Source organism: Arthrobacter sp. Cza30, from assembly GCF_059090765.1.
Genome location: NZ_JBNHGA010000012.1, coordinates 1 through 110161, shown reverse-complemented (window position 1 = coordinate 110161; position 110161 = coordinate 1). Strand labels below are relative to the sequence as shown.

The following is a 110161-nucleotide window of genomic DNA, read 5'->3' as shown; positions in this document are numbered from 1 at the left end:
GGGCGAGAAGAGCTTGTCGCTGGTCCAACCATTGAGGTCGTACTGGTCCATGCACTTTTCCACGAGCGACCGCGCATGATCGAGCGTGCCGTCTTGCTGTGCCGACTCGTTGAGCGTCAGGTGGCAGAGCTCGGGCTGGCCCCAATAGTTGTGCTCATACAGTTCGTGCCGGGCGCCAAACTCCGAGCCGATCGAGTCCCACAGCAGCTTCATGGTCTTGGAACGATCCAAGGCGGTCTTCCCGTTGGAGCCGCGCAGGTAGCGGTCCAAATACGGGCGCATCTCGGGGGTCTGGAAGTCCACGGCGTTTGAGTTCAGGTAAATCAGCCCGGAGGCAACCACCGTCTCGATGATTTCGCGGATGCGCCGGTTCATGGAGGACGCCATGGAGGCGTAGGCCCACCCGTACGCCCGGTTGGGAACCAGGTCATCGCCCCAGCCTTGGGTGGCGTTCTCGATCATGCCATCGCGCAGCGCGTTGACGGCGTGGCGGTAGCCGATCACTTCGCCCAGGGCAGCCTGCACGCCCCGGAACTGTCCGGCACCGGTGATTTCCAGCGCCTTGCTCAGCGCGCCCACGAAGAAGTCGAGTTTGACGCCGAAGCGGGTGGAGGCCTGAAGGACGGCGCGGCCTTCCCAGCCGGAGACGGTGTCGAACTCGGCCATCCGCTGCGTGTCGTAGATTAACACGTTCTCCCAAGGGATCAGCGCCTGGTCAAAAATGAGTACGGCGTCGTTCTCATCCAGCCGGGAGGACAGCGGGTAGTCGAAGGGGCTCGCGGCGCGGGCCGCCGTTGATTCGTAGGAGGCGCGGGAGAACATCTTGATCCCCTTGCCGTTTGTCGGTGCCAGGAAGGTGATGGCGAGGGATTTGTCCTTCAGCGGGGCCCCGGCGTGGGAGACGTAGACATACTGCGTGGTCGGGGATCCGGTAGCCACGACCTTGGCCCCGCTGACAATGATGCCTTGGTCGGTTTCCCGTTCCACGTGGACGTAAACGTCCTTGACTTCTTCGGCGGGGCGGGAGCGGTCTACCGGCGGATTCACAATGGCGTGGCCGATGTGCAGCACGCGTTCCTGAGTTTCCTTGTACCAGTAGCGGGCGTTGTCGGCGAACTCGCCGAAGTACTCAGGGTTGGCGCCCAGCCCGGTGATCAGCGAGGCCTTGTAGTCCGGGGTGCGGCCCATCCAGCCAAACACCAGTTCCTGCCAGGTCCGGATGGCCTCGCGGCTGGCGCGCAGGTCATCCTTGGTGCGGGCGTACTTAAAGAAGGGGTGCGTTAGTCCCCCGCTTCCGGTGTCTGTCGGCGCGGTGGTGCGGTCGCGGGTCTCGGGGTCATGCAGCGCATCGAACAGTGAAGCCAGCGACCGTGCCGAGTTCCGAAAGGCCGGATGGGTGGTGACGTCGTCGACACGCTCGCCATAGATCCAGACCTCGCGTCCGTCGCGGAGGCTTTCGAGGAACTCGTCGCCCGTCTGCATCCGTCCTGTCGAGGCCGCAGCGACGGCGGCGGTTTCGGTGGATTCGTTGACGATGGTCATGAAGTGGGTCCTTTCGCGAGGGCGCCGAACTGGCCGGCATGGAAGGTGAGGGGGGCGCCGCCGGTGTGGCTGTGTTGATGGACGTGCCCGATGAACAGGGTGTGGTCGCCGGCTCGGTGGCGGTCCACGATGCTGCAGGACAAGTAGCCAACGGCTCCGTCGACCAGGGCCATACCGTCTTCCCATGTGAACTGCGGCAGCGTCTTCCCGGGTTTGCCCGCGAAGTGGGAGGCAATATCCAGCTGGTCTTCCGCCAGCACGCTGATGCCGTAGCGCGGGCGGTGGTTAAGGTGTCCATGCATCTTGGCTTTTTCTCCCACGGACACCAGCACCAGCGGTGGGTCGAGTGAAACTGACACGAAGCCATTGGCGGTCATTCCGTGGACTTCACCGTCCTCAGTGACCGTGGTGACGACGACAACACCACTGGCGAAGCTCCCCAGCGTGCGGCGGAATTCCATCGGGTCCAAGGCTTTTTCCCTGATCAGTGTTTGCGTACCTTTGTACATACTTAAGGATGTTAGGCACCTCACAGAGTTAATACAAGAGGTTTGAGATTTATTTTAAAAAACGCTTAGGGTGCCCACTGCCGGGCTGGATGGAGGGAAGAGCCCTAGGCGCTGACACGCCTTCCTGCACACCAGTTGCGTGTACACAATCTTCCGAACATGGTGGACTCCATCGGGCAGCTGCCGCAGGTATGTACAGTTACCATGTGACCGTTTCTTCGACCACCGGCCGACGCCGGCCCAATGACCCCGCGCGGCGACAGCGCATTATTGAGGCAGCAGCCCGCGTTGTAGCTGAGCATGGTGTGGACTCGTTGACGTTCCGTGCTGTGGCCGATGCCGCCAAAGTACCGCTGGGGTCGACCACGTATTACTTCACCGACAAGGACGACCTGCTGGTCTCGACCATCCGGGTGATCCGCGAGCGCAATCAGCGATCGTTCCACGAACTCCTCAAGCCCTTGGTCGAGGCGCAGGGCCTTGCTGGCGGGCTGGCCAGCCTCATTGAAGAAGTCACCGTCCGCCAGCATCAGCAGTTGGTGCTGGAGTACGGGCTGTATCTGAGCACGCTGCACCGTACGGCATTGCGATCCGAGATTCGGGAGTGGCGGATGGACCAAGTGGTTGCACCCTATTGCGACCAGCAGACGGCGGCCCTCCTGGGTTACACGCTGGAAGGCATCCTGCTGCGGTCGGTCATGGAGGACGCGATGTTCTTTGCCTCTGACGTGGAGCCACTTCTGCGCCGGATCATCGCCCCGGCTTAGGCGGCAAGACGCCCCGGAAGCCGCATGGACGCGCTCCGGCAGTGCCTGCCGCCCAACTTCGGGCAGGCCGCTCTACTAACCGGCCGCCGCTTGGAAGGCCAGCGGGGCCCGAAACCTCAGGTTCGGCAACTTCTCCGCGCGCAGATATCCAGCCGGAGCGGAAATGACGTCGGGGACCCTGCTTAGCGCAATGCCTGCAGTACATGCCACTCCGGGCAGCGGGCTGATTCGGAGCGCGATGGGCTCGGGCAGCAAGGGAGCGTGTACGGTGGCCAGCGCATACTCCTCGTCTCCCGCTTCGAAAACCTTCCCGATTAAGCGGACTTCGATGTCAACACCGGCAACAGTGGCAACGACTGTCTTTTCCAGTGATCCACTGACCACCCCGGCCAGGAAGTCGCCCCCCAGCGCCGCTACTCTCATCGGCGAAGCCGCAACTGTCGGTTCCACGGAGATACTTTCGGTAACCACCTCCGTACCGATGACGCCGGCAATCATGTGGGCACACTGTCGGGAAATGACGTCCTGGCCACCACCGGTCCCCGGCTTGAAATCAGCCGGGTCGACTCCGATTTGCAAGAAGGACAGCAGTTCAGCTCCGAAAGCTCCAAAGTCGCCTACGCACTCGACTTCTATCCGGTTTACGCCCGGCACGATGCCCGCCAACATCGCCGGTATCTGAGCCATCGCGACTTCATTGACACCAGTGCCGACCAAGGTGGCGTTCCCAGCGATGGCTGCGGCGTCGAGCTCGGCGGCCGTGGCTGCGTCAAAGTCCCACGGGTACATTGCATCTTCAGCAATGGTCAGCACATTGATGCCGCTGGCTAAGCACTCTTTCGCCAAGCCGAGCAGGTCGGTGAGCGCCGTCGTCGTAAAGAACAATGCGATGTCAGCCATGCCGGGCACTGCCCGGAAGTCCCCCGCCGCTTGCACCCGCACGCCGCAGGGCGGCATTCCAAGGACTTCGGCCACGTCCTCCCCCACATGGCTGGCGCGCGTGAAGGCACCAACGATTTCGGCCCCATCCCGAAGAAGTGAGCTCACTGCTTCTGTGCCGACGGCTCCGAGGCCGAAAACGAGATAGCGAGGATTGTGCACTGCGTCCATCCAATCAGTCGATGTTCAGTCGGTCATGCTCAGCGCCGGGACAAGGACGTCTCACATCTCATTAGCTCCGGAGCACAACCGTGCTGAGGGTTGCAAGCACTTTAGGCAATCGGTGCGGCACGCCATATGTCCATCGGAGCCAGAGATCGCTGATTTTTCTGTGCTCGGTGCACTAGTACTTCAGGCCCCGGCGAGGAGCAGACTAAAGCGTGCGGCTTACCCCTATGCACTTTACGAGCACCTGTGTCATATTAAAACGAAGGACGATGCCCGGTCATTGGATTGGGTTGATCGAAAGCAGTCGCAGCAACCTTCTGAAAAGGAACGTAAGCCATGATGACCGACAACCTCCGCCGCACGGCATTCAGCCGGCTGTACGAAGAGGACGTGACCGAGTGGGAAGAGGTCATGGGCTACAGGATGCCAACGGCGGTCGCAGGCCTGGACACCGAGTACCGTGCGCTCCGGAACACCGTCGTCGCGCAGGACTACTCCATGCTTTACAAGTGGTTCGTCGAGGGTCCCGAGGCGCGTACTGTGGTCGACTCGCTCTTTTCCCGCGATGCTCACGCCATCGGCGTGGGCCGGATTGCCTACGGCGTCATCGTGGCGGATGACGGCGGCATGGTGGATGACGTCACTGTGAGCGTGCTTGACGCTGACATAGTCGTGGTCATGGGCGGCAACCCGGACGTCACCGACGCACTCCGGGCTGCGGCACCGGCGGGGACCACGGTGCGGGAACGCAGGGAGGACTTCGCCGTCCTCTCGATCCAGGGGCCCAACAGTCGTGCGCTGCTCCAGCGGCTTACCGACTCTGTCCTGAGCAACGAGGCGCTCCCTTACTACTCCCTGTTGTCGGACGCCAAGGTGGCAGGCGTCTCGGTCGACATCTTCCGCTTAGGTTTCACCGCCGAACTCGGCTATGAAGTGATGGTCTCCGCCGACGACGCGGAAACGCTGTATGAGGCTGTGTTTGCCCAGACAGACTTGGGGGTTGTGCCTTTTGCCGGCGGGACGCTCATGGTGGCCCGAATCGAGGCCGGCCTGATGCTGGCCGGCGTCGACTACAACCCGGACATCACGCCGTTCGAGTGCCGCTTGGGATGGACTATTGACCTCGATAAGTCGCCTTTCCGCGGCCAGGAAGCATTGCGGGAGCGGAAGAAGACTGCACCCCTGCGCGTGGTTAGCGTGGTGTCCGATGCCGCGCCGGAAGAATTGGACGGCGCAGCCCTGTACACCGAGGAACAACCCATCGGCCGCGTCAACATGGCGGTCTCTTCTCCTGCATTGGGCGGAACCACGCTCGGCCTCGCCCGACTGCCAAAGGACTTCGCCAAGGTCGGCACCCGCCTCACCATCCGTGTCGGTGAGCGCAAGGTTGCCGTGGAAGTCCGCCCCACCCCCGTGCACGACCCGGAACGTGTGCGAGTCAGAAGCTAAGTGGAGGTAAAGGCCTTCGCTCTGGATAAATTGCGCTCCCGCTAAGTCACATCCTTAATCCGTTTACAACCCGTTCAAAGGAGGACAACGATGTCCATTCCCACTCACCCGGGCGAAGTGCCGCAGACAACGCACTCCGCAAAGCGGACGTTAACGTCCACGAAGATCATCGTCCTCATCGTCGCAGCGCTCACACCGTTGTCCGTCGTCGTCGGAACGCTCCCGCTGGGTTTGGCCTTCGGAGGGCCCTCAACGGCGCTTTTGTACGTTGTCGCCGGACTGATCATCGGACTGTTCTGTGTGGGCTACGTCCAAATGGTCCGCAGGATCACGCGTCCCGGGGCGTTCTACAACTACATCGCCCGGGGGCTCGGCCGGCCTACAGGCGTGGGATCCGCGATGATTGCCGTAGTCACGTATTCGACCCTGCTCATCGGCATCTACGCGGTGACCTCCGTTGTGAACCAGGAGATCCTGGCTGGCTTTGGCATCAATGCCCCGTGGCAGGTTTGGTTCGTTGCCCAACTTTTGATTGTCACCGTGTTGGCATACCGGAAGATCGACTTGAGCGCACGGGTTACTTTTGTGATTGTCGGCCTCGAACTGCTGATTCTGGCCGCCCTGGTGATTGCCATCGTCGCCAAGGAGGGCTTGCCCGGGGCGTTTCCGGCGGAAGCATTCTCCCCGAATATCCTGAGCGTTGGGCAGTGGACGATTGCTTTCGTGTTCGCCATGCTCTGCTTCCAGGCCTTCGAAGCCGGGGCCCTGTATGCCCCCGAAGCGAAGAATCCGGAACGCACCGTTCCCCGCGCTCTCTACGGGGCGTTGATCATCCTGGTCGCCTCATTCGCTCTCGTAGCCTGGGCACTGACCGGTGTGACCGGAGTCGACGGCTTGCAAGAGGCGGTGGGGGCTGACCTGGCCGGCTTCGTTTTCGCCACGACGGCTGCGTACTTGGGCGAGGCGGGCGTGTGGGCGCTGAGCCTGCTGGCCCTGCTGGCACAACTGGCCTGCGCCCTGGCGACCACGAACTTTGTGGCGCGCTATCTCAACAGCCTGGCCCGCGAGGAACTGCTGCCGGCTATTCTTGGCCGAAAGAACCGCCACAACTCGCCCGGTTCGGCCATCCTCATCCTCGCAGCCCTTGCCGTTGTGATCATCCTTGGCTTCTCCGTCGTGGGAATCGACCCATACACGGAGATTGCCCCCATTGGGTTTGGGTTGGGAGCGGTCGGAGCAACTACCTTGCAAGCCCTGGCGTCCGGTTCGGCCGTAGGTTTCTTCCTCCGGCAGCCGGCCTCCGAGCGCCATTGGTGGAAAACGACCGTCGCGCCGATCCTCGCCACTGTCTTGCTGGTGGCCGCCCTGATCATCGAGCTGAGCGCATTCAGCTACATCACCGGTAAGGACTCACCGGAGATGCTCGCCGTGCCTTGGATCATCCCCGTGGCGGGAGCGGCGGGATTGGCCTTCGGCTTCTGGCTTCGCAAGAACCGGCCGCTCCACTACCGCAGCCTCGCCGCCGGGGACACTGCGGAAGAAGCAGAAGAACTGCAGGAACTGCGTGACCACGAGCAGTCCCTGAGCGCGAGATCCGCATCGATGGAGATTGCCGGGGAGAAGTAGCACCGGAATTTTCCTGCTGGTACGGAGGAGCGGCCGATCGTCGAGTTCAGCGCGACAATCGGCCGCTCCTCCTGTTAAGACTTGAGTCTCGCGGAACCGTCGGGCGTGCGGTCCTTCGTACCTGCTGCGACAAACTCGCACTCCACCGATATCATCGTCGTATGACGATGCAACGGGAACGGGCCGCGGGCCGCACAGGCGACCTGGCGCCGGCGGCCGCTTTGTTCCACAGTCTTTCGGACCCCACCCGGCTGACCATCCTGCAGCACCTGACCACGGGCGAGCACAAGGTCCGGGAGCTGACGGAGCACCTCGGCCTTGCCCAGTCCACGGTCAGCGCCCACCTGTTGTGCCTGAGCGACTGCGGCCTGGTCACCTCACGCCCGGTGGGGCGGGCGTCGATGTACTCGCTGACCACCGAGCCCGAACTGCTCGCCGCCCTGGCATCAGCCGAGCAACTCTTGAAGGCCACCGGCTACGCCGTCGAGCTGTGTCCGACGGTCGCCGGCGGCCGGGCTGCCGCGGAGGCGCTGCCCGCGAAGCCAATGACAGGGGCGGCGCCCTCAGCCGAGGTGTCGGCGTGAGCGGACACCACCACCACGCCGGGCCGACGCACCGCGGTCGGCTGGCCATAGCCTTCGCCATCACCGCCTCCATCCTGGTCGCCATGGTGGTCGGCGCCTTCGTGACCGGGAGCCTTGCACTGCTGGTGGACGCCGGGCACATGCTCACCGATGCCGGCGGGCTGCTGATCGCCCTGATCGCCGCTTCGCTCATGGCCCGGCCCCACACCCCGCGCCGAACCTGGGGATACCTCCGGATGGAAGTCCTGGCCGCGGGAGCCCAGGCAGCGGTCCTGCTCGCGGTCGGAATCTACGCGCTGGTGGAAGGTGTCCAGCGGCTGTTCCAGCCGCCCGAAGTCAGTTCGAGTGGCCTGCTGGTCTTCGGCATCATCGGCCTGCTCGGGAACATCGCCGCCATGCTGGTGCTCAGTGCCGGCCGGAACGCGAACCTCAACTTGCGGGCCGCTTTCCTCGAGGTGGTCAATGACGCCCTCGGCTCCGTCGCCGTCATCGCCAGCGCCGTCGTCATCGCCACCACCGGCTGGACCCAGGCTGACGCACTCGCCGCGATGCTGATCGCCATCCTGATCGTCCCGCGCACCATCAAGATCCTCCGCGAGGCGGGCAGCATTTTGCTGGAAACCGTGCCGAAGGGCCTGGATCTCGAGGACGTCCGCCAACACATCCTGGAAGTGCCGCACGTGCTGTCGGTCCACGACCTGCACGCCTCGCGGATCTCCTCCAACATCCCGGTACTCAGCGCGCACGTGGTGATCGAGGATTCCTGCTTTGTGGACGGTCACGCCCCGCAGGTCCTGGACCAACTCCAGCAGTGCGTGGCCGAACACTTCGAGCTGAGCGTGGAGCACTCCACGTTTCAGCTAGAGCCCGCGGGCCACATGGAGCACGAGCACCCGGGCCATGACTGAGTGCATGGATCCCCGCCCTCCTACCCGCGCGGCCGAACGTCGCGGGAAACGTGACGGATCTCTCCGCTTTTGACTTGCCACACCCGACCTGATGCTATTGAGGAAGGCCAACCGGTGTTATTGGATCTTCGGTTAGCCGCTCCGAATCGCTCGCGCAGGCATCCTCGCCTGCCCGCGGACACGGTGCCCGTCTCCCCCTCGGGATTGGTTATTCAGGGCCCGGCGCCTTCCTGCGCCGCCAGTGTCATACCGCTGCGCACCTAGCGCCTTTGTTCACCGCCACCGGTGCGCCGATACGGCCGTTCCGTGGATTTGGAGTGTCGAGCCTGACGGAGAGATCCAATGAATGAGGAGATGCATTTAATATGCGAGTCGGAATCATTGGTGCAGGACCCAGCGGCATGGCCCAACTGCGCGCGTTCGAATCAGCCCGTCAACTCGGAGCGAACATCCCGGACATTGTGTGCTTCGAAAAGCAGTCTGATTGGGGCGGACAGTGGAACAGCAGCTGGCGCACCGGCCTGGATGCCGCCGGCGAGCCCGTGCACAGCAGCATGTACCGGCACCTGTGGTCGAACGGGCCCAAGGAAGTCCTCGAGTTTTCCGACTACACCTTTGATGAGCACTTCGGCCGACCCATTTCCTCTTTCCCGCCGCGGGAAGTCTTGTTCGACTACATCGCCGGACGCGTGCAGAAATCCGACGTCCGCAAGTACGTCCGGTTCAACACCGTGGCCCGCTGGGTCTCCTACGACGAGGAGTCTCAGGAATTCACCGTCACGGTCGAGGACCTCGCGGCACACCGCACCGAAACGCACGTTTTCGACAAGCTCGTAGTCTCCACCGGCCACTTCTCCTACCCGAATGTGCCGGCGTTCGAGGGCATCAACAGCTTCCCGGGCGAAGTGCTCCACGCCCACGATTTCCGCGGAGCCGAGCGGTTCGCCGGCAAGAACCTGCTCATGATCGGCAGCAGCTACTCCGCCGAGGACATCGGCATGCAGGCCCACAAGATGGGCGCCAAGTCCGTCACCTTCAGCTACCGCAGCGGCCCGATGGGCTTCGACTGGCCCGAGTCGGCCGTCGAGCGCCCGCTGGTGGAACGCTTCGAGGGCAGCACCGCGCACTTCAGCGACGGCACTACCGGCGAGTTCGACGCCGTGATCCTGTGCACCGGCTACCTGCACAAGTACCCGTTCCTCCCCACCGAACTGTCGCTGCAGTCGCCGAACCTGCTCTACCCCGGCAACCTCTACAAGGGCGTGGTCTGGCAGCAGAACACCAACCTGTTCTATCTGGGCGCGCAGGACCAGTACTACACCTTCAACATGTTCGACGCGCAGGCATGGTTCGCCCGCGACGTGATGCTGGGCCGGATCGAGCTGCCGTCGCTGCAGGACCGCCAGGCGGATATCCAGGCCTGGCTGGACCGCCAGGACGCACTCCCCGACCACGACGCCGAGGCCGATTTCCAGACCGACTACCTGCGCGACCTGATCGCCCTGACGGACTACCCGGAGTTCGACCTGGACGCCGTCGCGGTGCTGCTCAAGCAGTGGATGAAGGACAAGGAAGAGAACATCCTCGGCTACCGGGACATGATCCACCGTTCCGTCATGACCGGCACCATGGCCGCCCGGCACCACACCCGCTGGATCAACGCCATGGACGACAGCATGGCGCGCTACCTCGGCGGCCCCTCCGAGGACATGGACACCGGGGCGCTGGCAGCCCTGACCGGGGACACCAGGCAAGCCGCCGGCAGGTAAGACCCGCCAAGAACCACGGACGACGGCGGGTGGCCGGGAGCGTTGCCTCCCCGCCACCCGCCGTCGTCACCTTCAGTGCGCCCGCTAAACCCGGGGCGCAGGTGATCTCCTCGGTAACCCAGCGGCTAGGGTCCATTCCCGCCTGTTCCGTAGATGAACTCCTCGGCGTGGGCCACGGCCTTTTTGAACGAGTCGTTGCGCAGAGCGGCCTGTTCCGGGCCGCCGTTGGTGCTTTCCGTGTAGTTCGTGTAGCCGGGTCGCAGGGCCCAGATGCCGCCGGCAGGCGGCAGGTAGAACACGGCGAAGGAGCGGTGTTCGCCGTCGTCGTCCTCCCACACCGGCACGACGGCGACCGCGGCGCCGGTGTCCACGTTGATCCACTGCGCGCGCGGGCGCGGCTGGCCTTCCTCGAAGACGCTCGGGTCTAAAAACGGCGCTGTCCCCGGCCCCCATCGCTCCTCAAACCGTTCGTGGAAAACGGGAAACAGGTGATGGTCGTACCGACGCCAACTGGAAACAGGCATTGATCCTCGCTTCATCGAAAGGGGAATAGCAGCCACTCAGGCCACACGGTATCCTCGGGCTCCCGTCGTGGGAAGCCGAGGTAGACCGTATCCGCCACCTGCATGGCCGGGCGCACTTCGGACGCGGGGCGCGGACGAGTCCTGGGCGTGGCGGACCGCCCCGGCGAAGCCGCCTGCCCGCCGCCGGGCGAGGCCGCCGTTTGGTTGCGTCCGCCGCCCCAGCGGCGTCCGCGGTCGTAATCTGCGCGGCGCCCCACGTCGCCCAGCACCGAGTAGGCCTGCAGGATGGCACCCATCGCCAGCCCGTCGGCGCGCGACCGCGGCGCACCGCCGTCGTGGTTCAGATCCGGGTGATGCATGCGCAGCAAGGCACGGTAGGCGCGCCTGATGTCCGCCTCGCTGGCATCGGGCGCCACGCCGAGGATGGCGTAGAAGTCGGCGTCGCCCATCTGGCCTCCCTCCTGCTGTCGGAAGCGTGCGCCGCTCATGGCCAGCCGGTGGTTCCGCCCGCGCCCGGGCGTCACCACCGGCTGCGATCCCACAGGTCAGGCGTCGATCATCTGCTTGGTGTCTCCGCTGTTGATCTCGATCTTGCGCGGCTTGGCCTGCTCGCGGATGGGGATCCGCAGGGCCAGCACGCCGGCCTCGTAGTTCGCCGTGACCTTGTCCGTATCCAGCGTGTCGCCCAGGATCAGCTGGCGGCTAAAGGTACCGCTGGGCCGTTCGGCGGCAACAACTTCCTTGCCGTCCTCGATCCTGGACTTGCGCTCCGCAGCAACCGTGAGGACATTGCGTTCCACGTCCAGGTCGATGGTGGACGGATCGACGCCGGGCAGGTCGAGTTCGACGACGAACTCCTCGCCCTCGCGCCACGCATCCATCGGCATCGCCACCGGGCGTGTCTGGTTTCCGAAGACCTGCTGGGTCAGGCGGTCCAGCTCACGGAAGGGATCAGTTCGCATCAACATGGCAGCCTCCTTCAGTTCTTCTCGTTGGCGCTCACTAAATCTATGTTTGAGCGCATAGATATTATGACTCTGCGCTACTATGTTTGCAAGTAGTTTTTGGGAGGGATGTTGGCAAGCGAGAAGAAGCAGCCGCGAACGGACAAGGGCGTCTACGGCATCTCCGTGGTCTCCGACATCGTGGGCGTGGGCGAGCAGACCCTGCGCTTGTACGAACGGCGCGGCCTGCTGGAACCGGAGCGCACGGCGGGCGGCACGCGGCGGTACAGCCAGGACGACGTTGACCGCCTCCGCCGGATTGGCGAGCTGGTCGACGACGGCGTGAACCTGGCCGGCGTCGGCAAGGTTTTGGAGCTGGAAGACGACAACGCTTCGCTGCACAGGCAGCTCAAAGCGGCCAAGGAACGTGCGGCCGGACGGGAGCAGCGCGAAGAACCGGAGGAAACCACGCGGCCGGCCTGAACGCCCTCCCTTCCGCCTGGCACGCGGAGTAGGGTCGACACCGGGGCTTACATCGGAGCTAAACAGAGGACCACGCTCATGGGACTGCGAAGCGCGCTGTTCGCCGCGCAATATGATGCCGCCATTCGCCGCGAACCGGCGGAGCTCGCGTCGCACCGCACCGCCTTGCTGTCCGGGTTGAGCGGGATTGTGTACGACGTCGGTGCGGGCACCGGCGCGAATCTGCCCTACTTCCCGCCGGGCTGCTCCGTGACGGCGGTGGAGCCGGACCCGAACATGCGCAGGCGACTGGAGTCCAGGGTCGGGTCCCACTCCGCAACGGTGCGCGTCGTGGATGCGTTGGCCGAGGACTTGCCGGCCGAGGACGCCAGTGTGGACGCCGTGGTGTTCACCCTGGTGCTGTGCAGCGTCCCCGACCAGGCGGCCGCGCTGGCCGAAACCAAGCGCGTGCTCAAGCCGGACGGCAAGCTCCTCTTCCTGGAGCACGTCCGCGGCCCGGGCGCGCACGGCAAGGTGCAGGACTTCTTGCGGCCCGTCTGGTCCTTCGCTGCACAGGGCTGCGAGCCCAACCGGAACACCGCTGCGGCGATCGCCGCCGCCGGCTTCGACGTCTCAGTGCAGGACGAGTTCGCCGTCGGACCGGCATGGCTGCCGATAAATCCCATGGTGGCGGGCACGGCAACGCCCGGAGCCAACCGCTAGGCTGTCTCCGGGCGCTGCGCGGCGCGGCCGCTTAGGCGGCAGCGTTTGTTACCCGAAGCCGCCGAGCTTGTCCTTCATACCGCCCAGCTTCTCGCCCAACCCTCCGGGGAGCTTGCCGAGCAGCGCGTCAACGTCAATGCCCAGCCTGGACAACAGCCCCGAGTCGCGCTCGGTGTCCACTTTTTCCGGCAGTTCTGCATCGGCCGCAACTGCCTGGTCCTCTTTTCCCTGCTGCTTGAGGAAATCGATAATCTGCTGCTTGTCGATCTGCATGGGTTTTGCCCTTCGCTAGCGTGTCAGCGTACTGTCCACTCTCCTCGCGGCGGGCAGGTGTGGCAAGGGCTCGAGACGGCAGCAAACGCCGGATGGCATACTGTTTGGACTCCACAGCGCCGTGGAAACCTCGTGGACAGGAACGCTAGACATGGCAGGGCATTTCGAAGTGATCAAGTCACCCGACGGCGACTACCGGGTCAGGATGCTGGACGGCAAGGGAAATCTCATGGCCGAATCGGTGACGTATCCGTCCCTTCAGGAGGCCAAGGACGGCATCGAGCTCGCCCGGGAAATTGCCGGCACCGGCCGGGTGATCGACCGGACGGACACTGCTAACCCGGAGCCCGACGCGTAGCGTCAGAGCCTGTCCGTAGTGGTGCCGATGGTTGACTGTCCGGACGAAGTTAGGGTCGACCGCGTCGTCTGCGCAACCAAGGCGGTATGGAGCAACTCGAACGCGTCGCGCCACTTCGCGCACCGGCCGAGTTCCTCACTGTCGAAGGCTGTGTAGGTTAGGTGCACATCCGGGAGCCACAGCCCCTTTTCCGCCGATCAGGGGCCGACTCTTTGTGGTCCCACATCAGCGGGAAAGACCGCGGAATCCTGCGGCTTGGGCGCCATCCCTTTCCACGAAGTCCCGCAGTTCCGCTTCGACCAGTGAGCTGAACCTTCCCCAACTGCCATTGTTTGACGACTGCGGGGCAGATATCCATGTGGTGACGGTCATGTCGGCCTCTTCCCGGTGAGTTGGGGGACGCGTTGCTGCTCCCCCTCCAGCTCCGCAATGCGTTGCTCCATAGCCTGCACTACGCCGGTCAGATACGGTCACCACCGCTTCCTGCTGCGCAGGTTCCATGTCCCGAACGAGCTGATCAGTCTGCCGGATCATCGGCGTCAGCTGGGACATCAACTGCCCGGCCGCATGGGGCTTCGGCTCAATCAGCATCTCCGCCGGTCTAACGGATGCGGACTCGCGTGGCATGGTCAGCCCGCACCAAGCGGTCCACCACCGTGGTTACCGCGGCTGTGGCCACGTGCAGGGCGTCCGCCAACTGCGACGGCGTCATCGGCCCCTTGGGCATCAAGTGCTGCATGGCCCGGAAGTCCGTCTCATTCGTCCCCATGGCACCGCACATCTGGTACTCCAACACGTCGTTGAGCACCGATACCTTCCGCACCAACGCTGACGACGCGTCATGCATCTCCGGCCGTCTCGGTTCTCCACCCTCTCGCAGCCCTACTAATCTTAGAAATTATAGTTACATAATCGACATATTAAGTGGGTCGGGCCAGTGGACGCCGTCTCTCAGGCCCCAACTTCACCTGGCTTGGACGAGATCCTTAATGTCGCAGAATTGAAGATGCTCGCTCGCCCGTCTGCCACGCCTAATGTCGACGACGCCGCTCGGGCAGTCGAAAGGCAGGCGTAAGCCCAGTCGAAATAGTCGAATCCTTGAACGCACATCGGGACCAGCAGGTCGGCACAACGGTGGTCACGCCGGGTATGTCTTGCGACAAATTGTCGGTACTGTGGCCCAGAATGGATGACTATGAGGAACGAACCATCTGCCACAACCACCCATAGACTGACGACGCTGGCTAAGCTGCATGGCACTCGCGAGGTCGCTAAGGTACTCGGGTACTCCACTCGGACAGTGGAACGGTGGATGACAGACACAACCGCCGTTCCCCCGATACTCTCTCTCGCATTGGACCGATACTATGGGTCTTGGCCCACCGACGTACCAAACTCCCACGGGCGCTACAAGTTCGTAGATCTATTCGCCGGCATTGGAGGCATCCGACTCGGCCTCGAACGCGCTGGTGCCGAGTGTGTCTTCACTAGTGAATGGGACAAGTTTGCCGTCAAGACCTACATGGCAAACCATGAATCACGGCACCAGGTACTCGGTGACATCAACGCAGTGGATGCCTCCGATGTTCCGGATCATGACATCCTCGCAGCAGGCTTTCCCTGCCAGCCTTTTTCTCTGGCCGGTGTCTCCAAGAAGAATTCCCTCGGCCTCGATCATGGATTTTTGGATAAGACACAGGGAACGCTTTTCTTCAATGTCGCAGAACTTATCCAAAAGAAACGCCCGAAAGCATTTCTGCTCGAAAACGTTAAGAATCTTATCAGCCACGATGGTGGTCGGACTTTTGCAGTGATCAAGGAGGTACTCGAAAAGGAGCTGGGATATTCTATTCAGTATAAAGTTGTTGACGCCAAGGGCTTTGTGCCGCAGCATCGGGAGCGAATTTATATTATAGGCTTCGAATCCCCAGTCGAATGGGACTGGAACTCGATACAGCCCCAGCGTCGAATCGCTGACGTTGGTGAGATTCTTCATTCTGGAAACAACCCAGCCGACGCCGACCTGCCCTACCTCGATGCCGACAGTAAAGAAGTCGTCGATAGATACGTACTCAGCGACAAACTCTGGTCCTACCTCCAGGGTTATGCGGAGAAGCATCGTTTGGCTGGCAACGGATTCGGTTATGGTCTTGTTGAACCCGGAAAGACAACCAGGACCTTGTCGGCTCGCTACCATAAAGATGGATCCGAAATCCTAATTGCGCGCGGTCCCCGACAGAATCCAAGGCGCCTCACACCGCGAGAATGCGCTCGACTGATGGGGTTCCCGGACACTTTCCAAATTCCGGTTAGTGACACGCAAGCCTATCGCCAGTTCGGAAACTCGGTTGTCGTTCCGGTCATTGAGTCTTTGGCAGCACAAATGACCATCCATCTAGATAAGATGGCGGCCAAGAACCGACTTGCAGAGGCATCGTAAGGCATGGCCACTGGGGGGACGTGGGAGTGCACAGCGGGAATCGTGCTGAGGACGGAATCTGCGGCATTAGAAGTAGAGGCTATCGATGTCTGGTCAGCCGAGTACGAAGGCCTTCGTGAGATCGGCGGAGTCGACTGCAATAGACCGTCCCACGACCTGCCTCATCTGGATATCTCAGCCGATCTGCTCCAGCTTGAGCCTGTTCTAATAGCCTCGCAGGCCGGGCGGACCTGCTTAGCTCTGCGTGCAGTCAACGCCAAAAACCAGCCCATAGTAGATTCCTGGCCGGAAACAGACCAAATGATAATCGGGAACCAGTGGTTTGCTATCGACCCGGCTGCAATAAATACCATGACTAGAATCCTGGATTCTCATGGAATTAGGCTTCTACAAGAACTCAGCGAAGCCCAGCAGCTGTGGTTACTGTGGCATAGCGGGTTGGAAATCGGATATTTCGAGGGTGACCACCATGGAGCGCTGACCTCTTCGCTGGCTACTGATATAGCCAAGGCACCGAATGACCTTGTAGACGCGGTCTTATACCCTTACCAAGCCGTCGGGATATCAAAATTGGTCTCCATGGCTGACCAAGGTTTAGGATGCCTGCTCGCCGATGAGATGGGTTTGGGCAAAACCATACAAGCCATAGGCTTGATATCGTGGGTAACCCAAAATGGCGGCTCACCTTCTTTAGTCGTCGCCCCTTCATCAACCACAGCTAATTGGTGCCGTGAGTTGAACCGTTTTGCACCAAACTTGCGTGTTCATGAGCATGCGGGCTCTCAGAGAAGCGGAGATCCCTCGTTCTTGAACAGCTTCGATGTTGTGGTGACTTCTTTTGACCTGCTTATCCGCGATGAGTTCATGCTGCGATCCCTTTCGTGGGGTTCCATCGCTGTCGATGAAGCTCAGTATGTTAAGAATCCTCAAGCACAGAGATCGCAAGTTTTACAACGATTGAACTCAAAGCTGCTTATCGCCATAACCGGCACTCCGATTGAGAACTCACTTACAGATTTATGGTCGATCATGTCTGTAGTGGCCCCGGATTATTTGTCGTCGCTTGATGACTTCAAAATACGGTATCCGGACGAGGACCACGCCGCACTTGAGTTGGGGCGCAGAGTGGCCCCTCTGATTATTCGACGGAGGGTCACAGACGTTGCTGGTGACCTACCTGCTCGCACCGATGCCCTGGTGCCGGTTCATGCAAGCGAGCTGATGGCTTCGGAGTACGAAAGGCTCCGACTTGACGAGTCGATTTCCCCGCTTGCCAAGATCGGATATCTTAGACAAGCTTGTTCGACGCTTCGCTGTTTAGACGACGAGAATCCTCCGATCACGACAGCAAATCCAAAGTACGAACAGGCCCTGCAAATTATTACCGAGGCCTTTAGTCGGAATTGTAAAGTTCTGATCTTCGCCTCGTTCACTTCGACTGTCGACGAGATTCAGAGTGATTTGTTGAAACGATTCCCGTCAGCGTTTATATCTCATTTAGATGGTCGAGTCCCGATCCATGAACGCCAGTTGAGAGTTGACGATTTTACAAGCTTTGCAGGTCCAGCTGTCCTAGTACTAAACCCAAAAGCTGCTGGTGTCGGCATAAACATCCAGGCTGCCAACTACGTCATCCATTTTACTCCTGAGTGGAACCCGGCAACCATTGATCAGGCTTCAGCGAGGGCTCACAGGCGAGGCCAGAATAAGCCAGTGTTCATCTATTCCCTGTACTACAAAGACACAGTCGAAGAGTTGATGCTGGAACGTGTTCAAGCGAAACGGCACTTGTCCACGCATGGACTGCGTGGGGCAGAGGAACTTCCAAGCAACCGAGAACTTGACGAAATGCTCGCAATGAGCCCAAAGGTGGCTTCCTTATCATGACAACAATAATTGCATCAGTGACAAAGGTTCTTACCTCGAACGACGTCGGATCTACAGGCTCACACCAAGCGGGGGTTGTTGTGCCGAGGCAAGATGAAATGCTGGCCTTCTTCCCATCCCTTGATATCAGTCAATTCAATCCTAGGCAGCAGATGCTGTTCCGCGAAGTAGATGGCATAGACGAGTGGAAACTGAACTTCATCTATTACAACGGAAAACTTCATGGACGTTCCACTCGGAACGAGTATAGGTTGACAGGCTTAACGCCTTTTTTTAAGAAACACCAAGCCCGCGTCGGGGACACTCTGCATCTAGCCCGGAGTCTGACTGGGCGGTGGACGATAGGACTAAACCGCAGCGGTCCGTCAATCGAAGACGACTTGGTTACGCGTGCCCCATCGCTCACTTCGGCGCCTGAATCGTTCGATATTTATGAAACAATCAAGCTTTCCGGCACATGGAGTGCTATCTCAAGGAGGAAGAACTAGTGTCAGCTGAGCTGTTCGAAGTCACGCCCGATCCGGAGCGCATCACGGAGTCGTTGCGAGACACCGGTTATATATTGAACACGGCCGTCGCTGACATCGTCGATAACTCGATCGCGGCCGGTGCAGACTTCGTTTCTGTTGAACTCAAGCTTGATCCCAGAGGGAATGTTCGTTTCAGTGTGACTGACAATGGCACGGGCATGGATCGAAATGGCTTGGTCAATGCCCTTAAGTACGGCTCCGCCCGGCGCCCCGATCCCTCCAGCCTTGGCAAATTTGGCTTGGGGCTTAAGACCGCCTCCACATCATTTGCACGCCGACTTAAATTGACTTCAAAGCCAGGCGACCAAGATTCGGCAGCAACTGCCATTTGGGATTTAGACCTGGTTCCGAGTCAAGGTTGGCAAGTGTCTGTCGATTCCAACGCGGATCCAATCGATGCTGGCTTGCTGGAAAAACATGCCAAGGGAACGGGAACGGTCGTACGCTGGGAGAAAGTGGATCGCCTGATCCGTGACTATAAGGACCCCGCTGGAGACCGGGCACAAGGTGCGATCAAGCGACATGTCAGTTCTTTGCGCGACCACCTAGCCATGGTATTTCAGCGGTTCCTCGATCACACAGATAGCCGTGCTAGCAACGTTCGCATCTCTTTAAACGATGCCCCTATCGATGCATGGGACCCATTTGGCTTTGGCTCTGACAAGCTCCTGGATGTATCGATTCCTGTGGATCTTGGGGACAAGAAAACTGCCATGCATCTCAAAGCGTTCGTGATGCCCCGTAAAACTGAACTCCAAGCTGACTTTGGAGAGGGCGCGCCGGCCTTGGCCCGCTTGGGCAACAAGACGCAGGGAATCTACGTTTACCGAGAGAATCGTTTGATTCATGGGCCCGACTGGCTCAACATGTGGGCGCAAGAACCTCACTTCACATTATGCCGCGCGGAGCTTTCTTTCGACCACGAGCTAGATTTGGCGTTCCAAGTCGACATTAAGAAGTCGACTATCATACTGGACACTGCGCTTGCCGATGTCGTCTATAGGGCTCTGACGCCTCCCAGGCGAGAAGCCGAAGCTCGCTATCGCGACGGTCAACGCTCCCGGGCGAAGGACATGACAGACCCTCAGCTTCATGCTCCGTCGAATGCCGCAATCAAAGACAAGTCGAAATCCATTCCCAACGCGACGCTGCAATCCACGGATGAAAGTACGGGTACGGCCAAGATCCGTAATGAGCATGGCGTAGTCAACGTGGATTATGTGCAATCTAGTACAGGCGTGTTTGTTGAAGCTGTTGATGAACTCCGGGATGGTATTCTCTACCAACCGGCCTATATTGGTGATAATCCTGGCGTAAGAATCAGTAAATCGCACCCCTACTATGAAAAGGTTTACCTGCCCAATCAGTCTTCGGGAAACACGATCCAAGCACTTGATTCTCTCTTGTGGGCACTGGCTTCGGCCGAATTCCGGTCGGCACAGGACTCCACAAAGGAAATATTCGAAGATATTCGCTATGACGTTTCTAGGGCGCTTAAAAAGCTTGTTGAAGATCTTCCCTCACCGGATTCCGAGTAGGGTTACGATTCCATGGATTCAGAAGAGCTAGCAGGTGCGCTTAGCCGCGCACTCAGTCTGCCAATAACTGCCAAATCGAGTCCGCAGACAGCGGCCATTGAGTTTCGGCTACTTGGAATGTCACGCCCCCATGGCTTTAGCGTCGAGGTGACCCGTCTCCTGAGCCGGGTTAAAGCGGAACTTAGGCTCGACCGGCTGGCAGCTGATCTCCTTCGAGTAATAAGTGAAGCCGATTCCGAAAGATGGCTGCAAGTTACTCAAATCGTGCGAGCATACGAATCTCTTGGTGCCAACTTCCAGATTGTCGTCAACGGCATCAAGGTCGAAGAACTGAATGTTGATGAGCTGGGCGGGACAGTCCATACGTTCGTCTGCACAGGAAGCTTGATGAGGACGTCGGTAGAAGACGCAAGTATGGATGTCTTGAAGGTGACCGAAGCGCTCTTCAGCTTCTTAGTCTGTCTCCTGCCTCTGGACTTTGAGGATCCTGTTGAAATGCGCGAGGTCGATTTTGCTTTCGCGTATGAGGGGCATAAGTACTCTGTGCTATCGCACAGGTATGAACGAAGCAGAGCAAACCGAGCTGCAGCGATAGCTGTTCATGGCCGATCCTGCACGGTATGTGGATTCAACTTCGATGAGATCTATGGAGGGACAGCCAATGGATATATTGAGGTCCATCATTTAGTCCCCGTGAGCTCCATGGGCGAATCGCGTCCTGTGGATCCCATCACGGAGCTCGTTCCTCTGTGCGCGAACTGCCACCGCATGGCGCACAGACGATGGCCTCCCTACAGTCCAGAAGAGTTGACCGTCGCCCGTAATTACACCGCTTCTCCGAAGAAGGCGTTGAAGTAAGTGAGCCCGATTTTGTCAGGGCCAGCCTCTAGGATTTCTAGCACGGAGATTTATGGAGGGCGACATTGGATTGGCGGCATGAACCATCAAAATTAGACGTTGCCGTACCACCACAACCACCTCAAGAACCTAGCAGTGGAACAGGGTGGCTCGATGGCGTAGTTGTGACGCTCAGCGGAACCTTAGATGGCGGACGCAGTGCTGCCAGACGATATGGCAAGAACAGGGCTACTTCGTCTGTTTCTACTGGATTTGTTTACTCCGACGCCGATGACAAGGATGGGCCGGCTCAGCAAATTTTCTCTGCCGGTGCCACCGCTGACCCCGTCGCTGACTACCTGAAGCAGATCGGCAAGGTCGCCCTGCTGAATGCCGAGCAGGAGGTCGACCTCGCACTGCGGATCGAGGCCGGTCTCTTCGCGGAAGAAAGGCTGGCCAAGGACGACGGCACCATGGAGACTCGCCTGCAGCGCGACCTGGAGCAAATTGCCCACGACGGCAAACGCGCCAAGAACCGCTTGCTCGAAGCGAACCTCCGCTTGGTCGTCTCGGTGGCGAGACTCTATACCGGTCGCGGCATGCTGTTCTTGGATTTGATCCAAGAAGGCAACTTGGGTCTCATCCGCGCCGTCGAGAAGTTCGACTACACCAAGGGCTTCAAGTTCTCCACGTACGCAACCTGGTGGATTCGGCAGGCCATCACCCGCGCCATGGCAGATCAAGCCCGTACCATCCGTATTCCCGTGCATATGGTGGAAGTCATTAACAAGCTCGCCCGTGTAAAGCGCCAGATGCTGGAAGATCTAGGCCGCGAACCCACAATCGAAGAGGTGGCAGAGAAATTCGACTTCACGCCCGATCAGGTGCGTGAGTACGAAGGGTACGCGAATGAACCGAGTTCTCTAGACGTAGATGCATTCGATGAAAGCGGTGACCAGGTACGTCTCTCTTCGCTAATAGAAGACGTCGAGTCTTTTGATTCGCATGCAATCACCGTATACAAACTGCTGCAGGAACAGCTTCACTCGGTTCTGGACACGCTATCCGAGCGAGAAGCCGGCGTAGTGGCCATGCGCTTCGGGCTTACCGACGGCCAGCCGAAGACTTTAGACGAAATCGGCAAGGTCTACGGCGTTACGCGGGAACGCATCCGCCAAATTGAAGCTAAAACAATGTCTAAGCTCCGCCATCCCACAAGGTCACAAGTCTTGCGAGATTACCTTGACTAGTCGCGAAACCCCACGTCGAGCAATGGCATTCGTGATTGTGGCTGGCAGTGCAAATAATTCGTAGCATCGCACCCTGGCCTTTCTCTAACTATCGGGCGCGCAGACCCGACAGTCTTGGGTGAAGCAAAGCGACACGGAAGCATCCATCTCACAGAGTCGGGCGGTTTTCACGGGATCGCAGACCAATGTTCGACCGGCGGTGACGAAAAAGATCGTAAGTTGCGGGTGCAAACCGCAGCTTACTCGACTGAGGACTAGAACCAGGGGACGGAAAAATAGTGCGGTGCATTCCGGAGGAACCAGAGTTCGGCCCTGAGTTTTCGGCCGAGCATGCCGTCTGGACCAAGCTGAGGGACAACTTGCCAAACGAGGTGGTGCTGGCACACTCGGTGCAAGTGCGGCACGGCCGTGCAGAGCATGAGATCGATCTATTGGTGATGTGGCCGGGCGTAGGTCTTGCCGCCATCGAGGTCAAGGGCGGGCTGGTCGGCGTTGACGAGGGGCAATGGTGGCAGTCGGACAGGAGCGGTCGGCACAAGATTCTGAGCCCCGTCGCGCAGTCCCAGTCCTCGATGCACGCTTTCCGGACTTGGATCGGGGAACAGCTCGGGACGCCGCTCTCGAACCGCTTCGCTTATATGGTCTGCTTGCCGTACACCAACGTCCCCCAAGACTGGTCGATGGCCGGATGCCCGCGTTCGTTAGTGCTGGACGCAGAGGATCTCGCCAACCTCCCGGAGAAGATCCGGCGGGCCATCGAAACCGAAGGCAGCGGCGCAAGTCCCCTTGCGCCGTCGTACATGGAACGGATCATCGGCCGGCTAACCGGAACGCTGCCCTTGAGCGACTGGGAATCGGCGGAGGCTCAGGAACTGGAAGACCGTCAGGACCAGCTCACGGAACGTCAGTCCGTCCTGCTAGCCGCAACCCGGGACCTAACGAGGGTCCGATTCGCCGGCGGGGCAGGGAGCGGCAAGACGTGGTTGGCGGTGGAGAAAGCCAAAAGATTGTGCCGGGAACGCAAGAGCGTAGGCCTGTTCTGCTACAACAAGGGGCTCGGGCAGTACTTGCAGGAGCGGACGTCAGGCTGGCGCCACGCACAGCCGGCTTTCACTGGCGAGTTCCATGAGTACGTGCGCGCTCTCGGCGTTCCTGACGGGTCCGGCCAAGAGTATTTTGATCAAGAGATGCCGCGCCTGCTCAAGGAACTGGCGGCGGACTTGCCGCACGAGCAGAAGCTGGACGCCGTCGTCGTCGATGAAGCACAGGACTTCGCCCCGCTGTGGTGGGAGGCGCTGCTCGCTTGCCTCAAGGACCCCGCAGCTGGCGAGGCCTACGCGTTCATGGACGACCGCCAGGATGTCTACCGGCGTTGGACCGGCGTGGGGGTGGACGGAGTGGCGGGCCCGATCGGCAGCTTTGTCCCGATCCACATTGACGAGAACCTGCGCAATACGCGGCGGATTGCCGACACGTTCAAGGACTTTGCCGGTGAGTACTTCAAGCCGCGCGGTGGTACGGGGCTTCCGGTCCGGTTCGTCCAGTGCAGCACCGATGATGCCTTGGATGTGGCCGGCGATTGCGTGGACGCTCTGATAGAGGAAGGGTGGGCCAACAACCAAATCGCGCTACTTACGACCCGGCATCGTCATCCGGTGCACCAGGGCTATTTTGACAGTGGAGAGATTGCCGAGTATTGGCGGGACTTTCACGCCAATAAAGAAGAGTTCTACGGGCATGTGCTCGGCTTCAAGGGACTTGAACGGTCCGTGGTGATCCTTTGTGCCAACGGCTTCAAGGATCTGGACCGCGCGCCGGAGCAACTTTACGTCGGGCTGTCACGGGCCAGGAGCCTGCTGGTGGTGGTCGGTGACATGGACTCACTAGCTCAAGCCGGCGGATTGAAGCTGGGGGCAGCGCTGAAACGAGCCGAGCCTTGGTTCCCAGCGCTACCCGACGCTGAAGATACGTCGGTGAATGTAGGACCGTGAACTGCGTGGTCCCCGGAAGCTAAACTGTCGGTCCCGGACGCTAGGTTTACCGTACGAGGAGCAATCAGGCGCCGGAAGTGGCTGGCGACGGTACGACCACGTGCCCGCGCTGCAGCCACGAAGCCTGGCCCGTGGTCTACGGCATTTGGGTACCATCTCTCGATGGTCCGGAGTCCAAGGTGATTCGTGCAGGGTGTGTCTTCGAACCGGACAGCCCTCATTGGCAGTGTCTGAATGATGACTGCGGCTACTCTTGGCGTGTCTGGTAACCCTGATCCGGCCGGATCGCATTCTGTTGGGGACCCGTAATTTGGAGGACGACATTGCCGGATTGGCGCCCGGTTGGTCATCGCGCAGCCTCTGTCGGGACTGCCGTGGCCCTGCCGGATATGCGCCTCGAGTACCCGGACCTTCGGGCGCGGCGGCGGATGAAGTACTCGGCGACCGCAAGGTTGAGCAGCCAGGCCGACCCCATGAGCACCGCACGGCTTAGTTCGTGGGTCGGGCCGACCAGGAGAATCCACGGGATGGTCACCAGGGCCTGGGTTCCGGCGGCGATCCCGATGGCGTAACCGCGGGCCATCCAGGCACCGTGTGCGGCGAAGTTGCGCCGCCGGATCCCGAGGATGCCCAAGATGATGCTCACCGTCATGGCCGTGCCGAACACCAGCCGGAGGACGAGCAGTATGACGCCGTCGTCGGGCGGGAGGTCGTAGAAGACGGACATCCAGAGGCCGGAGAGGGCAGCGAGCAGGCCGGCCGGGATGAGGATAACCCCGGCCATGCGGTGCCAGCTGCGCCGGCCTCGCTTGCCGCGACGGAGGGCGGGCACGAACTGGAAGGCACCGACCAGGCTGTAGACGATGGCCGCGGGGATGTGGATCAGCACAGGAAGGGGCGAGTCGAAGAACCGCTCGTTGGCCGGCGTGACCGCCGCTCCCCCGGTCAGCTCAGCCACGCGGATCGATCCAAAGATGACCGGGATGAGGCTGACGAAGATCAAGCCGGCGGGTATGAGCCAGCGTCCGCGGGGCCGGCGCCCGGAGGCTTGGGTAACGGCGATGGTTTCTGCAGCCATGGTTAGATCCCCAAATCCGTGAGTGTACGGCGTACACCTAGTGATCTAAAGGTAGGTGTACGTTGTACACTTGTCAAGAGATATCTGCCGTCAGAAAGGGTGGTCCTGATGGCTCAGCAGGTGGAGTCGGTACGCCGCGCCCCGCTGAACAGGGAGCGGGTGTTGAGCGCCGCCGTCGTTCTTGCCGATGAAGCCGGCGTGGACGCACTCAGCATGCGCAAGCTGGCCCAGGAACTGGGCGTGGTGCCGATGGCCCTCTACAAGCACGTCGCCAACAAGGAAGAACTTCTGGACGGCATGGTCGACGTCATCGTCGGCGAGATCGAGACGCAGCCCGGCGGGACTGACTGGCGGAACGCTGTCCGTCAGCGCGTGTTGTCGGCCCGGGAGGTCCTGCTGCGCCACCCGTGGGCGCGCCAGGTGCTCGAGTCACGCACCAACAAGACGCCGGTTGTCCTGGAGTACATGGACTCGGTGATCGGCATGTTCCGCGCGGGCGGATTTTCGGTCGACCTCACCCACCACGTGATGCACGCCCTGGGCAGCCGGATGTGGGGTTTCACCCAGGAGCTGTTCGACGACTCGCAAAGCGCGCCCGCGGACGTTCCGCCGGAGATGCTGCGCGCGATGGCCGAGCGGTATCCGCATATCGCCGAAATGGCCATCGCCGATTCCCACGACGAGGGGTCCGTGGTCGGCCAGGGCTGCGACGACCAGTTCGAGTTCGAGTTCGCGCTGGACCTCCTCCTCGACGGATTCGAAAGGCTTTACCAACAGGGATGGACGTCGGCCCGGCGGTCCTGAGGCCGGCGGCCTGATCGCATGGCTCCTGCACGCTCCGCCTGGTGCGAGCCGTGGGTTTTGTCTGTCCGTTGTGCTCTGATGCGCCAGCCTCTACGGTGAATGAACCGCAATCCGAACCGCAGGAGCGGGCATGGGCAGAAACCGCGGACGGACGGGGCGGACGCCGTTGCAGTTCCGGACCGCCTTCACCCTCGCCTGTGCGGCTGCTTGCCTCCTCGCCGTCGGCACCTGCCCGGCAGCCTTAGGAAACTGGCCTGCGGCGTCTGCGGCAGGCGGCGCGGCAGCCGCCGCGACGGCGGCAGCGGCGCCCCCGGTCCCGGGCCGCGGCGCGCCCGACCCAGCCTTCGCGGCGGTTGACGCCTACTTGCAAGACCAGATTGATGCCCTCGGGATTCCGGGAGTCTCCCTCGCCGTCGTCCGGGACGGCGGACTGGTGCACCAGGCGGCGTTCGGCAGCGCCGATGACTCGGGGCGCCCCATGACCGCCCAGACGCCGGTTCTTCTGGCCTCGACCAGCAAATCACTGACCGCCATCGCCGTGATGCAGCAGGTGGAGGCCGGCCTGCTGGAGCTGGACGAACCCGTGCGGACCTACCTGCCGTGGTTCAGCATGCGTGACCACCGCGCGGCGGCCATCACGGTCCGCCACCTGCTCCATCAGACCAGCGGGCTGTCCACGGCAGACGGCTCGGCTTACGCAGCATCGGATACCCAGGATCCTGCGGCGCTGGAACAGGGCGTGCGGGATCTGTCCGACGCCAGCCTGGCCAACCCGCCGGGGGCAACGTTCGCCTACTCCGATGCCAACTACAACGTCCTCGGCCTCTTGGTGCAGACCGTTTCCGGCCAACCCTTCGGGGACTACATGCAGGACCAGGTGTTCACGCCGCTCGAGATGGCCAACACCCACTCCACGCGGGCAGCTGCGCGCGCGGATGGCCTGGCGTCGGGCTACTCGCTGTGGTTCGGCACCTGGTGGCGACAGACGGACGTGCCGGCCGCGGTGACAGGGATGCCCTCGACCGTCATGTACTCATCTGCCCAGGATCTCGGCCACGAGTTGATCGCCCTGCTGCACGGCGGCGCCTACCTGGACCGCCGCATCCTCCGGCCGGAAAGCGTTGGGACGCTGCTGACACCCCGGGTCCGCGTAGACGAGTCCAAAAGCTATGCCATGGCATGGTTTGCACGCCCCCTGCTGGAATCCACGCACCCGGACGCCACGCCCGCAGCCGACGGCGACCTGCCGTTGCTGCTGGAGCATCAAGGCGAATGGGGCAACACGCACACCTATCAGGCCATGGTTCCGTCCTCCGGGCTGGGCCTTGCCCTGCTAATCAACGGGAACGACACGTCCGCGCCGTCCCGGCTGCAGGCGCTGGACAGCAACGTCCTGCGGATTCTCCACGGACAACCTCCCGAACCCCTGGCCGCTGACGAGGACTGGCTGCAGCAGTACGGTTGGGCCGTCGCCCTGGCGCTGCTGCTCGCCGAGCTGGCGAGCCTGGCGCTGGCGCTCCACTTCCTGGCGCGGAAACGCATCGGCCCGCGCCGCGGCGGCCGTCACCTCGCGGCCGGAGCCAGCTCCGCCTACGCCGCCGGAAACGATGCGGCCGGCATGGCCCGGTTCCGTCGCGTGATGGTCCTCTGGGCCGTCGGGGCACTGGCCCTCGACGCGTTCCTCGTCTGGTTGGCCTTCGTTTACGCACCCGCCCGGTTCGAGACCTACCTGCCCGTCATCGTCCGCCAGTTTCCCGACGTCGGTGCCGCTCTGGTACCGGCGCTCACGCTGGCCATCGCCTGCTCCCTCCCTCGGACGGCCTGGCTGCTGTCCCGGCTCCGGACGCCCCGGCCTGCCGCTTGACTAAGCCCAGCCCCCCACCGGGCGACACCGGGCTGCGGCCCGGAGCAGTGTTTAGCACGTAGGGTGTGTGGGACGAGCGCCTGACGACGACCCGAGGAGGAAGTATGCGCGCCTACGTGCTCCTCCTGCTGGTGGTCATCTTCTATGCCGGCAATATCCTGACCGGCAAGGCGCTCAGCGACCTGCCGCCTTTGACCATCGCGTTCTTCCGGGTCTTCATTGCCTTCCTGGTGCTGCTCCCGCTGGGATACCGCAGCGCCTGGCAGTCCCGCCGCCTGTTCCTGCAGCACCGCAAACCGCTGCTGCTGCTGACCCTCACGGGAGTCGCCCTCTTTAATACGCTGATCTACAGCGCCCTCCAATTCACCTCGGCCACCAACGTTTCCGTGCTGGAGGCATCGGTTCCGGCGGTGACGGTGGCCCTGAGCTTCTGGCTGCTGCGCGAACGCCTGCGGTCGATCCAGTGGTTCGGCGTCGTGCTCTCCCTGTGCGGGGCGCTGTGGGTGGTGACCAACGGGCAGCTGATGCGCCTCGCGGACCTGACCTGGAACATCGGCGACGCCATCATGGCAGCGGCCGCGGTGTCCTGGGCGGTGTATTCGATCGCGGTGAAGAAGTATCTGCACCTGTTCCCGTCCTACGGGGCGGTCCTGGTCATGACCGGGCTGTCGGTCATGATCCTGCTGCCCGTCATGGTCGTGGAGTGGCTGGTGGTGGGAGTGCCGCAGATCGGCGGGGGCCACTGGTCCGGGCTGGTGTACCTTGGCGTCTTTCCGTCGGTGATTGCCCTGATGCTGTACAACCGGGCCGTTGCCGTCCTCGGGGCGTCCCAGACGTCCGTGTTCCTGAACTTCGTGCCGGTCTTCACCATGCTCGGGGCGTATCTGCTGCTGGACGAGAGCATCAGCGGCATGCAGTTGCTCGGCGCAGCCCTGGTGATGTGCGGCGTGTTTTTCACCACCCGGGACACGAGGACCGCCCGAGGCAAGGGTGCCCGGGCCGCCCGCGAACCCCGCAAGGATGCGGCGCCGGAGGAGATCCCGTAAGCCCGCCTCCCGGCCGGAACGCTCGACGCCGGTCGGCGTAGGGTGGCCTTGAGGCGGCCCGATGCGCCGCGCCGAGAGTGTGCCCGGTCAGTAGCGCATGGGCCGTGAAGGCAACCCGAGGGAAGGATGGATATGGAACCCGAGGATTTCGACCTGCTGGTAATCGGCGGCGGGAAGGCCGGCAAGTCGCTGGCGATGGATCTGGCCAAGTCCGGCCAGAAGGTGGCGATGGTGGAGCGGGCGATGGTCGGCGGCACCTGCATCAACGTGGCATGCATCCCCACCAAGACGCTCATCCAGTCCGGCCGGGTGTTGGACACCGTGCGTCGGGCGGCCGAGTTCGGCGTGGCAGGCGCGGAGCAGCCACGGATGGACCTCGAGCTGCTGCGCCACCGCAAGGAGGACGTGGTGGACACCATGGTCGCCGGGCAGCACAAGCTGTTCACGGGATCGGGCATGGACTTTATCCTGGGCGAGGCCAAGTTCGTCGCCGAGAAAACCGTGGAAGTCGCGCTGAACGACGGCGGCACCCGCCTCCTGCGCGGCACCGACGTCGTGCTCAATCTGGGCACCGAGCCGGCCCTGCCCCCTATCGACGGCCTGGCCGAATCCGGGGTGCAGACCAGCAACACCCTGCTGCACCTGGAGCAGCTGCCGGCGAGCATGGTGATCCTGGGCGGCGGCTACATCGGCTGCGAGTTCGCCGACCTGCTGAACACCATCGGCGTGCAGGTCACGGTGATCCAGCGCGCTGGGCAGCTGCTGCCGCGGGAGGACGCCGACGTGGCCGAACTGGTGGCCCGGAAATTCACTGACGCCGGGATCACGCTGAAGCTCGAGGCGTCCGCGGAGAAGATCGAGCGCGCCGCCGACGGGAGCGTGACCGTTACGCTGTCCACCGGGGAGACCGTCACAGCGGACGACGTGCTGGTGGCGCTGGGGCGCCGGCCGATGACGGACGGGATCGGGCTGGAGAAGGCCGGGGTGGAGCTCACGGACAAGGGCTTCGTCCAAGTGGACGAGCAGCTGCGCAGCACGGCCGACGGCGTCTGGGCCGCCGGCGACGCGGCCGGCTCGCCGCAGTTCACCCACGCCTCCTACGACGACTACCGGATCCTGAAAACCAACCTGGCTGCCGCCCGGGGCGAGGGCGAGCCCCGGTCCACCCAGGGACGGCTGATCCCCTACACCGTCTTTACGACGCCGGAGCTCGCCAGGGTGGGGATGACGGAGGCACAGGCCCGGGAGGCCGGCCACGAGGTGCGGATCGCCAGGATGCCCGTGAGCGCGATTCCGCGGGCCCGGACCCTCGGTCAGCTGGACGGCGAATGGAAGGCCGTGCTGGACCGAGAGACCGGCAAGATCCTGGGTGCCGCGCTGCTGGGAACAGGGGCCAGCGAGGCGATCGCGGTGCTGCAGATGGCGATGATCGGCGGGATGGACTTCACCGCGGTGCGCGATGCCGTCATCACGCACCCCACCGTCTCCGAGGGGTTGAACCTGCTGTTCACACCCGCGTGGCTGGAGGACTAGGCGCCTAGGCGGCTTCTGTTGTCACCGTCCTCCAGGTCTTCGTCCCGCATTTCGAGCTCCGCGGTGAGGGCGTAGTACTGGACGAACGCGTCCCGGACCGGGTGCTCGCAGTCCAGCTGTTCGAAGCACTGGTTGCTGAGCGTCAGGAGCTGGTCCCTGGAAAGGACCGACAGATCGCGGGGAAACGCCGGGGACCCGGGCGGTGGCGTCATGCTGTTCACGCCGCCCCCTGGAACCGGGCCCGGCCCGTGGTCGCGTCCGGGCACTCCGGGAGATCCGTGGGTGCGTTGATCGCCAGCCTGCCGGTGAAGGAAGCGGCCTGCGACGCATCAACTGCTTCTCCGGCACTGAACAGCTCGAGCATCTGCAGGCCACGGCGTTCAATGTGCTGCGCATCGGAAAGATCGATTGTGACCACCATTCCGTGGGCCAGGCGATCCATGCGTTGGACAAGAGGTAAGAGGGCCGTGCAACTGTCGGCCGTCAGGCATCCGCCCACTTCGATGACCGCCGAGGCGCGGTCGATATCCAGCCGGACGAGTACTCGCAGTTTGTGCTCCATGATCGACGCTCCAATGAGTGGATCGATGGCCAACTGCTTAACCGGGATCCACCGTACAAGAACTTCACCCCGTTGCTCAAGGGTTTGAGGCGATGCGGTGCCGGCTATTTGTCGAAGTGGGTTTCGGCGGAGGGGGTTCCGGTGGAGGCGACGATGTCGGAGGCCAGGTCGCGGAGTTTGATGTTGCGCGTATTGGAGGCGGATTTGAGCATCGCGATCGCTTCGTCCTGGCTGCAGCGGCTTTGGCCCATGATGATCCCGACGGCCACGGCAATGGTCGTTCGGGATTCCAGCGCCGCCTTCAGGTCAGCCTCGGTCTCGCGGTGGCGGGCCAGCCGGACCGCAAGGGACAGTGCCTGGGAGGCCTGATGGGCATATTGCTCGGCCGCGTGAAGGGCGTCCGCGTCGAACCTCCGTGGCCGGTCGGAGTAGAGGTTCAGCCCGGCGCTGTCGCCGGTTTCGAGCGGGATCGGCACGGCCAGGATGGACCGGATGCCCTCGGCCATGACGTCCTTGGTGTAGGCGGGCCAGCTCGTCTCCACCTGCAGGTCGGCGATGTGCACCACCGTCTGCTCGCGGGCCGCGCGCAGGCAGGGGCCGTCGGAATATGCGTACTGTATCTCGTCCATCTTCTGCGCCCGATCGCTGCTGCTGGCGACCGTGCCGGCCTTTTTATGGCGCAGCAGCGTGATGCCGCTCAGGAGTTCCTCGCCGGGCTGGGACAGGTTGTGCACGGCCAGCCGGGCCACCGCGTTGAGGAACGCCTCGATGTCCGCGCTGTCTGCCGCCAGGCCGTGAAGGAAATCCCTGACTGTCGTCTCGGAATCATCAAAAATCTCGCCTGTCATCATGCCCTCCAGTGGTGCTCCGGCGTAGGCTCCACGCTACACCTTGTGAGGCAGGTCACAGCCAGGGCAAGTGGAGCGAAGTCTGGGTCGACGGCCTCCCCCCGCCGCTCGCTGATAACGATTCGGACTACCGATCGCTTCAGGCAACTACTTGGCACTCGACCCCGTACGATGCTAAGTGTGCTGTCAAAAGGCCAGCCGGAAAGCAGGAGACGTTGACCAGTACGCGTCATTCAGATCGGGCCGGCACCCTCCTGGGCGGGCGGTACCGGCTCAAGGAACTTGTCGGGACCGGAGCGAGCGCGCGGGTGTATCGGGCGGAGGATGCCGTCTTGGGGCGCGAGGTGGCCGTCAAGGTCATCCAGCGGCCCTCGATGAACGAGGCAGAGTTCCACCGCGATGACGCGGAAATCAAGCTCCTGGCTCGGCTGAACCACCCCAACCTGGTGATCCTGCTGGACGCGGGCATCGACCGGATGGAGGCGGGACACCCGCAGATCTACCTGGTCATGGAACTGATCGAAGGTGCGGACCTGCGCACGCGCCTCACGGAGGGCCCGTTGCCGCCGCGCCACGTGGCCCAGGTCGGCCGCGAGTTGGCCGAGGGAATCTCCTACATCCACAACAATTCGGTGGTCCACCGGGACATCAAGCCCGGCAACATCATGCTGTTTAACTACGACGACGACGCCTCCCGGCTCCGGGCCAAGCTCACCGACTTCGGCATCGCCGTCGTGATCTCCGAAGATGCCCGCGAGGACGGCATCTACGGGACCGCCGCCTACCTGAGCCCGGAGCAGGCCAAGGGCGAGCCGTCCGGCCCGGCCAGCGACATCTACTCGCTGGGCCTGGTGCTGCTGGAGTGCTTGACCGGCAAGCCCGCCTATCCCGGCCCGCCGCTGGAGGCAGCGGTTGCCCGGCTGCTGCGCGATCCGGAGATCCCGGCCAGCCTCGGGCCTGACTGGGTGCTGCTGCTGGGCGCCATGACGGCTGCCGACCCGGCGGACCGCCCCACCGCACGGGAGGTGGCGCTGGCGCTGGAGGAGATGGAGCTTTCGCTCCGGGGCAGGCGCCGGCTGTGGGGCAGGCGCAGGCTGGACGCCCCCGTCGTCCCGAACCACGGGCCCCAGCGCCTGAAAGCGGCCGCGCGCTAAGGCTTTCGAGGCTGCTCTGCCGGGTCCGAAGCCCGACGCCGGAAGCCCGGCCAACCGTTCGATCACGCGAAGTCCCGCAGGGGTACCCGGCCAGTGCCGGCGCAGCGCCTCCGGGCCGGCGGTCCGGATCAGCAGCCGCAGGCCCCAGGCCACGACCAGGACGTCGTCGGCGTAACCAATGACGGGAAGGAAATCCGGCACCAGGTCGAGGGGGCTGGCCAGGTAGGCCAGCAGCAGCACGAGCAGAATTCGGACCCGGGCAGGTACCGCGCGGTCCCCCGCCAGCCGGCGCAGCAGCCGCAGCAGATCCGGCAGCAGGCGCAGGGAGTCCCGCATTCCCACGGTCTCCGGGTGCCGGCGGGCGTACCACCACAGGCCGGCCAGCAGCACCGCGTAGACCAGGATGAGGCCACCCGCAACACCAACCAGCAGGTCAACCCAGTCCACGTTCTGTTCCCTTCCCAACGCGGCTGCGACGTCGTCCTTTTCTTGGCCGCGCTACGGCAACTGTAGGGCAGACAGGGACGTCCATGTGCGGTAGCGTCCAACCATCACGGCGGCCCGGCGATTGCCGGGGCGGTTCGGCAATCCTTCGAAGGGAGACCCATGCTGCGCGGAATGAGTACGGTCAGTTACTACACCCCGGACCTGCCGGCGGCGGTCGAGTGGTACTCCGACCTGCTGGGGAAGAAGCCCTACTTTGAGCAGCCGGGCTATGCGGAGTTCCGGGTCGGCGACTACGAACATGAGCTGGGGCTGATCGACACCATGCACGCTCCGCCCGGACACGCTATCGACCCCGGCGGCGCGATCCTCTACTGGCATGTGGACGATGTGCGGGCCGTGCGGCAGCGCCTGCTGGACAAGGGTGCGAAGGAGTTGGAGCCCGTCACGGAACGCGGCCACGGATTCGTCACGGCCTCGGTCGTGGATCCGTTCGGCAACGTGCTCGGCATCATGCAGAACCCGCACTACCTGGAGATGCTGGGCTCCTCCGCTCCGGCGTCCTGAGGTTGAGGCGCCCCAGCCAGCGCTGCCCGGGTGGCTGGACCGCCCAGTTCAGCGTCACCGTGCTGAAGGCCCACCGGAAGCGCTGGGCAAACGCGGCCCGGCCGGCGAAGATCCGGCCGGCCGCGCCGACGCGCAGCCGCCGGTCGAACCTGATCCGCGCCCACGGAGCCAGCTGGAAGCTCAGGTCCAGGTCATCATGAATGTCCTGCCGGTCGCGGTGGACGCCTGCCTTGGCCCGCTCCCAGGCAGTCCGGCGCATGGCGAAGTTCGATCCCCACACCGGGGTGACCGCCATCGCGAGGCCGGCGCCGAGCCGATAGCCGGAGCCATAGGCGTTGCTGGCCAGCCAGGCCACCGGACGCGGCAGGTCGTAAAACCGGCCCGGACCGGTCAGCGCGTCGAGGCCGGGATCGGCGTCGAAGGCGGCACCGATTCGTGCCAGCCAGTCGGCGGGAGGACGGGTGTCGGCGTCGCAGCGGACGATCACCGCGGCGGCGGCAGCGAGCGCCGGGACGGCGGCGAAACCGGCAGCGGGGGTGTCGAAGCGGGCGGCAGTGTCGAAGCCGGCGACGGCGGCGTCGTAGCCGGCTGCCGAGGCGGCCGGGATGCCGGGGCGTGGTTCGACGACGACGCGCGCCCCGGCGGCCCGTGCCACGTGGGCCGAGGAATCGGTGCAATTGTTGTCCACGACGATGACCTCGGAGGGCGGACGGGTTTGCCGCCCCAGCAGCGCGAGGCACTCGGCGAGCGCCGCGGCGTCGTCAAGCACCGGGATCACCACGGTCATGATGGTTTGAGGCCGGTCCCCGGAACGGGCCGCGGCGGCCCCGTTACAGCCCCGCGGTTTCACCGGACTCCCGCGTACCAGATCAGCAGCATGGTGACCAGGAAACCGACCACATAGTTCAGCCACAGGAACCGTTTCCACCCCGCGTTCGCGGCCGCCGAGCCGGCGTCGTCGATCCCGGCGAAGCGCAGCACGTTGGCCAGGTACGGCAGGGCCAGGAGCCCGGCCAGCGGGCCCGGCCAATCGGTGGCCAGCATCAGCAGTCCGGCCGCGGCGTAGGCGGCGGCGGAGACCAGCACGGTACGGCGGGCGCCCAGCACCGTGCCGATCGATCCGAGCCCGGCTTCGCGGTCCGGGACCATATCCTGCACCGCGCCGAAGGCATGGCTGGCCACGCCCCACAGGAAGTACGCGGCCAGCAGCGCCCACAGCCCCGGGGTGAAGCCGGTGCCGGCCAGGACCAGCCCATAGACCGCGGGCGAGACGAAGTGCGTGCTGGAGGTCAGCGAATCCAGGAACGGCCGTTCCTTGAACCGCAGCCCCGGCGCGCTGTAGGCGTAGACCGCGGCCAGGGAGATAAGCAGCACCAGGTTGGACGCCACGCTGCCGGCTACCGCCAGGACGGCGATGAACGGCACCGTGGTCACGGCGCTGGCTTGCAGGATCGAGCGGTGTCGTGCCCTATCCACCACCGCCCCCTCGGCCCCGCCCTTGCGCGGGTTGAGCAGGTCCGATTCGTAGTCGAAGACGTCGTTGATGCCGTACATCGCCAGGTTGTACGGGACCAGGAAGAAGATCGTGCCCACCACCAGCAGCCAGTCGACGCCGCCGGAGGCCAGCAGGTATCCGGCGGCGAAGGGGTAGGCGGTGTTGACCCAGGACACCGGCCGGGAGGTGATGACCAGTTCACGGATCACGACGGTTCCTCTCCCCCGTCGGCTCTGCCGGTTGCTCGGCCGGGACCCTGTGGGGTTTGGAGGCCGGTTGATCGGCGGGGCCGACCGCCTGCCCTGTCACCGGCGGGGCGGCGGCGCGGCTCCGTGAGCATCAGCCACACCGCGGGCAGCAGCAGCGCCGCACCCAACGGATAGGCAAAGTCCTCGACCGGCGCCAGGCCGATCCGGAGCCCGGCCAGGGCGTGTCCGCCGTAGTCGAACAGCCCGGAGGCGATCATGACGTTGTCGAACACGGCGGTGAGCACCCACAGCGCCGCGACGGACAGGCCGGCCGCCGCGGCTGCCCCGCGGGGCACCCGCCGGGCCAGGACCGCGCCCACTGCCGCGGCCATCGCGACGCCGAGGAAGACCGCATTCAGCACCAGGAAACTCACGCCGCACCACCCCCGGCCGACGCGCCGTCGTCGTTGCTGACCAGTTGCGGTCCGGCCGCGCGGGCAGCCCACCGGTGCCGGCCCCATGCCAGCAGCCCGGTGAACAGGATCATGGTCTGGTAGCAGAGGAAGGCCAGGAAGAACGCCTCCTCGAGCGGCAACTGGGGCCCCAGCATCAGGCCGGTCATCAGCGGCGAGTCGCGGTGCACAAAGATTCCCAGCGCGATCGCCCACACGTCCCAGGCCAGGAAGTACGCCAGTCCGGCGGCCAAGGTGACGGCGGCCGCGACCGGCCGGGCGAAGAAGAACAGCTTGTAGCGCGCGTCCAGCAGGGCCATGCAGCCCAGCAGCGCCACCAGCACGGCCAGGTAGATCATCTGCTCCTCCCCGCACTGTCCGACGACGGCGCGGGGCCGGGCGCCGCCGGGTCCGGCTCCGGCAGCGCCCCGGGCGCGGCCGGGTCCGGTTCCGGCAGGGCCCCGCGCGCGGCCGGGTCCGGTTCCGGCAGGGCCCCGGGCGTCCCGATCCCCTGCACGGCCTTGAGTACCAGTTCGGCACTGATCAGGCACATGGGCACGCCGATGCCCGGCCGGACCGAACTGCCGGCGTAGTGCAGCCCGTCCACCCGGCGGCTCCGGTTGCCCGGGCGCAGGAAGGCGCTCTGCCGCAGGGTGTGCGCCGGCCCCAGCGCGCTGCCGCGCCACGCGTTGAAGCCGTCCGCGAAGTCCGCCGGACCGTAGGTGCGCCGGACGGCGATCCGGCCGCGGAGGTTCGCCACTCCCGCCCAGGCGGCCAGCTGGTCGATGGCCGCGTCCGCGACCGCTTCCACGGCGGCCGCCCCGGACCCGTCGTCGCCGCCCGCGCCCCAGGCCGGCGCCGCAGGGGCGGGAACCAGGATGAACACGTTTTCGTCCCCGGCCGGCGCCGCCCCGGCGTCGGTGGCGCTGGGCTTGCACACGTAGATGGAGGTCTCCCGGGCCAACGCCCGCCCGGAGCGGATGCGGCCGAAGTTCTCCTTCCAGTCCCGCGTGAAGAGCAGGTTGTGGTGGGCCAGCTGCGGCAGCGGCCCGCGCACGCCCAAGCAGACCAACACGGCGCTGGGACCGGGGTCGCGGCGGCGCCACACCCGTTCCGGGTGGCTGCGCAGGTGCGCCGGCAGCAGCGCGGTCTCCACGTGGTGCAGATCGGCCGCGGCGACGACGATGCCCGCCGCCGTCCGGTGCTCGGCGCCGGCGGCATCGGACCAGAGCACTGCCTCGCAGCGGGCCTTCGCGCCGGACTGCCCGGTGACGATGTGCCGCGCGGTGGCGCGGGTTTCGATCCGCACGCCGGTCTCCCTCGCCAGCCGCTCCATCGCATCGACCAGGGCCGCGAATCCGCCCATCGGGTAGTACACGCCGTCGTCGAGGTCCAGGTGGCTCATCAGGTGGTACATCGCCGGCGCCCGGTACGGGCTGGTACCCAGGAACACCGCCGGGTACCCCAACACCTGGTGCAGCCGCGGGTCCGTGAACCGTTCCCGGACGTAACGGTCCAGGCTCCAGCCCAGCAGCTTGGCCAGCCGGGGTGCCCGGCGCAGCACCTGCGGGTGGGCCAGGCCGCGCAGGCTGGCGAAGTCGTCGTACAGGAAGTGCTCCTTGGCCAGCCGGTACGTTTCCGCCGCCTCGTCCAGGAAGCGGTGCAGCGCCGGCCCGGACCCCGGCTGCAGGCCTTCGAACAGTCCCGCCACGTTCTTGCGGCCCGAGCGGACCTCCGTGGCCGCCGGATGCCCCTCGAACCAGATCCGGTAGCCGGGGTTCAGCCTCACCAGCTCCAGGGCCTCCGCGGCGCTGGAGCCCATCAGCTTGAACCAGTGGTCAATGACCTCCGGCATCAGGTACCAGGACGGGCCGGTGTCGAAGCGGAAGCCGTCGCGCTCGTGCCGTCCCGCCCGGCCGCCGAGGCCGGATCGCTGCTCCAGCAGGGTGACGCGGTGCCCGGCCCGGGCCAGCAGCCCGGCCGCGGCCAGTCCGGAGATTCCGCCTCCGATGACCACCACCGGTTGCCCTGTGGCCCCGCCGGCCGGCGGCGCCGCTCCCGCTGCCTGTCGGCGAGCGGTCAGCCTGGACTTGAACGAGGCGGTGCCCATCAGGCGGCGCTCCTTCCGCGCAGCCGCTGGCGGGCGAGGATCCGCAGGGCGATCGCGGCCTTGTGCGGCGTGCCCACGCGCACCCGGCGGGAGAGCAGCTCGTCCGCCGGTATCCGTTCCAGCCGGTCCACCAGCGCGCTGAACAAAGCATGGGCCAGTTCGACGGCGGTGCAGGCGCCGGGCGGGAGCAGCGCAATGCCCCGCCGGGCGGCAGCGAGGTCGGCACGGATGTCGGCCACCAGCGCGAGCTTCCGTTCCTCGTCCCACGCCTCGGCGCCCGTCTGAGGGAAGTAGCTGCGGCCCAGCTGTTCCCGGTCGGCGGCGAGGTCGCGCAGGAAGTTGACCTTTTGGAAGGCGGAGCCCAGCCGGCGGGCGGCGGCGGCGAGCTCGTCGTCGCGGCCGGGCATCGCGCCGGGCATGGTTTGGAACACCCGCAGGCACATCAGCCCCACCACCTCGGCGGAGCCGTAGATGTAGTCCGCCAACGAATCTGCAGTGTGTTCGGCCACCGTGGTGTCCGCGCGCATGGAGCCGAAAAACGGCCGGGTCAGGTCGACGTCGATGCCGCACGCGCGGGCGGTTCCGGCGAACGCATGCACCACCATGTTGGTGCTGTAACCGGTCAGCAGCGCGGTTTCGGTCTCGTGTTCCAGCCGGTTCAGCTGGTCGCGCACGGCCACGGCGTCGAGCCCCGCCGCGGCAGCCGCACCGTCCACCGCCTCGTCGGCCACCCGGACCAACGCATAGATGTTGGCGATGTGCCGGCGTTCCTCCGGCCCGAGCAGCCGGCACGCCAAGCCGAAGGAGGTGGAATAGCGGGCAATCACGACGCCGGCGCTGCGGCCGGCGGCGTCAGTGTACCGGAGCAGTGGGTTCGCTTCCATGGCCGCTAGTTCCCCCTCGTCAGCACGTGGTTGCAGACCCGTGCCAGTTCGCTCCACGCACCGGAGTCCAGGGGCAGGAGGCGGGACTCCTCGAGCGCTTCGTCCACCAGGATGCGGGCGAGCCGCATTGCCCGCGCGTCCGCCCCGCAGTCCCTGAGCGCCGTCCGGACCTCGCCGACCCCCGTCTCGCCGCGGCGAAACGCAGCCAGCAGGTCGTCAAACCCTTCCGTCTCCGCCGCATACGCGGTCAGCACGGTGCGCTTGCCTTCGCGCAGGTCGGATTCGGCTGACTTGCCGGTGGTACCGGGCTCCCCGAAAGTCCCGAGAACGTCGTCCACGATCTGGTAGGCCAGCCCGATGCGGCGACCCACCGCGGCGAGCGCCTCGGCCGGGTGTTGGCCGGCGCCGGCCAACAGCGCCCCGGCTTTCAGCGGCGCCTCGAAGGAGTAGGCCGCCGTCTTCAACCGTTCCATGCCGAGGACGTCGCCCAGGCCGGGGCTTTCCGGCGCCGCCGACAGCAGGACATCGTCCAGTTCGCCCGCGGCCGAGGCGAAGACGGCGTCGTGGACCGTTTCCATCAGAACGTCGGCGCTCGGCAGCCCGGCGCCGGAGCTGCCGGCCATCCGCAGGGCACCGGTCAGCAGGAGGTCGCCGGCAATGATCGACGCTGCGTGGCCCAGGTGCTCGGCCTCGGGCCCGGGCAGCCCCCGGCCCATGGCGTCGTCCCGGTACCGGGCCCCGATGGTCGGCAGGCCGCGGCGGACGAAGTCCCTGTCGATGACGTCGTCGTGCACCACCAGCGCGGTGTGCAGCAGCTCGAACGCCGCGCCCAGCCGGGCGCATCGGCCTGGATCCTCGCCGCCGAAAGACCGGTAAGCGAGCTGCACCATCCTGGGCCGCATCCTCTTGCCGCCGCCCAACGCGGCCTCAATGCGGTCCCACAGCACGGGGAAAGCACGCGAGAGCGTGCCGGCCCGGCTGCGGTTCTCTGCTGTGAAACGCTGAAGCTCCGCTTCGACGAGGGGGCCTACGCGTCGCCAGCCACAGGGGTCCGGCACTGCCTCGGCGGCCGCGCGGCTTTCGGCGTTCAAAGTCATGACTGACCTTCTCCCCAAGGTTGGGACGCGGTGGCTGCCCCCGCCAGTTGTGCAATTCGTTGTTCCATAGTGTGCGTCACCGGGCCCCGCTGCGCGACCATTCCCGCCAATTGACGTGGTCCGTATCCCCAAGTACCCGGCCGGTTTGGCGAGCCCGGGGCCAATGTCCGGCAAAGGCTTGCCAGCGGCTGTCCCATCATGGAAAGTGGTAAGCACACTTAGCATCGTCGGGGTAGATCGTCCGGACCCTGACGCCAGGTGAGGCCGGTTAAGGCTTCCTCGCGAAAAGGAAAAAACCATGACACCGACACCGCAACAACCCGTCACCGACGACAGCATCAAGGTCCGCCAGCTCAGCCACTACCAGTTCACCTGGGTGGCTGGCGAGCCAGGCGCCCCGGGCACCTGGACCCTGCAACTGGTCCTCGACCAGGGCGCATGGGAAGAGGTGCTGACGCTGGATGCCGACGACGCCGACAATCTCCAGGACCTCCTTTCCACCGCGGAGACCGTGTACTACGACATCAAACGCCGCACGCTGATGTTCGGCACCACCAAGGCCGGCCACCACTAGTCAGCGCCGGAGTGGAACCAACCGGGCGCTAAGCCGTCAACGGTTTCCGCGCGGGCGGCTGTGCTGCCATGCTGGTTGCGTGACAACAATCTCGACCGAACCACCCCGGACCGCGCTGAGCTGGAAACTGGTGCCGGCGGTGTTCCTCTCGGCGTCCGGCGTGCTGCTTTTTGCCGTCGAGAATGGCCCCCTTGGCTATAGCCTGCTCGCGCTGAGCGTGGCCACGGCGGCGCTGGTCGACCTGGAGTTTGTGCGGCACCTCGGGCTGATCGCGGCGGGAATGCTGATCATCAGCCTGGTACCGCTGAACGCCGACCTGAGCATCGGGCACATGGCCCTGATGGGTGGCGCCCTCGCGCTGGCCGTCCTGGTGCCGTGGCTGGTGTCGAGGTTTGTCTACCGCGAGAAAATCATCAGATTCCCGATCAACACCGGCCGTAAATGGCCGTTGTCTGCCAAGCTGTACCTCATCGGCGTGGTGGCTCTCGGCTATTTCATCCTGCCGGTGTACCTGGTCAGCACGGGCGTCTACCAAAACTGGCCGGACGCCTCCGACCCCACGATCTTCTGGCGGCTCTTTCTCGGCGTGAACGCCGTTGGCATCTGGGACGAACTGTTCTTCATTTGCACCACCTTCACGCTGCTGCGCCGGCACTTTCCCGACTGGCTCGCGAACATCCTGCAAGCCGTCGTGTTCTCGTCCTTCCTATGGGAAATCGGCTACCAGGCGTGGGGGCCGCTGCTGACCTTCCCGTTCGCGCTGCTGCAGGGCTATACCTTCAAACTGACGAAGTCGTTCACCTACGTGGTATCCGTGCACCTGATCTTCGACTTCGTGCTGTTCCTGGCGCTGGTCCACGCGCACAACCGCGACTGGCTGCCGATCTTCTTGTACTGACCCCGCTGACCCTGACGGCAAATCCATGGCCGCGCTGTCAGTTTGCGCCCCGGTCGGGCTGTACCGGGCCGTCCGTCTGCTGCAGGCGGGCCAGATAGCCGGCGAAACCGGACGGCGTCCGGCCGCGCAGCCTGCCGGAGGTCACCACCTGCAGCTGGTCCGAGGGCAGCACGGATCCGCCGGCGGAGCGAATCGCTTCTACCAGCCGGACGTCCTCGTGCTCGGCGACGGCCGCGAACCCGCCGGCGGCCAGGTAGCTGGAAGCCCGGACGCCCAGATTGGCGCCGTGCACCCGGGTGTGCGCTGCCTGCCCGGAGTACTGTGTCCGCCACGCACGCAGCAGCGCAGGCGCGATGCTGGCCGGTTCGGGTTCCACCGTTCCGGTGACCGCGTCGGCGCCGGTCTCGGCCAGGGCGGCGAAGGCGGTCAGCCAATGGGCCGGCACCACGGTGTCCGCATCGGTGCAGGCGACCCAGATGTCCTCCCCCGCCGGGGCGTCCTGCCGGCCTGCCCGGTGCAGCGCGGCGTCGACGCCTGCCGACCGGGCGGCGCCAACCGAGCCGAACTCCCCTGACACCGCTGCGACCCGCGGGTCCAGCTCGGAAAAGCTTCGGACAATCTGCGCCGACGCGTCGGTGCAGCGGTCCAGCACCACGGTCAGTGCTGCGCCGCACCGGGGCCGCTCCGCCTGAAGCACGTCCATGGCGCGCCGAACCCGCTGCAGGCACCTGCCCAGCAGCTGTGCCTCGTCGTGTACGGGAATGACGACGGCGATGTGCCGCACCGGGAGCACCGCCGCTGCTCCGCGGGTTGCCGCGGCGACGGTCGGGGTGCTCATGCCCGGACTCCGGGCGCCTGCGGGACCACCGCCGCGACGGCCGGGACGCTCATGGGCAGTCTCCGGGCGCTTGCAGGACCTCCAGCAGGAAATCGCGTTCCCGGTGCACTACCACGGCCTCCCAGCCCGTGGCTTCACGCGCGATGCCGTGGACTGACTCGGCGTCCAGCTCCCAGCCCTCGATGGCGTGCAGCCAGTGGCAGAGCAGCAGATGGCCGCCGGGGCGCAGCGCCCTGCGGATCCGCTGCAGCAGGTCCAGGAGTTCCGCGCGGGTCATGAAGTAGCCGACCTCGGATACCACCACCAGGTCCAGGCCTTCAGCTGTTTGCTCCGGCCAATCCTGCGGCAGGGCGGCGCGGACCAGCTCCACATGATCAGCTGCTGCCAGCCGGGCACGGGCCTTGGCCAGGGCCACCTCGCTGGCGTCCACCGCGACCAGGTGGTCGCAGCGGCCGGCCAGCTCGGCCGTCAGCACTCCGATGGAGCAGCCGGCCTCCAGTGCGCGGGCGTAGCGCTGACGCGGAAGCGCGGCCAGCGTCACGGCCCGCTTGCGCCGTTCGTACCAGCTGGTTTCGTAGTCCCACGGGTCGGATTTGCTGCGGTAGAGCCGGTCGAAGATCCCGGCTGCGTCGCTGGCGCCGGCGGGTTGTGCCGCTGCCGTGGGTGGGGCGGTGCGCGCGGGTTCCGGCGCCTGAGCCGGCGTCCAGGCGAAAACTTCGGCTTCGCGGGCGAAGTGCTGCTGGAAGGCAGCGCTGAGCAGCGCCTCGTCGCCGGGCGCGTCGGACAACGGCCGGATTTGCGACTCATGCAGGGCCAACGCCTGCCTCTTGGCCGCGAGTCCTTCGCTTGCCAGTGCCAGCGTCCGCCAGCTCCGCCACCGGGCGTCCGCTTCCGGCACAGCCCAGTGCCAGTACCAAATGGGGAACTCCAACAGGGCGGCGCCGTGCGAGGCGGCGGCAGCGGCGGCTGCGTCTCCGGCGGCCGCATGGTCGGGGTGTCCGTCCTCGCGGTACGGCGCGGCCACCAGTGTCCGGCGTTCCCCGGTCAACGCCTCCGCCAACCCCTCGGTTAGCCCCTTCCGGTTTTCGCCGAGCCGGCCGTCCGGCAAGGCCAGATACGTCCACGCCAGCATTCCCGCCTCCCCGGCCCCCGCCGAAGCGGCTGCCGCCGCCTCCAACGACGCCATGGCTGCCCGGAACTCCTCGAGCCGGGTGCGGGCCAAGACTGAGGGGGTAACGGTGGCCGAGTCGGGATGGGACGCTTCGCCCGCGGTACAGAGCAGCACGGTGACCTCCGCGCCGCGGGCCAGCGAGGCATGGATCAGCCCGGCGGCTCCCAGGGACTCGTCGTCGGGATGCGCGGCAACCACCACCAGCCGTTCGCCCCGCCCGGGCAGCACGTTTGGGGTCAAGGACGGCAGCCGTTCGATCCCCGCGGCCAGCCACCTGCGTTCGGCGGTGCCGTCCTCGGTGTGGGAGAAGGTCACCATGCGAACTCCGGCTGTTCCAGGAGCATGCCCCCGAGTGCTGCGTCGTCGCGGGCGGCATGGTGTTGGCGCAGGTAAACGGTCAGGTCCGCCACGCGGCGGGCATGGTCCTCGTCCCGGGCCAGCGGCGCCGGACCCATCGCCTGGCCGCAGATCTCCAGCATCCGCGTGCACAGCCCTGCGACCTGCCCGCGCACGCGGTGTGCCAGCACCGCCCCGGCCAATCCGTCATCCACGTCACGGGCCGCGGCGGCCAGCACATCGGCGCCGCCCGCCAGCAGCCGGTCCGCCTCTCCCAGCCACGCCAACGCCAGCTGGTCGGGGGTCCGGGCGGACGCTGCCGCCACGAGCGTGCGGAACAGTCCCACCGCGCCGCCAAACCAGCAGGCGGCCACGCCGATGCCGCCCCAGGCAAAGCCCGGCCGGTCCAGGTACCAGTCGGTTCCGCCCACCGGGACGGCCGGTGTCTGGTCAAAGGTCACCGGGCCGCTCGGCACGTCGCGCAGGCCGCGGCTGGCCCAGCCTGCCGGCTCCACGGTCACGGTGTCGTGGCGCAGGTCCACCGCAAAAGCACGCCGTCCACCCGGCACGTGTGCCGTGACAATGGCGGAATCCAATTCTGCCGCCAGGGAGCACCACGGCTTGGTCCCCGACAGGAGCCAGGCCCCGCCGTCGTTCTGTGGTGAAGCATCCACGCGGGCGCCAGCCGATTCCGCCGCAAAGACACCCCACGCCGTCCCGGCGGGCGGCTCCAGGCCTGCCTGACTGAGGATCGCAGCTGCGTCCAGATGGGGCTCCACAGCGCGCACGGCGGTCAGATCCTCGGCCGCGAGGGCGGCCAGGAACTCCCACAGGGCCGGGGTACTGCCGGTCCCGGGCAACGGCGCCGGGCCGTCGGTCCCGCGCAACGTGTCCAGCAGTGGCTGCGGGTTGCCGCCGCAGCTTCGGGCGGCGGCCAACAAGGGCCCGGCGGCGCCCCAGTCGAGCTGGAGCTGCCGCCGGACCCTGAAGGCGCCGTTTAGTTGTTCCACAGCGTGGTGCTACCGGGCTACTTCGTCTTCTTGGCCGCGCCCTTTTCGGTCTTGGCGCCTTCGGTCGCCAGTTCACCGGCACTGTTTTCCAGGTGTGCGCGCATGAACCACTGGAAAAGCTCCAGCTCGGCGGTCTGGCCGATCATCATGTCCTCCGTGACCGGATCGATCTCGCCGACGGTTTCGATGGCCTCGCGGTGGTCGGAAATCACGCCGTTGTACACCACGTCCAGGGCGGCCAGGTGCTCGGCGGTCCCGGCACGGTGGATGTCGTAGTCGTCCCAGCTGCGTTCCTTGACCAACGCGCCCGGCAGACCGTTCGGCGAGACGCCCAGGGTGGCGATGCGCTCGGCGGTCTCGTCGATCATGGCGCGGACCTTTTCGATCTGCGGGTCCAGCATTTCGTGGACGCCGATGAAGTCGCGGCCCACCACGTTCCAATGTGCGTGCTTGAGTGTCAGCTGCAGGTCGTTGAGGGCGTGAAGCCGCATCTGCAAGAGGTCGGCGACCTTGACACCCTCTTCAAGTTCGAGCCCCGGTACGGTGTAGCTTGCCTTCGATCGGTTCGTTTCCGCCATGAGAAACCTCCTTGTGTAGGTGCTGCCGCTTGTCGGCGTGCTGCTATTTCCAACCTAGCCATGGCCGGCGGTTTCGTCCCGTCGGCGGCGCGTCCGTCAGCCAAGGGCGAAATTCAGCACCCTTACTAACCTCCCGGGGCTCCCCTGGCGAAGAACCGGATGACGACGGCGGAGAGCAGCACCACCGCCGCGCAGATGCCGGCCGCAATCGCGGTGCCTTCGTCCACCAGCCCGCCGTCCAGTCGTCCGACGGCGATCCACGCCAGGCCCCAAGTGGTGGCCAGTGCCGGCGCCAGCCGGCCGCGGCTGTACAGGGCGGTTCCGACGCCGACCACCGCCGCGACGGCGAGCACGATGGAAGACAGCAAGGTCACCGGCAGCCCGATGCCGTCCAGCCCGGACGCGGCGAGGACGGCCGAGGTGTTGGCGACCGTGGCCACCGTGACCCAGCCCAGGTACAGCCCGAAGGTGCCGTCGGTGATCAGGGTTTCCTGCCACGCGCCCGAAGTCGACCGGACCAGCAGCACGAGGATGCGCGCCAGCACCGCCAGCAGGACAACGATCACCATCAGGCTGAACACCAGCAGGCCGGCCTGCACCACCCAGATCCAGGCAGCGTTCAGGAGCATGGCCGCCACGGCCCATGGACGCAGGGCCGCATGCCGTTCCGACTGCCGTTTCGCCGGCAGCAGTTGCCACACCGCGTAGGCCAGCAGGCCCAGGTAAATGAGCGACCAGATGCGGAAGGCCGCCGAGGCCGGGGCCAGCGGCGTCGAGTCCTCGTTTAGCCACCCCCCTGCCGCCTCCTGGATCGGCGTTCCCATGAGCGCCCCGCTGCCCCAAAAGGCGGCAACGATGGCCGCCAGGGAACTGACCAACACCAGGATCGGCACGGCCGGCCCTGTCCTCGTCTCCGTTTGCTGCTGCATGGTTCCTCCGGCCGTGGACGGATGTTCGGGTGCGCTGCGGGACCTTCCTGTCGTTACCGGAGGGACGGCTAGGTGTCGAGGGTGCCGCGGACGATGCTGACGCTGGAGTGCTCGGGGTTTCCGTCCAGCGGTTCGTCCGAGACGTCGACAATGGGGAATTGCGACAGGTCCAGTCCGTCCGGGATGGCGAACCTGCCGGTGTCCGAGTCCATCACACCGAGGCTGACCAGGGCGGACAGATCCGGCGCTATCAGCCACACCTCCTGATACCCCTGTGCCTCGTTCTCGCTCAGCCGGATCTCAAGTTCCCTGGTGCCGTTGGCTTCCACTACCCGTGCCGTCCCGGTGGCCGCGTATTGCTCCAGCGGTTCCAACTGCGCCTGCGCCAACGTGGCAGCGTTGCGGGTGACGCCCCAGGAGACGCCGATGGCGGCGACAATCACCACCGCGGCCGCCGCGGCCAGCCAGGCGGGCAGGTGCCGGGAGGGCAGGCGCCGGGAGGACGGAGGCCCGGCGGGGAGGCGTCGTGAAGCACTGGGCTTGGCAGTCACCCTCCGGGCTGAGGCGGTCCGGGATGGCCGGCGCCCCGCCGGGACGGTTTCCGTGCGGCCCTGCAATGGGTCCGCGGCCAGTTCGGGGGAAAGGGCCAGTTCCCGGTGAATGGTTTCCCACACCGCCGGGCCGGGCGGCTCGAGGGTTGGTTCGGGGTTGGCCCTGACCGCCTCCACCGCCCGGCGCAGCGCTTGGTACTCCTGGCCGCACTGGCTGCAGCGGCGTAGATGGTCCCTGTCGGATGGGTTGCCGAGGGCGTCGTCCAGCGCCAGCAAGCTGATCAGTTCCGGTTCAAGATGCTGCATGGTCGACCTCCAATCGGCTCCTCAGGTGGTGCAAACTGCGATGAATATGGCTTTTGACGGTACCAACGGGTAGGTCCAGGCGGTGGGAGATCTGCTCGTGGGTCAGATCCTCGTAGAACGCCAGCCGCATGATGGAGCCCTTGGGTTCGCCCAGCCGCTCCAGCTCATCGTCCAGCAGCAGGCGGTCTGCGAGGACTTCCGGCGACTGGGAGTCCCGGGCGAATTCGGGGTCGGGCATGACGGCCGAAGCGGCCCGCAGTTTGTGCTGCTCGCGGGCGGCGGAGGAATACGCATCGGCGATGGCACGGCGGGTGATTCCCACGATCCATGCCGGCAACCGGCCGAGCGCGGGGTCGAATCCCTCCCGCGACCGCCACGCCCGGATGAATACTTCCTGGGTGATATCGTCAGCCGCGGATTTGTCTTGCAGGGCCCTGGAGGCCAGCGTGTGGACGAGCGGGGCCAGGTGCCGGTAGGCATCGGCGATGGCAGCCTCCTCACCCGCCGCGAAGGCTGCGTCGATGTCCGTATCCCACGCGTCGAAAGGATGAGGTACCAAGCCTGCGTCCTTCCGGTTGGTCGGAGGAAACGCCACGCGAACAGTTGTTGCGGGACCGGAAAAGTCAGTCGGGAACTGCCGTGACAACCACATTGTGGCTGTAATCCTCTCGCGCGTCCAGCCATTGGCCACCGCAGGTGACCAGCTTGAGCAGCGGTTGTCCATCGCGGCGAAAGATGCCGTTACCGTCGAAGTCGTCCTTGTCCATCAGCGCCACCTCGGTGACACGGTAGGTCACGGGATCGCCTGCCGTCCGTTGCACCGTGATGCGGGTGCCCTGCTCGAGCTGCCTCAGTTCGGAGAAGGGAGCCAGGCCCGCCAGGGTGTCGACGTGGGCCGCTATCACGGCGGTCCCCGTAGGGTCGCCCGGCGCGGCACCGTAGCGGTACCAACCCGCCTGCTCCACCGATTCGGGGATCTCCATGGCGTTATCCGTATTGACGCCGACGTCGACGACGCGCACATCGATTGACGTGCCCGCCACGAGCAGCCGGGTGGGCGGGGCCTCCTCGCCGCCGGCGGTCAGCGGCGCGGCCAGCCGCACCGGAATGTCCGCAGGGTCCGGGATCTTGTCGGCCGCCGGGACCACGGTTTCGCGGGCCGGGGCGGGGGTTTCGACTGCTGCCGGGGAGGCGACCGGAACCAGTTGCCGGCCCGCGGCTGGCTGCATCGGTGCGGCACAGCCGGTGGCGGCGATCAAGACACCGCAGCACAGTAGCCCTGCGCGGGTGCCCATTGTCGTCGTCGGTACGGTTGCCATGATTCTTTCCTCGCGGAGCGGTGCCGGTGTCGGAGCGATGGTTGCCGGCGGCAAAATGGAAGCCGCCGGAGGGATGGAAGCCGGCGGCGCCCCGGGCTGGCGCCGCCGGCTTCTTTTAAGACCCGTCGCAGTTAGTCGGTGGTGCGAACCGCTTGCCTGCGACGGGCGACTACGCCGGTGCCGAGGAGCAGCAGCACTGCCCCGCCGGCAACCGCGGCGATGGTGTAGTCCGGGCCGGCCTCAGCAGCCGCGCCCGACATGCCGCCCGGCACTGCGCCCGGCGCGGAATGCAGTCCTTCGATGTTCTGCACCGCAAGGGCCAGGTTGCCGTCATCCAGGCTGCCCCAGGCGTAGACGACCGTGTGGGTGCCCTCCGCCACCGGCACGTCGGCCGGCCCGATCACCGGTTCGGTGGTGCCCGCCGCGGCTACCGCCGCGGAGATGGTGCCCGGGTCCAGGGTGAGGGTCTGTTCGTCCGGGTTGGACAGGCCCTGGATCACCGGGGACCCGCCGGCCAGCACGTCGACAGCGGGGGCAGCGGCCGTGTGGCGCACGGTCAGCTTGCCCTTGCCGGCTTCGATGGCCGAGACGTCGTTGGTGAACAGGTTCGCCGTGGGATTGCCCTCGGCGTCCAGGTTGGCCACGGCCGTGTAGTTGCCGCCGCCCTCCAGTTGGACATCCACCGGGCCAATGGCGGGGCTGTCGGCGTTCTCGGCGTCCGAGGCGGTGATGGCCAGCGAGTACGCGCCCGCAGGCAGTGCCAGCGGTCCGGCCAGGTCGCCGGGAGCGAAATCATCCAGCGTCCGCTCGCCGTTCACCCACACGTCCACCGTCAAATCCGGGACGCCGTGCAGGACCGAGAGTTGGGCTTCCTGTTCGGCCGCCTGGGCGGGACTTGCCACGCCGAGTGCCAGAAGACCCAGGGCTGAAACCGTAACGATGCTCTTACGCATTTTGTTCTCCTTCAACGGCCCGGGTGCTCCGGGCTGATCGGTGCTTACACCCCTACTACTGTCCGGGCAGGGTGTTTGGATGCACTTTCATGGAAATTTTTTTGGCGGCGCCTCTCCCCTCCCCTTGGAGGAACCGCCGTCGTACTTCCCGGTTGAGTGCAGAGCCGCCGGAGACGCTAAGTTTTTCCTATGGCTACGGAAGACCGCGTTAACGAACATTCAAAGGGCCGGACCGAAACCTTCGAGGAGAAGCTGGACCGGAATTGGAACGAGCTGCTGCAGGAGCTGCGGGTGATGCAGACCGGCGCGCAGATCATCACCGCGTTCCTGATGACGCTTCCGTTCCAGAGCCGCTTCAGCGATCTGGCCCCGTACCAGGTGGGTCTGTACATCGCGCTGTTGGTGCTCGCGGCGCTCATGACCGGGGTGATCCTGACGCCGGTGGCGATCCACCGCCAGCTGTTCGGGCTGCACCTCAAGGACGCGACCGTGGCGCACGGGCACCGGATCGTGAGGGTCGCGGTGCTGGGCATCGGGCTGCTGGCCACCGGCTGCGTGGCGTTCATCGTGGACGTGATCGCCGGAGACGTCCCTGCCCTGGCGGTGGGCGGCGGCGTGCTGGTAGCGATGTTCTTCCTGCTGTGGATCCTGCCGTACCTGCTGCAGCGCGGGCTGCGCGGCGCAGAGCCGCGCTCCCGGGACTGACCTGCCGCGGGGCTTTCCCGCTCCTTAACCCCGTGACAGGGCCCGGCGCGGGTGGAAGCATGGCGACATGGCCACTCCACCGGAACCGACGCCGCAGCTGGTCCTGGTCACCGGCGCCACCGGCTACATCGGCGGGCGGCTGGTTCCGCGGCTGCTGGCCCGCGGCTACGCCGTCCGCGTCCTGGTCCGCTCCCCGGGCAAGCTCGCGGCGGTTCCATGGCACGACGACGTGGACATCGTTGCCGGCGACCTCGCCGACGCCGACGACGCGAAGCGGGCCTGCGCCGGCGTGCGGACCGTGTTCTATCTGGTGCACTCCATGGCCTCCGGGACCGACTTCGAGGAGCGCGAACTGGCAATAGCGCGCACGGTCGCGGCCGCCGCCGCCGCGGCCGGGGCGCAGCGGATCGTCTATCTGGGCGGGCTGCATCCGGAGAACGTCGAGCTGTCCCGCCACATGCGCTCGCGGTCCGCCGTGGGCCGGGCGCTGCTGGAAGGCGAGGTGCCGGCGGCGGTCTTCCAGGCCGGCGTCGTGATTGGCTCGGGTTCCGCCTCCTTCGAGATGATCCGGCATCTGGCCGAAAACCTGCCGGTCATGCCGGCGCCCAGCTGGGTGCGGCGCACCGTGGAGCCGATAGCGATCAGCGATGTGCTGCACTACCTGGAACGGGCGCCGGAGCTGCCGGCCGGGTTGAACCGCACCTTCGACATCGGCTCGCGGGAACGGATCACCTACGCGGGGCTGATGTACGGATACGCGCGCGAGGCCGGGCTGGCGCGGCGGCTGATTTATGCCCTGCCGATTCCGGCTCCCGCGCTGGCCGGCTGGTGGGTGGCGCTGACGACTCCGATACCGCACGCCATGGCCGTGCCGTTGGTGGAGTCACTCCAGCACGACGCCGTCTCCGCCGAGCAGGACATCGACCGCTACATCCCGCCGCCCGAGGGCGGGCTGACCGGGTACCGCCGCGCGGTGCAGCTGGCGCTGGGCAAGATGGCCAGCGGCGAGGTGGAAACCAGCTGGACCAACGCCTCCAACAGCCCGCCGTCGGACCCGCTGCCCAGCGACCCGGAGTGGGCGGGCCGCACCGTCTTCGTGGACGCGCGGGAACGCGGCTCCGCCGTCGCTGCCGAGGACGTCTGGCGGGTGATCCAGGGGATCGGCGGGGACAACGGCTGGTACTCGTGGCCCGCGGCCTGGGCCATCCGGGGCGTGCTGGACAAACTGGTGGGCGGCGCCGGGCACAACCGCGGCCGCCGGCATGCCGACCGGCTCAGCGTGGGCGACGCCGTTGACTGGTGGCGGGTGGAGGCCATCGAGGACACGGCCGAGCGCCGGTTGCTGCGGCTGCACGCCGAGATGAAGGTGCCGGGCCAGGCCTGGCTGGAACTGTCGGTGGTCCCGGCGGACGGCGGCAGCGTCTACCGGCAGCGCGCCATCTACTTCCCCACCGGGCTCTCCGGAAAGCTCTACTGGTGGCTGGTGCTCCCGTTCCACGGGCTGATCTTCCCCTCCATGGCCCGCAACATCATCCGCCGGGCCGCCGGGCTCGGGGCTGGCGGGGGTGGGGCTTCCGCGGACGCGGCTGACAAACTCGGGGTTGCCGGGGACGCGACCACCGGCAAGCGCTAGAGTGCCCACCATGACAAAGCGACCGGAGGACGGGCCCGCGGAAAAGTACCGGCGCCCCGAAGGCCTCGACGACGCCACCCTCGAGGCCTTGGGCAAGATGTCCGAGGCGCTGGAAGCGGTGGAACACGCGCGCGGCCTGCTGTACGGCTTTCACCGGCTTACCGGTACGGCCGATCTGGCGCTGGGCGAGGCGGTGGAGCTGCTGCGCAAGGCCGGCCACCATCAACTGGCCGAGCGGATCGATCGGGAGATCGTGGGCCGCAACGTCATCGAGGGGCATTGGACGTTCCAGATCGTCGACGAGTACGACGAGATCTACTACGGCCCCTTCAAGGAGCTGGAGCGGCAGGCACGTGAAACGCTGGCCGGCGGCCGCAAGCACCTGTTCGAAGCTTCCATGAAAGAGGACCGACGCACTCACGGGCTCCGTAACCACGAGGCAAACGCCCCGGGGCAGCGCGACGCCGGCGCCTGATCCCGGCCGGCACGATAGCGGGACGCCGGCGCCTGATCCCGGCCGGCACGATAGCGGGACGCCGGCGCCTGATCCCGGCCGGCATGATCCCGGACCGGACTTTCCGGGACCGCTTTCACGCCAGGACGTGCGCCGTCGGCTGCCCGCTACGCCTGCGGGTACACCACCGCCAGCGGCAGCCGGCCGCAGTCCAGCACCACCAGTTCCACATCGATGTACCGGTCGCCGCGGGGCGGCACCGTCCGCGAGCGGGGCGGACCGGCCGGGCTTCCCGGATCGCCGCCTACCCCTGCCGCCGGACCCGACGCCGGCACGGCACCCGGTGCCAACAGCGTGCCGGCAGCAAGCTGGGCGTCGGCGGAAACCACCACCCGGCCGGCACGATTGACCAGGGCCGCCGCCGGGTGCAGTTTCTTCAGTGCCGGCAGCAGCAGCGGTTCCAGCGATTCCACGAAGACGTCGGCGCCCGCCACGCCCACGCGCCGCTCCCCCACCGCGACCGGGACGGTCATGGTCATGGTGTATTCGTCGGTGCAGAGAAAGTCCACGTAGGGTCCGGTGACATGCGGCAGGCCGGTCTCCATCGGCTTGGTGAACCACTCACGACGCATATAGGCATCGGACGCCGAAGCTAGGGCGGGCAAGACCAGCCGCTCCATGCTCTCGCCCTGCCACCACGCCATGTGCCAGGAAGCGTCGGCCACCGCATGGGCAGCGGCCACAAAGCCGGAACCGACCACGGGCCATCGCCGGCTCCCCACCAGCGCAGCGGCCAGCGGCTGCATGGTCGCGGTGACCTGCTTGCCGCCCGGCGGCCGCGCCGGGTCCTCATACAACCCGGCCAGGGCCGGCACCCAGGCATTCACTTCGGCCAGGATGCCTTCGAAGAATCCGGTGACCTCGGCGAGCGGATCCGCCGCACGTATTGATGCCGGTTCGGTCATGGCGTTCATCCCGTCCTCCTTTGGGCGGTAGCGGGGGTAGGGCCGGCGGGCCGGTCGGTCAGCCGGGCGTGTTCATCGATCAGCGCCGCCAATCCGGTCTGGATCTGCGCGCTCACTGTCTCGCGCGCCGTCGCGGCATCGGCTGCGGCAACCGCATCGGCAATGCGATCGCACATCTGCACCATCGCGGCGTCGAACTCCGCGTCCTCGTGCAGCACCGACAACAACGGACCAAAGTCCTTGTAGAGCCGGACGAATTCACGCGTCAGCCGCGCCGACTGGCTCAATGCTGCCAACTCCAGCAGGAAATCGCCGACGACGGCTCCGCCGGTGCCAGTCGAACGGGACGCATGCAGGATCCGGCGCAGCATTTCGGCGTCGTCGGGGTCCGCAAAATCCGCCGCCAGTTCGGCGGCGGTCGCCGCGATGGCACGGTAATGGATGGCCAGGTCGCGCAGCTCAACCCGGCTCATCCGGCCGAGGCGGTCGCGGACCAGTTCCGCACGCCGTCCGGTGGGGACGGTGACGAAGGTGCCTCCGTCGCGGCCCCGCCGGGTGGCCACCAGCCCGCGGGATCGCAGGCCCACCAAGGCTTCCCGTGCCGTCACGGTCGCCACGCCCATGGAGGAAGCCAGCTCGGCCTCGCTGGGCAGCCGGTCGCCGTCGGCCAGCACACCCGCGGCAATCCCTTCCAGGATCCGGTCCTCCACGCGCTGCGCCTTGCCGCCCTCGCCCAGCGGGGCGAAGACCGCGGCGAGCAAGCGCTGGCGCGGCGGTGAATCTTTAGGCATGCGTCGATCCTTCCAGACGGACCGCCCGCGGGACGGCAGGACGCGGCGGAGGGCCTGCCCCCGGAACGGTCCGTCACAAGAAATCTACACGATGTGACCGGCTTTACATTTAACCTCTGGTTTCATATGTTAACGCAAGACGATGTAGTCCACGCCACATCAGCCCTTCCTGAAAGGACCCAGCCGTGCAAGCCACAGCCACCTCCGCAACCACCGCGCCGGACAGCACGGGGGCCTCCGCCACGCCTGCCATCTCCCTGCAGCAGGTCGCGAAGACCTTCGGCGACTTCACCGCCGTCAAAGGCTTGGACCTGGACATCCGCCAGGGCGAATTCTTCTCCTTGCTGGGCCCCTCCGGCTCCGGGAAGACCACCGTGCTGCGCATGATCGCCGGCTTCGAACTCCCCACCTCCGGCCGCATCGACCTGGCCGGCCGCGACGTCACCCGCAAGGCGCCGTTCGAACGCGACGTCAACACCGTGTTCCAGGACTACGCGCTCTTCCCGCACCTGAGCGTGGCCCAGAACGTGGAGTACGGGCTCAAGCTGCGCAAGACGCCCCGGAGCGAGCGGCGCAGGCTGGTGACCGAGGCTCTGGAGATGATCCGCCTGCCCCGGGTGGCCGACCGGCTGCCCTCGCAACTCTCCGGCGGGCAGCGCCAGCGCGTCGCCCTGGCCCGGGCACTGGTCCTGCGCCCGCAGGTGCTGCTGCTGGACGAACCCCTCGGCGCGCTGGACAAGCAGCTGCGCGAACAGATGCAGGTGGAACTGAAGCAAATCCAGCGCACCGTGGGCATCACGTTCGTCTTCGTGACCCACGACCAGGAAGAAGCGCTCACGCTCTCGGACCGGGTTGCCGTCTTCAACGAAGGCGTGGTGGAGCAGGTGGGCACGCCCGAGGATCTGTACGAACGCCCCGGCAGCCGGTTCGTCGCCTCCTTCCTCGGCAACACCAACCTGGTGGAGGGTGCGCTCGCCCGGCAGCTCACCGGCTCCGACGCCCTGCTGAGCATCCGGCCGGAGCGCATCCACATCCGCCGCCTCGACGAGCCGGCGGAAGCAGCCGGGCTGTCCACCGTGGAAGCGGTGATCGAGGAGGTCATCTACACCGGACCCTCCACCCGCTACGTGGCGCGCACCGCCGTCGGCCAGACGCTGATTGTCCAGGAGCAGAACGATTCCCGTGCCTCCGGCGCCGGGCGTGGCGACCGCGTCCGGCTGCAGTGGTCCTCCCGCTTCAACTACACCGTCTAGACCTGCACCACCAGCACTACGCACCCTGAAGGAAAGGTACTCCATGAAGATCACCAAGGCACTGCCGCTGGCGGCACTCGCCTCGCTCTCGCTGGTCCTGGCCGGCTGCGGCGGCTCCGCTCCCGCCTCCTCCGCCGGCGGCGGCATCCAGGTCCCTGACCTCCCGGCCGCCACCGAGGTGGGCGAGTCCGAGGGCGAAGTCAACATCATTGCCTGGGCCGGTTTCGTCGAGGACGGCTCCACCAACCCCGACGCCGACTGGGTCACCGAGTTCGAAAAAGAGACCCAGTGCAAGGTCAACCGCAAGGTCGGCGCCACCAGCGACGAGATGGTCCAGCTGATGCGCACCGGCGAGTACGACCTGGTCTCGGCCTCCGGCGACGCCTCGCTGCGCCTGATTGCCGGCGGCGACGTGGCCCCGATCAACACCGACCTGATCCCGAACTTCGGCCACATCGTGGACGGCCTGAAGGGCCAGATCTACGACACGCTCAACGGCAAGACCTACGGCGTTCCCATCGGCCGCGGCGCCAACGTCCTGATGTACAACACCGAGGCGGTGCCCGAAGCCCCCGACTCGTGGGAAGCCACCTGGGACCCGAACAGCGAGTACGCCGGCGAGATCATGGCCTACGATTCGCCGATCTTCATCGCCGACGCGGCCCTCTACCTGATGGCCACCCAGCCGGACCTGGGGATCACCAACCCCTACGCGCTGGATAAGGAGCAGCTGGCCGCGGCGGTGGAACTGCTCAAGACCCAGAACGGCGTCGCCGGCGAGTACTGGAACGACGCGCTGAAGGCCGTCTCCTCCATCTCCTCCGGGACCGCGTCCCTGGGCACCGGCTGGCAGGTCATCGTGAACATCGCCCAGGCCGACGGCGGAAAGGTCGAGTCCGTGCTGCCGAAGGAAGGCGCCACCGGCTGGTCCGACACGTGGATGCTCTCCGCGCAGTCCAAGAACCCCAACTGCGCCTACCAGTGGATGGACTGGGCCTCCTCCGCCGAGGTGAACGCCAAGATGGCCCAAAACTTCGGCATGGCCCCGGCCAACGCGCTGGCCTGCGAAGGCTCCAAGGAGAACGAGGAGCACTGCGCCACCTACCACGCCACGGACGAGGAGTACTACAAGCAGGTGTGGATGTGGACCACCCCGGTGGAGCAGTGCATTGACGGCCGCACCGACGCCACGTGCACCAACTACCAGGAGTGGACCAAGGCCTGGACCGAGGTCAAGGGCTAACCCCTCCCTCCAGCACCCCTCCCCATGGCAGGGGCGCGGCGCGCGGTGAGCACCGCCGTCGTGCCCCTGCCTTGGAGGGCACTCCCCAGCACGACGGCGGTGTCCTCGCCGGCCGTGCACACGCATCCTGATCAGCACCGCATCTGAAGGAGGAACGGCGGGCAGGCCCGCCGAAACCACCATGGCAGCACCAACGATCGAACCGGAGGCCGCAGCCGGCAGCGCCTCGGCGCCGGGCAGCGAGCGCAGCGGACTGGGCGACCGGATCTCCCGACTGCTCTACGCCCGGCCCAAACTGCGGCTGACCGCGCTCCTGACCCTGCCGCTGGCCTGGCTGGGCGTGCTGTACATCGGATCGCTGATCCTGTTGTTCATCACCGCTTTCTGGACCACCGACTCCTTCACCTCCAAGGTGATCCCCGCGTTCACCGTGGAGAACTTCGTGGAGATCCTCACCGTGCCGGCCTACCAGTTCACCGCGCTGCGGACCATCGGCATCGCGCTGGCCGTGACCGCCCTGTGCGCCGCGCTGGCGCTGCCGCTGGGGCTGTACATGGCCAAGGTCGCCTCGCCGCGGATGCGCGCGGTCCTGGCCATCGGCATCACGCTGCCACTGTGGGCCGGATACCTGGTGAAGGTGTTCGCCTGGCGCATCACGTTCTCCAGCGGCGGCCCGCTGGACTGGCTGCTGGCCCCGCTGGGCATGACCGGGCCGGGCTACGGCCCCGCGGCGCTGGTGGTCACGCTGGCTTATCTGTGGTTCCCGTACATGGCGGTGCCGGTGTATTCGGCCTTCCGCCAGATCCCGGACAACCTGTTCGACGCTTCCTCCGACCTGGGCGCGAAGGCCTGGTCCACGGTTCGCACCGTGGCCGTCCCGCTGTTGAAGCCGGCGTTCATTGCCGGATCCATCTTCACGTTCTCGCTGAGCCTGGGCGACTACATCGCCGCGCAGTTCGTCGGCGGCAAGACGCAGGTGATCGGCACCGTGATCGCCTCCAACATCAACCTCAATCCGCCGCTTGCCGCCGCGTTCGGCACCGTGCCCATCGTGGTGGTTGTCCTGTACCTCTTCCTGGCCCGCAAATCCGGCGCCCTCGAGCAGCTTTAGGAACAGACCGATGAGACTCTCCTCCTCCGCCAAGGTCACCCTGCGCCTGTTCGCCGGGCTGGTGATGGCCGCCATCTACCTGCCGCTGCTGCTGGTGATCGTCAACTCGTTCAACGCCACCACCTCCGGCGCGTTTCCGATCACCGAATTCACCACCCGCTGGTGGGAAGCCGCCTTCCGCAACGAGGGCGTGCGCGAGGCGCTCTGGACCTCGCTGCGCGTGGCCACGGTAGCCACCGTGATTGCGCTGGTGCTGGGCAGCATGATCGCGTTCGCGCTCTCCCGGTACGACTTCTTCGGGAAGAACACGGTCAACCTGCTGGTGGTGCTGCCCATCGCACTGCCGGGCATTGTCACCGGCGTGGCGCTGAACAACACGTTCAAGACGGTGCTGGAACCGCTGGGCATCGGCCTCGGACTGTTCTCGGTGATCGTGGGCCACGCGACGTTCTGCATCGTGATGGTGTTCAACAACGTGCAGGCCAGGCTCGGTCGGATGAACAAGGGCCTGGAAGAGGCCGCCATGGACATGGGCGCCAACGTGGTCAAGACCTTTTTCCAGGTCACCTTCCCGGGTTTCCGCTCGGCGTTCGTGGCCGGCGGCCTCCTGGCCTTCGCGTTGAGCTTCGACGAGATTGTGGTGACCACCTTCACCGCCCCGCCCGGAACCGAGACCCTGCCCATCTGGATCTTCAACAACATGGCCCGGCCCAACCAGGCGCCGGTGGTGAACGTGATCGCCGCGGTACTGATCATCGTGTCGATGATCCCGGTCTACCTGAGCCAGCGGATGACCGGAGACGACAAGAAGTAGCAACGGCAGGAACGGCGCGGGTTCCCGGTTTCGGGGGCCCGCGCCGTTCGTTTAGCTGCCCGCGGCGGGTTGCGCCGCCACCGATGCGGCCAGGCCCAGTTCGTCCTCGCCCAGGTCCGCGAAGTAGGACTCGACGGCGGCACGGTCCACCTCCGCGAGCGTGGCCGGGTTCCACCGCGGATTGCGGTCCTTGTCGATCACCTGGGCGCGCACGCCCTCGGCGAAGTCCGGGGCAGCGACCAGCCGGATGCCCAGGCGGTAGTCCTGATCCAGCACCTCCTCCAGCGTCTCCATCTTGCCTGCGCGGCGGAGGGCCTCGAGCGTGAGCTTCACGGCCGTGGGCGATTTCAGGGCGATCTCCTCGGCGGCGGCCCGTGCGGCCGGGACCGGCGAATTCCGCAGGGCGGCGAGGATCTGCTCCGCGTCGTCGTACGCGTAGCACTCATCGATCCAGTGGCGTTCCTTGTCCAGGTCCGACGCCGGGACGTCCGTGTGGGAGAAGGCCGCCATCGCTTCAATCGCGGGGGCTTCGGCGAGCGCGGCCGCCAGGGCGGGCAGCTCGGCGCTGTCCACGAAGTAGTCGGCCAGGCCCATCACGATGGCGTCGGCTCCGGTCCCGGTGCCTGCAGTCAGCGCGAGGTGGGTGCCGAGCTCCCCCGGTGCCCTCGAGTACAGGAAGCAGCCCCCGACGTCGGGAATGAACCCGATCCGGGTCTCCGGCATGCCGACCTTGGTCCGCTCCGTCACGACCCGGTAGGACGCGTGTGCCGACACTCCGACGCCGCCGCCGAGCACCACGCCGTCCATGAACGCCACGATCGGCTTCGGGTAACGGGAGATCAGCGAATTCATCCGGTACTCGTCTTCCCAGAAGAGCTGGTCGCCGCCGTCCTTCATGTGCCGGTAGATGGCCACGATGTCGCCGCCGGCGCACAGTCCCCGTTCCCCGGCGCCGGAAATCAGGACGGTCTCGACGGCGTCGTCCTCGGCCCACTCGCGGAGGGCCGCGGTGATCGACGTGATCATCGAGTCGTTGAGGGCGTTGATCGCCTTCGGACGGTTCAGGACGATGTGGCCCAGGCGGCCGGTGCGCTGTAGCAGTATCTCGTTGGTATTCATCGCTGGACAGCCTACCCGGCGGCGGCCGCCGCGTCAGCGGGCGCGGGGCAGCCTCTCGCGGCGGCAACCGGCTGAGGCGGGAACGGTTGAAGGGCGCCCGTGGATGTTCGGCCTCTCGACGCCGGGAGGTGCGCGCCCTATCCTGCACGAATGACCCATCCCGACGCGGAACCGGGCACGCAGCCGCCGCCCAAAGCTCCGGAACCGGGCACGCAGCCGCCATCCGGGCCTCCGGAACCGCCACTGCGCCGGCTGCCGGTGTGGGCTGTTGCGGGCTGCTGCCTGCTGCTGGGGGCCGGCCTGATGGTCCTGGGACTTGCCGCGGGAGGCGCGGTCGCGCCGCCGCTGCCGGGTCTGCCTTCGGCGGGAGCAGCGACCGCTTGGGGCCTTCCGGCGGCAACGCTGCTGGCCACCGTCGGCATGGTCCTGGCCGTCGGCTTCGCCTGCGTGGCGTTGCTTACCCTCCCCGCGGGAAGCCAAGAACTGTCGGCTGCCGGCCGGGGGCTGGCCGTCGCGGCGGCCGCGCTGGGAGCCGCTGCAGTGCCGGCCGTGGTGGTCCGCCTTTGGTTTACCGGGAGCGAACTGCTCGGCGTGCCCGTCACCCAACTGGACCCCGCGGAGCTGATGCGGGTGGTCTTGGAGGTCAGGCCCGGCAGGGTCCTGCTCTTCCAAGCAGCACTGACGGTCGTGGCGGCGGTGACCGCGCGGTTCTCGCGCACGGCGACCGGCGCGGGACTGGCGCTGATCCTGCTGGTGGCGGCCCTCGCCATGCCGCCGCTGGCGGGCCACGCCTCCAGTCACGATGAACACTTCCTGGCGGTTGCCAGCCTGGGCCTTCATGTATCCGCCGCGGGCCTCTGGGCGGGCGGGTTGGCGGGCGTGGCGTACCTGGCGCTGCAGCCACCCGACGACTTCCTGCGGACCGTGCGGCGCTACAGCACGCTGGCGCTGGCCTGCGCCACGGCGGTGGCTGCCAGCGGCCTGGTCAATGCCGTGCTCCAGGTTCAGGCCCCGGCCGCGTTGGTCTCCGGCTACGGGTTCCTGGTGTTGGGCAAGGCGGCGGCGTTCGCGCTGTTGATTGTGTGCGGCTGGCTGCATCGCCGCACGACGCTGCGCGCCTTTGCTGTCCGGGAACGTGCTCCCGCCGGCCTCCCGGCCAGGGCGGATCCCGGGCTGTCGGCCGGACCCACGGCGCTGCGGCCGTTCCTCCGGTTGGCAGCCGCCGAGCTCATGGTGATGGCGGCGGCCTACGGCCTGGCCATAGCGCTTGCGCGGACGCCCCTGCCCTAGCTGCGCCCGCGGCGTGGCCGGCTGGAACGCGGGTGAAGGCTGCCGGGAGCAGTCTCTTGGCTTAGGTCGTCCCGGGCGGGCGGGTCCACGGCTCCGGTCCCCCATTGCCCGCCGGCGGTGTTCCGGGTGTCCCGGGTTCTTGCTGCCGGGCTGTCGGCGCCTGCGGGTTGGCGGGCCCTGGCCCCTGAGGCGCGGTCCCCGGGTAGACGGGCCCTTGCGCTGCGGCCGGTGCGGACGGATCGACGGGCCCCTGCGTTGCGCCCGGGGCGGACGGGTCGACCGGCCCCTGGTCCAGGCGGAAGGGCGGGTACTCGTCGCGCATCAGCAAGACGTAGGCCGCCACCCGGTAGGCCCAGCGGTTGATGCCAATGATCAGGGCGAACAGCTCCTGCCGGTAGCGGCCGCTGAAGAGCAGGATCACCGCGGTGATCAGCACGAGCAAACCCAGCAGTGAGGGGCCCCACGTGGCCGGGGACGCATACGAGTCCTCGCCCCAGCCCCTGCCCCAGCCCCGGTCCCAGGCCGCTCCGGTGCCGCTGGTGAAGATGCCGACAATGAGCAGGTGCGGGATGGCCAGCAGCCACCATTTCACCAGCACGAGCCAGTGCGAGAGTCGCTGCGGGTACGCCACGTCCAGGTTGGCCGGGTAGTCCGCGGCCGCCAGGGTGAACGGCGGATACCGGTCCGTGCCCAGCGCGGAGTACCCGTAGAAACCCACGCGCCAGGACCAGCGCAGCACACCGACGTTGAACCAGAACCAGGACCTTGGATACCGCCCGGTGAACAGGATCACGATCCCGGCCGCGATCGTGGCCACCAGCACGGCGAACCACAGCACGGCCAAGACGATGTAATGCGGAATCGCCAAGAGCCACTTGACGAGCCACAGCCAACGCGAGAGCCGGCCGTCCAGGAAGCCGTTCACCAGCACCGGGTAGATCTGCGTCGACCTTCCCCACCCGGCATTCCCGGCCGGCGCGGCGCCCGGGCCTTGGCCCGGGCGGCGGTACGGATCCATGCCGTCCGGGCGCTGGCCCGGACGGGAACGATCCGGATCGATGTCGCGGCCCAGGCCGGCGGCACCGAGCAACAGGAGGGGAATACCGATGACCAGGCCGATCAGCCCGGCGATCAAGAGGCCGCTCCCGGCCGGTCCCAGCACATCGGATCGTGCCCCTGCCTGCACCTCCACCCACACCGGGCGTGAGGCATCGGCGTTCATCACGACCAGCGACCATTGGCCGGGCTGCAGCTCCCAGGCAATCTGCTGTGGGCCGCTGCCGGAGGTCGATTCCGTCCAGAAGTCCTGCTCGCCGGGCGGGGCCGGCACGCGGTCCCCTTCCGAGGTCACCTCGTCGTCGTCATCGAACCACGACGAGCGCCCCGGCCGGTCCCCGTTGTCGGAGCGGGAGGCGTCACCCAGCGAGGTGTAGGAGACGCCCTCCAGGTAGGCCGCCGCGTCGGAGGCCTCGGCGATGCCCACGAACACCTCTTGGTCCGGGACCACGGGGGTGACGCGCACCTGGAAACTGGCCAGGTCTCCGAGCGCCGGAATATTGGGCATTCCCGCAGCCCCGGCGTCGACGTCCACGGAAGGACCGACCAAGGCATACCCCGTGCTCTGGTACTGTTCCGTCGGCCCGGTCAGGTAGCGGCCGTTGCCCTGCACGGCGCTGGCACCCAGAATGACGGCGGCGCTGATGGTCAAGGCCAGCCCGGCGACGGTCAGCAACACGCCGAGGACCAGCAGCACCCAGTGTCCGGGCTTCATCCGTGCGGCTGGCGGCGCCGGACCGGGCGCGGGAGGCGGGGCAGGTTGGGCGGTCATGACGGTCCTTTCGCAGCGCGTGCCGGAACCGTGCCCGGATTAGGCGCCTACGGCTGGGTTTGCAGGATGCGGGCAGCCAGATCGGCGCCCAACTACCGGGTTCTCTTGCGTCAGCGCGTCAGCAATCCGCCGAGCGATCTCCAACGTCGCACCGTGGGGACTGGCAGAGGCAATCGAAACCCGCATCGTGCCACCTCCCCCTGGGTGCGCTTCCCCGTGACAGTGCATCTCCAGCGCCCGGCTCCCGCTTCATGCAGCAGGAACGGGGCCCGTCTGGACGCCGGCGCACATCAGGCAGCCCAGTCCGTCAAATGCCCGGCCTCGCGCTCGACGCGCGTGGCTGCAGGCACCATGGTACTCAGCCGCTCCAACCGGCGATAGGGTCTACGCTCACCTGCCGGCCAAGGCCCGGCCGACAAGGCTGGGCTCAGGGTTCGTCAGGACCTCGCCGCACAGCAACACCGTGGGAACGGTTTCATTTCCGTGGTTGTGCTGCCGGACGTACGCCGCGCCGTCCCGGTCCTGCCAGATGTTCACCCAGTGGGCGGCCCGGCCGTGGCGGCCCAGGGTTGCCCGGAGCCGCAGGCAGTAGACGCAGCCGGGCCGCCAGAAGATGACCACCCGGCCGGGATCGTCGGTTTGGTCCCGCAGCGTGGTCCAGGGGGCGGCCCGCCGGCTGCCGAAGAAGGGACTGACCGCCCACGCGCCGGCCAGCAGCAGCGTGGCGAAGATGATGCCGGGCAGCCATTCGCCGTCCTGGCCCTTATAGAGCAGGGCAGCCACGCCCAGCCCGGCCAAAGCTGCTGCGGGAAACCATCGCTCGTAGCGTTTCATGGACACAGCGTACGCGCGCCCTACCGCCGGTCCCGACGCCTTCCCTCCGCTTTTGCCTAGGTTTCTCCCAGCTTTCGCCACGGCAACACACATGGTGGGCCAGTAGTGTCGCTGACTTATGCACCGAGATGGGAGAACAGTGTGACTAAGAAGTGGTTAATGAGCCTGGCCGTTGCCGGCTCCATCGCCGTCCTCACCGCTTGCGGGGCGCCGGCTGAGAGCGGTTCGAACCCGGCGGCCTCCGCGGAAGCCGGCGCGGGCGCGGAAGGGCAGGCCCAGCTGCCGGAGCCCGATCTTGAAGGCATTCCGGACGTGGTGGCCGTGGTCAACGGGACGGAGATCCCGAAGGACAAGTTCACCGCCGCGTACGAAGGGCAGTTCCAGCAGATGGCCATGCAGTCCCAGATGACGGGGCAGGAAGTGGACCAGGACGCGCTGAAGAAGCAGACGGCCGAGGCCATGGTCGGCACGCAGCTGCTGATCCAGGAAGCGGACACCCGCGGGATCAAGGCTTCCGACAAGGAGGTGCAGGCCTCACTGGAAGAGATGGCGAAGGCCAACCAGTTCAAGACCGTGGACGAGCTCATGGCCGCCATCAAGGAACAGGGCATGACCGAGGACGAGGTCAATGCCGAGATGGAGACCCAGGTCCGGGTGGACAAGCTGATTGCCGAGGAGGCAGGCGACGCCAAGCCCACCGAGGACGAACTGAAGGCCGCCTACGAGCAGGCTAAAAAGCAGCAGGAGCAGATGGGCGAACAGACCGGCCAGAAGGCCGAGGTCCCCTCGATGAAGGAAATGCGGCCGAACCTGGAACAGCAGATCCAGGCGCAGAAGGAAACCGAAGCCACGCAGGCCATGGTGACGGACCTGCGTGAGAAGGCGGACGTCAAGATCCACCTCTGATTCCTCTCTTGCGAAACTACGACGACGGTGCCCGCCTCAGCGGGCACCGTCGTCGTAGTTGTGGGGCGGCTGACGAAGTTGTCGGGCGGCTGACGGAACCGGGCCCTACCCGCGCCTGACCTGTATTTTCTGCCGGGGCGTTTCCGTCTCCGGCTGCGGAATTGGGGCCTTGATTTCCAGCACCCCGTCCCGGTAGGTGGCGGTAATGTCCTCGTCCTTGACGCCCTGGGGCAGCGGCACGCTGCGGGAGAAGGATCCGTAGCGGAACTCCGAGCGGTAGCTGCCCTTCTCCTTCTGTTCCTTCCGCTCGTGGCGCTCGGCGTGGATATGCAACTGCCCCTCGGAGACCGAAATCTCCGCATCCTTCTCCGGGTCGATACCCGGCAACTCTGCGCGGATGGTCAGGACGTTGTCTTTGATCTCCTCCTCCACCCGGATCATGGATTTTTCGTGTTCACCTTCGAAGAAGCGGCGGAACGGTTCCGCCAGTTCGAAGGGCGAGCGGCGCTCGAACGGCGACCACCTGGACACATCACTCATGGCTCACACTCCTGTGACAGCAACCGGCAGGCTGGCGGCCAAGCGGCGCCGGCCCGTCATACCCTTCAGTTTTCGCAGGTGCAGGTCCTAGCATTAGGCACCCGGTGCGTTCGGCACGGCAACATGGTATAGCTGCCCGGTCTAAACGGGAATGGGTCAGGTCTGCGGGCGGATCGCGGCATAGAGCAGCATGTCGCGGCGCACGCCGCCGATGGTTTGGTAGCTGCGCAGCAGGCCCTCGCGGCCGAAACCCGCCGACTCGGCGGTCCGGATCGAGGCGTTGTTCCAGGGCTCGATGTAAAGCTCCAGCCGGTGCAGTTCCGGAATGGTCCAGGCGAAGGCCGCGAGCGCCGCGAGGGCATCCGCCGCCCGGCCCTGCCCCCGGTGTGCCGGCGCCATCAGGTAACCGGCGGTGGCCCGGCCTTCCGGCAGGTAGGTCAGCCACAGCCCGATCTGGCCGACCGCCCGGTCCGACTCCGAATCCGCCACCGCGAAGGAGTACCCCGCGCCGGAAGTGAACCGGCCGTTCTGGCGCAGGATCCACTCCACCGCAGCATCCTCCCGGCACGGCGAAGGAATGGAACTGATCAGCGGGATGTACGGATCCTGGGCCAGCTCCAACGCCAAGTGGGCGTCCTCGCTGCGGAATTGGCGCAGCACCACGCTGCCCCGCGCCGGCGTGACCTCCGGCCAAGCCAGGGGCAGGCGTGCATCCATCTCTGCGATGGTGCCGGTTCCCCTGCGCGTGGCCGGCACCGGCGGCGCGGAAGGGGGCTGCACCGGCGATACCTCCGGGCTCAAGTGGTTTCGGCCAGGACGTCCATGATGCCGCCCACGAACTGGTCCAGATCGCCCGGGTTGCGGGAGGTGATCAGGGTCCAGCCGTGCTCGCGGTCGATCACCACGGGCTCGTCGTCCCACTGGCCGCCGGAATTCATGATGTCCGCCTTGAGCGAGATGTAGGAGGTGAGGGTCTTGCCGCGGGTGCGCCCGGTTTCCACCAGGAGCCACGGGCCGTGGCAGATGGCGGCGACCGGCCGGCCGGATTCGGAGAAGGACCGCACGATGCCCTGGGCATCCGGGTCCAGCCGCAACTGGTCCGCGTTCAGCGTCCCGCCGGGCAGGACCAGCAGGTCGTAGTCGCCGTCGGAAACATCCGGCAAGGATTTGTCAACCGGGATTTTTTCGCCTCGGTCCCAGTCACCGACCATGGTTTCCACGTCGCCGGCTTCGGGTGCCGCGATCGTCACGTCGACCCCGGCCGCGCGCAGTTTTTCAACCGGGACTTTCAGCTCGTCCTGTTCGACGCCGCGGTTGCTCACCGCTACCAGGACCTTTTTGCCTGCGATTTCGGGCATGGTTTTCCGTCCTTCCAGTCGAGATGTTCGGACATCTTCCACCTTGCCATTGCTGGGAAGCGAAGCCAAGGCGCTGCCGCGCAGGTGCCGCCGCCGGGAGGCGCCCGGCGCTGCGCCAACTCTTGACGTGTCCCGGGGGCCGGGGTCAACTGGAGATCACGAACCGGCGCGACGTGCGCCGATCCAGTAAGGAGACGCCGTGAAGCTCCCACACCCCCGGGGTCTTGTCAGCGAGACGTTGTTGAGCGCCCTGCACAGCAGCCCGATTCCCGACGCGCTCCCGGAGCTGCAGGCCGCGGCCGAGAACACGCTGGCCGTCACCGAGGACGTCCTGTTCGACGAGGACCTGCAGCTGGCACTGTTCTGCTTGTACGAACTTCACTACGGCGGGCTGGACGGCGTGGACGACCGGTGGGAGTGGAACCTGCCCCTCCTGCGGGTCCGCGCCCTGATCGAGCAGCGGATGGAGGCCCGGCTGCGGGAGGCCGTCTCCGTTTCGGCCCCGCAACAGCTTTCGCCACAGGCGGTGGCGGACCGGCTGTTCGAGCTGGCGGCCGACGACGACGGGCCCAGCCTCTCCGCGTTCATGGCCCGCGAGGCCTCGCTGGAACAGGCCAAGGAATTTTTGGTCCTTCGCTCGGTGTACCAGTTGAAGGAAGCGGATCCGCACACCTGGGCCATCCCCCGGCTGGACGGGCGGGCCAAGTCGGCCATGGTGGAGATCCAGGCCGACGAATACGGCGGCGGCAAGCCCGGCCGGATGCACTCTGAACTCTTCGCTCGCACCATGCGCGGCCTGGGGCTGGACCCCTCGTTCGGTGCCTACGTGGACTCCATCCCGGCCATCACGCTGGCGTCGGTCAACAGCATGTCGCTGTTCGGGCTGCAGCGGCGGCTGCGTGGGGCGATCTGCGGCCACCTGGCCATCTACGAGATGACCTCTTCGATTCCCAACGGCAAATATGCCCGCGGTTTCCGTCGGCTGGGTTTCGACGGCGACGTGACGGAATACTTCGAGGAACATGTGGAGGCCGATGCTGTCCACGAACAAATCGCCGGACGGGACCTGGCCGGCGGACTGATCGCCGAGCACCCGGTCCTGGCGGCCGACGTGTTCTTTGGCGCTGGCAGCGCCCTCTACCTGGACGGGCTGGCCGGCGGCTGGCAGCTGGATGCCTGGAGCTCCGGCCGTTCGGCGCTGCGCCAGCCCCTGGCTGCGGGCCAGCAGGCACCGGTCGCCGCCGGCGCCTCGGTGTGAGGATCGAGTACGTCCTGCCGCTGAAGTGGCAGGACGGTGGCGGCGACGCCGAACTGACCCGGTATCTGCTGTCCCTGCCGGAGTGGGTGGACGTGACGGTGGTGGACGGCTCGGCGGAGCCGGTTTTCGCCGAGCATCACCGACTCTGGCGGCGGCGCGTGCAGCACTTCCGCCCGGACGGACCGCCCACGCCCAACGGAAAGGTGCAGGGGGTGCTGACCGGATTGCGGCACGCGCGGCACGACCGGGTCATCATTGCCGACGACGACGTCCGCTACACCCCGGAGAACCTTGCCGCCGTCGCGGAATTACTGGCGCAGGCCGAGCTGGTGCGCCCGCAAAACTACTTTGCCCCGCTGCCGTGGCATGCCCGCTGGGACACCGCGCGGTCCCTCCTGAACCGGGCGGTCGCGTCCGACTACCCCGGCACGCTCGGCGTCCGCCGCTCGCTGCTGCTGAGGACCGGCGGCTACCGCGGCGACGTGTTGTTCGAGAACCTGGAACTGATCCGCACGGTCCGGGCCGCGGGCGGCCGCCAGGTCCGGGCCGACGGCATCTATGTCCGGCGGCTGCCGCCGACCTTCCGGCACTTCGTGGGCCAGCGGGTCCGGCAGGCCTACGATTCACAGACCCAGCCCGCGCGCCTGGCCGTCGAACTGCTGCTGGCCCCGCTCCTGCTGCTGCAGGCCCGCCGGCCGGCGGGCTACGGGGTGTGGGCCGCCGCCGCCGTCGTCCTTGCGGAAGCGGGGCGGCGGCGTGCCGGCGGTGCCCGCGTGTTCGGCGCGCGCGCCGCGCTGTGGGCACCGCTGTGGGTGCTGGAGCGGGCCGGGACCTCATGGCTTGCCGTGGGCTGGCGCTGTGCGGGCGGCGTGCCGTATGCCGGCCGTCGGCTGCGGAGCGCGGCCAGCACCCCGGCCTCACTGCGGCGGCGGTTCAGCCACCTCAACGCCTCGATAGGAGAAAGCAATGATGAGCCAGGAACCGACCGAGATCGTCGTCTGCCCCGACGGGCCGCTGCTGGTGCGCGGTGACTTTGCCCTCGTGGACGGCGACGGCGAGGCGGTGCCCCGGACGCGGGAGACGGTCGCCCTGTGCCGCTGCGGCGCGTCGGGCATCAAACCGTACTGCGACGGAACGCACAAGCTGCTCGCGGCGAGGCGGAAGGCCGCGCAGTAGCGCGGTCGTGCGACGCAGTAGCCCGTTGGAAGTCGGCGCCGTAGCGCGGTTGTGCGGCGTCGTAGCTTGCCCGCGCGACACTGCCGGAGCGCCACGCGACGCCGCTGCTGAGGGTGCGCCGTGCCTGACGAAGTGAACGACGACGCCGGGCCACCGTCCCGACCAGTCGACGGGCTGCGTGAAGAGCGCTTCCTGGGCGGGCGGGACCTGACCAGGTGGGGCACGCCGCCGGGCAGGTTCCTGGCGCGGGGAATGCACCGCCTCAGCAGCATCCTGGGTCCACACGCCGCGTTGATCCTCACGCTGGCCGCCGGAGCGCTGGTCGCCGTGCTGCTCACCGTCGCGTCGGCGGAGATCTACGAGGCGGTGACCGACGAAGACGGCGTTGCCGAATTCGATCAGCCGGTCCTGGACGCGGCACAAAGCGTCCGGTCACCCTGGCTCAATACGGCGGTTACCGCGTTCACGAACATCGGCGGGCCCATCGGGATGCCGATCCTCGCGTTGCTGGTCATGGGTATCCTGACCTTCCGCCGGCGGTCCTGGACACCGGCCATCCTCATCACCACCGCCGCCGCCGGGTCGCTGTTGATGACGGTTGCCGCCAAGCAGTTCATCGGACGCGCCCGCCCGGCACTGCGGGAGGCGGTGCCGCCGTTCGAATATTCGGCGTCCTTTCCCAGCGGGCACTCCCTCAACGCGGTCGTCATCGCCGGCGTGGTGGCCTACCTGCTCATCCTGCGCCAGGCCAGACGGCGGTCGAAGATCCTCACGGTCGGCGCCGCGGCCCTGTTCGCGGCGGCCATGGGATTGAGCAGGGTCTTTTTGGGCCATCACTGGTTCACCGATGTCCTGGTCGCCTGGACCCTCGGCGTTGCGTGGCTGGCGCTGGTCATCACCGCCCACCGCCTGTACCTCACCGTTTGGCACCGCGGGGGCGGGCGGGTTCCCACCGAGGGGAGATCCCCGCCGGCGGCATCCTAGCGCGGCACCTCGGGCAGATGCCCTCAGGCGGGTTTGACCAGGACGCCGGCCAAGGTTGGCGGGCACCCCGTTGCCGACTGGGCGGGGATAGTCTTGAAGTCCCGACGTCCAAGGAGATGCCCATGAGTTCCGTCCTCCCCACCCTGCTCACCAGCACCGGCCTGCTCGGCGGTTTCAAGACCGGCCAGGCGACCAAGAACCGCCCGCTGGCCGGCGCCGTGCTGGCCGCTGCGGGAGCCGGAGCCTTCGCGATGTGGCAGCGCAACGCCGGCACCGGCCGGGCGGCGGCACTGACCGGTGGCTATCTGACGGCCTTCGGCGTGTCCCACCCGCTGGCCAAGAAGATTGGCGCCTGGCCGGCGGTTTATACGGTGACGGCTGCGACAGCACTGGCTTCGCTGGTCTTCGGCCGCAAGCGCTGACCGCCCCCCAGCGCGCGGGCGTCAGGCCGCCGGCAGGTCCCAGTACAACCGGCCGGCATCGGTTCGCGCACCCGCCGACGGCTCGTGCAAGGATTTCTTGCCGCCGGGCAGCAGGTGCACCACCTCAAAGGCGTGCAGCAGTACCAAGACGTCCGAGATGATCCGGCGGTGGCAGCGCCACCACACGCTCTCGCTGCACATGATCGCCACGTGGGCGGCCTCGGCGTCTTTCAGCAGGCGTCCCAGTCCGTTGGCGAATTCCGGGGTGCGCGTGTAGGCGGCATAGGCCCGGAACGCAGCGATTTGCCACCAACTGTCCGGCTCCGGCTCGCCGGCCGGGATCCGCCGTCGTCCGCCCAACTCTTCTTCCCAGCGGTAGCCGAGGCCCGCCGTCGGAAGCCATTCGGCGAGCGCATCGCGGCCCATGTCCGGATGCTTGCGGCTGCCCGGAAAGCGGCGCACGTCGACGACCTTCTGCACGCCGGCACCGTTGAGCAGTTCGGCCAGCTCTTCGGGCGTGCTGGTGCCGTGACCTACCGTGAACAGCCGGCGGTGTACGTCTTGTGGCATCTGCGAACCCGAATTATCGCTGGACCGTACCGTTCTTGCGGCCTACCCGGGTGCGGTAGCGCAGCTGGATGATGCGGGCGGCCCCGGCGGCGGCGACGAAGATTCCCCCGGCGACCGACGCCACGAACAGCGCCAGCCCCAGTGCGACCTGCCCCTCGAAACCGAAATAGCGCAGCAGGACCTGGTCCTGGTTCTGCGCGATGAACACGATCAGGAGCACCAGCAGGAGCAGCGCAACGACCACCGACGTCCAGATCATCCCCAGCCGCGTGCCTTGTTGCCTCGCCTCGCGCCCATCCTTGCCTGTCCCGCCGGTTTTGGGCCCAAGGCCGTCGGGCGTACCCTGCCCGGAGCCACCGGACGGCCCGGCTCCCGATCGGCCGGTGTTGGTGCCCCCGGCCTCGGCTCCGTCCCGTCCCGTGCCCTGCGGATTGGAAGTCATTGCTGTCCTGCCTTTCGCCGCGGCGCCTTTTCCCTCAGCGTAGACGATGCATCAGCGCAGCGACACCGGCGTCAGACCGTGAACACGTCGTGCACCGCGACGTGATGCACTTCGATGTGGCCGCCTGGCAGCTTCCAGTCATGAACGGGACGGCCTGCCGCATGGCCGAGCATTCGAGGTCCGCTGCCGGCCCTTGCTAGTCCGCGAGGTTGCTGCGCAACAGCTTGAAAAAGCGCTTCTGGTAGTCCGGCCATTCGTCGCTCACCAGGACGCGTTCAATCCCCTGCCGGACCCACTCGGCGTCCCAGTAGCCCAGCTTGACCAGTTGGGGCAGCAGAACCGCCAGCTTGCGGTTCTCCCAGGGATTGCCCTCATCGAACTGCATGGCGCTGGCACCCTTGATTCCGGGTACGTAAAACAGTTCCTTGAGCGTCACGTCGATTAATCCCGGCCGCGCCCGCAGGAACTTTAGAAAGTCGATGGCTTTAACCTGCGTCTGGCTCAACAGCAGGAGCATCGCGCCTCGATGCGCCGGAGCGGGCACGAGGCCGTCGCGGACCCAGTCAAACATCGCGTCGATACCGCGGTTGCGGTCCCAGCCTTTGGGATTGCGCAGGTAGCGGGCCGCCCATGCCTCGACGAACAGGTCCAGGTGGCCCGGAAACAACACCGGCGGCACGTCGCGCGCAACTTTGAAATCGGTGTAGGACAGGCCGGCGGACCGTTCCGCACCGATGCAGGCCATGTGGGCGATGTCCGCGGCGGCCCAATGATCGGGCTGCAACGGGCCCCGCCACCACCCGTCCGGCGCGCGCGCGCCGGTCGGCTCTGCCGAGACCACCATCCGGAACCTCCGGACCATCGACTTCTGGCGCCGCTTTTCGCTGTCCGGCATGGCTGCCGCGTAGCCAAGGACCCCGGCGCGATCACCGGCGCCCAGCAAGTCGAACAGCGGATTGTCGGCGGCCGGCACCGGCCCGGGATCGGTCATACCGCCAATCTAACCCGCCGGACGCCGGCAGCTCCGCCGCGGAACTCTTCCGGCACCTCGGCGGCCGCTCGCCGGGCATGGCCGTGGGCGGCCCGTGGGTCCGGCCCGTGGGGTCCGACTCCGTTGGTTGTACGTTCCAGCCACCCCATAGGCTGGCATCATGGACTCCCCTATCCAGAGCTATCTCCGCACCCTGCACGCCGAGCTCGCCGGCCTCAAGGACGGCAAACCGTACGACGGGATTCCCGCGATGGCCGGCGCGGACCCGGACAAGTTCGCCATCTGCCTGGCCACCGTGGACGGCTACGTGTACGAGGTCGGCGATTCGAACGAAGAGTTCACCATCCAGTCCATTTCCAAGCCCTTCACGTACGGGCTCGCGCTCTCCGACCTGGGCCTCGACGCCGTGGACCGGAAGGTGGACGTGGAGCCGTCGGGCAACGCCTTCAACGAGATCTCGCTGGCTCCGGGCACCGGCCGTCCGGCCAACGCGATGATCAATGCCGGAGCACTGACCGCCACCTCGCTGATCAAAGGCAGCGGCGGCAAGACCGGTTTCCGGCGCATCCTCGAGCACTATTCCGCCTTCGCCGGCCGCGACCTGTCGGTCAGCGAACGCACGTTCCAGTCCGAGGCGCGGCACGGCTACCGCAACCGGGCGCTGGCCCACCTGCTGCGTTCCTTCGAGGTCATCGAGCAGGATCCGGACCCGGTGGCCGAAGACTACTTCCGGCAATGCTCGGTGCTCGTCACCTGCCGCGACCTGTCGGTCATGGCGGCCACCCTGGCCAACGGCGGCACCAACCCGCTCACCGGAAAACAGGTGCTGGAGCTGGAGGTGGAGGAACGAGTCCTCTCCGTGATGGCGACCTGCGGCATGTACGACGACGCCGGTGCGTGGCTCTCGGACGTGGGCATGCCGGCAAAGTCCGGAGTCGGCGGCGGCCTGCTCGCGGTGTTGCCGGGCCAGTTGGGCCTGGCCGTTTATTCGCCGCCGCTGGACGACCACGGCAGCAGCGTGCGCGGCGTGGCGGCCAGCCGGAGGATCTCGCACGACATGGGGCTGCACTTCGTCCGGGCCGCGCGCACCGGCCGCAACGCCATCCGCGCCAGCTACGACATCACCGACGCCCCGTCCGGGATCCGTCGCAACGACGAGGCCGCCGAGGTGCTGCGCGCCAACGGGCACCGCGCCCGCGTGATCGAGCTGAACGGGGACCTGCTGTTCGCCGGCACGGAATCCATGGTGCGCGAGGTCAGCGACCTGGACGAGTCGGTGGAACTCGTCATCTTGGACATGCGCCGGGTGGACGAAACCGCCCCGGTCGCCCTGGACATGCTGGAGCAGCTTCGCGCCTCGCTCGCGGAGGCCGGGCGCGAACTGGTGATGATCGACGGCGAGGGCGCCCTGGCGCAGCGGTTCGAGGAATCCGGGCGGCCGGTGCCGTCGTTCGCCACCCGCAGCACCGCCGTCGAATTCGCCGAAAACCGGCTGATCGCCGGCTACGGCGACGAGCTCTGCCGGCCCGCCACCGTGGAGGTGCCCGACTCCCCGGCGCTCAGCCCGCTCGACCCGGAGGACTCCGCGGCGCTCGCGGAGCTGATGGAAGAGCGCGAGTATGACGACGGCGAGCTTATCCGCCGGGTCGGCCAGCGCTTCGCCGGCGTCTATTTCATCCTGTCCGGCCGCGTCACCACCACCTCCGCCGGGCCGGGGAACACCAGGGTCAAGCTCACCACCCTCAGCGCCGGCATGACGTTCGGCGAAATGGCGCTGGGCAGCGCGGACCGGCAGGAAACCACCGTGCGCGCCGACGGTCCGGTCCGGGTCAGGCTCCTCCCGGCCGAAACCATGAGCCGGCTGGAAAGCGAAAATCCGCGCCTCGCCGTCGAACTATGGAAAGCCCTGACCCGCGACGCGTACGCGCACGTGGACCGCTACATGCGCGAAACGGCCGTGCGCATCCGCGACTGACGGCTCAGAACGGGTACTGCGCGTGCCCGTTCTGCTGGATGGTGATCCAGCGCTCCTCGGTGAACGAATTGATGCCGGCCTGCCCGCCGAACTTGCCGTAGCCCGACTGCTGGATGCCGCCGAACGGGGCCATCGGTTCGTCCAGCACCGGCTGGTCGTTGACGTGGCCAATGCCGGTCTTGAGCCGCTGCGCCACCTCGATGCCCGCGGCCAGGTTCTCCGTGATGACACCGGAGGTCAGGCCGTAGTGCGTGTCGTTCGCCAGCTGCACCGCCTGTTCCGGGCCATCCACCTCCATCACCGTGGTCGCCGAACCGAAGATCTCCTCGTCGTAGATCCGCATCTCTTCGGTGATCCCGGAGAGCACCGTCGCGGGCACCACGGCCTGGGTCGCCTTCCCGCCGCCGGCCAACACCGTCGCACCCTTGGACACGGCGTCGTCGATCAGTGCGTACTGCCGGTCCGCCGAGGCCTGGGTGACCTGCGGTCCGATCACCGTGTCCTGCTTCATCGGGTCCCCGGTGGGCAGCGTGGCGACCTTCTCCGCGAACCGGCTCGAGAACTCCTCGGAAATGCTGCGGTCCACGATCACCCGGTCCACGGACATGCAGATCTGCCCGGCGTTCATGAACGAGCCGAAGGTCGCCGCCTGCACGGCGTAGTCGACGTCGGCGTCCTTGAGCACCACCAGGGAGTTCTTGCCGCCGAGCTCAAGCACCGCCGGCTTCAGGTTCTGCGCCGCCAGCGTGCCGACGATGCGCCCCACCTTGGTGGAACCGGTGAAGTTCACGATCCGCACGCGGGGGTCGGAGACCAGGGTGCTCACCACCTCGTTCGCGTCCGCCCGGTCATTCGTGATGACGTTCAGCACTCCCGAGGGCAGGCCCGCATCCAGCAGCGCGTCCGCCAGGAACAGGCCGCAGGAAAGCGGCGCGTCCTCGCTGGGCTTGAGCACCACGGTGTTTCCCACGGCCATCGGGATGGCCATGGCCCGCATGCCCAGGATGAAAGGTGCGTTCCACGGAGACAGCGCCGCCACCACGCCGTAGGGCTGCCGGACGGAGAACGAGAACTTGCCGGGCAGGTCGGTGGCCAGCACGTCGCCGCGCGGCGCGGTGGTGGCGGCGGCGGCCGAGCGCAGGATATTGGCGGCCAGTTGGACGTTAAACCCGGCCCAGACCGCCACACCACCCACCTCGCCGGCCATCAGCTCGATGCCCTGCTGCATCCGTTCCTCGAACAGGTCTGCCGCTTTCAGGAAAATCTTGGCCCGCTGGGTGGGAGGCGTTGCGGCCCAATCGTCGAAGGCCGCCGACGCCGCGTCGACCGCTCGCGTGACATCTTCCGGCCCGGCGGCAGCGACGGTGGCGAAGGGTTCGCCCGAGTAGGGGCTGATGTCTTCGGTGGTCTTGCCGGAGGCTGCCGGGACGTGCTCGCCGTTGATGATCAACTCACGCGTGATGGGCATGGCGCTCATTCCTTTCCGAAGTGGCTGGGCCACGCCGCCGGCCACAGCCGAAGCGCCGGCCGTCCCCGCAGCCCGGATAAGGCGGAGCCTACTCCCGCCGTCGTGCCCGGACAATGGGACGGCTCGCGGATGAGGGCCGCCGGCGGCCGACGGGCTGGCTGGGTCATAAGTGAAACCGTTTAAGTTGGTCGGTTATTACCGTTTTACGAAAGTGTGTGTGAGCCGCATCATGGAATTCAGGTTCCGCCGGCACCACAGGCGGAAAGACTTCCGAGGAGCTCGACCCATGACCCATTCCCTCACGCCGCACGTCGTCACGCTGGGCACGGCGGGCGGTCCCCGCTGGTGGACCGGCGAGAACGCAGGCCGCCGCACCGGCATCGCCACCGCCGTCGTCGTCGGCGATGCCGTCTATCTGGTGGATGCCGGCAACGGCGTCGGACGCCAGCTGATGAAGGCAGGCCTGCAGGTCTCGTCCTTGCGCGGGATTTTCCTGACCCACCTGCATTCCGACCACACGATCGATCTGGCCGGGCTGGCCATCTTCGGACTGTTCACCCTCACGCCGGGCCAGCGGAGCATCCGCATCCTGGGACCGGGCGACCGGGGAGAATTGCCGCCGGCCTCACCCCGCGCCACGGTTCCGCCGTCGCCCGTTTTTCCGCAGTTGCCGACGCCGGGCACCCGGGACATGTTCCACCACCTGATGCAGGCGTACGCCACCGACCTCAACGACCGGGTCATCGACGCACTGCGCCCCTCGCCGCTGGACTATTTCGTGGCCGAAGACATCGTCGTCCCGGACGCCATCGGCTACCACCCGAACCAGAACCCGACGCCGGCCGGCATGGAGCCGTTCGAAATCTACCGCGATGAACTGGTCACCGTGACGGCCACCCTGGTGGAGCATCCGCCCGTGGCCCCCGCCTTCGCCTTCCGGTTCGACACGGCCGAAGGGTCTGTCACGATCTCCGGCGACACCGCCCCCTGCCAGAACCTGGTGCGGCTGGCCCGCGGCACGGACCTGCTCCTGCACGAGGCCATCGACTTCGACTGGGTGCAGCGGGCGTACGGCAGCATCGATTCCGACGAAGCCCGGGCCTCCATCGACCATCACCGCAGGTCCCACACCTCGCCGCAGGACGCCATCGCGATTGCGCGGCAGGCCGGCGCCCGCACCTTGGCGCTGCACCACCTGGTGCCGGGAACCACGCCGGACGCCGTCTGGCAGGCACACGGCAGGGACTTCAACGGCACGTTCCTGGTCCCCGACGATCTGGACGTTATCTCCTTCTCTTCCAGCGACCCGGAATCCACCGGAGTCGCCGATCATGACGAAATGGCGGTTGCACCATGAGCAATGACACGACGACGGCGTCGGCCCCTGCCGCGAACGGCAGGCAGCCCGGGGACCTGAAGGTTCCCAGCCTCAACACCCCGGAAATGCGGCGCATCCTGGCGTCCAGCTTCCTGGGCAGCGCCATCGAATTCTACGATTTCATCCTCTACGCCACCGCGGCGGCGCTGGTTTTCAACACGGTGTTCTTCGTGAACCTGGACCCCGCGGTGGGGATCTTCGCCTCGTTCGCCACACTGGCGGTCGGTTACATCGCCCGGCCGCTCGGCGGGATCATCTTCGGCCACTTCGGTGACCGGCTGGGGCGCAAGGGGGTGCTGATCACCTCCATGGTGCTCATGGGCGTGGCCACCACCCTGATCGGCCTGCTGCCGACCACGGCGCAGATAGGGATGGCGGCTCCGCTGGCGCTGATCGTGCTGCGCATCGTCCAGGGCTTGGCCGTCGGGGGCGAGTGGGGCGGTGCCATGCTGATGGGCCTGGAGCACGCTCCGAAGGAACGCCGCGGGTTCGCGGCCAGTTTCGCCAACATGGGAGGTCCCGCCGGTGCGGTGTTGGCCACCCTGGCGGTTTCGGCCGTGTCCGTGCTGCCGGACGAGCAGTTCCTGACCTGGGGCTGGCGGCTGCCGTTCCTGATCAGCATCGTCCTGGTGGGCATCGGCCTGATCGTCCGCCTCAAGGTCGCCGAGTCCCCGCTGTTCCTGGCACTGGAGGACAAGGCCGAGGAGAAGAAGATCCCGATTCTCGAGGTGCTGACGAAGTACCCGAAGAACGTGATCATGGGCACGCTGGTGGGGATGAGCTCCTACACCGTCCAGGGCCTGATGACCGTCTGGGCCATCTCCTATGTGGTGGACGAGGTCGGCCTGGACCGGACGAGCGTCCTGAACGTCAAAGCGTTGGGCGCGGCGCTGACCGTCGTCGCCATCTGGTTTGCGGCCCGGCACAGCGACAAGCTCGGCCGCCGGCCCGTGATGCTGATCGGCATCGCCGCCGGCGCGGTACTGGCCTTCCCCATCATGTGGATGCTGGAGCTGGGGACGCTGTGGCTGTTCGCGATCGGGCTGTTCCTGGCCAACGGCGTCATCCAGGGCACGATCTTCGGCCCGTTCGGGGCGTTTACCGCAGAGCTGTTCCCGACCCGGATGCGCTACACCGGCGCCTCGCTGGTCTACCAGCTCTCCTCGACGCTGGGCGCAGGTTTCACCCCCATGATCGCCAGCGGCCTGGTGCTGGCGGCCGGCGGCGAGCTGTGGCTGGTGGCGACGGTCTGCGCCGGCGCATTCGTTCTCGCTGGGCTGTGCATCCTGGCGATCAAGGAAGGAAAGGACCAGGACCTTACCGCGGAGAACATGTAGTTCCTCCAGCCATGCGTTAACCGCGACGGCGGCCGTTGTCCGGGGCAGCGGCCGCCGTCGCGGCCCGCCCGTCTGGCCGCGCTGACGGAGCGGGGTCACGCCGTCGTGTGCCCGCCCGGCGCCTTGCTCGCCGAACTGACGGGACGGGATCACGCCGTCGTAGGCTCATCCCATCCGCTCGCCGCCGCGCCGCCGACCTCGGCGCAAAAGTCCAGGAATGTCCGCAGCCTGAGGCTGGGCCGGGTGACGCTGGCGTAGGCCACGCAGACGTCGCTGTGCCCGACCGGTCCGTCGATTTCCACCGTGGCCAGGGGAAGCCCGTCGTAGCTGTAGTTGCCCGGCGGCCGCTGCACCAGCACGGTGTAGCCGAGGCCGCGCGCCACCATGCCCCGCACCGCCTCAAAACTCGACGAACGCCAGGCGATCTTCGGATCCAGCCCGGACAGCCGCAGATTGACCAGCTGGTTGTCGCGCACGGTGGGGATGTCCAGCGAGACGAAGTCCTCTTCGGCCAGCTCGGCAAGCCGGACGCTTTTGCGGGAAGCCAGCGGGTGGTCCGCAGCCAGCAGGACGTAGGGCCGGCCTTCCTTGACGGTGCGGGCCTGCACGCCGGGCAACAGGTGCCGCGTGTGAGTCAGCACCGCATCCAGATAGCCCTCCTGCATCCGGTGCTGCAGCTCGGCGGCCTCGCCTTCCTCCATGGTCACGGTGAGGCGCGGATGCGGCTTGATGAACCGTTCGCTGATCACCGGAACCCAGAAGGCGGACAAGGTGCTGTAACAGCCGATGGCCAGCGGGCCGACCAATCCCTGCTGGCGCTCGATGATGCTGTTCTGCACGTCGTCGGCGTGCCGGACCAGGCTCCTGACGTCGCGCAGGAACTGCTGCCCGACGCCGGTCAGGGCGATTCCGCGGGACCGGTGCCGGACCATCAGCTGCGCGCCGACGATCCGCTCCAGCTCTGTCAGCGCTTGGGACATGGCCGCCTGTGAGATGTGGCTGGCGGCCGCGGCGGCCGAGATTGAGCCATGATCGGCCACTGCCACAAAGTACTGCAGCTGTTTAAGCGTGAAGTCCACCACTCTGCCAGCGTACAAGTTGGCCCGCACCGGAGGCGTAACCAGCCGATTGTTGCGCCCGATGTACCGTGACGGACGCTGTGCAACGGCCGCTGGGGGTCGCTCGCTCCTAACGGGAAGATGGCTTTCAGGTTATGCACAGGTAAATTTCAGGGCTTGGACAGTTACCGAACCGTTATGTAGTGTTTTCATCACGTCGGCGATCATGCGCCGATGTCCTCGGAGGGTATTGCCTAGCTCTGCCAGCCTTTCCGAGTTCGTTCGCTAGACATCTGGCAGAGGCGGGGGACCCACATTCCGGGCCCCTCTTGGGGCTCTTGGGGTTAAGTCGTACGGAGTGCATACCGCACTGCCGCACGGCCGGGTGACTCCCACCCGAACCCGACAGCTTACCTCGCAGGCATTGGGAGAGGTATCTTCTTGCTGCTCAAACACAATCGCGCACGCCACCGTGCCACCCCGGTCCGCAACGCCACCGTGGCCGGTCTGTCCCAGGCTGTCTCGTCCCGCGCCGGAACCGTCGGCCGCGGCGCCGCCGTCGTCACCGCCGCCGGTGGCCTGATGCTGGGTGCCGGCCTGCCGGCCAATGCCGCCGCCGATGTCACGGTCCCGACCTACGGCGCTGCCAACGCGACGGACACCGTTGCCGCTCCGGCCAACGCCGGCTTCGAGGTGGAGCGCGCTTCCGTTACCAGCTCGGCTGCCGGTGCTGCTGCCGGTGCCACCACGCACACCGTGGTCGCGGGTGACACCGTGGGCACGATTGCCGCCCAGTACGGCAAAAATGTGCAGGACGTGCTGGCCATCAACGGCCTGGGCGCGTACTCCATCATTTACCCGGGCGACCAGATCGCGCTGACCGGCTCCGCACAGGGCACCCAGTCCGGCGGCGGACAGGCAGCGCAGGGTGGCGGCGGAGCCGCGACGACCCTGGCTGCGTCGACCGACGCCGCGACTGTCTCGCTGGCCAGCGCCGACATCAAGCCCGCCTCAACCGGCGGCAACCAGAGCATCGTGGACATCGCCATGTCGGCACAGGGAACGCCCTACGTCTGGGGCGGCACCTCCACGGCCGGCTGGGACTGCTCCGGCTTCACCCAGTGGGTCTACGCACAGGCTGGTGTCGACCTGCCCCGCCTCAGCCAGCACCAGGGCGGCGCCCTGACCCCGACCAGCAACCCGCAGCCGGGCGACCTGGTGGTGCAGAACGGCGGCGGCCACGTGGGCATCTACCTGGGCGGCGGCAAAATGATCAGCGCCCTGAACCCGAGCCAGGGCACCTTGGTGCACGACGTGAACGCCATGCCCGTTACCGGTTACTACACGATGTAACCACCCCTAAGACTCCTGGACCGGCTATTCCCCCAACGGCCGGTCCAGGATCACAGGGAAGCCTCGTCGGCCTTGCGCCGGCGGGGCTTCTCCTCTTTTAACGCGTGCGGGACTCTCCCTCCACTTCTACTATGCGACGGGAGTGGTCTTCTTGACGGGGACCGGTGCGGGACATTTGGGCGCACCCCTCCCCCCCCTCCCCCGCAGGTGGCGGTTCCCGCCCGGCGGCGAGCACCGGCGTCGTTGTTTATTCGAGGTTGACGGCTGGGAATAGGAGTCAGCGGGGGCAGGTTAAGCTACTACTCCGCCTGCGCCCGGCGTTCTTAGGCTGTTTCCGGCCGCCCGCAACAGCACGATTTCCACTCGAGGATCTTCCCGTGAATAAAGATATGTCGACGAACAGAGCCTCGGCACGGCCCGGACCCGCCAAGGGCAGCGGGCTGACCGCTGATGAGTCGCGCCGGAACCGCCGCGTGATTGGCATCCTGTTGGTCTCTGCGTTCGTGGTGATCCTGAACGAGACCATCATGTCCGTGGCGCTGACCGAGCTAATGGTCGACCTGGACATCAGCGCCCGCGCGGCGCAGTGGCTGACCACGGCGTTCATGCTGACGATGGCGGTGGTCATCCCGGTGACCGGGTTCCTCCTGCAGCGTTTCACCACGCGCCAGGTTTTCACCGCCTCGATGGCGCTGTTCTCCGCGGGAACGCTGCTGGCCGCGCTGGCTCCGGGGTTCGAGGTGCTGCTGGTGGCCCGCGTGGTTCAGGCGTCGGGCACCGCAATCATGATGCCGCTGCTGATGACCACGCTGATGAACCTGGTGCCGGCCGAGGACCGCGGCAAGACGATGGGCAACGTCTCGATTGTCATATCGGTGGCGCCTGCCATCGGCCCGACCATCTCCGGCATCATCCTCAACACCTTGTCCTGGCGCTGGATGTTCTGGCTGGTGCTGCCGATCGCGCTGGCCATGCTGGTGGTCGGCAACCGGCGGATCCAGAACGTGACCGAGCCCCGGCCGGTGCCGCTGGACCTGCCGTCCGTGGCGCTCTCCGCCATCGGCTTCGGCGGACTGATCTACGGCCTCAGCCAGGTCGGCGCCGGGCACGGAACAACGACGGCGGGGCCGGGCACGGGTGCCGCCATGTGGGTTGCGTTTGGGGCCGGCGGCGTGGGGCTGCTGGCATTCCTGCTGCGCCAGGTTCGGCTGCAGCGCTCGGACAGGGCGTTGCTGGACCTGCGGACGTTCCGCTCCGGCAACTTTTCCGTGTCCGTCGGGCTGATGGCTGTCAGCATGGCCGCACTGTTCGGCACCATCATTCTGCTCCCTATATATATGCAGCAGGTCCTGGGGCTCGAGCCGCTGCAGGTCGGGCTGATGCTGCTGCCGGGCGGGCTGTTGATGGGCCTGCTGGCCCCGGCCGTTGGCCGGCTCTATGACAAGTTCGGCCCGAGGGTGCTGCTGGTGCCGGGGACGACGGTGGTCAGCGCCGTGCTCTGGTTCTTCTCCACGGTCAGCGAGAACACCGCCCCGCTGACGCTGCTGGCGGCGCACATCGTGCTCAGCGTGGGCCTGGCGCTGCTGTTCACGCCGCTGTTCTCCGCTGGTCTCGGCTCGGTGCGGCGGCAGCTGTACTCGCATGGAAGCGCCGTCATCGGCACGGTGCAGCAAGTGGCCGGCGCGGCGGGCACCGCCATGTTCGTCACCGTCATGTCCATGCAGGCGGCCGCTCTTTCCGCCGGAGGTGCGGCAACGACGACGGCGGTGGCAGGCGGTGTGCGGATGGCATTCCTGACCGGCGCCCTCATCTCCATCGTGGCGGTGGCGGCCGCGTTCTTCATCCGGAAACCGGTGGAGGAGCCCGCCGACGAGCCGGCTTCGGTGGAGGGCGCGCCGGTCGCCCGCTGACGACGGGGTTGGGGCGGGATTTGAACGCTTGACTTTCGACGCCCGTGCTTGAGCACCCTTCCACTTCTTCTCCACAGCCAGCCCGTGCGCTTGCTCATCCACATACCGACCCTTGGTTCTCCTACCCTGTTCGAGGGCTTCATAGGCTGTATTTATGGCGATTGAGGTGCTGGATGAGGCTCCGGGAGCAGGGCAGGATGATTCCGTCCTGCTGGCCCGGATCCGCGCCGAGGTCAGCGAACTGAATCATCGCCTCCGGAGCGACGGGCTGACACGCAGTACCAAGTCGGTGGCACAGACGGCGGCACAGGTTGAAGAGCTGGCCAACATTGTTGGTCAAACCCAGCTGATTCTGGCGGGCATCATCAAAGCGCAAAACATCGCCGCCGTTGGAGAAACGGACAAGCCGCATGACCCCGAGGAACCGAAAAATCCTATGCGCGGCGCCTACAAAACGAACGAAGACTATCTGCGGGCGAAGCTGGGCATCCCCCGGCAGGAGGCTGCGCGACGCTTCCAGCTCGCCGAAGCCACCGAAGTCCGCCCGACGCCGCCGGGTAAGCCTGCCGTGCCGCCCAGGCTGCCGGTGCTCGCCCGTGCAATGGACGATGGAATGGTCTCCGGTCAGGCCGCAACTCTGATCCGGAGGGCCGTCGACGGGCTGCGTCGCACCGTCGGCCCAGAGCAGCTCCGCAAGATGGAAGAGGCACTGGTTCAGCATGCCTCGGATTACGACACCGACTCACTAAGGCTGCTGATCCGGCATTGGGAAGGCGGCCTCAACCCAACCGGCGCCGACCTCGGGCCAGCCGAGCTCAAAGCACGCCAGGGCCTGTTCTATCGCGGGCGGCGCAATGGCCTGCACTGCTACGAAATCAACGCCACCGACGAGCAGAACGAGGTTCTTGCAACCGTCTACAACACCGCCACCAACCCTCGCTTGAGGGAAGGAACGGCCACGGCCGGGGCAGTAGGATTTGACGCGGTTGACGCACCAAACATGGCCTCCCGGCTGAACGGCGCTTCCGAGAACGACGACGAGACAGGCGCGGACGCTCAGGACGCCGGAGCGGACGCTTTAGTTGATGCGACGGTAGAGCACGGGCGTACCCGCCAGCAGAAGCAGCTCGACGGACTCATTGGTGCCTGCAAAATCGCTCTCACCACTGATCTTGTGCCAGCCGCTGGCGGACGCCGCCCGCAACTGCTGGTCACCATCGACTACAAGGACTTGGCCTCCGAGGTCGGACGTCCGGGAACCAGCATCTTCTCCGGACCGCTGACCGCCAAGACAATCCGGCGGATCGCTTGCGATGCCGACATCATCCCGGTGATCCTCTCCGGTACGGGTGCGATTCTGGATGTTGGTCAGTCCCAACGGTTGTTTCCGAAATACCTGCGCCTGGCAATCATTGCCAGGGACGGAGGTTGCGCCTTCCCCGGCTGTACTGCGCCCGCTCCCTGGACCGAAGTGCATCACATCCAGTGGTTTGAAAAGGGTGGTCCGACCTCTGTCGATAATGGCGTCTTGGTCTGCGGGCACCACCACCACTTGCTGCATCAGGGCGATTGGCGGGTCGAAGTGAGGCAGGGCGTGGTCTGGTTCTTACCGCCGCTCAGCGTCGACCCGGCTCAAAAGCCGCTCCGCAATCACGTGTGGTTGAAAGACGCGCGGCTGCCCGAGCGCCTGCCGGAGCCGGCCGCCATGGGCTCAGGGCCCGGTCGGCCCGGCGGCCCTTCACCGGGTGGAGGCCCATCAGACTCTGGCGCGGCGGTCCGCAGGATGCCGGTGCGCCACTCCAATACGTCGCAGGTCCCGATGCAGTCGGAACTCGATATCGGGGTGGAGAGTGCCGCGGGAGGCACCGCGCCGCCCGGCAAAAGTTCCAGTCCGTTTGACGGTTGGCCGACCCAGCCTGAAACGCCACCGTTCTGACAGCCGCGTTGCCGCCGGACCCAGCTCCCCCGGTGACCCAAAAGCTCTCCCATTCCGCGAAAGAGCGGTTGGGAGTGGTCAGTTGGTTGCCTAACTACCCAGCACCGTTGTTGTCGCAGGCTTGCTGCATGGAGGCCAGGGCGTCGGCCGGAATCTGGTCGCCGGACTCGGCGATCTGCGACATCGGCCCGGTGATCTCGGCGGGAACGCCGGCTGCGTCGGCGGCAGAAACCAGACCCCCGAGCATCTCCTTTTCCTTTGGACCGATGCTGCCGTCCTGAATCGGGGCACACACCTGCTTGACTGCTTCCCCGACCGCTGCGTTGGCCAAGTTGGACGCGGCCTGACTCACGGCCTCGGAAGCGGAATTAGCGGCCTGGTCGACGGCGTCGGAGGCGGCCTGCTCGACCTGCGCACAGCCGGTGGCAAGCAGAGCGACGAGCGGCAGCATGAGCAAGGCGGAGTATCGGCGATTCACCCTGCAACTTTACTATGCCGCGGTAGCGTTCCCGATAACGCGTCGGCGGCACCGGGGCGTTCCCTAGCGGTCCGCCGTGAACTCGCCGGCCGCGACGGGCCGTCCCTGTGGTTCTTCATGGATTCTTCCGGTGGGTACTGAGTAGGGCCTAGCGCGGATTTCACCGGCAGAAGCCCTACACGATGGGGCAATCCCAGCGCCCGGAAGATGGCCGATCCTGGCCGGCCAGAAATAGACAAGAACGCAGCAGTTCGGTCGATCTATGTCTACGCCTAACGGTCATACAGTAGCCAGGCCCACTCCCGGGCCTTCAGGCCGTCAAAGGTAGTCAGCCGGCGGGGCCGTGGCTACGCTGGCAGAGAGGCACAACCTCACGGAGGAATCCAGATGGGCTTTGACCAGTACCACGAACCCGCCGCAGAGCTCTCCGCCGAGACGCGGACCTTTGCGCGTATGTGCGCAAACCTGACAGAGGAGGCCGAGGCCATCGGCTGGTACGAACAACGGATGTCGCTGGAGAAGGACCCGGAATCGGTCGCCATCATGGAGGATTCCCTGGCGGAGGAGTTCAAACATTTCAGCATGGACCTGGAGTTTCTCCTCCGCAGGAAGCCTAAATGGCGGCAGATCGCCCGGGGCACCCTCTTCCAAGACGGCGACATTGTGGCCAACGGCGGGGCGGCCGAGGCAGCAACGGCTGCCGGCACGGACGAAACTGTAGTCCCCGCGCCCGGGCCGGTCGGCCGGCCTCCGTCGGGTGCGTTAACTCGTACGTACCCTCGCCGGAGGCGAGCCGGTTCTGATTCGTCCCTGGGAATCGGCAGCCTCAAGGAGGACTTCTCATGACCATGGATCACCTGCTGCGCGAGCACGCCCCCATCTCAGACGATGGGTGGGCGCTGTTGGACCGGGAGGCCAAGGAGCGGCTCACCGTTGCGCTCGGGGCCCGCAAAATGGTGGATTTCGCTGGTCCGTTCGGCTGGGAGTACTCGGCGACAAACCTCGGCCGCACCGAAAGCATCACGGGTCCGGCCCTGGCCGACGGCGTGGCGACGCGACGGCGCGGGGTGCTGCCCCTGGTGGAGATGCGCGCACCGTTCAAGGTTTCCCGGCTGGAACTGCTTGACCACGACCGGGGCGCGGCCGATGTGGACCTCACGGACTTGGCCGAGGCGGCGATGCAGATTGCCATTGCGGAGAACGCGGCCGTATTCCATGGCTGGAGACAGGTGGGCATTGAGGGGGTCACGAGCGCCACCCCGCATTCGCCGGTTCCGCGCGTGAATGACTTCAATGACTACCCCAAGCGTATTGCCAAGGCCGTATCAGCGCTGCTCCAGGCCGGCATCGGAGGTCCGTTCGGCCTGGCACTCGGCCCCGGGCACTACACGGCCGTGGTGGAGGCGACCGAGCGCGGCGGCTACCTGCTGTCCGAGCACCTGCGCAAGTTGCTGGGCGGTCCGATTGTCTGGGCGCCGGGAGTCCGCGGGGCGATCGTCATGAGCCTGCGCGGCGGAGATTTCCTGTTCGAATCCGGCCAAGACCTCTCGGTGGGCTATGACCGGCACGACGAAGAGTTCGTGTACCTGTACATCGAGCAGTCCTTCAGTTTCCGGGTGGCCACGCCGGAAGCCGGGATCCATCTCACCGGCAGCGACGGCTAAGACGGCGGAATCTGAGGGCCGGGCTCGCGGCGGGCCTAACCAGCGGACCAGCCCACCGGGCAGGCGTCAACGCGGAGCCAGCGCAGAATGAGCGCGCCTGGCGCCGGTTACGGCCGCGCCGCCGTTAAAGAGCCGACCATTCGCCGCCACCTGACTCCGCGCCTAGATTGGGTTGGACCACACCGAAAGGAACCCCATGTCACGCATTGCCATTTTCGGAGGCCACGGCAAGGTCGCGCTGCACCTGTCCCGCATCCTCACCGCGCAGGGCCACGAAGTCAGCTCCATCATCCGCAATCCGGACCACGTCGCCGATGTCCGGGAAACCGGTGCGGTGCCGGTGATCGCCGACGTCGAGAAGACGACCACCGACGACCTGGCAGACCAGCTGCGCGGCCACGACGCCGTCGTCTGGTCGGCCGGCGCTGGTGGAGGCAATCCAGCCCGGACCTATGCAGTGGACCGGGACGCAGCCATCCGGTCGATGGACGCGGCCGTGGCGGCCGGGGTGCAGCGCTACATCATGGTGTCTTATCTGGGCGCCGGCAAGAACCACGGCGTGCCGGAGGACAACGCGTTCTTCCCCTACGCCGATGCCAAGGCCGCCGCGGACGACTACTTGAAGTCCACATCACTGGACTGGACAATCCTGGGGCCGAGCTCGTTGACGCTGCAGCCCGCGACCGGGAAGATCCAAGCCGGACCGGGTACTCCTGGCGGTGAAGTGAGCCGCGAAGACGTTGCAATGGTGGCGGCCGAAGTGCTGGCCGTTCCTGCCACGGCAGGCAAGGTGATCGAGTTCATCAACGGCGGCACGCCGATCCGCGAGGCCGTCCGAAGCGTGTGATTTAACCACAGAACCCCGCGCTGGTCCCAGCGCGGGGTTCGGAAGATTGGGGATTTAGCCTTCGCAGTCGCGGCAGTACTTCTCGCCGTTCTTTTCGCGGGCTACTTGGCTGCGGTGACGGACGAGGAAGCAGGAGCCACAGGTGAATTCGTCCTCACGGGGAGGAACAACCTGAACCACCAGTTCTTCACCGGAGAGGTCGGCACCGGGCAGATCGATGCCCTCGGCGGTGTCCGAGTCTTCGACGTCGATCAGCGCGGTCTTCGCACCACCGGAGCGCTGAGCCTGAAGGGCTTCGAGCGACTCATTATTGTTGTCGTCGTCCTTGTTGCGCGGTGCGTCGTAATCGGTTGCCATCGGGGTTTAAAACTCCTGAAGTTCTCGTTGTTTTGACCTATCTGCGAGCGCCCATCATAGCTGCTGTTCCACAGATTTCAACATCGGTCAACAACGTCTCACACACGGCGATAATTCCCGTGCACCGGCGCGGTTCCAGCGGGCCCCCAAGGCGAATGACATTGTTGTGAGCAGGGCCACTCCAGAAGACCGAGGGGGCCGGGACTCCGTTACAGAACCGCCAGCGGGACGACAGCGGCCGCGGTCGCCACGGCAGCCGCCCAGCAAAGCAGGATGACCACCGCGAACCCGGCCAGCCAGAGCGCGGCCGGGACACCGGTCCGGCGCGCCATGATGAATGCGTCGGAATTGGCCAGCTGGTGCCGGCGCCGGGTGTGCACGCTCACCAGATTCAGCCAGTCCCGCACGGCCCCCACCAGAAGCCCGACGCCGATGGCGAGCGTCAGGTGCCCGAGCCACTCCACCGGCGCGAACCACACCAGCAGCTGAGCGCTCACCGCCAACCCCACGGCGATGACGACGCCCTCGAGGTTTCGGATGAACAGGAGCGTTGCCAGCAGCAGCAGCGCGCTGACGGACAGGGCGGCACCGGACCAGCCGCCGAAGGCGGCCCACACCAGCGCTGCCCCGACCAGCGCGGGCACCGGGTATCCCCAGAAACCGGTCCAGGCCGCTGCTGCCCGGCCCGCCCCGCGACTGATCATGGCGCCGGATTGGTCGAACCGCAAGTGGATTCCGCGCACCAGCCGCCCCGTGGCCAGCGCCGCGAACGCGTGTCCAAGCTCATGGATCGCTGTGACGAACAACCCGAAATACCGCCAACTTGCTCGGGGCACCGACAACAGCAGCGCCGCGGCCAGGATGGCCGCCAGTTCCGGCACTCCGGCTTGGAGTGGTTCACCGCGCATGAACCCGGCGGCGATCCTGGTCCACCATTCGGCGGCGAATTGCTGCAGCATGTTCCTCGTTTCATCCGTGACTAGGCGATATAACTGAACCACACTGCCCACTGCCCACCACCGGAAAGCTGCATGGACAAGCTGGATTTCAAGAAGGACCAAAAGGAGCTGTACGCCCCGGGCAAGGACTTCCAGCTGGTTACCGTACCGCCCATGCAGTTCCTGCAGGCGGACGGCCACGGCGATCCGAACACGGCAGCCGCGTACGGGCAGGCGGTCGAGGCCTTGTACGCAGTGTCCTACACGCTGAAGTTTGCCAGCAAGAAGCAACTCGGGCGCGACTATGTCGTCGGTCCGCTGGAAGGTCTCTGGTGGGCGGAGGACATGACCGCCTTCACCCGGCGGGCCAAGGACGAGTGGTCGTGGACGATGATGATTCGCCAGCCTGACTGGCTGGAGCCGGAGCACATCGAAGACGCGATGCGGCAGGCGGCAACCACAAAGGATCTTCCCGCGGTGGAATCGCTCCGGCACGGATCGCTGGACGAAGGGCTAAGCGTCCAGGTCATGCACGTGGGTGCGTACGACGACGAAGGACCGATCTTGGCCCGCCTGAGGGATGAATTCCTACCGGCCAACGACTTGGAACCGAACGGGCACCACCACGAGATTTATCTCGGCGACCCGCGCAAGACCCAACCGGCCAAGCTCAAGACAATCCTGCGCCAACCGGTCCGCCGCGCCTGAGCTTAAGAGGGCATGCTCTCTGGCGTCTTGGGTTCGGGACGGACAGCCCGTGCGGTCCGGCCAGCCGGGTCATAGGGTTTTGCCCGCCTCGTACGGTCAGCCAAGACCCGAAAGTTGACACTTCAACCTAATTGCTGTCAATATTTGATTGAAGCGTCAAGTTATTGATGCTTATCGCTCGTTCCAGACGGCCGATCCTCTGACCATTGAAACGGTGAAAACATCATGACTAATTCCGCTTTGACCACCACTGCACGCACAGTTCTTCGCGTCGTCCTGGGCTTCCTCTTCGTCGCCCACGGCTGGCAGAAGTTCAACGAATGGACCATCGCCGGCACCCAGGCCGCCTTCGGCCAGATGGGCATCCCGGCTGCCGATATCGCCGCACCGATCGTGGCCGGCCTGGAGCTCGCCGGCGGCATCGCCCTGATCCTCGGCCTGCTGACGCGGCTCGTGGCTGCCCTGTTGACGCTGGACATGCTCGGCGCCCTGGTGCTCGTCCACGCCCCCGCCGGCGTCTTCGTGGACGGCGGCGGCTACGAACTGGTGCTGCTGCTCGGCGCCGCAGCGCTGGCGCTGGCCCTGGTTGGCCCCGGCCGGATCTCCGTGGACCGCGCCGTCTTCGGCAAGACGAAGCTGGCTCCCCTGGCCTAAGTTCTGAGGTTGCCCGGCGGAACCTCGCCGGGCAACGCCGGAACGGGCGGACACCGAAACGGGCAACCCCCGGATCGAGCGGGCGCCCGAATGGGCGAACACTGAAACGGGCAGGCGCATCCGAAAGGCTGCACCTGCCCGTTTTGCCGTCCCCGGCTGCAGCCGTTGGTGCGACACCGCCCGCGGTGCCGGGGAAATTGCGACAGCAGCGGCCGCGGTTTCGTTGTCGGAACGCGTCCGGCCGCGTGCCCCCTGTGCACAGCGCACGGATACCACCTCAACCCGCCCGCGCCGAGCGTACGGCGGCGTGTGACGTTAGGCGGCCCTCAGCATGGCTGGCGGGCCGCCTTGAGCGCCCGTGTCCGGTTGACGGTCCGTGTCCGCCGGTGCATGTGGCGCCAGGCCCCGGTCGGCGAGGACTCCGGAAAGCAGGTCGGCGGGGGCTACAAGCTGCAGGTCCCGGTCGGCGGGACCCACAGAACGTAGCTCGTCTGCGTCAATATACTGCAGGCCCCGATCGGTCAAGCCGACAGAACGCCGGCCGGCCGAATCTGCATCCTGCCGCCCCCTGCCGGCGGGGTTCCCAGAAGCCACGCCCTGTGCCAACGGCGGAAGGGCGGGCGCGCTGCCGCCAAGGCCGGAAAAGTCCGGATCGGCCGGCGGCGTCTCCCCGCCGGTCAGTTCTTGCTGTGCACGGCCAGCGGGTTGCGCGGCCGATGGCGTGGACTGAAGATGCAGCACGGCCTTTCCTTCGGCCGCCGCCAATTCACGGTGCACTGCTGCCAGGAAGGCGGCCAGTCCCGACCCCAGCGACGCGCAGACTGCCGCCAGGATCTCCGAGGAGGCCTCCTTGCGGCCGCGTTCAATCTCCGAGAGGTACTGAAGGGACACGCCGGCCCGGCTGGCCACGTCGTCGAGGGTCCGCCGCTGGCGCCGGCGCTCCCTGCGCAGCACCGCCCCATAGACGTCGCGGAGCAAAGGCGGAGGCCCTGAACCTGGACCGCGGTGAAGCTTCTGAGGTTCGAGCACGGCGGAGCTCCCTTCTGGCTGCTTCCATCGTAGGAAGCGGCGCCGTCGGCGTCAGCAGGGTCTGCTCTGGGCAGAAAGCGGCTCCGTCTGCGCCGGACCCCACCGCGCGCCCCAGAATGCGAGCCATGCGGGCCCCGGGGTGTGCTTTTGCCTTCGGAGCGGCGGCGTGTCCGGCAATCTCAGTCGATCAGCCGCGCGGACCCTTGTAGGGTGGCGGCATGGCACCTCTACGACCTATCGGTTATTGGCTGAAGCTCGTTGACCGGCTGCTCGACGAGCAGTTCATCGAGACCATGGAGGAACACGGCATCACCCGCCGGCAGTGGCAGATGATGAACCTGCTCGCGGACAAGCCATCCACCGCCGGCGAACTCGCGGAAGCCCTGGGGCCTTTCATCCCGGAGGAAGAGGGCGAAGGCCCCCAGGAACCGGTCGAAGAGCTTGTGGAAAGCGGCTGGGTCAGCGCCGAGAACGGCCACTATGCGCTGACCGACACCGGGCGGGCCAGCCTGGCCTCACTCGGCGAGGTGGTCGATCGCACGCGCGCCCGTATGGCGGACGGCATCAGCGAGGAAGAGTACACAGCCACCCTCGACGTGCTGGAGCGGATCGCCCGCAACCTCGGCTGGGAGGGCTAGGCACGACGGCGGCCCATCGCCGTCGTCGTCTCAGCCGAAGTTGGACTCCCCCAGGTAGGGTTCCAGGATCGATCGCTGGCGCTCATTCAGGCGCAGCAGTCGGCCTGTGTCCGTGTGGAAGAACGCGAGCGTGGTTTCGGCCAGCACGCATTGCTCGGCGGTTACCGGGTCCATGATTCGGTAGGCGATGGTCAGGCTGGCGCCCTTGATCGCGCTGATCCAGACCTCCACGTGTGCCGGGATGTTGCGGTAACTGAGCGGCCGGACGTACTTCACCCGGTGCTCCGCCACCAAAGCCTGGGTGGACTCGGGCAGGTCGGAGAAGACCGGCAGGTCCACCTCGAGCCCGGGACCGCCGGTGCCGGCCGGAGGCCCGAACGCGTGGATGCGTGCTTCCTCGAGGATGCGCAGGATTTCCACGTTGTTGATGTGCCCGTAGGCATCCATGTCTCCCCAACGCATCGGCACGTTGCAGGTGAGGCGCTGGGCGGAAGGTGTCTGAGTCATCGCCCGATTTACTTTACCGGCCGTTTACGCTGGGGAAACCGTTTGGCATTCCGCATGGTGAACCCTATAGTGGGAGGGCGCCACAGGGTGTGACGCGCAACACAGGTCTCGTGATGAACACATACAAAACAGAAGATACAGCCAGCAACACTGTGGGATTCGACGTTTGGGTGGACGTCGAATTGCACATAGATACCGAGTTGGGACTCATCCAGTTCTGCCTCGAGGGGGAACGCGTTCTGGGGTGGTCCGACGATATTGACGCCATCGCTGCGGCTGCCGCGGATTCCGGCGGCGCCGCCCAGTGGTGCGAAAAATACTCCAAACTCCTGGTGCCGAGTTCGCGCAAGGGGTCGGGCAACCGCTTCTTCACCGTGGCCCGCATGGACCAGGACAACGACGACGACAGGGACCTGCCGGCGGCCTGACGCCGTCTGGCATGTGACGTCGCCGTCGCGGCCCGTCCTGCCGCGCCACCACCTGCCACGTGACGTCGCCGTCGCTGCGCCTGCTGCGGACTTCGTTACCATGAAGCCGTGCCTACTTCTTCGCCCCCGCCCAGCCCGGAACGCGGCAAACTCGCCGACAAACTGCTCCGCGGCGGCACCGAACCCGACCCGCGGTTCACGCTGGCCAACGAGCGTACCTTCCTGGCGTGGATCCGCACCTCGCTGGCGCTCCTGGCCGGCGGCATCGCGGTGGAGGTCTTCACCGGCGGCGTCTTCGTCCCGGAAATCCGCAAGACCATCGCCATCATCCTCCTGGTCCTGGCCATGGCGATCGGCGGCGGCTCGTTCTTCCGCTGGCTCAACGTCGAGCGGGCCATGCGCCACAAGACTCCCCTGCCGCTGCCGCTAATTGCCCCGATCCTGGCGGTAGGCGGCGGTGTGGTGGCGGCGCTGCTGGTGGTGTTCGTCGTCCTGCGGCCGTCCTGATGCGACGCGCCCGTGCCGTGCCGGAGCCGGAACACCACGACGCCGGCCTGCAGCCCGAACGCACGTCCCTGGCCTGGAGCCGGACCACCCTGGCCATGATCGTGGCGACAGCCATGTTCCTGCGCTGGATGCCGGAATACGGCTGGTTCACCGGGACCCTGGTCGGTGTGGCGTTGTGCACGGCGTTCGGCATCTACATCACGCAGAAGCTCCGGTACCGTCGGGCGGTCTCCGGCGTGGCCGACGAGAGGATCCACGCCGACGCCGCCGCGGCCGCCTGGGTTGCCGGCAGCGTGGTGGTGCTCGGCGCGCTCGGCATCTATGCCGTCCTGTTCCTGGACTGAACAACGACGGCGTCCGCCCGATCGCGCTCGCGCGGGCGACTGACGGACGGCCCGGGTGGTATCAGCGGCTCGTCTCGGCCGGGCTGCGCCGGAGTCAGGCTATGGCGTCGCGGTAGACCCAGCGGCCGTCCTCGCGAACGAAGGTGCTCTTCTCCTGCTGCGTGCGGTCCCGGCCGCCCTCGCGGTAGCCGGCGCGGAATTCCACGGTGCCCGCGCGGTCGGATTCGCCGCCGCGGACGGTCTTGAGGATTTCCAGTCCGGTCCAGTGCAGCGCGGGGTCGAGCTCAAGCTGCGCGGGCCGCGTTTCCGAGTGCCACGTGCGCAGCAGATAGGCGGCGTCCCCGGCGACGAACGCCGTGTAGCGCGACCGCATCAGCGCTTCCGCCGTCGGCGCCTCCGCCTCGCCGCGGTGGAACGGCCCGCAGCACTCGCCGTACGGCCGGCCGCTCCGGCACGGACACGGCGTCGTCGTCGTAAGGGCCGAGGTTTTTGTGTTTCGCATGGTCAGTGGGACAGCTGCAGGGCAGCCGCGTAAATGTCCGGCAGGTTGTCGTTGCGGCCAGCCTCGCGCCGGGCCACCCAAACCTCGAAGGCAACCCGGACCACTGCAGCGCAGGTCTCGAACGCCAGCCTGATCTGCAGGTCGCTCACCCCGTCGCGGCCGAACCGGTCCATCAGGGCCTCCACCAGCCCGGTTGTCCGGGTGGCATTGTGCTTAAGCATGGCCGCTTTAAGCAGGGGCTCCTTGCGGATCAGCTGGTTGACGAGCAACATGCGGCGGGCTGCCGGGGCGTCGTTGTCCGCATACCCCTGCATGACCTCTTGGTAGACGCGCTCAAGCTCTTCGCGCGGGTTGCCGGCCGGATCGATCGTGAGCAGCCCGGCCTCGAGCGCGGCGTCAAAATCCTGATGCGCCGGCAGCGCGGCTTCTTCCTTGCTGGTGAAGTACCGGAAAAACGTGCGCTGGGAAATCCCGGCGGCGTGGGCAATGCCGTCCACCGTGGTGGCATCCACACCGTGTTCCCGGAACAGATGCAGCGCGGCCTCGCTGATTTCCGTCCGGGTCTGGCGCCGCCGTCGCTCCCTCAATCCGGGTGCAGCGACAGGGAGCTCAGCCGTGGTCGGGCCGGGCACATCGGTTCTGGAAGCGCCGCTGGTCGGCGTTTTCTGTGGCATAGCAGCTTCCAAGATACCCCATATTTGAGTATTCGCTGCCAATGTGGCAGTATCTGCCATAATGGCATGAAAGGGCATCAATGAACATTAAAGTTGGCGACACCCTCGTCTATCCCCCACACGGCGCTGTTACCGTGACCGATCTCCGGACCCGTCCGTTCAAGGACTGCCAGACCAAGTTCGTTCAGTTCCGCGCGCATCACGACGGCCTACTGATCGAACTGCCGCTGGGCAACGCGGAAACGGTCGGCGTACGCAAGGCCATCAGCAAAAAGGGCGTCAAGGAAGTCTTTGCGATCCTGAAGGCGAAGGTGCCGGAGGATCAGGAAAACTGGTCGCGCCGGTTCAAGGCCAACCAGGAAAAGATCAACAGCGGCGACATCTACCGGGTCAGCGAAGTGGTCCGCGACCTCTCGCTGCGGGCCATCGAACGCGGCTCCTCGGCCGGTGAAAAGCACCAGCTCGAACAGGCCATGCGGATCCTGTCCTCGGAGCTTGCGCTGGCCGAAAAGACTGACAACGACACGGCGCGGGCCATGATCGAAGCCGTTTTCGGCCCGGTGGAGGCCACCGTTTAACAGGCCGCGCCCGCAGGTATGACGTCCGGGCACTGCCGCTTGACGGCGCCCCGCTCAATAACGAGCGGGGCGCCGTCGTCGTTAAAGGTTTCCCAGCCGTGGGGCGGCGTCCTCGTGAGAGGATTCCCAGCTGCGGGGCGCCGTCGTTAGAGGATTCCCAGCTGCGGGGCGCCGTCGTTAGAGGATCCCCAGCTAGTGGGGCGCCGCCTTCGTTAGAGGATTCCCAGCTGCTGAAGCTGGTTCGCCAGGCCTTTCCCGTCGGAGGCGTAGATCCACGGGATGCTGCGCGCGGGTCCGACCGGGCCGTCCTGTGAACGGCCGCCGGCCAGTACGGCTTCGCTGACCGACAGCTGGCGGATGGCGATGGCCGCCACGTGCTCGGGATAACGCAGCGCAAAGCCGGCGTAGATGGCTTCGTCGTGCTGGCCGTCGTCGCCAATCAGCAGCCACTTGATCTTCGGGAATTCTTCGGCCAGCCGCCGCAGCTGGTCCACCTTGTGCATCTGACCGCTGCGGAACCAGCGGTCCTTCGTCGGCCCCCAGTCGGTGAGCAGCAGCGCACCGTCCGGATACATGTTCCGGGACAGGAACCGCGCCAACGTCTGGGCAACGTTCCAGGCACCGGTGGATAGATACAAGACCGGGCTCCCCGGGTGCTCGCGCGTAACCCGCTCCAGCATCACCGCCATGCCCGGCGTCGCGTTACGCGCATGTTCATCCAGCACGAAGGTGTTCCAGGCCGCGAGCATCGGGCGGGGCAGCGCCGTGACCATGACCGTGTCATCGACGTCGGACACCACGCCGAAACGGGTGTCCGGCGGCACCACGTAGACCGCGGCTTCCACCGGTTCCGAGTCCTCGCACCGCAGCGTGACGGTGTGCCAGCCCGGAGCCAGGCTCACCGAAACCTTGGCGTCCACCACGCCGCCCCGGTCGGCCACCACCTGGTGCTCGATGCCGTCGGCGTGGATCGCCACCCGCGCGTTGGCCACGGGCGGGCTGATGAAATTGCGCCAGCCGCGGATGCCGTCGGCCACGAGCTTCGAGGGCATGCGGCCGTTGTCGAAGGCCCCGGGCCGCGCCATCACGACCCGGGCCAGCACGCGGACCCAGCCGTCGGTACCGTAGCCGGTGAACGGCATGACGGTGGCCACGTCGCCGCGCTGCCGTGCCCGCCGTTCCCGGACCGCCTGCCAGCGGTCTTCGAGGCGCATGCCGATGTGGGCTGCCTTCTCCTGGAGATCGTCGCCGTTGCCGGTAATGGATGCCATGGTCCAAGTCTGTCATGCAGCCGCTTTCCGGCTCGAACCCGCGGCAGCGCGCCCCGCGCGCCGCCGCGCGCCGCCGCGCGCCAATCACGGACCCTCCCGACGGCATCGCGAGCCCGCGGTTCCTCCCGGCGGTGCCGCCGCCTCCCCGGGTCTTGCCCGCGTCGAAGCGAACCTGAAGACTGGCCACATGACGTTTGCATCGCGGCACATCAGCATCGCCATCAACCGCCCCGCTGGAGAGGTCTACGAGTTCGCCGCCAAACCCGAGAACATGCCGCAGTGGGCCGCCGGGCTCAGCTCCTCCATCGGTGTGGTCGACGACGCCTGGGTCGCCGAGACCGACGATGGGCCGGTGCGGGTCACGTTTACCGAACGCAATGAGTTCGGCGTGCTGGACCACTACGTGACGTTGCCGTCGGGCGAATCTGTTTACAACCCGCTGCGCGTGCTCGGCAACGGCGACGGCGCGGAGGTCGTGTTCACCCTGTACCGCCGTGACGGCATGGACGAGGCGGCGTTCGAAGCCGATGCCGCGGCCGTGGACCGGGACCTGCACACGCTCAAAAGGCTGCTCGAGGCCTAAACCGGCCCCGGTTCCGGACCACCCGAGAAGCCGCGACGACAGACTGGCGGGCCCACCGCCGTCGTCATTTTTTCCCGCCACAGCGGGCCAACGGACGTAAACTGAAAGCGCTGGTTCTGACGTCAGATGCGCCCCTACCAACAGCCGGGTTGTTACTCGACGAAGTTTCAAACTCATTGTCTGGGAGGAGAAATGACTACCGCATCACCGCATGCCCATCACGCACACGTCTCGCGCGGAAATGTGCGTAATGCCGCGATGACTTCGGGAATTGTTCTCTTTGTGATCGGTGTGCTGGGCTTCATTCCCGGCATCACCATGGAGTACGGAGAAATGGCTTTCGCCAGCGGCTCCGGCGCCATGCTGATCAACGCGTTCCAAGTGTCCATGCTGCTCAACATCGTCTACCTGGTGGTAGGCGTGGTGGGCTACATCATGAGCCGCACCACCAGTGGTGCCCGGGACTTCCTCATGGGAGCGGGCATCCTGTACCTGGCGATGTGGCTGTACGGCCTGATCGTCGGCCCCGGCGAATCAGCGGCCAACTTCCTGTCCACCAATGCAGCCACCACCTGGCTCAACTTCGTCCTGGGCGCCGTGATGCTGGCCCTGGCCATCGCCTACATGGTGCGCCACCGGGACGAGGCGCGCGAGGCACGCTAACCGAAACCGCCCCGCCGGGTTTTCGGCGGACGGTTCGCTGCGGACCCCAGTCGACATGACTGGGGTTCGCTGACTTCCGGGGCCATCGGATACTGGCTCCGTGATACTCATGATCCTGTGCGGCGTGCTGGTGACCGCCGGGCTGGCCGCGGTGGCCTTCCGGGGCGGGGAGCGGTTCCAGCCTCCGCCGGGCCGTGACGAGGACCTGCGTCGGGCCGACGGCGCCCCTGTCCTCGACCGTGGCACTGACACGAACGACGACGGCGCCCTCGTGTTCGACGCCGGCACCCACGGGAACGACGACGGAGCCTTCGTCCTAGACGGCGGCGGTCACGGGAACGACGAGGGAGCCCTCGTGCACTACGGCGGCGCAGTCGTGGACGACGACGGTGTGCTCGTACTGGACGGCGACACCCACGGGAACGACGACGGTGCGCTCGTACTCGACGGCAACACCCACGGAGACCGCGACCGTGCGCTCGTCCTCGACGGCGGCACCCCCGGGAACGGCGACGTAGCACTTCTGCGCCGCGGCCGTGCCCTGCCCAGCGGCGGCGGTGCACTCCTGGCGCACGTTGCGCGCAAGGTGCTGTGGTGGGCGACAGTGCTGCTGGTTGCAGGCGGGGTGGCCGGGCTGTGCATGGCGGGCGCCGGCGGCCGGTTGATCATGCGCCTGTTGGCGGTGACGTCGCCGGAAGACGACGGAAGGCTGACCGATAACAACCAGACCATCGGGGAGATCAGCCTGGAGGGGACCGGGGGCTTCGTCCTGTTCGGCGTGGCCATCGGTTGCGGAACGGCACTCCTTTACGGCCTGGTGCGGCGGTGGTTGCCGGCGGGCCCGGCCGGTGGAGCTGCCTTCGGGCTGTTGTTGTTATTAGTACTCGGCACAGTGCTTGGGCCGTTGCAGCCGGACAGCCGGGACTTTGAGGTGGTTGGCCCTGGCTGGCTCTCGATCGCGGCCTTCTCCGCGCTGGCCATTGCCCACGGCATGCTCGTCGCGGTGGCCACGGCTTGGCTGTCCCGTCGCGTCCCGCTGCTTCGGACGGCCAAGGACCTGCAGTGGTATCTTCCGCTGCTGCTCCTACTGGTCCCGCTGGGCGGCGCCAGCGTGGTGGTCGCGGCCTGGATCGTCGCCGCCATCGCCATGGGCTGGGCACTTGCAGCCCTCAGGTTGAAGTTCTTCTCGGACCGGTTTCCGGGGCGGCATGCGGGCTCGGGACGGCGGGAAGAGCTGCTGCAGCGGAGGGTCCTGCTGGGCGGACGCATCGCTTTGGTGGTGTTGGCCGCGGCCTGCACACCCGGTTTCGTCATCTCCATGGCCACCATCCTTGCGGCCGAGCGGGGGTAGTCCACCGACTGCTTCGGCGGGTTCAGCCGACGGAACGGTGCCGGCCCCAGAGAACAGCACCGCCCCCGCCGGATGGGGAAACGGCGGGGGCGGTGTTGGCGGCCCGGAGGCCGGCGGCAGGACAGCCCGCCGAACGGAGACGGCGGGCGGGCCGGGCTTGGGGTACTAAACGGCGGCGTCCTGCGGAGTGCGGATGGTGGCGAAGCCTTGTGCCCACAGCACAAGCTGGTCGATCATCGGAGCGAGCGTGCCGGCATTCTGCTCGGTCGGCTTGAACTCGGAGAAGTTCTCGAAGTCGGTGAACAGCGAGAACATCACCTGGTTGCGGACCACGGCCACCTGCAGCTCGGCCAGCATATTGCGCAGGTGTTCGGCAGCGCGGACGCCGCCCATCGAGCCGTAGGAAACGATGCCGGCAGCCTTGTTGTTGAACTCGACGTTCAGGTAGGACAACGCGTTGGCCAGGGCGGACGAGACGGTGTGGTTGTATTCGTTGGCCACGAAGACGTAGCCGTCAAACTCGCTGATCTTGGCCGACCAGGCCTTGGTGTGGTCGGCCTGGTAGTTCTGGTACGCGGCCGGGTAGGCCTCGTCCAGCAGCGGCAGGTTGAAGTCGGCGATGTCGACGACCTCAAAGGTGGCGTCCGTCCGGGAGGCCAGTTCGGCGGCGACCCAGTTGGCGACGGAGTCATTGACCCGGCCCGGGCGCGTGCTGCCGGTGATGATGGCGATCTTGGGGAGGCCGGCGACGGCTTCGCTGCTAGCGGCCTCGACCGGCTGGGCGACGGGTGCATCCGTGCGGGGCTCCGCAGCGGAGGCCGCGGGGTTGGCGGCAGACCGGCGGGCGCTGGACTTGCTGAAAAGATTCTTAAACCAGGACATTGCAGCCTTCGATTGATTGCTTGAGCTTTCAACTATCCTATCCGGCCGAAGAATGACATGTCAACAAAGGTGCACACAGCCCGCTCCGAGGGATGGGTGAGCGGCTGGAATCCGCCCTGAATCCGGGCCAGCGCGCGGTGCAGAGGCGGGCCTCTTCCGGGGGTTCCGCAGTCAAGGTGCGGGCGTGCTCCGGAAAGCCGGGGAGTTGCGCGAACTGGTGCCGCGGCTGCACTCCGGCTAGGCAGGGTACGGGCGTGCTCTGGAAAACCGGCCCCGCGAATCAGGGAGCGAGCGAACTGCCGGGCGGGCGGACGTGTTCGAAGATGACCGTGGTATTCGTGCCGGCAACCTCGGGGCGGACGCTGAGGTTGTTCGCGACCAGGTCGCGCAGTGCGTTGGAGTCCGCCACGGCTACATGGATCAGGAAGTCGCGGTCGCCGGTCACGAAGAAGATCCCCTCTACCGCGGGCAGGCCTGACAGGAAGTCCTTGAACTGGGTCAGGTTCGACCGCGCGTGCGCCTGCAAGCGGATGGAGATCAGCGCCTGCAGGCCGCGCCCCACGGCCGCAGGGTCCACGTCGGCGTGGAAGCCGCGGATCACGCCGCGTTCGCGCAGGGAGCGGATCCGGCTCAGGCACGTCGAGGGGGCGATGCCGGCGGCCGCCGCGATGGCGTTGTTGGGGGTGCGGGCGTCGGCTTGGAGCATCTCGACGATCAACCGGTCGATGCGGTCCAGCCCCGACCCCGCGGGAGCCCCGAACGGGCGTCGAAGATCGTTCGATTCGGCCATGTGATCGCCACCACTTTCTGAACTTACTGCCTGCATGCCTCACTCTTACAGAATCTTCTCCTAACCGCTTGAGAAACGGGTAAACATTCTTCAGGATGGGTCCGAGAGAAGAGTCGACCCGAGGAGCACACGATGTACTCTCGCGCACACGCCCCGAGCACCGCTGTCGTCGTGGGTGCAGGCATGGTTGGCTTGGCCACCGCCTGGCATCTGCAGGAACGCGGCGTGGAAGTCACCGTTCTGGACCGATCCGGCGTCGCCGCCGGCGCCTCGTGGGGCAATGCCGGCTGGCTCACCCCTGGCATGGCCATGCCGTTGTCGGACCCGACCGTCTGGACCTACGGGCCCAAGGCGCTGGTTGACCCGACGGCGCCGCTGCACATTCCCGCCCGCCTGGACCCGCAGTTGTGGAAGTTCCTGGCCCGCTTCGCGCTGCACGGCACGCAGAAGGCCTGGGACCGGACCATGGCTGCGCTGACGCCGATCGACAAGATGGCGCTGGAGAGCTTCGATGAGTTGACCGATAACGGCGTCGAATCGTGGACGCGCAAGGGACCCTTCATCGTCGGTTTCGAGGAGGAGAAGGAAAGCCGCCACTTTGTGCACGAGCTGGCCAGCGTGGAGAAGGCCGGCCAGTCCGTCCCGCTGAGCCGTCTGGACAACCCCCAGGTCAAGGTGCCGCAGCTGTCCGCCGGCGTCTCGACGGTGTTCGAACTGGAAGGCCAGCGGTTCCTTGAGCCCGGCCCGTTCGTCGAGGCCCTTGCTGCATCCGTGGTGGCACGCGGCGGGAAGATCATCTCCGGCGCCGAGGTCCGCTCCCTGCGCCACGGCCACACCGGGATTTCGGTGGAGACCTACGCGCATGAGCCGTTCCACGCCGACGTCGTGGTGCTGGCTACCGGCGCCTGGCTGCCCGATCTCGCCAAGCCGCTGGGCGTTCGCACCATGGTGCAGGCCGGGCGCGGTTACTCGTTCAGCGTGGCCACCGACCAGCCGGCCGAGTTCCCCATCTACTTCCCGGCGCGCCGCGTGGCCTGCACCCCCTACGAGGGACGGCTGCGCATCGCCGGAACCATGGAGTTCCGCGGCCCGGACGAACCGCTGCAGACCGGGCGGATCGACGCGATCCTGGCCGCCGTGCGGCCGCTGTTCACCAACATGGACCTGGAGCACCTCGAGGATATCTGGGTTGGGCCGCGCCCGGTCACGCCCGACGGGCTGCCGCTCATCGGCGCCACCCGCTCCCCCGGCGTGTACGTTGCCGGCGGGCACGGGATGTGGGGCATCGTGCTGGGTCCGGCGACCGGCAAGCTGCTGGCCGAACAGATTGTCACCGGCCGGGTGCCCGACGAGATCCGGCCGTTCGACCCGCTGCGCTGACGGCCCGCTGACAGCTCGTCGGGGCGGGACTAGTATGGGCGGCACTTGGGGCGCAATGCTCCACGGGAAGGTGGCTGTCATGGAATCGCTCACGGTGCCCGAGCTGGACGCGCGGACCATGGAAGGACTCCGGATCCTCGCCGATACGCACCATCGCTCACCCGAAGCTGAGGCCCGGGCGATTCTTGTGCAGGCAGTCCGTGGGCTGGGCGAGGCGGACGAACTCCTGGCCTCGATCATTGGCGACGACGATTCGGCCGACGACCGCAAACGCCGGACCGGCCGGGAGTAGGCGAGCTCGATGCCGCGCGGCACCCGACCGCGCAGGCAGTCGACGCGCTAAAACCGCGCCGGCGCCGTCGAGCGCACAAAACCGCGCCACCGCCGCCCAGCGCTCAATACCGGGCGCCCGTCGTCGTCGTTGCTTAAACAAGCGCTGCCCCGCACCGAAACGGTACGGGGCAGCGGAGCCTGCGGGAAATTAGCCGCCGAAGAGCGGCGAGACGGAGTTCCACAACTGGTAGACACCGAGGACCACGAACAGCAGGGCACAGATGCCCAGCGCGATGTTCGTGTGCAGGCGGTTGGCCCATTCCTTCGGGATCCGCTTGCCGTTGAGCAGGCCCAGCAGCGTCAGCGCCAGGAACGGCATGAACAACGACCCCAGTGCGCCGTAGAGCAGGATCAGCGCGATCGGCTTGCCCAGCATGAACAGCAGCATGGGCGGGAACGTCAGCCAGAGGACGTAGAACTTGAAGTACTTGCCGCCCACGCGCGTGTCCGGGTGGCCGGACTCCTTCTTGCGCATGTTGCCCCAGAAGTCGGCGAACATCAGGGACACGCCGTTCCAGACGCCGATGATGGAGGAGAAGGAGGCGGCCCAGAAACCGACCAGGAAGCCGGTGCCGACCACGTCTCCGTACTCATCCTTGAGCACCCCGTACAGGTCCAGCAGTCCTTCGTCGCCGGCGCTCAGCGAAACACCCGCGGTGCGGACCACCTCGGCGCCGACGATCAGCATGGCGATGACGAAGATGCCGGTCATGATGTAGGCAACGGAGTTGTCGATGCGCATGACGCGCATCCACTTGGGCGTGTGCCAGCCCTTTTCGCGCAGCCAGTAGCCGTAGGCCGCCAGCGTGATGGTGCCGCCCACGCCGCCCGCGAGCGCCAGGGTGTAGAACACCGCGCCCTCTTCCTGCGGGATCATCGGCACGAGGCCGCCGATCATCTCCGGGATGTTGGGCACGGCGATGACGGCCAGCCCGACGACGGTGACGAACATCAGCCCGACGAAGAAGGCGGTGATCTTCTCGAAGGTGGCGTACTTGCCGAACCAGACCATGACAAATCCGGCCAGGCCCATCATGATGGCCCAGGCCCACAGCGGCAGCACCGGGAACATCGCGGCCAACGGCAGCGCTGCCGATGACATTGCCGTGGCACCGTAGACGAAGCCCCAGATCATGATGTACGGACCGAAGTACCAGGTGGTCCAGCGGCCCAGCGAGCGCCAGCCCTCGAAGATGGTCTTGCCCGTGGCCAGGGTAAAGCGTCCGGCACCTTCAACCAGGATGATTTTCAGGATGACGCCGACGATCACCGCCCAGAAGAGCCCGTAGCCGTAGCGGGACCCCGCCACCAGCGTGGCCACCATGTCCGCGGCGCCGACGCCCGTGGCGGCGACAACGAGACCGGGACCGACAATCTTCCACTTGGCGGGAGCACCGCCGTCGTTATCCACCCGTGCAGCGGCATCGAGCGTGCCCGGGGCATTGTTCTCAGTGGCCATGAGCCATGTATTCCTTACCGTGATGGAGCTTGTCCGCAGAAAAGAGGGGGCAAGAGTGCCGCCCGTCACCGGACCCCGTCTAGTTTCTCACGCGTTCTGAACGCCCGGTCGGTACATAGCCGAGGGGGCCACTCGCGGTACCGTTCGGCGCAGCCCAGGCACCCTTCGGCGGGAAAGTCACGTGCGATTGTGGCCGTTCGCATAGGCGGTGCGGTGGGTTACGGGGGCTCGGGGCGCGGCGCGGGGTGCGGCTCGGGGGTGCGGCTCGGGGGTGGTGCTCGGTGCTCGGTGCTGGGATTGCGGTGTGCTCGGGAAGCAGATGCTGCAGGCCTAAGGGCGGGCCGCCGCCCAGGGGTCGCAAGCTTCGACCGCAAGCCGCCGATAGCCCTCGGCATTGCCGGACACCACGGTCAGGCAGTGCCTGGAGGCGGTCGCGGCGATCAGCGACTCGACGGCCGGCACATCCTGGATGGCCAGCGGCGCCCAGGCCTCGGCCACCTGCTGGTCCACCGGCAGGATAAAGGCCGAAAAGCGCGCGGTCAGCTCGATCAGCCACGCGTCGGCCTGCCCGGTCAGCGCGGCGTCCTGGGTGCTCAGCGCGCGCAGCTCCCCCAGAGTCAGGGCGGAGATGTAAACCCGGGAGCGGCGCCGCCGCCGCAGGAAGTCGAAGACGGCGGGGGCCGGGCTTTCGCGCCTGAGCTCGACCACGACGTCGGTGTCCAGCAGCAGCCCGCGGGCCCGCCGCGGTCCGGAAGCTGCTGCCGGCGCCTGCGCGGCTGCGGGAGTCCGAGGTGTCGGCGCGGCCGGCGCCTGCGCGGCTGCGGGGGCTTTCACTGTCGGCACGGTCCGCGTGGTCATTGCGCCGCGGCGATGTCGTGCTGCTGCCCGCGGGCCTGCCGTGCGGCATCCAGCAGGAAGTCCACGAAGGCCTCGCGCGCTGCCGAAACCTGTTCGTAGTCGGCCAGGCTCAAGACCTGGAGTTGCGGGGAGGGAGGGATGTCCATGGCAGCCGGCGCCGGGCGCCGCGTCCTTTCGCGTGCTCTTGCCCGCATCGGTAGCCAAGGGCTGATGCAGGCCGCTTCGTCATCCGAACCACCCAACGAGCGTGGGGTTGGTATGTGGCCAAGTCGGAGCTTGGCGGCCACAGTTCTTGAAGCTGTTGGCAGTATAGCCAGACCGGCCGCCTGACCATCGGAGACCGCGGTCACATCGCGTAACAGGGAACCCCGGCGCCGAGCGGCTGCCCCTTTTCGCGAAAATGTCGGTGCCGGACGGTAGACCTATAACTGCCGGCAGGCACCGGCTGGCGGCGGGATATCGTTGGGGGGACCCGCCGCCGGCCGGGTTGGCACCTGCGCACCTGTTTGAGGAGGCACCGTGTTTCTGCTCGACTCCGAAGTCGACGGGGCTGACTGCGACCTGGTCTATACAGCCAGCGACCTCGTCATCGCCGCCCAGTGCGAGTACCAGCTGCTGCGCAAGCTGGACGAGAAGCTGGGGCGCTCCCTCGTGGCGGATTTTGGCCGCGACGAGATGCTCGAGCGCACGGCGGAATTGGGCGATCTGCACGAACACCGGGTCTTGCAGCACTTCCGCGACACCTTCGGCGCCGGCGTGGTGGAGATTGCCGAGACCCGCAGTTACACCCGGCAGGATTTGCAGGCCAAGCACGCCGAGTCGATCGCGGCGCTGCGCTCCGGCGCGGACGTGGTGTTCCAGGCGTCCTTCTTCGACGGCCGGTTCCATGGACGGTCCGATTTCCTGGTCAAGACCCACGACGACGGCGGGGCTGCCGCCTACGCCGTCTATGACACCAAGCTTGCCCGCCACGCCAAGGTCACCGCGCTGCTGCAGCTGGCCGCGTACGGGGACCAACTCCTGGCAGCCGGCATCGCGGCAGCTCCCAACGTGACGCTGGTGTTGGGCGACCGGCGGCACAGCAACCACAGCCTCACCGACCTGCTGCCGGTCTTCCGCGAACGCCGCACCAGGTTCCTAAACCTTGTCACCGCACACCGCGAACAGCCGGACCCGGTTCGTTGGGGGAATGAAAGGGTCACCGCCTGCGGGCGCTGCAACTACTGCGCCGAACAGGTTGAGCTGCACCGGGACCTGCTGCTCGTCGCAAACATGAGCACGCTGCGCCGGCGCAAGCTCCGCGCGGCCGGGATCTTCACCATCGACCAATTGGCCGCCCTTGAACTTCCACCCGGCGACTCACCTGACGGCGCGCTGGCCCGGCTCCGAGACCAGGCAAGGATGCAGACCGGCTCTGCCAAGCCCGACGGCCGGGTGACCTACCGGAAGGACGGCGCGGAACACGAGGTTTCGTACCGCGTGCTGGAGCAGCACACCCTGTCCCGCCTGCCTGCGCCCGACCCCGGCGACATCTACTTCGACTTCGAGGGCGACCCGCTGTGGCAGGACGAGGACGGCGTGTGGGGCCTGGAGTACCTTTTCGGGGTGGTGGAAAACCCGACGGCTGCCGGCACGGCCCCGCCCTTCAAGCCCTTCTGGGCACACAGCCGCGCCGGCGAACGGCAGGCGCTGGCGGACTTCCTGAAGTACGTCGCCGATCGGCGGCGCCGGTATCCGGGGATGCACATTTACCACTACGCCAACTACGAGAAGGCCGCATTGCGCCGGCTGTCGCTGCAGCACCTGGTGGGTGAGGAAACCGTCGATGACCTGCTGCGCGAGGGCATCCTGGTGGACCTCTACGACACGGTCCGGCACAGCCTGCGGATCTCGGAAAACTCCTACAGCATCAAGAAGCTCGAGCCCTTGTACATGGGAGACAACCTGCGGTCCGGCGACGTCAAGGACGCCGGAGCCTCCGTAGTCGCATACGCCCGCTACTGTGCGGCCCGGGACGCCGGCAACGACGCCGAGGCAGACACGGTCCTGAAAAGCATTGCCGACTACAACGAATACGACTGCCTCTCCACGCTGGAACTGCGCAATTGGCTCCTGCGGTTGGCGGCCGAGCGCGGAGTCGTGCCGGGGCACAGGGCCGCCCCCGCGGCGGCCGCTGCCTCCGCCGCGAACGGGACGTCGGCCGCCGACGACGAGCCGTTGCCGCCGGAGGAGCGGCGGCTGCAAGACTACGTCGAGGCTGCCGCCGACAGGGCCGCCCGCCGCAACGAAACGCTGTCCGCCGACGAACAGGCCGTCGCCATGGTCGCGGCATCGGTCGGCTACCACCGGCGGGAAGCGAAGCAGTACTGGTGGGCGCATTTCGACCGGCTCGATGCCCCGGTCGAGGACTGGGCGGATACCCGCGACGTCTTCACCGTGGATGCCGCGCGCGTCGTTTCCGAGTGGGAGAAGCCGACGCCGCGCAGCAACCCGGTCCGCGTGCTGCGGCTCACCGGCAGACTGGCACCCGGATCCACCATCAAGGAAGGCAGCCTGCTCTGCCGGCTCTACGACCAGCCCTTCCCGGCGTTCCTCTGCGACCAGAACGACGGCGTCAATCACCGCGCGTACTGGTTCGGCGCCGAAGTGCTTGAACTGGGGGCCGACGGGGAGAAGGACACGCTCCTGGTAAAGGAGCGGCTGCCCCGCGGTGCCGACGAGTACAACGAGCCGCCGGTGGCGCTCACACCCGACCAGCCGCTGCCCACCACCTCCATCCGGCAATTCCTCGCAGGCCTCGCCGCCGCGGTTGCCGGCACACTGCCCGGCTTCCCGGCCGACCCGGCGCTGGACCTGCTGCGCCGGCGCCCGCCGCGACTGGCAACGCTGGCGCGGCTGCCCGAGGTCCAGGACCACCCGGACGGCTATGTCGACGCCATCACCGCCGCCGTCGCAGACCTGGACGATTCCTACCTGGCGGTCCAGGGACCGCCGGGTACCGGCAAGACCTACGTCGGTTCGCACGCCGTCGCCCGGTTGGTGGCCCGGGGCTGGAAGGTCGGAGTCGTCGGCCAGTCGCACGCCGTGGTGGACAACATGCTGCGCGCCGCCATCGAGAAGGCCGGCGTGCCGCCGGAAGTCGTTGCCAAGAAACCCAACGGCGACCATGACCTGCCGTGGCCCAACCGGAGTACGGACGATGTGGCCCGGTTGCTCGCTTCCCCGGGGGGCGCGTTGATTGGCGGCACGGCATGGACCATGACGGGGTCTGCTGTGCCGCCGAAGTCGTTGGATCTGCTGGTCATCGACGAAGCCGGCCAGTTCTCGCTGGCCAACACGCTGGCCGTCTCCCGGGCCGCCAGGCGCCTGCTGCTGCTGGGTGATCCGCAGCAGCTGCCCCAGGTCACCCAGGGAACGCATCCGGAACCGGTCGACGTGTCGGCGCTCGGATGGCTCTCTGACGGCCATGCCACGCTGCCGCCGGAGCTGGGCTATTTCCTCGCCCTGAGCTGGCGCATGCACCCGGACCTGTGTCGGGCCGTCTCCGTCCTGGCCTACGAGGGGCGGCTCAAGTCGGCGCCGGCCGCCGCGCTGCGGCAGCTGGAAGGAGCCCCGCCCGGAGTGGAATGCGTGTACGTGAACCACCACGGCAACGCGACCTCGTCGCCCGAAGAAGCCACCGAGGTACTGGCCCAGGTCCGCCGGCATCTGGGCCTGCCCTGGCGCGCGGACGGCACGGCCCGGCCGCGCCCCCTGGCCGGAACGGACATCCTCGTGGTGGCACCCTACAACGCCCAGGTCCAGCTGATCCGCTCCGTGCTGGACGGCGCAGGACTGGCAGAGGTCCGGGTAGGCACGGTGGACAAGTTCCAGGGCCAGGAAGCGCCGGTCGTGATCGTTTCCACCGCCGTGTCAGCCGCGGCCGAGGCGCCGCGCGGCATGGAATTCGTGCTGAACCGGAACCGCAACAACGTCGCCGTCTCGCGCGGACAGTGGCGGGCGGTCATCGTGCGCTCGCGCGCCCTGACCGACTACTTGCCCGCCCGGCCCGCCGGCCTGGAGGAGCTGGGTGCCTTCGCGGGGCTCTGCGACTGCGCGGATTGACCCCCACCGCGCCCGCTCTCTGGAGGTGAAAATGTCGTCTCAGGGGGCAAACCGCCCGTCGGGCTGCGGATGCGGGGCTACGTCAGTGGCGAAATTCGCTACGGTGCCAGCCTCGGTCATGTTTGAATGAGGATTGGCAGCTTGGCGGGCCAACCACCCGTTGTCCGTGCCGGCTGGAAGTGTGCACTGAGTAGTTTTCCGCACAGTAATTCCGACGAGAGGAAGAACATGAGCAAGTACGAACTGCCCCAGCTCGACTACGATTACGCGGCCCTCGAGCCGCATATCTCGGCGAGGATCATGGAGCTGCACCACTCCAAGCACCACGCCACCTACGTGGCCGGCGCGAACACCGCGCTGGAGCAGCTGGCCGAGGCCCGTTCCAAGGGCGAATTCGGCAACGTGCCCAAGCTGTCGAAGGACCTGGCGTTCCACTTGGGCGGCCACACCAACCACTCGATCTTCTGGAAGAACCTCTCCCCGGAAGGCGGCGACAAGCCCACCGGAGAGCTGGCCTCCGCCATCGATGAGTACTTCGGCTCCTTCGACGCGTTCCGCGGCCACTTCGGCGCCGCCGCGCTGAGCCTGCAGGGCTCGGGCTGGGCCGTGCTGGCCTACGAACCCCTGGGCGGCAACCTGGTCATCGAGCAGCTCTACGACCAGCAGGGCAACATCCCGGTGGGCACCATTCCGCTGCTGATGCTGGACATGTGGGAGCACGCCTTTTACCTCGACTATGTCAACGTCAAGGCCGACTACGTCAAGGCGTTCTGGAACATCGTCAACTGGGCCGACGTCGCAGCCCGCTTCGACGCCGCCCGCGCCGGCGCTTCCGCGCTGATCACCCCGGCCAAGTAACACTGCCGGCCGTGCTCGGGCACGGGAGATAACTCAGGCACCGCCGCTGGGCCGGACAACCGGCCCA

Annotated in this window: 116 protein-coding genes, 1 pseudogene and 2 riboswitches (1 of these 119 cut by a window edge); of the genes and pseudogenes, 61 read left to right on the top strand and 56 right to left on the bottom strand. The window is 66.6% G+C overall.

Annotated elements, in window-relative coordinates; genetic code table 11:
- Both AC5RVZ_RS30210 and AC5RVZ_RS30205 read right to left on the bottom strand, forming a co-directional pair.
- Positions 1–1542, bottom strand: the 5' portion of a protein-coding gene (locus AC5RVZ_RS30210) for a 4-hydroxyphenylacetate 3-hydroxylase N-terminal domain-containing protein (RefSeq protein WP_494069300.1). Its footprint begins 30 nt before the window's first position; the window shows 1542 of its 1572 coding nt (coding positions 1–1542); it begins with the start codon at positions 1540–1542; its stop codon lies beyond the left edge, outside the window.
- On the bottom strand, positions 1539–2051 hold the full coding sequence (locus tag AC5RVZ_RS30205; RefSeq protein ID WP_494069299.1) for a flavin reductase family protein: 513 nt from the start codon (positions 2049–2051) through the stop codon (positions 1539–1541). Before AC5RVZ_RS30205 ends, AC5RVZ_RS30210 begins: the two co-directional genes overlap by 4 nt.
- 206 nt (positions 2052–2257) lie before the next feature.
- Here AC5RVZ_RS30205 and AC5RVZ_RS30200 point away from each other — a divergent pair, with 206 nt between their 5' ends.
- Positions 2258–2818 carry a TetR/AcrR family transcriptional regulator gene (locus tag AC5RVZ_RS30200; RefSeq protein ID WP_494069298.1) on the top strand — a complete coding sequence of 187 codons (561 nt, stop codon included), beginning with the start codon at positions 2258–2260 and terminating at the stop codon, positions 2816–2818.
- Positions 2819–2893: 75 nt separating this feature from the next.
- Here the strand turns inward: AC5RVZ_RS30200 and AC5RVZ_RS30195 are convergent, their stop codons facing one another.
- Entirely contained in the window at positions 2894–3928 is a 1035-nt protein-coding gene (locus tag AC5RVZ_RS30195; RefSeq protein WP_494069297.1) for a hypothetical protein, read from the bottom strand.
- Between the two features lie 333 nt (positions 3929–4261).
- On the opposite strand from AC5RVZ_RS30195, the gene AC5RVZ_RS30190 reads away from it, so the two are divergent.
- The 5 genes from AC5RVZ_RS30190 (at position 4262) to AC5RVZ_RS30170 (ending at position 10261) form a co-directional block, all read left to right on the top strand.
- A complete protein-coding gene (locus AC5RVZ_RS30190; protein WP_494069296.1) occupies positions 4262–5374 on the top strand; it encodes an aminomethyl transferase family protein in 1113 nt (370 codons plus the stop codon).
- A gap of 90 nt (positions 5375–5464) precedes the next feature.
- The gene (locus AC5RVZ_RS30185) at positions 5465–7000 is read left to right on the top strand and encodes an APC family permease (RefSeq protein WP_494069295.1); all 1536 of its coding nucleotides are present in this window, start codon (positions 5465–5467) and stop codon (positions 6998–7000) included.
- Between the two features lie 161 nt (positions 7001–7161).
- Complete coding sequence (locus AC5RVZ_RS30180; RefSeq protein WP_494069294.1) at positions 7162–7584, top strand: ArsR/SmtB family transcription factor; 423 nt, start codon at positions 7162–7164, stop codon at positions 7582–7584.
- Positions 7581–8492, top strand: a complete 912-nt coding sequence (locus tag AC5RVZ_RS30175) for a cation diffusion facilitator family transporter (protein ID WP_494069293.1) — start codon at positions 7581–7583, stop codon at positions 8490–8492. The genes AC5RVZ_RS30180 and AC5RVZ_RS30175 overlap by 4 nt, the downstream gene beginning before the upstream one ends.
- 365 nt (positions 8493–8857) lie before the next feature.
- Positions 8858–10261 (top strand): trimethylamine monooxygenase, encoded by a 1404-nt coding sequence (locus AC5RVZ_RS30170; RefSeq protein WP_494069292.1) that lies wholly within the window; start codon positions 8858–8860, stop codon positions 10259–10261.
- Positions 10262–10386: 125 nt separating this feature from the next.
- Here AC5RVZ_RS30170 and AC5RVZ_RS30165 read toward each other — a convergent pair whose 3' ends face one another.
- The 3 genes from AC5RVZ_RS30165 to AC5RVZ_RS30155 are packed head-to-tail and all read right to left on the bottom strand — an operon-like array spanning position 10387 to position 11753.
- On the bottom strand, positions 10387–10785 hold the full coding sequence (locus AC5RVZ_RS30165) for a hypothetical protein (protein WP_494069291.1): 399 nt from the start codon (positions 10783–10785) through the stop codon (positions 10387–10389).
- A gap of 11 nt (positions 10786–10796) precedes the next feature.
- A complete protein-coding gene (locus AC5RVZ_RS30160) occupies positions 10797–11273 on the bottom strand; it encodes a J domain-containing protein (RefSeq protein ID WP_494069290.1) in 477 nt (158 codons plus the stop codon).
- Positions 11274–11330: 57 nt separating this feature from the next.
- The gene (locus AC5RVZ_RS30155; RefSeq protein WP_494069289.1) at positions 11331–11753 is read right to left on the bottom strand and encodes an Hsp20/alpha crystallin family protein; all 423 of its coding nucleotides are present in this window, start codon (positions 11751–11753) and stop codon (positions 11331–11333) included.
- A 105-nt stretch (positions 11754–11858) separates the two neighbouring features.
- On the opposite strand from AC5RVZ_RS30155, the gene AC5RVZ_RS30150 reads away from it, so the two are divergent.
- Entirely contained in the window at positions 11859–12212 is a 354-nt protein-coding gene (locus tag AC5RVZ_RS30150; RefSeq protein WP_494069288.1) for a MerR family transcriptional regulator, read from the top strand.
- A gap of 78 nt (positions 12213–12290) precedes the next feature.
- Complete coding sequence (locus tag AC5RVZ_RS30145; protein WP_494069287.1) at positions 12291–12914, top strand: class I SAM-dependent methyltransferase; 624 nt, start codon at positions 12291–12293, stop codon at positions 12912–12914.
- A gap of 48 nt (positions 12915–12962) precedes the next feature.
- On the opposite strand, the gene AC5RVZ_RS30140 is transcribed toward AC5RVZ_RS30145, so the two are convergent.
- Entirely contained in the window at positions 12963–13187 is a 225-nt protein-coding gene (locus tag AC5RVZ_RS30140) for a hypothetical protein (RefSeq protein ID WP_493978740.1), read from the bottom strand.
- Between the two features lie 151 nt (positions 13188–13338).
- On the opposite strand from AC5RVZ_RS30140, the gene AC5RVZ_RS30135 reads away from it, so the two are divergent.
- Entirely contained in the window at positions 13339–13545 is a 207-nt protein-coding gene (locus tag AC5RVZ_RS30135) for a YegP family protein (protein ID WP_494069286.1), read from the top strand.
- A 225-nt stretch (positions 13546–13770) separates the two neighbouring features.
- Here AC5RVZ_RS30135 and AC5RVZ_RS30130 read toward each other — a convergent pair whose 3' ends face one another.
- Both AC5RVZ_RS30130 and AC5RVZ_RS30125 read right to left on the bottom strand, forming a co-directional pair.
- Positions 13771–14136 carry a hypothetical protein gene (locus tag AC5RVZ_RS30130; protein WP_494069285.1) on the bottom strand — a complete coding sequence of 122 codons (366 nt, stop codon included), beginning with the start codon at positions 14134–14136 and terminating at the stop codon, positions 13771–13773.
- 10 nt (positions 14137–14146) lie between these two features.
- Positions 14147–14368 (bottom strand): MarR family transcriptional regulator, encoded by a 222-nt coding sequence (locus AC5RVZ_RS30125; RefSeq protein WP_494069284.1) that lies wholly within the window; start codon positions 14366–14368, stop codon positions 14147–14149.
- Between the two features lie 489 nt (positions 14369–14857).
- Between AC5RVZ_RS30125 and dcm the strand changes: the two genes are divergently transcribed.
- The 7 genes from dcm to AC5RVZ_RS30090 all read left to right on the top strand — a co-directional run bounded on the left by dcm (position 14858) and on the right by AC5RVZ_RS30090 (position 24018).
- Positions 14858–15985: a DNA (cytosine-5-)-methyltransferase gene (dcm, locus tag AC5RVZ_RS30120; protein ID WP_494069283.1), complete on the top strand. Its 1128-nt coding sequence runs from the start codon at positions 14858–14860 to the stop codon at positions 15983–15985.
- 42 nt (positions 15986–16027) lie between these two features.
- Positions 16028–17872, top strand: coding sequence for a DEAD/DEAH box helicase (locus AC5RVZ_RS30115; protein WP_494069282.1), 1845 nt, complete (start codon positions 16028–16030; stop codon positions 17870–17872).
- Positions 17869–18360, top strand: coding sequence for an EcoRII N-terminal effector-binding domain-containing protein (locus tag AC5RVZ_RS30110; protein ID WP_494069281.1), 492 nt, complete (start codon positions 17869–17871; stop codon positions 18358–18360). Before AC5RVZ_RS30115 ends, AC5RVZ_RS30110 begins: the two co-directional genes overlap by 4 nt.
- On the top strand, positions 18360–19940 hold the full coding sequence (locus AC5RVZ_RS30105; protein WP_494069280.1) for an ATP-binding protein: 1581 nt from the start codon (positions 18360–18362) through the stop codon (positions 19938–19940). Before AC5RVZ_RS30110 ends, AC5RVZ_RS30105 begins: the two co-directional genes overlap by 1 nt.
- Positions 19941–19952: 12 nt before the next feature.
- Positions 19953–20798 carry an HNH endonuclease gene (locus AC5RVZ_RS30100; protein WP_494069279.1) on the top strand — a complete coding sequence of 282 codons (846 nt, stop codon included), beginning with the start codon at positions 19953–19955 and terminating at the stop codon, positions 20796–20798.
- A 164-nt stretch (positions 20799–20962) separates the two neighbouring features.
- Positions 20963–22027, top strand: a complete 1065-nt coding sequence (locus AC5RVZ_RS30095) for an RNA polymerase sigma factor (RefSeq protein ID WP_494069278.1) — start codon at positions 20963–20965, stop codon at positions 22025–22027.
- A gap of 278 nt (positions 22028–22305) precedes the next feature.
- Complete coding sequence (locus AC5RVZ_RS30090; RefSeq protein ID WP_494069277.1) at positions 22306–24018, top strand: NERD domain-containing protein; 1713 nt, start codon at positions 22306–22308, stop codon at positions 24016–24018.
- A 346-nt stretch (positions 24019–24364) separates the two neighbouring features.
- Here the strand turns inward: AC5RVZ_RS30090 and AC5RVZ_RS30085 are convergent, their stop codons facing one another.
- Positions 24365–25096, bottom strand: coding sequence for a DUF2306 domain-containing protein (locus AC5RVZ_RS30085; RefSeq protein WP_494069276.1), 732 nt, complete (start codon positions 25094–25096; stop codon positions 24365–24367).
- A 108-nt stretch (positions 25097–25204) separates the two neighbouring features.
- Here AC5RVZ_RS30085 and AC5RVZ_RS30080 point away from each other — a divergent pair, with 108 nt between their 5' ends.
- The 4 genes from AC5RVZ_RS30080 to AC5RVZ_RS30065 all read left to right on the top strand — a co-directional run bounded on the left by AC5RVZ_RS30080 (position 25205) and on the right by AC5RVZ_RS30065 (position 30343).
- Positions 25205–25900 carry a TetR/AcrR family transcriptional regulator C-terminal domain-containing protein gene (locus AC5RVZ_RS30080; RefSeq protein ID WP_494069275.1) on the top strand — a complete coding sequence of 232 codons (696 nt, stop codon included), beginning with the start codon at positions 25205–25207 and terminating at the stop codon, positions 25898–25900.
- Between the two features lie 364 nt (positions 25901–26264).
- Positions 26265–27764 (top strand): serine hydrolase domain-containing protein, encoded by a 1500-nt coding sequence (locus tag AC5RVZ_RS30075; protein ID WP_494069274.1) that lies wholly within the window; start codon positions 26265–26267, stop codon positions 27762–27764.
- A gap of 104 nt (positions 27765–27868) precedes the next feature.
- Positions 27869–28810 carry a DMT family transporter gene (locus AC5RVZ_RS30070; RefSeq protein ID WP_494069273.1) on the top strand — a complete coding sequence of 314 codons (942 nt, stop codon included), beginning with the start codon at positions 27869–27871 and terminating at the stop codon, positions 28808–28810.
- A gap of 132 nt (positions 28811–28942) precedes the next feature.
- Positions 28943–30343, top strand: a complete 1401-nt coding sequence (locus AC5RVZ_RS30065) for a dihydrolipoyl dehydrogenase family protein (RefSeq protein WP_494069272.1) — start codon at positions 28943–28945, stop codon at positions 30341–30343.
- Here AC5RVZ_RS30065 and AC5RVZ_RS30060 read toward each other — a convergent pair.
- The 3 genes from AC5RVZ_RS30060 to AC5RVZ_RS30050 all read right to left on the bottom strand — a co-directional run bounded on the left by AC5RVZ_RS30060 (position 30340) and on the right by AC5RVZ_RS30050 (position 31756).
- On the bottom strand, positions 30340–30564 hold the full coding sequence (locus tag AC5RVZ_RS30060) for a hypothetical protein (RefSeq protein ID WP_494069271.1): 225 nt from the start codon (positions 30562–30564) through the stop codon (positions 30340–30342). The genes AC5RVZ_RS30065 and AC5RVZ_RS30060 overlap by 4 nt on opposite strands.
- Positions 30561–30905 (bottom strand): hypothetical protein, encoded by a 345-nt coding sequence (locus AC5RVZ_RS30055; RefSeq protein WP_494069270.1) that lies wholly within the window; start codon positions 30903–30905, stop codon positions 30561–30563. Before AC5RVZ_RS30055 ends, AC5RVZ_RS30060 begins: the two co-directional genes overlap by 4 nt.
- Positions 30906–31009: 104 nt before the next feature.
- Positions 31010–31756: an ANTAR domain-containing protein gene (locus AC5RVZ_RS30050; RefSeq protein WP_494069269.1), complete on the bottom strand. Its 747-nt coding sequence runs from the start codon at positions 31754–31756 to the stop codon at positions 31010–31012.
- Between the two features lie 212 nt (positions 31757–31968).
- On the opposite strand from AC5RVZ_RS30050, the gene AC5RVZ_RS30045 reads away from it, so the two are divergent.
- Complete coding sequence (locus AC5RVZ_RS30045; RefSeq protein ID WP_494069268.1) at positions 31969–32907, top strand: serine/threonine-protein kinase; 939 nt, start codon at positions 31969–31971, stop codon at positions 32905–32907.
- Positions 32908–33063: 156 nt separating this feature from the next.
- Here AC5RVZ_RS30045 and AC5RVZ_RS30040 read toward each other — a convergent pair.
- Positions 33064–33243 (bottom strand): annotated as a pseudogene (locus tag AC5RVZ_RS30040) (DUF1232 domain-containing protein); the annotation flags it as partial.
- Between the two features lie 282 nt (positions 33244–33525).
- On the opposite strand from AC5RVZ_RS30040, the gene AC5RVZ_RS30035 reads away from it, so the two are divergent.
- Positions 33526–33918: a VOC family protein gene (locus AC5RVZ_RS30035; RefSeq protein ID WP_494001641.1), complete on the top strand. Its 393-nt coding sequence runs from the start codon at positions 33526–33528 to the stop codon at positions 33916–33918.
- Here the strand turns inward: AC5RVZ_RS30035 and AC5RVZ_RS30030 are convergent.
- From AC5RVZ_RS30030 to AC5RVZ_RS30000, 7 genes are read right to left on the bottom strand one after another with little or no spacing between them, the layout of a single operon-like run.
- A complete protein-coding gene (locus tag AC5RVZ_RS30030) occupies positions 33863–34705 on the bottom strand; it encodes a glycosyltransferase family 2 protein (protein ID WP_494069267.1) in 843 nt (280 codons plus the stop codon). The two genes, AC5RVZ_RS30035 and AC5RVZ_RS30030, sit on opposite strands and share 56 nt — an antisense overlap.
- Before the next feature lie 59 nt (positions 34706–34764).
- Positions 34765–35622, bottom strand: coding sequence for a prenyltransferase (locus tag AC5RVZ_RS30025; RefSeq protein WP_494069266.1), 858 nt, complete (start codon positions 35620–35622; stop codon positions 34765–34767).
- The gene (locus AC5RVZ_RS30020) at positions 35619–36035 is read right to left on the bottom strand and encodes a lycopene cyclase domain-containing protein (RefSeq protein ID WP_494069265.1); all 417 of its coding nucleotides are present in this window, start codon (positions 36033–36035) and stop codon (positions 35619–35621) included. Before AC5RVZ_RS30020 ends, AC5RVZ_RS30025 begins: the two co-directional genes overlap by 4 nt.
- Positions 36032–36412, bottom strand: coding sequence for a lycopene cyclase domain-containing protein (locus AC5RVZ_RS30015; protein ID WP_494069264.1), 381 nt, complete (start codon positions 36410–36412; stop codon positions 36032–36034). Before AC5RVZ_RS30015 ends, AC5RVZ_RS30020 begins: the two co-directional genes overlap by 4 nt.
- Positions 36409–38163, bottom strand: coding sequence for a phytoene desaturase family protein (crtI, locus tag AC5RVZ_RS30010; protein ID WP_494069263.1), 1755 nt, complete (start codon positions 38161–38163; stop codon positions 36409–36411). The genes AC5RVZ_RS30015 and crtI overlap by 4 nt, the downstream gene beginning before the upstream one ends.
- A complete protein-coding gene (locus AC5RVZ_RS30005; protein WP_494069262.1) occupies positions 38163–39047 on the bottom strand; it encodes a phytoene/squalene synthase family protein in 885 nt (294 codons plus the stop codon). Before AC5RVZ_RS30005 ends, crtI begins: the two co-directional genes overlap by 1 nt.
- A 5-nt stretch (positions 39048–39052) precedes the next feature.
- The gene (locus AC5RVZ_RS30000; protein WP_494069261.1) at positions 39053–40144 is read right to left on the bottom strand and encodes a polyprenyl synthetase family protein; all 1092 of its coding nucleotides are present in this window, start codon (positions 40142–40144) and stop codon (positions 39053–39055) included.
- A gap of 298 nt (positions 40145–40442) precedes the next feature.
- Between AC5RVZ_RS30000 and AC5RVZ_RS29995 the strand changes: the two genes are divergently transcribed.
- Positions 40443–40718, top strand: coding sequence for a hypothetical protein (locus AC5RVZ_RS29995; RefSeq protein WP_493987741.1), 276 nt, complete (start codon positions 40443–40445; stop codon positions 40716–40718).
- Between the two features lie 79 nt (positions 40719–40797).
- Entirely contained in the window at positions 40798–41616 is an 819-nt protein-coding gene (locus AC5RVZ_RS29990) for a CPBP family intramembrane glutamic endopeptidase (RefSeq protein WP_494069260.1), read from the top strand.
- Between the two features lie 37 nt (positions 41617–41653).
- On the opposite strand, the gene AC5RVZ_RS29985 is transcribed toward AC5RVZ_RS29990, so the two are convergent.
- The 9 genes from AC5RVZ_RS29985 to AC5RVZ_RS29945 form a co-directional block, all read right to left on the bottom strand.
- The gene (locus tag AC5RVZ_RS29985) at positions 41654–42454 is read right to left on the bottom strand and encodes a glycosyltransferase family 2 protein (RefSeq protein WP_494069259.1); all 801 of its coding nucleotides are present in this window, start codon (positions 42452–42454) and stop codon (positions 41654–41656) included.
- Positions 42455–42503: 49 nt separating this feature from the next.
- Positions 42504–43943: a PIG-L family deacetylase gene (locus AC5RVZ_RS29980; protein ID WP_494069258.1), complete on the bottom strand. Its 1440-nt coding sequence runs from the start codon at positions 43941–43943 to the stop codon at positions 42504–42506.
- Positions 43937–44971 (bottom strand): acyl-CoA dehydrogenase family protein, encoded by a 1035-nt coding sequence (locus tag AC5RVZ_RS29975; RefSeq protein ID WP_494069257.1) that lies wholly within the window; start codon positions 44969–44971, stop codon positions 43937–43939. Before AC5RVZ_RS29975 ends, AC5RVZ_RS29980 begins: the two co-directional genes overlap by 7 nt.
- A gap of 17 nt (positions 44972–44988) precedes the next feature.
- Positions 44989–45549 (bottom strand): Dps family protein, encoded by a 561-nt coding sequence (locus AC5RVZ_RS29970; protein WP_494069256.1) that lies wholly within the window; start codon positions 45547–45549, stop codon positions 44989–44991.
- A gap of 125 nt (positions 45550–45674) precedes the next feature.
- A complete protein-coding gene (locus AC5RVZ_RS29965; protein WP_494069255.1) occupies positions 45675–46478 on the bottom strand; it encodes a TspO-related membrane protein in 804 nt (267 codons plus the stop codon).
- A 68-nt stretch (positions 46479–46546) separates the two neighbouring features.
- Entirely contained in the window at positions 46547–47335 is a 789-nt protein-coding gene (locus AC5RVZ_RS29960; protein WP_494069254.1) for an anti-sigma factor, read from the bottom strand.
- Positions 47322–47894, bottom strand: a complete 573-nt coding sequence (locus tag AC5RVZ_RS29955; RefSeq protein WP_494069326.1) for an RNA polymerase sigma factor — start codon at positions 47892–47894, stop codon at positions 47322–47324. Before AC5RVZ_RS29955 ends, AC5RVZ_RS29960 begins: the two co-directional genes overlap by 14 nt.
- A gap of 64 nt (positions 47895–47958) precedes the next feature.
- A complete protein-coding gene (locus AC5RVZ_RS29950) occupies positions 47959–48654 on the bottom strand; it encodes a class F sortase (protein ID WP_494069253.1) in 696 nt (231 codons plus the stop codon).
- A 131-nt stretch (positions 48655–48785) separates the two neighbouring features.
- Positions 48786–49607: a DUF4397 domain-containing protein gene (locus AC5RVZ_RS29945; RefSeq protein ID WP_494069252.1), complete on the bottom strand. Its 822-nt coding sequence runs from the start codon at positions 49605–49607 to the stop codon at positions 48786–48788.
- Positions 49608–49796: 189 nt separating this feature from the next.
- On the opposite strand from AC5RVZ_RS29945, the gene AC5RVZ_RS29940 reads away from it, so the two are divergent.
- The 3 genes from AC5RVZ_RS29940 to AC5RVZ_RS29930 all read left to right on the top strand — a co-directional run bounded on the left by AC5RVZ_RS29940 (position 49797) and on the right by AC5RVZ_RS29930 (position 52420).
- Positions 49797–50312 carry a DUF6328 family protein gene (locus AC5RVZ_RS29940; protein ID WP_494069251.1) on the top strand — a complete coding sequence of 172 codons (516 nt, stop codon included), beginning with the start codon at positions 49797–49799 and terminating at the stop codon, positions 50310–50312.
- Between the two features lie 67 nt (positions 50313–50379).
- Entirely contained in the window at positions 50380–51945 is a 1566-nt protein-coding gene (locus AC5RVZ_RS29935) for an SDR family oxidoreductase (RefSeq protein ID WP_494069250.1), read from the top strand.
- A gap of 10 nt (positions 51946–51955) precedes the next feature.
- The gene (locus tag AC5RVZ_RS29930; protein WP_494069249.1) at positions 51956–52420 is read left to right on the top strand and encodes a hypothetical protein; all 465 of its coding nucleotides are present in this window, start codon (positions 51956–51958) and stop codon (positions 52418–52420) included.
- Positions 52421–52566: 146 nt separating this feature from the next.
- Here AC5RVZ_RS29930 and AC5RVZ_RS29925 read toward each other — a convergent pair whose 3' ends face one another.
- Positions 52567–53373: a cache domain-containing protein gene (locus AC5RVZ_RS29925; protein ID WP_494069248.1), complete on the bottom strand. Its 807-nt coding sequence runs from the start codon at positions 53371–53373 to the stop codon at positions 52567–52569.
- Positions 53370–54155 carry a winged helix-turn-helix domain-containing protein gene (locus AC5RVZ_RS29920; protein WP_494069247.1) on the bottom strand — a complete coding sequence of 262 codons (786 nt, stop codon included), beginning with the start codon at positions 54153–54155 and terminating at the stop codon, positions 53370–53372. The genes AC5RVZ_RS29925 and AC5RVZ_RS29920 overlap by 4 nt, the downstream gene beginning before the upstream one ends.
- 185 nt (positions 54156–54340) lie before the next feature.
- Between AC5RVZ_RS29920 and AC5RVZ_RS29915 the strand changes: the two genes are divergently transcribed.
- The 4 genes from AC5RVZ_RS29915 to AC5RVZ_RS29900 all read left to right on the top strand — a co-directional run bounded on the left by AC5RVZ_RS29915 (position 54341) and on the right by AC5RVZ_RS29900 (position 58576).
- On the top strand, positions 54341–55408 hold the full coding sequence (locus tag AC5RVZ_RS29915; RefSeq protein WP_494069246.1) for an ABC transporter ATP-binding protein: 1068 nt from the start codon (positions 54341–54343) through the stop codon (positions 55406–55408).
- A 43-nt stretch (positions 55409–55451) separates the two neighbouring features.
- Entirely contained in the window at positions 55452–56651 is a 1200-nt protein-coding gene (locus AC5RVZ_RS29910; protein WP_494069245.1) for an ABC transporter substrate-binding protein, read from the top strand.
- Positions 56652–56832: 181 nt separating this feature from the next.
- The gene (locus AC5RVZ_RS29905) at positions 56833–57762 is read left to right on the top strand and encodes an ABC transporter permease (protein WP_494069244.1); all 930 of its coding nucleotides are present in this window, start codon (positions 56833–56835) and stop codon (positions 57760–57762) included.
- Between the two features lie 10 nt (positions 57763–57772).
- Positions 57773–58576 (top strand): ABC transporter permease, encoded by an 804-nt coding sequence (locus AC5RVZ_RS29900; RefSeq protein WP_494026219.1) that lies wholly within the window; start codon positions 57773–57775, stop codon positions 58574–58576.
- Positions 58577–58627: 51 nt separating this feature from the next.
- On the opposite strand, the gene AC5RVZ_RS29895 is transcribed toward AC5RVZ_RS29900, so the two are convergent.
- Positions 58628–59695, bottom strand: a complete 1068-nt coding sequence (locus tag AC5RVZ_RS29895; protein WP_494069243.1) for an enoyl-CoA hydratase/isomerase family protein — start codon at positions 59693–59695, stop codon at positions 58628–58630.
- A gap of 150 nt (positions 59696–59845) precedes the next feature.
- Here AC5RVZ_RS29895 and AC5RVZ_RS29890 point away from each other — a divergent pair, with 150 nt between their 5' ends.
- Positions 59846–60985, top strand: a complete 1140-nt coding sequence (locus tag AC5RVZ_RS29890; RefSeq protein ID WP_494069242.1) for a copper resistance D family protein — start codon at positions 59846–59848, stop codon at positions 60983–60985.
- Positions 60986–61046: 61 nt separating this feature from the next.
- Here the strand turns inward: AC5RVZ_RS29890 and AC5RVZ_RS29885 are convergent, their stop codons facing one another.
- Both AC5RVZ_RS29885 and AC5RVZ_RS29880 read right to left on the bottom strand, forming a co-directional pair.
- On the bottom strand, positions 61047–62813 hold the full coding sequence (locus AC5RVZ_RS29885; protein ID WP_494069241.1) for a DUF4389 domain-containing protein: 1767 nt from the start codon (positions 62811–62813) through the stop codon (positions 61047–61049).
- A 390-nt stretch (positions 62814–63203) separates the two neighbouring features.
- Complete coding sequence (locus tag AC5RVZ_RS29880; protein WP_494069240.1) at positions 63204–63647, bottom strand: glutaredoxin domain-containing protein; 444 nt, start codon at positions 63645–63647, stop codon at positions 63204–63206.
- A gap of 159 nt (positions 63648–63806) precedes the next feature.
- Here AC5RVZ_RS29880 and AC5RVZ_RS29875 point away from each other — a divergent pair, with 159 nt between their 5' ends.
- Positions 63807–64553 (top strand): SurA N-terminal domain-containing protein, encoded by a 747-nt coding sequence (locus tag AC5RVZ_RS29875; RefSeq protein WP_494069239.1) that lies wholly within the window; start codon positions 63807–63809, stop codon positions 64551–64553.
- Positions 64554–64658: 105 nt separating this feature from the next.
- Here the strand turns inward: AC5RVZ_RS29875 and AC5RVZ_RS29870 are convergent, their stop codons facing one another.
- The 3 genes from AC5RVZ_RS29870 to AC5RVZ_RS29860 form a co-directional block, all read right to left on the bottom strand.
- Entirely contained in the window at positions 64659–65093 is a 435-nt protein-coding gene (locus tag AC5RVZ_RS29870) for an Hsp20/alpha crystallin family protein (RefSeq protein WP_494069238.1), read from the bottom strand.
- Between the two features lie 156 nt (positions 65094–65249).
- Positions 65250–65810, bottom strand: coding sequence for a GNAT family N-acetyltransferase (locus AC5RVZ_RS29865; RefSeq protein WP_494069237.1), 561 nt, complete (start codon positions 65808–65810; stop codon positions 65250–65252).
- 80 nt (positions 65811–65890) lie between these two features.
- Positions 65891–66451: a type 1 glutamine amidotransferase domain-containing protein gene (locus tag AC5RVZ_RS29860; protein WP_494069236.1), complete on the bottom strand. Its 561-nt coding sequence runs from the start codon at positions 66449–66451 to the stop codon at positions 65891–65893.
- 199 nt (positions 66452–66650) lie between these two features.
- On the opposite strand from AC5RVZ_RS29860, the gene AC5RVZ_RS29855 reads away from it, so the two are divergent.
- The 5 genes from AC5RVZ_RS29855 (at position 66651) to AC5RVZ_RS29835 (ending at position 70291) form a co-directional block, all read left to right on the top strand.
- Positions 66651–67709, top strand: coding sequence for an iron-containing redox enzyme family protein (locus AC5RVZ_RS29855; protein WP_494069235.1), 1059 nt, complete (start codon positions 66651–66653; stop codon positions 67707–67709).
- Entirely contained in the window at positions 67706–68740 is a 1035-nt protein-coding gene (locus AC5RVZ_RS29850; RefSeq protein ID WP_494069234.1) for a glycosyltransferase family 2 protein, read from the top strand. The genes AC5RVZ_RS29855 and AC5RVZ_RS29850 overlap by 4 nt, the downstream gene beginning before the upstream one ends.
- Positions 68676–68885, top strand: coding sequence for a CDGSH iron-sulfur domain-containing protein (locus AC5RVZ_RS29845; protein ID WP_494069233.1), 210 nt, complete (start codon positions 68676–68678; stop codon positions 68883–68885). Before AC5RVZ_RS29850 ends, AC5RVZ_RS29845 begins: the two co-directional genes overlap by 65 nt.
- A 120-nt stretch (positions 68886–69005) precedes the next feature.
- Positions 69006–69869 carry a phosphatase PAP2 family protein gene (locus AC5RVZ_RS29840; protein ID WP_494069232.1) on the top strand — a complete coding sequence of 288 codons (864 nt, stop codon included), beginning with the start codon at positions 69006–69008 and terminating at the stop codon, positions 69867–69869.
- Between the two features lie 122 nt (positions 69870–69991).
- Positions 69992–70291 (top strand): hypothetical protein, encoded by a 300-nt coding sequence (locus tag AC5RVZ_RS29835; protein ID WP_494069231.1) that lies wholly within the window; start codon positions 69992–69994, stop codon positions 70289–70291.
- A 21-nt stretch (positions 70292–70312) separates the two neighbouring features.
- Here AC5RVZ_RS29835 and AC5RVZ_RS29830 read toward each other — a convergent pair whose 3' ends face one another.
- The 3 genes from AC5RVZ_RS29830 to AC5RVZ_RS29820 all read right to left on the bottom strand — a co-directional run bounded on the left by AC5RVZ_RS29830 (position 70313) and on the right by AC5RVZ_RS29820 (position 72294).
- Positions 70313–70861 carry a DUF488 domain-containing protein gene (locus tag AC5RVZ_RS29830; protein WP_494069230.1) on the bottom strand — a complete coding sequence of 183 codons (549 nt, stop codon included), beginning with the start codon at positions 70859–70861 and terminating at the stop codon, positions 70313–70315.
- A gap of 13 nt (positions 70862–70874) precedes the next feature.
- Positions 70875–71120, bottom strand: coding sequence for a LapA family protein (locus tag AC5RVZ_RS29825; RefSeq protein WP_494069229.1), 246 nt, complete (start codon positions 71118–71120; stop codon positions 70875–70877).
- A gap of 379 nt (positions 71121–71499) precedes the next feature.
- Positions 71500–72294 carry a hypothetical protein gene (locus AC5RVZ_RS29820; protein ID WP_494069228.1) on the bottom strand — a complete coding sequence of 265 codons (795 nt, stop codon included), beginning with the start codon at positions 72292–72294 and terminating at the stop codon, positions 71500–71502.
- Between the two features lie 160 nt (positions 72295–72454).
- On the opposite strand from AC5RVZ_RS29820, the gene glsA reads away from it, so the two are divergent.
- Positions 72455–74269 (top strand): glutaminase A, encoded by a 1815-nt coding sequence (gene glsA, locus AC5RVZ_RS29815; RefSeq protein ID WP_494069227.1) that lies wholly within the window; start codon positions 72455–72457, stop codon positions 74267–74269.
- 4 nt (positions 74270–74273) lie between these two features.
- On the opposite strand, the gene AC5RVZ_RS29810 is transcribed toward glsA, so the two are convergent.
- Positions 74274–75737: an aldehyde dehydrogenase family protein gene (locus tag AC5RVZ_RS29810; RefSeq protein WP_494069226.1), complete on the bottom strand. Its 1464-nt coding sequence runs from the start codon at positions 75735–75737 to the stop codon at positions 74274–74276.
- A 286-nt stretch (positions 75738–76023) separates the two neighbouring features.
- Between AC5RVZ_RS29810 and AC5RVZ_RS29805 the strand changes: the two genes are divergently transcribed.
- Together AC5RVZ_RS29805 and AC5RVZ_RS29800 are read left to right on the top strand one after the other, a co-directional pair.
- Positions 76024–77094: an MBL fold metallo-hydrolase gene (locus AC5RVZ_RS29805; RefSeq protein ID WP_494069225.1), complete on the top strand. Its 1071-nt coding sequence runs from the start codon at positions 76024–76026 to the stop codon at positions 77092–77094.
- On the top strand, positions 77091–78452 hold the full coding sequence (locus tag AC5RVZ_RS29800) for an MFS transporter (protein ID WP_494069224.1): 1362 nt from the start codon (positions 77091–77093) through the stop codon (positions 78450–78452). Before AC5RVZ_RS29805 ends, AC5RVZ_RS29800 begins: the two co-directional genes overlap by 4 nt.
- A gap of 149 nt (positions 78453–78601) precedes the next feature.
- On the opposite strand, the gene AC5RVZ_RS29795 is transcribed toward AC5RVZ_RS29800, so the two are convergent.
- Positions 78602–79534 carry a LysR substrate-binding domain-containing protein gene (locus AC5RVZ_RS29795; protein ID WP_494069223.1) on the bottom strand — a complete coding sequence of 311 codons (933 nt, stop codon included), beginning with the start codon at positions 79532–79534 and terminating at the stop codon, positions 78602–78604.
- Positions 79535–79783: 249 nt separating this feature from the next.
- Positions 79784–79948, top strand: a riboswitch (cyclic di-AMP (ydaO/yuaA leader).
- Between the two features lie 3 nt (positions 79949–79951).
- Here AC5RVZ_RS29795 and AC5RVZ_RS29790 point away from each other — a divergent pair.
- The 3 genes from AC5RVZ_RS29790 to AC5RVZ_RS29780 all read left to right on the top strand — a co-directional run bounded on the left by AC5RVZ_RS29790 (position 79952) and on the right by AC5RVZ_RS29780 (position 84709).
- Entirely contained in the window at positions 79952–80863 is a 912-nt protein-coding gene (locus tag AC5RVZ_RS29790) for a C40 family peptidase (protein WP_494069222.1), read from the top strand.
- 389 nt (positions 80864–81252) lie between these two features.
- On the top strand, positions 81253–82773 hold the full coding sequence (locus AC5RVZ_RS29785) for an MDR family MFS transporter (RefSeq protein WP_494069221.1): 1521 nt from the start codon (positions 81253–81255) through the stop codon (positions 82771–82773).
- Between the two features lie 154 nt (positions 82774–82927).
- On the top strand, positions 82928–84709 hold the full coding sequence (locus AC5RVZ_RS29780; RefSeq protein WP_494069220.1) for an HNH endonuclease signature motif containing protein: 1782 nt from the start codon (positions 82928–82930) through the stop codon (positions 84707–84709).
- Positions 84710–84803: 94 nt separating this feature from the next.
- Here AC5RVZ_RS29780 and AC5RVZ_RS29775 read toward each other — a convergent pair whose 3' ends face one another.
- Positions 84804–85160 carry a hypothetical protein gene (locus AC5RVZ_RS29775; RefSeq protein WP_494069325.1) on the bottom strand — a complete coding sequence of 119 codons (357 nt, stop codon included), beginning with the start codon at positions 85158–85160 and terminating at the stop codon, positions 84804–84806.
- Between the two features lie 414 nt (positions 85161–85574).
- Here AC5RVZ_RS29775 and AC5RVZ_RS29770 point away from each other — a divergent pair, with 414 nt between their 5' ends.
- The 3 genes from AC5RVZ_RS29770 (at position 85575) to AC5RVZ_RS29760 (ending at position 87698) form a co-directional block, all read left to right on the top strand.
- Positions 85575–86033: a ferritin family protein gene (locus AC5RVZ_RS29770; RefSeq protein WP_494069219.1), complete on the top strand. Its 459-nt coding sequence runs from the start codon at positions 85575–85577 to the stop codon at positions 86031–86033.
- Positions 86034–86035: 2 nt separating this feature from the next.
- Complete coding sequence (locus AC5RVZ_RS29765) at positions 86036–86851, top strand: family 1 encapsulin nanocompartment shell protein (RefSeq protein WP_494069218.1); 816 nt, start codon at positions 86036–86038, stop codon at positions 86849–86851.
- Between the two features lie 196 nt (positions 86852–87047).
- Positions 87048–87698: an SDR family oxidoreductase gene (locus AC5RVZ_RS29760; RefSeq protein ID WP_494069217.1), complete on the top strand. Its 651-nt coding sequence runs from the start codon at positions 87048–87050 to the stop codon at positions 87696–87698.
- Positions 87699–87752: 54 nt separating this feature from the next.
- On the opposite strand, the gene AC5RVZ_RS29755 is transcribed toward AC5RVZ_RS29760, so the two are convergent.
- Positions 87753–88055, bottom strand: a complete 303-nt coding sequence (locus AC5RVZ_RS29755) for a DUF4193 domain-containing protein (protein ID WP_493979582.1) — start codon at positions 88053–88055, stop codon at positions 87753–87755.
- Positions 88056–88264: 209 nt separating this feature from the next.
- Positions 88265–89014 (bottom strand): M50 family metallopeptidase, encoded by a 750-nt coding sequence (locus tag AC5RVZ_RS29750; RefSeq protein WP_494069216.1) that lies wholly within the window; start codon positions 89012–89014, stop codon positions 88265–88267.
- A gap of 72 nt (positions 89015–89086) precedes the next feature.
- On the opposite strand from AC5RVZ_RS29750, the gene AC5RVZ_RS29745 reads away from it, so the two are divergent.
- On the top strand, positions 89087–89701 hold the full coding sequence (locus AC5RVZ_RS29745) for a GyrI-like domain-containing protein (protein ID WP_494069215.1): 615 nt from the start codon (positions 89087–89089) through the stop codon (positions 89699–89701).
- Between the two features lie 225 nt (positions 89702–89926).
- A complete protein-coding gene (locus AC5RVZ_RS29740) occupies positions 89927–90355 on the top strand; it encodes a DoxX family protein (RefSeq protein WP_494001699.1) in 429 nt (142 codons plus the stop codon).
- Positions 90356–90670: 315 nt separating this feature from the next.
- Here AC5RVZ_RS29740 and AC5RVZ_RS29735 read toward each other — a convergent pair whose 3' ends face one another.
- The gene (locus AC5RVZ_RS29735) at positions 90671–91333 is read right to left on the bottom strand and encodes a helix-turn-helix domain-containing protein (protein WP_494069214.1); all 663 of its coding nucleotides are present in this window, start codon (positions 91331–91333) and stop codon (positions 90671–90673) included.
- Between the two features lie 269 nt (positions 91334–91602).
- Between AC5RVZ_RS29735 and AC5RVZ_RS29730 the strand changes: the two genes are divergently transcribed.
- The gene (locus AC5RVZ_RS29730; protein WP_494069213.1) at positions 91603–92022 is read left to right on the top strand and encodes a MarR family winged helix-turn-helix transcriptional regulator; all 420 of its coding nucleotides are present in this window, start codon (positions 91603–91605) and stop codon (positions 92020–92022) included.
- 30 nt (positions 92023–92052) lie between these two features.
- Here AC5RVZ_RS29730 and AC5RVZ_RS29725 read toward each other — a convergent pair whose 3' ends face one another.
- A complete protein-coding gene (locus tag AC5RVZ_RS29725; RefSeq protein WP_494069212.1) occupies positions 92053–92529 on the bottom strand; it encodes an acyl-CoA thioesterase in 477 nt (158 codons plus the stop codon).
- Positions 92530–92681: 152 nt separating this feature from the next.
- Here AC5RVZ_RS29725 and AC5RVZ_RS29720 point away from each other — a divergent pair, with 152 nt between their 5' ends.
- From AC5RVZ_RS29720 to AC5RVZ_RS29710, 3 genes are all read left to right on the top strand, one after another.
- A complete protein-coding gene (locus AC5RVZ_RS29720; protein ID WP_494069211.1) occupies positions 92682–92957 on the top strand; it encodes a hypothetical protein in 276 nt (91 codons plus the stop codon).
- Positions 92958–93065: 108 nt separating this feature from the next.
- Complete coding sequence (locus AC5RVZ_RS29715) at positions 93066–93464, top strand: YidH family protein (RefSeq protein ID WP_494069210.1); 399 nt, start codon at positions 93066–93068, stop codon at positions 93462–93464.
- Positions 93464–93808, top strand: a complete 345-nt coding sequence (locus AC5RVZ_RS29710) for a DUF202 domain-containing protein (RefSeq protein ID WP_494069209.1) — start codon at positions 93464–93466, stop codon at positions 93806–93808. The genes AC5RVZ_RS29715 and AC5RVZ_RS29710 overlap by 1 nt, the downstream gene beginning before the upstream one ends.
- 94 nt (positions 93809–93902) lie before the next feature.
- Here the strand turns inward: AC5RVZ_RS29710 and AC5RVZ_RS29705 are convergent, their stop codons facing one another.
- Both AC5RVZ_RS29705 and AC5RVZ_RS29700 read right to left on the bottom strand, forming a co-directional pair.
- Entirely contained in the window at positions 93903–94310 is a 408-nt protein-coding gene (locus AC5RVZ_RS29705) for a YchJ family protein (protein ID WP_494069208.1), read from the bottom strand.
- A 2-nt stretch (positions 94311–94312) separates the two neighbouring features.
- Positions 94313–94984 (bottom strand): TetR family transcriptional regulator, encoded by a 672-nt coding sequence (locus tag AC5RVZ_RS29700; protein ID WP_494069207.1) that lies wholly within the window; start codon positions 94982–94984, stop codon positions 94313–94315.
- A gap of 80 nt (positions 94985–95064) precedes the next feature.
- Here AC5RVZ_RS29700 and AC5RVZ_RS29695 point away from each other — a divergent pair, with 80 nt between their 5' ends.
- Positions 95065–95562 (top strand): CarD family transcriptional regulator, encoded by a 498-nt coding sequence (locus tag AC5RVZ_RS29695; protein ID WP_494069206.1) that lies wholly within the window; start codon positions 95065–95067, stop codon positions 95560–95562.
- A 212-nt stretch (positions 95563–95774) separates the two neighbouring features.
- Here AC5RVZ_RS29695 and AC5RVZ_RS29690 read toward each other — a convergent pair whose 3' ends face one another.
- Complete coding sequence (locus tag AC5RVZ_RS29690) at positions 95775–96833, bottom strand: App1 family protein phosphatidate phosphatase (protein ID WP_494069205.1); 1059 nt, start codon at positions 96831–96833, stop codon at positions 95775–95777.
- Between the two features lie 187 nt (positions 96834–97020).
- Here AC5RVZ_RS29690 and AC5RVZ_RS29685 point away from each other — a divergent pair, with 187 nt between their 5' ends.
- The 3 genes from AC5RVZ_RS29685 (at position 97021) to AC5RVZ_RS29675 (ending at position 99430) form a co-directional block, all read left to right on the top strand.
- Positions 97021–97416, top strand: coding sequence for an SRPBCC family protein (locus AC5RVZ_RS29685; protein ID WP_494069204.1), 396 nt, complete (start codon positions 97021–97023; stop codon positions 97414–97416).
- A gap of 258 nt (positions 97417–97674) precedes the next feature.
- Positions 97675–98079 (top strand): DUF4383 domain-containing protein, encoded by a 405-nt coding sequence (locus AC5RVZ_RS29680; protein WP_494069203.1) that lies wholly within the window; start codon positions 97675–97677, stop codon positions 98077–98079.
- A gap of 100 nt (positions 98080–98179) precedes the next feature.
- Positions 98180–99430, top strand: coding sequence for a hypothetical protein (locus AC5RVZ_RS29675; RefSeq protein WP_494069202.1), 1251 nt, complete (start codon positions 98180–98182; stop codon positions 99428–99430).
- Between the two features lie 165 nt (positions 99431–99595).
- Here the strand turns inward: AC5RVZ_RS29675 and AC5RVZ_RS29670 are convergent, their stop codons facing one another.
- A complete protein-coding gene (locus AC5RVZ_RS29670; protein ID WP_494069201.1) occupies positions 99596–100312 on the bottom strand; it encodes an NADPH-dependent FMN reductase in 717 nt (238 codons plus the stop codon).
- A gap of 280 nt (positions 100313–100592) precedes the next feature.
- Positions 100593–101102, bottom strand: a complete 510-nt coding sequence (locus AC5RVZ_RS29665; protein WP_494069200.1) for an Lrp/AsnC family transcriptional regulator — start codon at positions 101100–101102, stop codon at positions 100593–100595.
- A 132-nt stretch (positions 101103–101234) separates the two neighbouring features.
- Between AC5RVZ_RS29665 and AC5RVZ_RS29660 the strand changes: the two genes are divergently transcribed.
- Both AC5RVZ_RS29660 and AC5RVZ_RS29655 read left to right on the top strand, forming a co-directional pair.
- Positions 101235–102482 carry an NAD(P)/FAD-dependent oxidoreductase gene (locus AC5RVZ_RS29660; protein ID WP_494069199.1) on the top strand — a complete coding sequence of 416 codons (1248 nt, stop codon included), beginning with the start codon at positions 101235–101237 and terminating at the stop codon, positions 102480–102482.
- A gap of 79 nt (positions 102483–102561) precedes the next feature.
- Positions 102562–102774 carry a FitA-like ribbon-helix-helix domain-containing protein gene (locus AC5RVZ_RS29655; RefSeq protein ID WP_494069198.1) on the top strand — a complete coding sequence of 71 codons (213 nt, stop codon included), beginning with the start codon at positions 102562–102564 and terminating at the stop codon, positions 102772–102774.
- Between the two features lie 189 nt (positions 102775–102963).
- On the opposite strand, the gene AC5RVZ_RS29650 is transcribed toward AC5RVZ_RS29655, so the two are convergent.
- The 3 genes from AC5RVZ_RS29650 to AC5RVZ_RS29640 form a co-directional block, all read right to left on the bottom strand.
- Positions 102964–104274 (bottom strand): Nramp family divalent metal transporter, encoded by a 1311-nt coding sequence (locus tag AC5RVZ_RS29650; protein ID WP_494069197.1) that lies wholly within the window; start codon positions 104272–104274, stop codon positions 102964–102966.
- Between the two features lie 330 nt (positions 104275–104604).
- Complete coding sequence (locus AC5RVZ_RS29645; RefSeq protein WP_494069196.1) at positions 104605–105108, bottom strand: PIN domain-containing protein; 504 nt, start codon at positions 105106–105108, stop codon at positions 104605–104607.
- Between the two features lie 20 nt (positions 105109–105128).
- Positions 105129–105278, bottom strand: coding sequence for a hypothetical protein (locus AC5RVZ_RS29640; RefSeq protein ID WP_494069195.1), 150 nt, complete (start codon positions 105276–105278; stop codon positions 105129–105131).
- A 29-nt stretch (positions 105279–105307) separates the two neighbouring features.
- A riboswitch (SAM riboswitch) is annotated at positions 105308–105430 on the bottom strand.
- 221 nt (positions 105431–105651) lie between these two features.
- Between AC5RVZ_RS29640 and AC5RVZ_RS29635 the strand changes: the two genes are divergently transcribed.
- Both AC5RVZ_RS29635 and AC5RVZ_RS29630 read left to right on the top strand, forming a co-directional pair.
- The gene (locus AC5RVZ_RS29635; protein WP_494069194.1) at positions 105652–109236 is read left to right on the top strand and encodes a TM0106 family RecB-like putative nuclease; all 3585 of its coding nucleotides are present in this window, start codon (positions 105652–105654) and stop codon (positions 109234–109236) included.
- A gap of 228 nt (positions 109237–109464) precedes the next feature.
- Positions 109465–110094, top strand: coding sequence for a superoxide dismutase (locus AC5RVZ_RS29630; RefSeq protein WP_493979557.1), 630 nt, complete (start codon positions 109465–109467; stop codon positions 110092–110094).
- Positions 110095–110161 lie beyond the last annotated feature (67 nt).

Bases quoted from the DNA above. Each gene is read 5' to 3' on its own strand.
- AC5RVZ_RS30205 (WP_494069299.1), bottom strand. From the start codon at position 2,051: ATGTACAAAGGTACGCAAACACTGATCAGGGAAAAAGCCTTGGACCCG.
- AC5RVZ_RS30195 (WP_494069297.1), bottom strand. From the start codon at position 3,928: ATGGACGCAGTGCACAATCCTCGCTATCTCGTTTTCGGCCTCGGAGCC.
- AC5RVZ_RS30190 (WP_494069296.1), top strand. From the start codon at position 4,262: ATGATGACCGACAACCTCCGCCGCACGGCATTCAGCCGGCTGTACGAA.
- AC5RVZ_RS30185 (WP_494069295.1), top strand. From the start codon at position 5,465: ATGTCCATTCCCACTCACCCGGGCGAAGTGCCGCAGACAACGCACTCC.
- AC5RVZ_RS30180 (WP_494069294.1), top strand. From the start codon at position 7,162: ATGACGATGCAACGGGAACGGGCCGCGGGCCGCACAGGCGACCTGGCG.
- AC5RVZ_RS30170 (WP_494069292.1), top strand. From the start codon at position 8,858: ATGCGAGTCGGAATCATTGGTGCAGGACCCAGCGGCATGGCCCAACTG.
- AC5RVZ_RS30165 (WP_494069291.1), bottom strand. From the start codon at position 10,785: ATGCCTGTTTCCAGTTGGCGTCGGTACGACCATCACCTGTTTCCCGTT.
- AC5RVZ_RS30160 (WP_494069290.1), bottom strand. From the start codon at position 11,273: ATGAGCGGCGCACGCTTCCGACAGCAGGAGGGAGGCCAGATGGGCGAC.
- AC5RVZ_RS30155 (WP_494069289.1), bottom strand. From the start codon at position 11,753: ATGTTGATGCGAACTGATCCCTTCCGTGAGCTGGACCGCCTGACCCAG.
- AC5RVZ_RS30150 (WP_494069288.1), top strand. From the start codon at position 11,859: ATGTTGGCAAGCGAGAAGAAGCAGCCGCGAACGGACAAGGGCGTCTAC.
- AC5RVZ_RS30145 (WP_494069287.1), top strand. From the start codon at position 12,291: ATGGGACTGCGAAGCGCGCTGTTCGCCGCGCAATATGATGCCGCCATT.
- AC5RVZ_RS30140 (WP_493978740.1), bottom strand. From the start codon at position 13,187: ATGCAGATCGACAAGCAGCAGATTATCGATTTCCTCAAGCAGCAGGGA.
- AC5RVZ_RS30135 (WP_494069286.1), top strand. From the start codon at position 13,339: ATGGCAGGGCATTTCGAAGTGATCAAGTCACCCGACGGCGACTACCGG.
- AC5RVZ_RS30130 (WP_494069285.1), bottom strand. From the start codon at position 14,136: ATGCTGATTGAGCCGAAGCCCCATGCGGCCGGGCAGTTGATGTCCCAG.
- dcm (WP_494069283.1), top strand. From the start codon at position 14,858: ATGACAGACACAACCGCCGTTCCCCCGATACTCTCTCTCGCATTGGAC.
- AC5RVZ_RS30110 (WP_494069281.1), top strand. From the start codon at position 17,869: ATGACAACAATAATTGCATCAGTGACAAAGGTTCTTACCTCGAACGAC.
- AC5RVZ_RS30100 (WP_494069279.1), top strand. From the start codon at position 19,953: ATGGATTCAGAAGAGCTAGCAGGTGCGCTTAGCCGCGCACTCAGTCTG.
- AC5RVZ_RS30085 (WP_494069276.1), bottom strand. From the start codon at position 25,096: ATGGCTGCAGAAACCATCGCCGTTACCCAAGCCTCCGGGCGCCGGCCC.
- AC5RVZ_RS30080 (WP_494069275.1), top strand. From the start codon at position 25,205: ATGGCTCAGCAGGTGGAGTCGGTACGCCGCGCCCCGCTGAACAGGGAG.
- AC5RVZ_RS30070 (WP_494069273.1), top strand. From the start codon at position 27,869: ATGCGCGCCTACGTGCTCCTCCTGCTGGTGGTCATCTTCTATGCCGGC.
- AC5RVZ_RS30065 (WP_494069272.1), top strand. From the start codon at position 28,943: ATGGAACCCGAGGATTTCGACCTGCTGGTAATCGGCGGCGGGAAGGCC.
- AC5RVZ_RS30055 (WP_494069270.1), bottom strand. From the start codon at position 30,905: ATGGAGCACAAACTGCGAGTACTCGTCCGGCTGGATATCGACCGCGCC.
- AC5RVZ_RS30050 (WP_494069269.1), bottom strand. From the start codon at position 31,756: ATGATGACAGGCGAGATTTTTGATGATTCCGAGACGACAGTCAGGGAT.
- AC5RVZ_RS30035 (WP_494001641.1), top strand. From the start codon at position 33,526: ATGAGTACGGTCAGTTACTACACCCCGGACCTGCCGGCGGCGGTCGAG.
- AC5RVZ_RS30030 (WP_494069267.1), bottom strand. From the start codon at position 34,705: ATGACCGTGGTGATCCCGGTGCTTGACGACGCCGCGGCGCTCGCCGAG.
- AC5RVZ_RS30015 (WP_494069264.1), bottom strand. From the start codon at position 36,412: ATGATCTACCTGGCCGTGCTGGTGGCGCTGCTGGGCTGCATGGCCCTG.
- crtI (WP_494069263.1), bottom strand. From the start codon at position 38,163: ATGGGCACCGCCTCGTTCAAGTCCAGGCTGACCGCTCGCCGACAGGCA.
- AC5RVZ_RS30005 (WP_494069262.1), bottom strand. From the start codon at position 39,047: ATGGAAGCGAACCCACTGCTCCGGTACACTGACGCCGCCGGCCGCAGC.
- AC5RVZ_RS30000 (WP_494069261.1), bottom strand. From the start codon at position 40,144: ATGACTTTGAACGCCGAAAGCCGCGCGGCCGCCGAGGCAGTGCCGGAC.
- AC5RVZ_RS29995 (WP_493987741.1), top strand. From the start codon at position 40,443: ATGACACCGACACCGCAACAACCCGTCACCGACGACAGCATCAAGGTC.
- AC5RVZ_RS29985 (WP_494069259.1), bottom strand. From the start codon at position 42,454: ATGAGCACCCCGACCGTCGCCGCGGCAACCCGCGGAGCAGCGGCGGTG.
- AC5RVZ_RS29980 (WP_494069258.1), bottom strand. From the start codon at position 43,943: ATGGTGACCTTCTCCCACACCGAGGACGGCACCGCCGAACGCAGGTGG.
- AC5RVZ_RS29970 (WP_494069256.1), bottom strand. From the start codon at position 45,549: ATGGCGGAAACGAACCGATCGAAGGCAAGCTACACCGTACCGGGGCTC.
- AC5RVZ_RS29965 (WP_494069255.1), bottom strand. From the start codon at position 46,478: ATGCAGCAGCAAACGGAGACGAGGACAGGGCCGGCCGTGCCGATCCTG.
- AC5RVZ_RS29960 (WP_494069254.1), bottom strand. From the start codon at position 47,335: ATGCAGCATCTTGAACCGGAACTGATCAGCTTGCTGGCGCTGGACGAC.
- AC5RVZ_RS29950 (WP_494069253.1), bottom strand. From the start codon at position 48,654: ATGGCAACCGTACCGACGACGACAATGGGCACCCGCGCAGGGCTACTG.
- AC5RVZ_RS29945 (WP_494069252.1), bottom strand. From the start codon at position 49,607: ATGCGTAAGAGCATCGTTACGGTTTCAGCCCTGGGTCTTCTGGCACTC.
- AC5RVZ_RS29940 (WP_494069251.1), top strand. From the start codon at position 49,797: ATGGCTACGGAAGACCGCGTTAACGAACATTCAAAGGGCCGGACCGAA.
- AC5RVZ_RS29935 (WP_494069250.1), top strand. From the start codon at position 50,380: ATGGCCACTCCACCGGAACCGACGCCGCAGCTGGTCCTGGTCACCGGC.
- AC5RVZ_RS29930 (WP_494069249.1), top strand. From the start codon at position 51,956: ATGACAAAGCGACCGGAGGACGGGCCCGCGGAAAAGTACCGGCGCCCC.
- AC5RVZ_RS29925 (WP_494069248.1), bottom strand. From the start codon at position 53,373: ATGAACGCCATGACCGAACCGGCATCAATACGTGCGGCGGATCCGCTC.
- AC5RVZ_RS29920 (WP_494069247.1), bottom strand. From the start codon at position 54,155: ATGCCTAAAGATTCACCGCCGCGCCAGCGCTTGCTCGCCGCGGTCTTC.
- AC5RVZ_RS29910 (WP_494069245.1), top strand. From the start codon at position 55,452: ATGAAGATCACCAAGGCACTGCCGCTGGCGGCACTCGCCTCGCTCTCG.
- AC5RVZ_RS29905 (WP_494069244.1), top strand. From the start codon at position 56,833: ATGGCAGCACCAACGATCGAACCGGAGGCCGCAGCCGGCAGCGCCTCG.
- AC5RVZ_RS29900 (WP_494026219.1), top strand. From the start codon at position 57,773: ATGAGACTCTCCTCCTCCGCCAAGGTCACCCTGCGCCTGTTCGCCGGG.
- AC5RVZ_RS29895 (WP_494069243.1), bottom strand. From the start codon at position 59,695: ATGAATACCAACGAGATACTGCTACAGCGCACCGGCCGCCTGGGCCAC.
- AC5RVZ_RS29890 (WP_494069242.1), top strand. From the start codon at position 59,846: ATGACCCATCCCGACGCGGAACCGGGCACGCAGCCGCCGCCCAAAGCT.
- AC5RVZ_RS29885 (WP_494069241.1), bottom strand. From the start codon at position 62,813: ATGACCGCCCAACCTGCCCCGCCTCCCGCGCCCGGTCCGGCGCCGCCA.
- AC5RVZ_RS29880 (WP_494069240.1), bottom strand. From the start codon at position 63,647: ATGAAACGCTACGAGCGATGGTTTCCCGCAGCAGCTTTGGCCGGGCTG.
- AC5RVZ_RS29875 (WP_494069239.1), top strand. From the start codon at position 63,807: ATGAGCCTGGCCGTTGCCGGCTCCATCGCCGTCCTCACCGCTTGCGGG.
- AC5RVZ_RS29870 (WP_494069238.1), bottom strand. From the start codon at position 65,093: ATGAGTGATGTGTCCAGGTGGTCGCCGTTCGAGCGCCGCTCGCCCTTC.
- AC5RVZ_RS29865 (WP_494069237.1), bottom strand. From the start codon at position 65,810: ATGGATGCACGCCTGCCCCTGGCTTGGCCGGAGGTCACGCCGGCGCGG.
- AC5RVZ_RS29860 (WP_494069236.1), bottom strand. From the start codon at position 66,451: ATGCCCGAAATCGCAGGCAAAAAGGTCCTGGTAGCGGTGAGCAACCGC.
- AC5RVZ_RS29845 (WP_494069233.1), top strand. From the start codon at position 68,676: ATGATGAGCCAGGAACCGACCGAGATCGTCGTCTGCCCCGACGGGCCG.
- AC5RVZ_RS29835 (WP_494069231.1), top strand. From the start codon at position 69,992: ATGAGTTCCGTCCTCCCCACCCTGCTCACCAGCACCGGCCTGCTCGGC.
- AC5RVZ_RS29830 (WP_494069230.1), bottom strand. From the start codon at position 70,861: ATGCCACAAGACGTACACCGCCGGCTGTTCACGGTAGGTCACGGCACC.
- AC5RVZ_RS29825 (WP_494069229.1), bottom strand. From the start codon at position 71,120: ATGATCTGGACGTCGGTGGTCGTTGCGCTGCTCCTGCTGGTGCTCCTG.
- AC5RVZ_RS29820 (WP_494069228.1), bottom strand. From the start codon at position 72,294: ATGACCGATCCCGGGCCGGTGCCGGCCGCCGACAATCCGCTGTTCGAC.
- glsA (WP_494069227.1), top strand. From the start codon at position 72,455: ATGGACTCCCCTATCCAGAGCTATCTCCGCACCCTGCACGCCGAGCTC.
- AC5RVZ_RS29810 (WP_494069226.1), bottom strand. From the start codon at position 75,737: ATGCCCATCACGCGTGAGTTGATCATCAACGGCGAGCACGTCCCGGCA.
- AC5RVZ_RS29805 (WP_494069225.1), top strand. From the start codon at position 76,024: ATGACCCATTCCCTCACGCCGCACGTCGTCACGCTGGGCACGGCGGGC.
- AC5RVZ_RS29800 (WP_494069224.1), top strand. From the start codon at position 77,091: ATGAGCAATGACACGACGACGGCGTCGGCCCCTGCCGCGAACGGCAGG.
- AC5RVZ_RS29785 (WP_494069221.1), top strand. From the start codon at position 81,253: ATGTCGACGAACAGAGCCTCGGCACGGCCCGGACCCGCCAAGGGCAGC.
- AC5RVZ_RS29780 (WP_494069220.1), top strand. From the start codon at position 82,928: ATGGCGATTGAGGTGCTGGATGAGGCTCCGGGAGCAGGGCAGGATGAT.
- AC5RVZ_RS29775 (WP_494069325.1), bottom strand. From the start codon at position 85,160: ATGCTGCCGCTCGTCGCTCTGCTTGCCACCGGCTGTGCGCAGGTCGAG.
- AC5RVZ_RS29770 (WP_494069219.1), top strand. From the start codon at position 85,575: ATGGGCTTTGACCAGTACCACGAACCCGCCGCAGAGCTCTCCGCCGAG.
- AC5RVZ_RS29765 (WP_494069218.1), top strand. From the start codon at position 86,036: ATGGATCACCTGCTGCGCGAGCACGCCCCCATCTCAGACGATGGGTGG.
- AC5RVZ_RS29760 (WP_494069217.1), top strand. From the start codon at position 87,048: ATGTCACGCATTGCCATTTTCGGAGGCCACGGCAAGGTCGCGCTGCAC.
- AC5RVZ_RS29755 (WP_493979582.1), bottom strand. From the start codon at position 88,055: ATGGCAACCGATTACGACGCACCGCGCAACAAGGACGACGACAACAAT.
- AC5RVZ_RS29750 (WP_494069216.1), bottom strand. From the start codon at position 89,014: ATGCTGCAGCAATTCGCCGCCGAATGGTGGACCAGGATCGCCGCCGGG.
- AC5RVZ_RS29745 (WP_494069215.1), top strand. From the start codon at position 89,087: ATGGACAAGCTGGATTTCAAGAAGGACCAAAAGGAGCTGTACGCCCCG.
- AC5RVZ_RS29740 (WP_494001699.1), top strand. From the start codon at position 89,927: ATGACTAATTCCGCTTTGACCACCACTGCACGCACAGTTCTTCGCGTC.
- AC5RVZ_RS29730 (WP_494069213.1), top strand. From the start codon at position 91,603: ATGGCACCTCTACGACCTATCGGTTATTGGCTGAAGCTCGTTGACCGG.
- AC5RVZ_RS29725 (WP_494069212.1), bottom strand. From the start codon at position 92,529: ATGACTCAGACACCTTCCGCCCAGCGCCTCACCTGCAACGTGCCGATG.
- AC5RVZ_RS29710 (WP_494069209.1), top strand. From the start codon at position 93,464: ATGCGACGCGCCCGTGCCGTGCCGGAGCCGGAACACCACGACGCCGGC.
- AC5RVZ_RS29705 (WP_494069208.1), bottom strand. From the start codon at position 94,310: ATGCGAAACACAAAAACCTCGGCCCTTACGACGACGACGCCGTGTCCG.
- AC5RVZ_RS29700 (WP_494069207.1), bottom strand. From the start codon at position 94,984: ATGCCACAGAAAACGCCGACCAGCGGCGCTTCCAGAACCGATGTGCCC.
- AC5RVZ_RS29695 (WP_494069206.1), top strand. From the start codon at position 95,065: ATGAACATTAAAGTTGGCGACACCCTCGTCTATCCCCCACACGGCGCT.
- AC5RVZ_RS29690 (WP_494069205.1), bottom strand. From the start codon at position 96,833: ATGGCATCCATTACCGGCAACGGCGACGATCTCCAGGAGAAGGCAGCC.
- AC5RVZ_RS29685 (WP_494069204.1), top strand. From the start codon at position 97,021: ATGACGTTTGCATCGCGGCACATCAGCATCGCCATCAACCGCCCCGCT.
- AC5RVZ_RS29680 (WP_494069203.1), top strand. From the start codon at position 97,675: ATGACTTCGGGAATTGTTCTCTTTGTGATCGGTGTGCTGGGCTTCATT.
- AC5RVZ_RS29670 (WP_494069201.1), bottom strand. From the start codon at position 100,312: ATGTCCTGGTTTAAGAATCTTTTCAGCAAGTCCAGCGCCCGCCGGTCT.
- AC5RVZ_RS29665 (WP_494069200.1), bottom strand. From the start codon at position 101,102: ATGGCCGAATCGAACGATCTTCGACGCCCGTTCGGGGCTCCCGCGGGG.
- AC5RVZ_RS29660 (WP_494069199.1), top strand. From the start codon at position 101,235: ATGTACTCTCGCGCACACGCCCCGAGCACCGCTGTCGTCGTGGGTGCA.
- AC5RVZ_RS29655 (WP_494069198.1), top strand. From the start codon at position 102,562: ATGGAATCGCTCACGGTGCCCGAGCTGGACGCGCGGACCATGGAAGGA.
- AC5RVZ_RS29650 (WP_494069197.1), bottom strand. From the start codon at position 104,274: ATGGCCACTGAGAACAATGCCCCGGGCACGCTCGATGCCGCTGCACGG.
- AC5RVZ_RS29640 (WP_494069195.1), bottom strand. From the start codon at position 105,278: ATGGACATCCCTCCCTCCCCGCAACTCCAGGTCTTGAGCCTGGCCGAC.
- AC5RVZ_RS29630 (WP_493979557.1), top strand. From the start codon at position 109,465: ATGAGCAAGTACGAACTGCCCCAGCTCGACTACGATTACGCGGCCCTC.